The following is a 115343-nucleotide window of genomic DNA, read 5'->3' on the forward strand; positions in this document are numbered from 1 at the left end:
TGCCCACCCTTGACTACCGCCAAGGCAAAGCCATGCCCCAGCGTGGGACTGTAATAGCTCGATGTCACATGCCCTACCATGGCCATAGGAATACTTTGATTGGGATCGAGCACGATCTGGGCCCCTTCCTCGAGTACTACCTTGGCGTCCTTGGGCTTCAGGCCGACAAATTGCTTGCGATCGGCGCGCCGGGTATCAGGACGGGACAGCGCTCGCTTACCGATCCAGGTAAATGGCTTGTCATAGCCGATTGCCCACTGCATTCCCAGGTCTTCTGGAGTGACCGATCCGTCAGTGTCCTGACCGACAATGATCAACCCTTTTTCTGCGCGCAGGACGTGCATCGTCTCGGTGCCATAAGGCGTCAGCTCATACTTTTCCCCATGCTCGAAGAGTGTCTTCCAGACATGCATGGCGTAATTGGCCTGAACGTTGATCTCGTAGGACAGTTCACCTGTGAACGAGATCCGAAAGACACGCGCAGGCACCCCCGCGACCGTCCCTTCACGCCAGTCCATGAACTTGAACTGATCCTTGTCTAGATCAATATCGGTGATTTCTGCCAGCAGCTTGCGAGCATCCGGCCCGGTCACGGTCATGGTTGCCCAGTGATCGGTGACCGAAGTGAAGTAGACATCCAGTTCGGGCCATTCGGTCTGATGCCAGAGCTCCATCCACTCCATCACCCCGGCAGCCCCGCCCGTGGTGGTGGTCATTAGAAAGTGATTTTCACCCAGGCAACTGGTTGTCCCGTCATCCATGAGCATGCCGTCGTCCTTGCACATCAACCCATAACGGACCCGGCCAACGTCCAGCTTGGCCCACTTGTTGGTGTAGACACGGCCCAGGAACTCACGGGCGTCGGGGCCCTGGATATCGATCTTGCCCAAGGTCGAGGCGTCGAGAATGCCGATATGCTCGCGGACTGCAAGACACTCGCGGGACACGGCCTCATGCATGGTTTCTTTCTTGCCATTGACGGTGCGCGGAAAGTACCAGGGGCGTTTCCACTGCCCCACGTCTTCGAATTCGGCGCCCTGCTCGACATGCCATTGATGCAATGCGGTGTAACGCTCAGGATCAAACAAGTCACGGCAGTGGCGACCAGCGATGGCGCCAAAGGTGACCGGGGTGTAATTGGGTCGGAAGACGGTAGTACCGACCTCGGGAATGGTGCGCTTCAGGCAGCGGGCAGCAATGGCCATACCATTGATATTGCCGAGCTTACCCTGATCGGTCCCGAACCCCATCGCCGTGTAGCGTTTGATGTGTTCGATGGACTCGAAGCCTTCGCGGGTGGCCAACTCAATGCCAGCTGCGGTGACATCATTTTGAAGATCGACGAACTGCTTGGGCGCGCGCATGGATGGCTTGCGGTGCGGTACCTGATAAAGGGCACAGGCCTCGCCATCCTGGCGAGCAGCGACCTGGGGAAGCGTAGTGGCTTCAGCGTGGGTCTTAACACCTGCGGCCAGCGTCGCGCGGACCCCGGCATCCGCAGCGTCTCGGATGACCTCATGCAGCGGATAAACACCGCGCACACCGCCGGTGGCGGTAAGGCCTTTCACTTCGCCTGGCACGAAGCCCAGAATGTCATCACGCCAGAGAGGACGCGTGCCGGTATGCGAGGACAAATGAATGACCGGACTGTAACCACCAGAGCTGGCGATAGTATCGCAAGCTAGTTCCTCGACACGGCCTACCACCGAAAACGAATCGGCGTCAATCTTGGCGACGCAAGCGGCACTGACACGGTTAGACCCTTTGGCTTCGATCACGGCACTCTGGGCAATGATACGGATACCCAGCGACTGGGCCTTCTCGACCAGCTCGCCCTTGGGGTTGGCCCGCGCATCGGCAATCGCCACTACCTCGCAGCCCGCCTCTTGCCAGTCCAGTGCAGTACGATAGGCGTGATCATTGGTCACGGACAACACCAATTTTTGTCCGGGCATCACGCCATAGCGACGAATATAGGTGGAGACCGCACCGGCGAGCAGGTTGCCGGGAACATCGTTATTGGCATAGACCAATGGGCGCTCATGGGCTCCTGCCGCTAACACCACCTGGCTGGCACGAACCCGATGCAGTCGGGCTCGCGCCTGCCGACGACCACCGGTGGGTGCACTATCGCCCAGATGCTCGGTGCGACGTTCGTGCAGAGTCACGAAGTTGTGGTCATGGTAGCCATTGGCGGTAGTGCGTGGCAGTAGGGTCACATTGCTCAAGCTGCTGAGTTCGTCGAGAATTCGATCGACCCATTGCGCCGCAGGCATATCATCAATCAACTCGCGACTGTCCAACAGCGAACCGCCCATTTCTTCCTGCTCGTCGCAGAAAATGACCCGCGCCCCATTACGTGCCGCCGTGACAGCGGCGGTCAACCCCGCCGGGCCAGCACCGATAATCAGTACATCGCAATGCTGATTAATATGCTCGTAGCTGTCCGGATCGGGCTCGGCCGGGCTGCGTCCCAACCCTGCACTCTTGCGGATATATTTTTCGTAGGTCATCCATAGCGACGCCGGCGCCATGAAAGTCTTGTAATAAAAGCCGGGCGGCATGAAGGTTCCACTCAGCTTACCGACCATGCCCATCAGGTCACGCTGGACATTGGGCCAGCCATTCGTGCTGCGTGCGGTCAACCCTTGATAGAGCGCCTGCTGCGTGGCGCGTACATTGGGCACTTGAGCCGCTTCCGTGGCACCCAGCTGTACCACCGCGTTGGGTTCCTCGGCGCCGGCAGCGACAATACCGCGCGGACGCGAATACTTGAAACTGCGATTGACGATATCGACGCCATTGGCCAACAGCGCCGATGCCAGCGTATCACCCCCATACCCCGCATATTGCTGACCATTGAAGACGAATTTCAAGGGACGGGACCGATCGATACGTCCGCCCTGCTTTAGTCGATTGACCTGAGTCATGCCCGCGCCTCCTTGTTCAATGCTTCGCTTTCAGGCCGGGCCCCTACGGTTTGCCAGCCGCCCGAGGCCACCTGAACACCTGCCTGCTTGTCTTTTTCAGAAAGGTCCGCCGCCGTTATTGAAGGCTTTTCCCCCATCTTGTAAGTCTCGAGGATCTCGTAGCTCACGGTATGACGGGTTATGTTGAAGAATTTACGGCAGCCTACCGCGTGCACCCATAATTCATGATGAATGCCTCGAGGGTTATCGCGGAAGAACAGGTAATCTCCCCAGGCTTCGTCGGAGCACGCCTCAGGGTCAACCGGACGCTGAATATGCGCCTGTCCCTTGGGGTGAAACTCTTCCTCTTCGCGATGCTCTTCACAGTACGGACAATAGATATGGAACATGACAGTGCCTCCTTAGTGCGCGACACCCGCAGCGCCATGTTCATCGACAAGCGCACCGGTATGAAAACGGTCGATAGAGAACGGAGCGGCCAAGGGATGAGCTTTGCCCTTTGCCAATGTCGCTGCAAAGATGTGCCCCGAGCCCGGCGTAGCCTTGAAGCCCCCGGTGCCCCAACCGCAATTGAAAAATAGCCCTTTGACCGGCGTGGCCGAGAGAATCGGGCAGGCGTCGGGGCAGGTATCGACGATGCCGCCCCACTGACGGTTCATGCGCACGCGCGAGAAGATAGGGAACATTTCTACAATCGCCTGCAAGGTGTGTTCCACAGTGGCGTAGCTGCCACGCTGGCCATAGCCCACATAACCATCGATACCGGCGCCGATGACCAGATCGCCCTTGTCCGACTGGCTGATATAGCCATGCACATGGTTGGACATCACCACGGTATCGAGAACTGGTTTGAGCGGTTCTGAAACCAGTGCCTGTAATGGATGGGACTCGATCGGCAACTTGAAGCCAGCCATCTTGGCCAATACGCCGGAATTACCCGCCGCAACACAACCGACCGTCTTGGCCCCGATGTCACCCCGGTTGGTATGCACTCCCACGACACGCCCGTCGTGGATCTTGAAGCCAGTGACTTCAGTCTGCTGGAGGATATCGACGCCACGAGCGTCCGCACCCCGCGCATACCCCCAGGCCACGGCATCATGTCGGGCCACACCAGCACGTGGCTGCCACGAAGCACCCATGACCGGATAACGGGCGTTTTTAGAGCAGTCCATGATGGGTACTATGTCTTGAACACCCTTGGTGTCCAGTACCTCACCGTCAATGCCATTCAAACGGTTGGCATTGACACGCCGCTGGATATCGCGCATGTCCTGAAGGGTATGGCCGAGATTCAATACACCGCGTTGCGAGAACATCACGTTGTAATTGAGATCCTGCGACAACCCCTCCCAGAGTTTCATGGAGTGTTCATAAAGGGCCGCCGACTCGTCCCACAGGTAGTTGGAACGGACAATCGTGGTATTTCGCGCTGTGTTGCCACCGCCTAACCAGCCCTTCTCGATCACCGCCACATTGGTGATCCCATGTACTTTAGCCAGATAGTAAGCGGTGGCCAGGCCATGACCGCCACCGCCGACGATAATGACATCGTACTCTTTCTTCGGTGTGGGGTTGCGCCACTGGCGTTGCCAGTTCTCATGATGGCTGAGCGCATGCTTGACCAATCCAAAGCCGGAATAATGTTGCATGGACTTTCTCCTCGATCGGCTCCGTCAGAGCCCGTTGACATTCAGGCTCAAGCTACCGGTGTCTCACTGACTGCCGTCTCGTCGGCCCTGGCTTCGCCATAAACCGGATAGCGAGCACAGAGCGCGGCTACTTTATGGAGAACCTCGGCTTCTACCTCGTCGGTGTTGCTCTGGTTGGCGAGCACATCAAGAATGTCGCAGATCCAAGTCGACAATTGTTCGCAATCGTTCTCGTCAAACCCGCGGGAAGTGACGGCCGGCGTACCGATGCGCAAGCCAGACGTCACGAAGGGGCTTTGCGGATCGTTGGGTACAGCATTCTTGTTAACAGTGATGTGCGCCCGGCCCAAGGCCGCATCTGCGTCCTTACCGGTTACCCCTTGTTTGATCAGCGAGACGAGGAATAGGTGATCGTCGGTGCCGCCGGAAACAACATCATAGCCACGTTCAATGAAGACTTTCGCCATTGCGCGAGCGTTGGCGATGACCTGGCGCTGGTAGCTGACGAACTCTTGGCTCATCGCCTCCTTGAAGGCCACGGCCTTGGCCGCGATCACATGCATGAGCGGACCGCCCTGCTGCCCCGGGAACACTGCACCATTAAGCTTCTTGTACATCGCTTCATCGCCGTGCGCGGACAGGATCAGTCCTCCACGGGGGCCACGCAGTGTCTTGTGGGTCGTGGTCGTGACCACATGGGCATGCGGCAGCGGGCTAGGATAGAGCCCTGCAGCGACCAAACCGGCAACATGTGCCATATCCACCATCAGATATGCCCCCACTTCGTCGGCAATGGTGCGGAAACGGCGCCAGTCGACCACGCGCGAATAGGCGGAAAAACCTGCAATGATCATCTTTGGCTGATGCTCACGTGCAAGACGTTCGACTTCGGCGTAGTCGATTTCACCCGTCTCGATATTCAGGCCATACTGCACGGCATGATAATGCTTACCGGAAAAGTTCGGTGCAGCCCCGTGGGTTAGGTGACCACCATGCGCCAGGCTCATACCCAGTACGGTGTCGCCCGGCTTAATCAGCGCCATGAAGACGGCTGCGTTGGCCTGAGCGCCAGAATGCGGCTGAACATTGGCATAGTCAGCGCTGAATAAGTCACACGCCCTTGCGATAGCTAACGTCTCGACCTTGTCGACAAACTCGCAGCCGCCGTAATAACGCCGACCGGGATAACCTTCAGCATACTTGTTGGTCAGCTGGCTGCCCTGAGCCTCCATGACGGCCCGGCTGGTGTAATTCTCGGAAGCGATTAATTCGATATGCGCTTCCTGGCGTGACACTTCTTCTGCGATGGCTTGCGCAATCCGCGTATCGAAAACATTAAGGCTAGATTGGTTCATGTTATTCTCCTGAGGTTATTCTTATGTTCGGATCAATAGATGCGCGGAACGGCAGCGCTTAGCTCAATTTAACGCCAAGGCAGTGGTCCAGGAATTGAACAGATGCGACAAGTTTTATGAATGGAGTCGGAAAACGCAGGATGTGGAGGCGCTGAGTACAGAGATGGGTGCCTAAAAAATAAAGGGGTGTCACTCAGCGGTGTGGCAGAGATCCTTCAGCGCATGGTTTCATCATGAACATGCAAGAAGTGAGGATCGACAGGCATGCTATCCGGGAGCCCGGCACGCTTGCGTATATCAGAGGGCGACAGCCCAAAAGCAGTGCGGAAATTGCGTGAGAAATGAGCAGTGTCAGCAAAACCACAGCGTCCGCCGATCTCGGTGACGCTTTTTTCGGTGTAGTGCAGTAGCCATAGGCCATAACGCAAACGTAATTCCCGCGAAAACTTTTGAGGGCTTACCCCCAATGTATCGCGAAAGCGCCGCTCCAGATGACGTCTGGACGTTCCTACTCGCTCAGAAAGAACGTCTACCGACATGGATTCACCTAAATGCTGCTCAAGCAGGGCAATGGCACGTCTGACCAAACGATCTTCCACCTTGACGAAAACTACTGGCTGCGGCTGAGCATAGCTACCTGAGCGGGCCTCATCAATCAACATGATATGCAGGCTCTTCATGGCCCAGGCTTTACCCATGTGACGCTCTATGAGATAGGCAGCCAGATCCGCCGTGGATGCCCCGCCCGCACAGGTGAGGAGATCGCCATCATCGATAAAGAGACGATCGGCCACGGGTGTGATGGCGGGGAAGCGTCGGGTAAGATCGCGGTGATGGTACCAACTGACGCAGCAACGGCGTCCCTCCATTAGCCCTGCTTGGATCAGGGCGAAAACGCCGGTACACACCCCTACCAATGAGACTTTTTCTGCCGCCGCCCGTCGCAAGTAAGCCAATGCCTGGGAATCGACCCGGTTATGCTCGTCCTGAATCCCCCCAATCACAACGATATAATCAAACTCCTGGGGATCCTGCAGGGGAACACAAGGCGTGATGGCTGCGCCGCAACTAGACGTTGCATGCTCTCCGGTACTGGTCATGAACGTCCAATGACAGCGAAGCTGGCGACTGCGGTCACCCTCGTCGGCAGCCAGACGCAAACAATCAACAAACGCTGCGAAAGGCAAAAGTGTAAAACGATGCAGCAAGACGAATCCCACCGACAGGGGTTTATCAAGGGCAGCGTCAGACCGGGATACTATCAAATTGGGTAGACCTTCATAGTATAGCCATTGGCATTAAGGCTACCCATATTACCACGCGGGTGATCATCGATGTCTATGATCGAGGCAGAAGGTGCCACCGCCAGGCTATACCCGGATGGCACGCTCAGCCACGACATATAGATCAAACAGTGACTGCTCGGGCAAGACCATGCCGAACACCATGTAATGCCCTTGGTCACGCCTCCCTATTCTAAAAACGTCGCTTATTGCACTCCCAGTGTCGCCTTACACCAACAAAGTACATGGCAACACAGCCACACTGCATGACATTAAACCCTGAACCGATAAAAGGAACGGAGCATGAACCCCAACGTCATTCTGACCTGTGCCGTTACCGGCGCCGGCGATACTGCTGGCAAGAACCCCAATGTGCCGGTGACTCCCAAACAGATCGCCGACGACTGCCTCGCGGCCGCCAAGGCTGGCGCCAGTGTGGCGCATATTCATGTGCGCGATCCCGAGACCGGCGGCATCAGCCACTCCGTGGAGCACTTCCGCGAGGTGATGGAACGCGTCCGCGAGGCAGCGGTGGATATCGTGATGAACATCACCGCTGGCGGTGGTGGCGACTGGACTCCCGATGCTGCCGACCCCAGCCGCGGCGGCCCGGGCACCGATATCCAGACCCCGGCACAACGCCATGAACCGGTGGGCGAGCTGCTGCCGGAGCTGTGCACACTGGACTGCGGCAGCCTCAACTTTGGTGACATGGTTTATGTGAACCCTGCCGACTGGCTGCGCGAGCACGCCCGCCTGGTACAGTCGGCAGGCGTCAAGCCGGAACTCGAGTGCTTCGACCTGGGCCATGTGTGGTTCGCCCGCCAGCTTCAGCAAGAGGGTCTGATTGACGGCGACCCGCTTTATCAGCTGTGCCTGGGTATTCCTTGGGGCGCCGAGGCGGACACCGAGACCATGCTGGTCATGCGCAACAAACTGCCGGCGAACGCCCAATGGGGGGCCTTCGGCATCGGTCGCCACCAGATGCCCATGGTGGCCCAGGCAGTACTGCTGGGTGGCCATGCCCGGGTCGGCCTGGAAGACAACCTTTATCTGAAGAAGGGAGTGCTGGCCAGCAACGGTCAGCTGGTGGAGAAAGCCGCCACCCTTATCGAGAACCTCGGCACCCGCGTAATGACACCTGCTGAGACTCGTGAGCATCTCGGGCTACATAATCCGCACACCGGCAAGATAGCTGGGGATATCGCAGGAGGTAATGCATGAGCCATCAACTTTCTGTCATCGGTACCGGGGGCATCGGCAACGGCTGGCCGTCGCTTGAGCGCCTGGGCCTGGCCGAGGACGGCGTGGCCACCACCGATGAACTGATCGACCGGGTAGTGGAAGGCTGCCAATATCAGGCCGCTGGCCGCCTGGTGTCTGAGCTTGACCGACGCCGGGATAACTTTCTGGTGGAGCTGCTCGCATTGACACAGAAATACTGGCCCGAAGCCGAGGGCCTGGAGGGACGCATCTGATGATGATTCTGGAAAGCCACGTCGCCCCCGAATGGGTCGACTATAACGGCCATATGAACGACGCCGAATACGCCAGGGTGTTCTCCTTGGCAGTGGAGGCGCTGATGGATCATATTGGCCTGGATGAAGAAGGCCGCAAGCAGCACGGCTACACCCTCTACACCCTGGAAACCCACCTCTGCTACCGCTGCGAGGCCCATGAGGGTCAGCCTTTACAGGTCAGCGCGACGCTGCTCGACCACGACGCCAAGCGACTGCATGTCTTCTTTGAACTTTGTGACGTTGAAGGGAACCTGCTGGCCACCAGCGAGCAGATGCTGATGGGCATCGACAGCGAGGCCGGGCGTCCGGCGCCCTTCCCTGCACCCGTCGAGGCGGCCATCGCTACGTTGCCCCAGGCCAATGCCGATGCTTGGCCGGAATTGGCCAGACACACCATCGGTATTCGACGCTGAGGAAGAACCCGCTGAATCTCCGGACGAAATAAATCGCTGGGCATTACACCTGCAGGTCTTGGCGTTAACTATCTAAAGGCCCCACCACATGCTTCACTTCCAGGTAAGCACTTAACCCCCAAGGGCCAAGTTCGTGGCCAATACCGCTACGCTTGAAGCCGCCCCAGGCGGTTTCGGGCAGCACAAGTTGCTCGCTGTTGTACCAGATGCTACCGGCCTTGAGCTGGCGGCCAATACGGCGTGCCCGTTCGGGGTCGCCACTAATCACCGTTGCTGCCAGGCCATAGGCACTATCGTTCGCCAGCCGTATCGCTTCTTCTTCGCTTGTCACGCTGCGCGCGCACAGCACCGGTCCGAAAATCTCCTCCTGCCATAAGCGGCTTTCCACCGGTACGTCGCGGTAGAGCGTGGGCGCCAGAAAGTAGCCTTGGGAGGGCAGCGTGCGGTGTTTTCCATCGCGCACCGGTGTTAACCCTTCCTGTTCGGCAAGGCCTAAATAGAGCTGTACCGCATCGCGCTGCTTGGCGCTGGTTAGTGGCCCTAAGTCGGTGCCTTCGGCGAGCGGGTCACCCAGCGTTAAGGCATCCATACGCTCGGCAAGGGCGGCGTAGAGTGCCTCCGCCACGCTTTCGTGCACCAATAATCGTGAAGTTGCGGAACAAATTTGCCCGGCATTGAAGTAGATGCCGGCCATTACCCAGTCGGCGGCTTGGGCGGGGTCGGCGTCTTCCATCACCAGAATCGGCGATTTCCCCCCTAGCTCTAGCGACACACTGGCAGTACGGGCAGCGGCTGCCTGCATCACCGCTTCACCTATTCGGTTACTGCCCGTAAAGGAAATTTTATCCACGCCAGGGTGGTTGGTCAGCGGCGCGCCGATGCCCTCACCATCACCATTTAACAAGTTTAACACCCCAGCGGGCAGGCCGATTTCCAAGGCAATCTCCGCCAGCACTTGCTCGGGAAGTGGCGTGACCTCCGAAGGTTTTAGCACCGCGGTACAACCGGCCGCCAAAGCGGGCGCCAACTTCCAAGCGCTGGTCACCAGCGGGAAATTCCACGGTGTAATCAGCCCCACCACACCGACGGGATCGTGATAGATGCGCGCTTCAACGCCCTCCATTGCCACACTGACCAATTCGCCTTGGCGGGTATCCAGCGCATTGGCCTGCTGGGCGTAGTAGCGATAGCAGGCAATTGCATCGTCCAGATCAATCCCGGCTTCCACCAATGGTTTGCCGTTGTTGGTCGCCGAAAGCGTGATGAGTACCTCCCGACGAGCTTCCAGCGCATCGGCAAATCCATCGAGATACCCTGCACGTGCGGTACCGCCCAGCACTTGCCAGGCGGGCTGCGCCTGCTGTGCAGCTTGCACGGCAGCCTCCACATCCTGCGCATCCCCCGCGGTGACTTGGGCAATACGCTCTTCGCGGTAGGGGTTCATCACGTCGAGTTGGCGGGTGCCCGCCGAAGGCACCCACTGGTTGTTGATAAATTGTTGGTTGATAAACTGCTGGCTGAGTGACTGCATGGAAGTATCCTAGTCTGAAAATGCGCACGCACGCTGCCAAGCAGCGGCATTTATTTCGATCAATAACGGCTTGGTGGGTACACGATCGGCTAATGCCTCGGCAAATGCTGCGGGGCTTTCCACCCGTAAGCCGGGGCAACCAAAACCTTCAGCCAGGGTGAGAAAGTTCGGCGCCTGAATATCCACGCCCAAGCGGGCAACACCGTTGGCATCCATGTAGCGGCGAATCTCTTCATAGCCCGCGTTGTGCCACAGCACAATCACCACCGGCAGGCGCTCCTCTACTGCCGTTGCCATTTCCGAGAGCGTAAACATCACCCCGCCATCGCCGACGAGCGCCACCACCGGCAGATCCGCCCGTGCCAGCTGCGCTCCTAACGCCGCCGGCAGCCCATAACCCAAGGTGCCGTAGCCGGTTGAGGCATTGAAGTAGCGCCTGGGCGCTGGCTGCGAGACCAAATGATTGCCGGCATACACCGGGGCCGTTGAGTCACCCACCAGTATCGCCTCGGGCAGGAGTTCGGCCAGCGTTGCATATAGCGGCACGAAGTCGCTAAAGGCAGGATCGCTTGGCAGATTAAGCGCGCTCAACGCCGCCGCCGTGCGCTGGGCGCCGTTGCGCGCTAATGGCTCGGGGAAGTGAGCAAGCAGAAGCTCTAGACTGCGCCCGGCATCGCCCACCAGCCCCAGCGTCACGCGCTGATTACGCACCAGCTGTTCGGGGTCGAGATCAATACGAATCAGCGTGCCATTGAGGTGAAAGCCACCGTCAAACACCACGTCGTAGTCGGTCTCGCCCAGCTCGGTACCCACTGCCAGAATCACATCGGCGCTGGCCGCCAGCTCGCGTACCGCAGGCAACGCGGCGTTAGCACCCAGATCCAAGGGGTGGTTGCGCCCTAACAGCCCCTTGGCGTTGATGGTGGTCACCGCGGGGGCATCAAGCTGCTCGACCAATGCCCGCGCTGCTTCCGGCGCTGCCACGCAGCCGCCGCCCAGCAGCACCAATGGCTGTTTCGCCATTTTTAATAAGCGGGCGGCCTCGGCAAGCCCCTCGGGGTCGGGTGCAGCGCGATAAAGCCTAGGCGCTTGCCAACTGGCAGGCACGCTAACCGGCACATCGAATAAATCGATGGGGATTTCAATATGCACCGGCCCCGGCCGCGCGCCGTTGAACACGGCAAAGGCCCGGGCCAGCACGTCTGGCAAGGTACTGGCGTCCAGCAGTGTATGGCTAAAGCGTGCCACACCACTGATCATCTGCTGCTGACTGGGCAATTCGTGCAGGCGTCCCTGACCCAGCCCCAAGGTATCGCGGCGGTTCACGCTGGAGATCACCAGCATGGGAATGGAATCGGCAAGGGCCTGACCCATGGCGGTGGCAATATTGGTCATCCCGGGCCCGGTGATAATCAGGCAAACACCCGGCTGGCCACTGGCGCGGGCATAGCCGTCGGCCATGAAACCCGCACCCTGCTCGTGGCGGGGGGTGACGTGGCGGATGTCAGCGGCCTCGCTCCCTTCCAGGCCACGATAGAGCTCGACGGTGTGCACCCCGGGGATACCGAAGATGGTATCCACCCCATAGGTGTCGCGCAGCAGTCGAATGAGCAGTTCTGCACAGGTCATTTGGAGGTCCCTCATCCCACTAGCCAATGGGCCATGACGACAATGATCGGCAAGGTGATGGCGGTGCGGATCAGGAAGATCGCCGCCAGCTCCCACAGCTTCAGCGGGATCTTGGACTTCAGCAGAAGAGCGCCGATTTCCGACATGTAGACCAGCTGGGTCAGCGACAGGCAGGCGATCACGAAGCGCGTCAGCTCGCTCTCGATGTTGCTGCCCAGTACCGCCGGCAGGAACATGTCGGCGAAGCCCACCAGGGTAGCGGGGGCCGCAGCCTCGGCTTCAGGCACGCCCATCCACTCCAGCACCGGCACCATGGGCATCGACAGCCAGGTGAAAATCGGCGTGAACTCGGCCAGGATCAGCGCCACGGTGCCGATGGCGATGACCAGCGGCAGCAGGCCGAAGAAGATATCGGCGACGTTGAACAGAGCGATGCGCACCAGCTGCCGCGGACCGGGAGCCTTCTCCGCGCGGGCCACGGCCATGCCCAGACTGTAGCGCAGCAGCCCCTGGTCACCGGTACGCTCTTCCTGCAGGCGGCAGCCCACCGGCTCATAGTAGGTGTTCGGCTTGAGCGACAACGGAGGTAACCGCGGCACGATCACGGCCGCCACCAGACCGGCGACCACCACCGTCAGGTAGAAAGGCACGAAGAGGTGGTTGATGCCGATGAAGGTGGTCACCAGGATCGCGAAGGCAATGGAAACGATGGAGAAGTTGGTGGCGATGGCCGCCGCCTCTCGACAATTATAGAAGCCCTTCTCGTACTGCTGGGTGGTGATCAGTACCCCCACGGTGCCCGACCCCATCCAGGAGGCCGTGGCATCGATGGCGCTTCGGCCCGGCAACCCGAAGATCCACCGGAAGGGTTTGCGAAGTAGGCTGCCGATGAACTCCATGAAGCCGAAGTCGACCAGGAAAGGCAGCAGTATGGCGGCGAAGAAGAAGAAGGTCAGGAGCACTGGTGCCAGGTCGTTAAGCATCACGCCACCCGTAAAGGGGGCGGTAACGAACTCGGGACCCACCTGAAAGTAGGTCATCAAGGCGAAGAGCGCACCAAGGGCTCGCATGACGACCCACACAGGCGCCACGTCGAACAGATCCTTCAGCATACCCTCGCTCGCCCAGCCAGGATGGGTCGACTTGACCACCAGGGTCAGGACCACGGACAGGCAGAGGACTACCGTCGCAATGGCCGGCAGGGTATCCCCCAGCAGGGCCTTGAGCCCATCGGCGGCGAAACCCATGCCGATGTTGATGGTATCGCCCATCGAGAACGGCACCAGGAACAGCAGAACACCAAGTATCGATGGCACCAGGAACTTGATCAGTCCATGCCGAGAGAGCGGTGCGCCCTCAAGTGCTATGTCGTCGGATGTATCAAGGGAGGATGGCATAAGGCACCTCAGATTGAATTATCGTTGTAGTGTTGGTCTGGCCGCGCATCTTAATCACCGCGTTTCACGCCCGGCAGTACACAAAGCATTTCATACAGCAGCGTGGCGCCCATAAGCGCAGTATTGCCGCTAGGGTCATAGGGCGGTGACACTTCCACTAGGTCTCCCCCCACAATGTTCAGGCCTGCCGCACCACGCACAATTTCCAACCCTTGGGTGGACGTCAGCCCGCCCATTTCCACCGTACCGGTGCCAGGGGCAACCGAGGGGTCCAGGCCATCGATATCGAAGCTGATATACACCGGGATGTCGCCCATCTGCTCGCGTACTTGCGCCATCAACGGCGCTAGCGAGCGATACCAGCACTCCTCGGCGGGCACGACGCGAAAGCCCTGCTCGCGACACCAATCGAAATCCTCAGCCGCGTAACCAGTCCCGCGCAGACCAATTTGCACCACCTTTCCATGGGCCAATAAGCCTTCTTCCTGGGCACGGCGAAAAGGCGTGCCATGCGCAATCGGCTCGCCGAACATATGCTCGTTCACATCGGCATGGGCATCGATATGAATCAACCCCACCGGGCCATGCTTTTTAGCCATGGCGCGCAGAATCGGCAGCGTCAGGGTGTGTTCGCCGCCGAGGGTTAGCGGAATGCAGCTGTGTTGGAGTACCTCATCATAAAACGCGGTGATGATGTCGACACTTTTCGGCAGATGAAAGGTATTGATCGGTACGTCACCGATGTCGGCCACTTGCAGGCTTTCAAAGGGTGCTGCGCGGGTCGCCATGTTATAGGGGCGTAGCATGCGCGACTCATCGCGGATCTGGCGCGGCCCAAGACGGGTACCAGGTCGGTTAGAAGTACCAATATCCATCGGGACGCCGATGAAAGCGGCATCCAGCCCGGCAGCATTCTCTTGGGTGGGCAGTCGCATCATGGTGGCGGGGCCGGCAAAGCGCGGCATGCTATTACCACCCAGCGGCTGATTGAATTCCGACATACACATCTCCTTGGTCTTGTTTTGAAATTATTGAGTCGCTCTGCAAGCGCTTTTAAACGCTCCCTGACTCTTTCAATGCACAGATCATGCCAAGACGTCGGGGCCGCAAAACAGGTAGGATTACTCACCATTCGATGCAAAAATGCATCAAATAAGCTATTCATTGATTCAAAAATGCATCGACGATTCATAATTGAATCGCTTAAGGAGCGTGTTGCGATGAGTGAAATCGACAAATGCGTGCTGCAGACGATCGTGGCGACAGCCAACGATCACTTCTTCATTGTCAGTGGCGATGGGCAGATATTGGATATTAGCCCTGGGGCCGAAGCGGTCTATGGGGTATCCCGGGAAGAACTGCTTTCCAGCAGCGTCCAGCAGTTGCAAGCCACGGGCGTGCTGAAGCCGTCAATTAGCATGGAAGTGATACGCACACGCAAGCCAACTCAGCTTATGCAGGTGACCGGGACCGGCCGCCGCGTCATCGCCGACGCCTACCCGGTGTTCGTGAATGGCAAGCTTGAGCGCATCATCAGCCGTTCGCGGGATTTAACCGACCTGCAGCTACTACAGGACGAATACGCCCTACTGCAGAAACGCTTTAGCGAACATTTGAAGCGCAGCCAAGCAGCCCCCGATGCGGAAGAACGGGCACTGGACGACGCACTCGACAACCTGCAGGTGAGAAGCAACATCATGCGTGAAATTGCGCTACTGCTTAAGCGGGTCGCGCCTTCTGACGCCAACGTTCTGATGCTCGGCGAATCCGGTGTCGGCAAGACTGCCTTTGCCAAACAGCTACACCGCTGGAGTCAGCGTTGTGACGGCCCTTTTATTGAGGTCAACTGTGCAGCGATTCCCGAGAATCTATTCGAATCCGAGATGTTCGGCTATCAGCCAGGTGCCTTCAGTGGTGCGGCGCGGCAGGGCAAAGCGGGACTATTGGAGCAAGCCGAAGGCGGCACGCTATTTCTCGATGAAATCGGCGAGTTGCCACTGCTGATGCAGACTAAACTGCTCAAAGTCATTCAAGATGGCAGCTTGACCCGCTTAGGCGATACGCGCCCACGTCGGGTAGATTTTCGCCTGGTGGTGGCCACCAATCAAAATCTGGGCAAGCAGGTAGAAGCCGGGCTGTTTCGTCTGGATCTTTATTACCGCCTCAACGTTATTCCCGTCACCCTGCCACCACTGCGCGACCGCCGGGAGGATATTCCCGACCTCGTCGAAGCCTGCCTGAAACGACTCAATCAGCGCTATGGGCGTCAAAAAATTCTCGATACCCGGGTTTGGTCGACGTTAATGGGGAGCGACTGGCCCGGCAACGTGCGCGAACTTGAAAACTGGCTGGAAAGAGCCTGGCTTTCAAGCCCCACCGATCAAATCGAGGTGCCCGCCTTCCATCCCCAGGCGGAGCACCACCCGACAAGCGTCCCGAGCGCCTCCCCCTTACCCAGCGCCGCCTCGCTAGAAACCCACGAAACACTCAAAGAGTATCTCGCCCGCCTGGAGCGTGAAACCCTTGAGGAGCTCAGCAAAACGCTGCCGAGCACCTATGCCATCGCCGAGCGACTCGGCATCAGCCAATCCAGCGTGGTCCGTAGGCTGCAGCGCTACTGCCTCAAGGTCGCCAAATAATAACCAACAGCGAGTGATGTGCAGGATGCAGCCGAGGATTAGCTGATGGCTTCCAGCGATTGCTCGATAATACTCAAGCCCTCTTCCAGTACAGCGGAAGACACTGTGAGCGGTACCAGAATCCGGATGCTGTTGCCGTAGAAGCCACAGGAAAGAAGAATCAAGCCTTTCTCGCGCGCTTTGGCACACACTTGCTGGGTCAGTTCTGGGGAAGGTTTGCCTTCGCTATCGAGCAGTTCAAAGGCGGCCATGGCGCCTAGCTGGCGACCATGAGCCACGGCGGGTAAACGTTGCTCCCAAACAGCAAAACGCTCGGCCAGCATCTTGCCCATCTGCTCGCTACGCGCCAGGATATCTTCCTCTTCGATAACCTCGATCACCGCCAGCGCTGCCGCACACGAAAGCGGGTTGCCGCTGTAGGTGCCGCCCAGGGAGTTAGGACCGGAGGCATCCATGAGCTTGGCCGTGCCTACCACCGCAGACAGCGGCATGCCATTGGCCAGGCTCTTGGCGGTGGTCAGAAGATCCGCCTCGATGCCGCTGTGTTCCAGGGCAAACAGCTTGCCGGTGCGGGCAAAGCCCGACTGCACTTCATCGGCGATCAGCAAGATGCCGTGCTCGTCACACAGCGCCCGCAGCGCTTTGAGGTAATCCGGTGAGGCAATGTAGAAGCCGCCCTCGCCCTGTACCGGCTCGATCACAATGGCGGCGGTGCGGTGCGGGGCAATGTCGGTCTTGAACAACGTGCGAATGGCGTTCAGCGAGGCCTCTTCGCTGATACCGTGCAGCGGGTTGGGGAACGGTGCGCGGAACACATCGCCCGGCATCGGACCGAAGTCGTTCTTGTAGGGCAGCACCTTGCCGGTCATCGCCAGGGTCATCATGGTGCGGCCATGGAAGGCGCCATCGAAGGTGATGATGCCGGTCCGCCCGGTGGCCGCGCGGGCGATCTTCACCGCGTTTTCCAGCGCTTCGGCGCCGGTATTGACCAGCATCGCCTTGCGTTCGGGGCCGCGTACGGGTGTCAATTCACAGAGCTTTTGGCACAGCTGCACGTAGGGCGCGTAGGAAATCACCGCCGCGCTGGTGTGCATGACTTTCTTGAGCTGCGCTTCCACCGCGGCGACGATCTTCGGATGGCGATGGCCGAGGTTAAGCACGCCAATGCCACCGGCAAAGTCGATCCAGCGGTTGCCGTCGGCATCCCACAGTTCGGCGTTTTCGGCGTACTCGGCAAACTGGGTGGTCGGCGTCGCGGCACCGTTGGCCACGAAGCGGTCTTTCAGTGCGTTCAGTTCCTGGTTTGTCATTTCTCGTTACCTTTTTATTTAAAGACCGCCGACACAGACGTACTTCAGTTCGGTAAATTCATCCAAGCCATGATGAGAGCCTTCACGGCCCAGCCCTGACTCTTTTACGCCGCCAAACGGCGCCAGCTCGGTGGAGATCAGCCCTTCATTGACCCCCACCATGCCGTACTCCAACTGCTCCATGGTGTGCCAAATGCGACGGTAGTCGGTGGCGTAGAAGTAGGCCGCCAAGCCAAACGGCGTGGCGTTGGCCATTTCAATGGCTTCTTCATCGCGCTTAAAGCGAAATACTGGTGCCACGGGGCCGAAGGTCTCTTCATCGGCCACCGCCATGCGGGTAGTCACATCGGCCAGCACGGTGGGCGTAAAGAAACGCTCGCCTGCGGCATGGGGTTCGCCGCCGCAGAGTAAGCGCGCGCCCTGGTTTACGGCGTCGTCTACGTGGCGCTGCACCTTGTCTACTGCTGCCTGGTTGATCAGCGGGCCAATGCTGCTGCCCTCGGTCAAGCCGTCACCCACTTTCAGCGCCTTCACACGCTCGGTGAGCTTAGCGACAAAGGCGTCATAGATGCCGTCCTGCACCAGGAAGCGGTTGGTGCATACGCAGGTCTGTCCGGCGTTGCGGAATTTAGAAACAATGGCGCCTTCCACGGCGGCATCTAAATCAGCATCGTCAAACACGATAAACGGGGCATTGCCGCCCAGTTCCATGGCGGTTTTCTTCACCGTGCTGGCGCACTGGGCGAGCAGGCGCTTACCTACCGGGGTCGAGCCGGTAAACGAGACTTTGCGCACCCGCGAATCGGTGGTCAGTACGTCACCCACGGCTGCCGGAGAAGAGGCAGTAACGACGTTGAGCGTGCCGGGGGGCAGACCGGCTTCGAGGGCCAAATAGGCGGCGGCCAGGGCGGTGAGCGGCGTGGCTTCGGCGGGTTTTATCACCACGGTGCAGCCAGCGGCCAGGGCCGGGGCGCACTTACGGGTGATCATCGCCAGCGGGAAGTTCCACGGAGTAATGGCCGCCACCACGCCGATCGGCTCGCGCAGCACCAGCAAGCGCTTGTCCGCCCCGTGGCTGGGCAGCGTTTCCCCGGCCATGCGCTTGGCTTCTTCGGCAAAAAACTCGATAAACGATGCGCCGTAGGTGACTTCGCCCCGCGCCTCGGCCAACGGCTTGCCTTGCTCTAATGTCATCAGACGAGCAAGCTCATCGGCGTGTTGCGTAATCAACTCAAACCAGCGGCGCAGTAGTGCTGAACGCTGTTTCACCGGGGTAGCCCGCCAGGCTGGCCCTGCTGCATAAGCTGCAGCCACCGCATCACGGGCGTCATCGGCGTCCATATCGGCCACCCGGGCAATTGCTTCACCAGTGGCGGGATTATCCACGGGGAAGGTGTGCTTGCCGGTACGCCACTCATCGCCAACCAGGGCGGGTACCGCATCGTGAAGCCACTGTTCGATAAAGCTCATGCTGCTCTCCTGAGTCGCGTTCTGGACTGGCAACGTAACAGTGAAAGGCACAGCCACACATGCACCACTTCCAAGTTGGACCAGACCACTTTCATATTGGAAACTCAGGCAAAAAAGAGACGGTCAGGCGCTCGCTGGAACGATCCCTACGACAACGTTGAGAGTGAGAATAGGACGGCATGGAACAAGAAACAGTACTGCAACAGCTGGATAATCTTTACAGCCGACAGTCCTCAACATTGAGTAAGCAAGTACGCGTTGAGCAGACACTAAGGCAGGCGATTACACAAAAATGGTCAAGTGCTACGCGTCTTCCCGGGCACAGGGCGCTTGCCGAGACGCTGAGAATCTCCAGGCATACCCTCGCAAGGGCAATCAATACATTAATTAAAGAGGAGCTTTTAGTAACGCACCACGGCAAGGGTACCTGGTCGAGCTACCGCGCTTCTGCTATTGCTATCCCCTCGGAAACACCGGTGCCCCGCCTCTCTTTAAGGGCTCAGCGTGTTCTCCGAGACCCCGGGGCCGGCATGGTGCAAAATGGCTCTTTCGTGCCGGGCATTCCTGACATAACCAAGTTCCCGATTCGTAAATGGCGCCAGCTGTACGCTAGCGTGACAGTGCCCCAGAATGCCCTATTGCTCTCTTACTCCACCGGTGGTTATGGGCCTCTCAAGCGGGCCATTCGCGATTTTTTACAGCGCTGGCGGCGCATTGATTGCGATATCGAACAAATCATCATTACTGACGGAACCCATAACGGGATTCAGCTTTGCGCCATGGCTCTCGCCGATGCAGGGGATACGGTGGCAATGGAATCGCCCTGCTACTGGGGGGCGCGAAAAGTGTTTACCTCCTCCAACCTTGAGCTTGAAATGATTCCATGGGCACCTGGCAAGGGCCATCTGCTACCCGAGTCACCCAAACCAATTCAGTTAGCCTACCTGATGGGGGGGCATCATTATCCCCTTAGCGTACCCACGTGCATCGAGGACAAGCGCCATTTATGCCAAGCGCTAAGCCCAGCCTATATTATTGAAGATGACTACGAGTTCAGTCAGGACGATCACATCAACCTGCTCTTTGATGCCCGATCTGACCGGCATATATTAGCGAGTTCTTTTTCTAAAATGATCTTCCCCGGCTTACGTCTAGGGTACCTGGTGGTTCCGAAACACCTCGCCTCGCCTATCAACCGATTGCGCAGTGAACTTTTTCGAGAAGGCCGCATGCTTGATCAGGCAGTGCTGGCACAATTCATGTTCAATGGCGACCTGGATGCGTGGTGCCAGCGCATACAAAGGGAGTACCTGGGACGCCAGCAAGTCGTTCACGACCATCTCAAGACATTACCCAACGTGCGCTATATCTCGCCGCCCAGCCATGCCATCAGCCTATGCATTGAGTTTGAATCCCAGATTGACGACGTAGTTATTGCCAAGTCACTTCTTAAGGAACACCTGGTGGTACGGCCGTTAAGCACCGTATGCTCGGATACAGATCAGCGTTCAGGGCTCATCATGGGAGTTGGCATGCTTTCGGGCGATACGTTGAAGCATGAAGTTAAACGTTTAATAAGTCACCTCAGTGTATTTCTCAAATGACGGGGTTCTACGGTCAAGGCGTTATATCCCCGCACGAAAGTATTCTGCATTGCATAGGCAATCTAAACGGCATAAGGCATAGCGGTGCCCGCCGAGCGACGGGCACCGAGTATATGCCCCGACATTACTGCGCGGCGTTGCCCCGCTGCATCTGCTCGCGCTGCTCGTCAGTCAGCAGGTCCTGCATCTGGTTATGCATGCGCACCTTGTCCGCCATCATCTCGCCGCGCAGGGTGGCCATCTGACCATGAAGAGCTTTAACCTCCTCCGGATCAGGGCGTTCCGCCCGCATCAAGCTCATCATGTCGTCACGCAGGTTCATCATCTCGCCCATACGCTCGAACTGGGCAGAACGATGCGCCTGGCGCATCTCGCGCAGGGAGCTCAACTGCTCCTCGTCGAGTATTTCGGCCATGTTGCCCATCATCCCGGGTCCCATGCCGCCTTGGTCACCCATCATCATCCCGGGTCCCATGCCGCCTTGGTCACCCATCATCATCCCGGGTCCCATGCCGCCTTGGTCACCCATCATCATGCCGGGGCCCATGCCGCCCTGGCCGCCCTGGCCGCCCATCATCATGCCGGGGCCCATGCCGCCTTGGCCGCCCATCATCATGCAGGGACCCATGCCGCCTTGACCGCCCTGAGACATTCCCTGAGCGGAAGCGGCACCGCTGGCAACGATGCCCAAGCCGGCGGCCAGCGTGATGGCGATTAGCGGTTTGTACTTGACCATGGTCTTTCTCCTCATCTTGCTGATGGCAAAAACACCGCCTCTTAGGTTGGGAAAGGCGCTGTGAACATTCATTATGAGCTTACAACCTACGCGTAGCCCCAAAGTCAAGGTAGTAGGCTCAAGAACTAATCGCAATGCTATTGTAAATTCGAGGCCTAAGCTCACAGATACCTGGTGATCGCCTACCCATTGGCCGGCAGGCAGAGACGATGTCGATACGCACCTAAGCATGCCGCCACATATTGAGGAGAAAGCAGATGACAACCAAGGCCTACTGGGAAGCAGTGTACCGAGACAAGGCGCAGGATGCGGTTAGCTGGTATCGCCCGCACCTGGAGAAGTCGATACAGCTCATCGAAGTCGCAGCACCAGATCATGGGGCAGCCATCATTGATGTGGGTGGCGGCGAGTCAACGCTGGTCGATGATCTATTGCTGCGCGGCTATCGGGATATCAGCGTTCTGGATATCTCCCCCTTGGCGCTCCAGGTGGCGCGGCAACGCCTGGGAAACGCTGCCAACACCGTAAAGTGGCTTGTCGGTGACGTCACCCAGGCGAACCTTCCCGGGCAGCGTTATGACGTCTGGCATGACCGTGCGGTATTTCACTTTCTCGTCGATCCGGAGCAGCGCGCGGCTTATGTCCAGCAAGTGCTGCACAGCCTGGCTCCCAACGGCCACCTGGTGATGGCTACCTTCGGGCCTGAGGGCCCTCAGCAGTGCAGTGGGCTTGAAACCGTCCGCTACGATACCAGGCGGTTGAGTGAACAGCTTGGGCCTCGCTTCGAGCTGATCGACCATAGCCTTGAATACCACCGGACACCAGGAGGCAGCATCCAACAGTTCCTGTACGCCTGCTTCAGAAAGACAGGACAAGACCCGCGGTCTCGATTCAAAGACTCCGTGGATAAAACAGTTCCTGAGTATTGACGCACTTGCTCGTCCTGAAAGGACTCAATCTGATCATTATTGTCTATATTGCGGGGCAGCCGTTATCGTGTTGGTAATTTCATCCGTTCTCGGTCTTCGTTGAGCCTCACCTCAGAGGCTGAAGGTCGAAGATGCCACCCAATTTACTGGAGACGCCCCATGAGTATCATCAAAAAATTTGCATTTCTGCTCCTTCTGTCCGGTCACGCCGCGCTGGCCAGCGCCGATTACGCCGACGGCATGCGCTATTACGAGCAACAGGAGTACCGCCAGGCACTGCAGGAATTCGGCGACGCAGCCCGTAGCGGTGATGCCGATGCTCAGTACATGCTAGGCCGCCTGAATGAGGCCGGCAACGGAACCACCCAGAATTTTGTACAGGCCCACAAGTGGTACAACCTGGCCGCGGCCCGCGGTCACCGCCATGCCGGCGAGGCACGCGATGCGCTGGCCGAACGCATGACATCCGAACAGATCGCCAGGGCGCAGCAGGCGGCACATGGCTGGCAGCCGGAAGAACAGCCGGAAGAGGCACCTTCTTCACAGACGACACCGCAATCGCGGCCCGACATCGAGACCCTGACGGATCGGCAAGGCGTGGCCGAGATACAGCGCGAGCTCAATCGCCTCGGCTATGACGCCGGCCCGGTGGATGGCGCCATGGGAAGCCGTACCCGCAACGCGATACGCCAGTATCAGGCCGATATGGACATTGACCGGAACGGCCGCGCATCGTCTGACCTGCTGAAACGCTTGCGCCAGACAGAGAAGGAAGAGGTGGCCGCGCCCTCTGAGCCGCAACCCGACGCCTCGTCTCAGGTCGCCCTGCAGGAGAACTTCAGCGACGGTGATTACCGTCGCAATCCCTCCTGGACGGTACTCAGCGGCGACTTTGAGGTCGATGAGAATGGATTGCGCAGCATCGTGGAGACTCAACGGGCGACCAGTCGCAACTCGCGCGGTCTCAGCTCCGATCGTCCGGAGGAGATCGGCTTGGCCATGCTGGAACTGATCCTCGATCAGACGGGCAATGCCAGGCAGGACGAAGTACCCACCCCCGTGGAGCCGGCAAAGATCTTCGTCAATGCGCCCGTCGACAACGCTTTCAGGATGGAGTTGGAACTCGCCTCCCGCCAGCAGCCGGGCAGCCTGGAACTGGGGCTCTTCCAGGATAACCGGCCCGATGGAACCGGCTACCGCCTGGTTTACTCTGCCGGCTCGCGCCCGGGACTCAGCCTGGTCAGGCTGATTTCCGGAAGCCCCGAGATCGTGGCACGCCACGACGGCAGGCTCGACCTCGAGGATGGCCGGTTCCACAGCATCGTCTGGACTCGTGACGAGAACGGGCAGATGGAGGTTCAGGTGGACGGCCGGCGCCTGCTGCGCGTGCAGGACAACAGCCTGCGCGACCCCTTCGAGGGCTTCGTGCTGGCAAACCAAGGAGGCGATTACACCCTAAGTCAGCTGCAGCTCCAGGATCACTGAGCCGGGCAGCCGCATCTTTTCATAGGTGCCGAGTTCCGGATAATCACTCGTCTGGAACTCGGCAAGGGCGGTCTCAAACTCAAAATACAAGCACAAGCACCAGCACCATTCCGATACATCTGCAAGAAACTCATCCGCATGGCATACGGCTACGCCTTCGGCGGGCAAGCCATTCCACCATCAATCAACCGCGGACGACTGGGGAGCAACGCGCAGGGCGCGTGTATCAGCATCCAGAGTTGTAACATTTCTGATGCTGATACACGCGCCCATAGATAAACGTATTGCTTTGCTGGACCTTTAGACGTAGAAGTCCAGCTCTTCTTGAGATTTCAGCAGATCCCGCATCTTGATGGGATCGTCGCCAAAGAAGAATATCAGGCCCCAATGAGTACCGAACGCCGACCTGTCAGGAACAGTCTCCTCTGTTGGCGCAACCAATTCATGTGACACGAAATAAGGATGCTCAATCGTTTCTTTGGGCATTTCCAGCTTGCTGACCACACGACGGCGTGGATACACGCCAAAGCAACCTGCATAACCCTTCGCGTCGACAACTTCGCGGGGGAAGAAAGCATCGACTTCCTCTTTGGTGCTTTTAGGATCAAACACCAGCATCGACGCCTGGTAGGCATTGAAGCCGTAGGCCATCTCGATAAGCTCGAACGCCTTGAATCCGGGCGGACGGTAAGCGACTTCACCAAAGTACATCTCACCGTCCGCAGTGACGAAGTACTCGGGGTGAATCAAGCCAAACTTGATATCGAACGTCTTGATCAGCAACTCGATCTGCTTGGTGATTGCGTTACGCCAACTCTCGAGTTGCTCGGTAGCGGGCACGAACACCGAATAGCCCAGCGTTACATATTCAGAAATATTGAGAAACTTGATTTTGCCATCGTGGATCCAAGCCTCAACGGCAAACTCCCAGCCATCCAGATGACTTTCCATCAGCAAGGGATATTCTTCCGCCGGAATGGCGTCAATTTCTTCTATCTTGCGAATCATTCGGTGACCCAGGCAGCCGGCCTTGTCGAATGCCTTGACGTGAATCGGGTCGTCCGGGTCACCATCAAGTTTGAGCAGCGTCTGGTTGACGCGCTTCATGAAGCGAATGATGTCTTCTTTCTCGTGCGCCTCCTCGAAGATCCCGACGCGAATACCGCCAAGCTGAGCACGGCGCTTCATCAGGGCCTTGTCACGGAACAGAATGGACTGCCCGTACATACGCGGGCTGTCGAGGAGGACAGAGTTGATGGCACCGGACCACTCGACGGTTTCCTCGAATAGCGGTATGGCGACATCAACGCCTTCTTCCTTAAGCCTTTTAGCAATCTCCATGGACCGGTCATTCAACCGGGTAAAATCCCAGGGGATGAAAGGTATGTTGTTTGCGGTGCAGAAATCAGCAGCCCAATCCGGAGCAACAACGACATAGCGGCGGTCGAACTTTTGCGCAGCCTTGATCGCATTGACACTCCAGCCAAGCAGGGCGATATAACCCTTGTTGGGATCCTTAGGAGTCTCGGTTCCTTTAACCGAATCCATCTCCGGATCACGCCAGGCTGCTACGGCTTCGGGTAATTGTTTTTCTGATGTTATCGACATTCGATGTCTCCTTGCTGGTTAACCCAGACTGACTGCGCCGATATTGGAGCGCAACAGGTGAACTGAGCCGCATACAATATTTTTCAGAGGCGGTTGAGCAAACCAGCACTAGCGAAGTATTAAGCGCACCCCCATCCTATGACCAAGCTAGTCGACTCAGTTACAAATAGCAATTAAGCTGTAGGATTGCTGATGAATGGCTGTAGAGGTTTTCTCGCTGCCAAGGGTCTAGAACTTCTATAGCTAACTTGACCATCAGGGACCCTACATATACTACTATATGAAGCATTGTGAGCTATCTTATTGACCAGCATAGCGTTGTATAAACTTCTAGACTTTTCAGGAATGTCGCCCCCACACTAAGCTTTCCTCTCTGATGAGATACCTGACTTATGCGAGTTTTTTCAAACCCGGTCGGCTCCGGTTCACTCTGGTTTGACAACCTGGTTACTGCCGATGGCTTCCCGGTTGCTTACGACCCGCAGGCGCGAGCTTTCCTTCCCGTGCCGCCTTTCTGCGCCAACCGTGAGGTCATCGGTTGCAACTGGATCGCTCCCCAACAGGGTGCTTTCTGTCGATCGTGCGCCATGACGGCGTTGGCTCCCGACCCCTCGATCCCCAACGCAATCCCCAACTGGGCACAGACCGAAGCTGCCAAGCGCTGGGTGATCGATAATCTCGGGCGCTGGCATTGGTTCCGGCCAGAGGATCCTGGCGCGCCGCCGGTATTTCACATGCTTGCCGAAGGGGCAACCCCGGTACCCATGGGGCATGTGGGAGGTGTGGTGACAATCAGTGTGGCTGAGGCAGACCCGGTTCTAAGCACTACTCGGCGCGAGGCGCTGGAAGAGCCCTATCGCACCATGATCGGTCATATGCGCCACGAGATTGCGCATATGTTGTGGTGGCGTTTGAGCCTGCGTGATGACTTTCTGGATGCTTTCAGAGAGATGTTCGGTGACGAGCGCACGGACTACCCTGCCGCCCTGCAGCGTCACTACCATGACGGCCCGCCACCTGACTGGAGGCAAAGGTTCTTGACGACCTACGCCTCCGCACACCCCCACGAGGACTGGGCAGAAACCGCCGCACACCTGCTGCACCTGACCGACATTACCGATAGCTTTGTCGCGGCAGGTTTATCCTCGCCGGAGTTGCCGCATCCGGGCTGGGATGCCTATGCCGAGCCGGATGCCGAGCGCCTGATTCATATCGCAGCGTCACTGGTTGCCGGAGTCAATCATGTCAACCGCTCCATGGGATTGTCGGATCTCTATCCTTTTGTGCTGTCCGATGTGGCACTGCGCAAGCTTGCTTTCGTACATGACTGGTTGCGCCGAGGTGCACAGGGCCGTTGATGTTTTCATTGCTACCGCGTTGCCATGGGTAATGTTGAAGCAAAGCAATCCGGTAGTGAAAATCGGGTATCACATAAAACGCCAATTCCATACCGGGGTGTCCGTCGACAAGAACCTGGGATTCAGTGAGCTGTTACAGGAGGAAGTTATCTATGACGTCATCGGCAACCATTCAATTGAAGGTCAGCAATGCGATTCCGCCGGGTAACGAACAGGAGACCCGTGAGATTATCGAGTTCTGGCACCAGGCCAATGCCTTCTTCACAAATCTGCGTTTTACGGCCCAGGGGCAGCTCAACGGCTTGGCGGATTCCTACCGCGTCGGCCTGGACGCCGGAGAGCTGATTGCCGCAATGGAAAACGCTAGTGACCAGTCCGGCTCGTTCTCCAGGCACCAATTGGCCCATGTGGATGACCCTGCCAAAGTCATCGCGGCCGGACTAGCCGTTACCGTCTCTGCGCAGGATCACGCCACGACAGAGGAAGAGAGTTACCAGGTGGCCACCGTTTTTATCCAGCAGCTGGTGATAGCGGTCAATCTGCTCAGGCCCGGCGCCATCCAGCTTCTCGATACCCGATTTGCCGGCGAAGGTGCCCACAAGTACGAGGCGCAGAATTACGATTCCAGAATTTATTACGGTGCCTTGAAAGCTTCGCAGGAAAACCAGTGGCCCTCATTAAAAAAGCTGTCCCTTGAAGAAGTATGGGCCTGGCTGGAAGATACTGAAAGCAGCCGGACCGATACCGCCATAAAAAGCATCAACAAGGTGCTATTCACCCTGCTGAAAGTGGCCGAGCAGCGCCACGAATACAGCGCCAGAACGGCGCTGCTGGTGATGTATCAACTGGAAATACTGCTTGAGTGCCGGCAGATCGACTCCCTATCCGACCTTCGCCACCGTACCACTATGATTTTGGGCGACTTTTCCGAAACTGCCGACCACCTTTCGGAGTTGCACGAGGCCCGCAACGGTCTGGTCATGGCCAGTGTACCAGTGCACCGCCCGCCCTTGATCTGCCACACTACAGAGCATGCTCTTTGGCAACAGACCGGGCAGCATCATTCCGCTGTAGAATCGAGCACCGCCCTTGTCCTGGCCCTTCTCCATGATCTTATTGCCCATAGAGCACAGCGCTACAAATTCTCAGAGACCATGGCCCGGGATTGAAGCGAACTGAAAAGCCGTTGAAGAATGGAAGCTGTCTTATTTCGAGCAACTGGAGGAATGAGCTATGAGTAACGTAGCGACAGTGACGATGAATCCAACCGTCGACCTCTTCGCAGAAACCGGGGAATTGGTGGAGAACGGCAAGACCCGCTGCCGCAACACCGCCTATGAACCCGGAGGAGGCGGCATCAATGTGGCCCGTAACCTGCACCGCTTCGGCATAGATGTGGTGGCGATTCTCACCACAGGCGGCCTGCAGGGTGAATTGCTGAAACGACTCCTGGACCGCGAGATGTTTTCCGTGCATTGCGTCGACATCGAAGAAGAGACCCGGCAAAGCCTTGCGGTCACGGAGAAGGCCAGCGGCAAGCTCTTTCATCTGGTTTTCCCCGGCCCCGAATTGCAGGAATCCGAGTGGCAGCGGTGCCTCGATACGTTCAAAGCACTGGAACCGACGCCCGATTACCTGGTGCTCAGCGGCAGCCTGCCGGGTGGCGTGCCGGATGATTTTTACGGCAACCTGGCGCGCTCGGCCGTCGATGGGGGAACCAGGGTAATACTGGATACGTCCGGCAAGGCTCTTCCCTCTTCCAAGGGAAAGGGCATTTATCTCACCAAACTCAACTTCAGAGAATTCGTCGACCTGGGATATTCCGGTTCCGAGGACTACTCCAGCATACTGGAGGCAATGAGACAAATGGCGGACCAGGGTTTTGCCGACAACCTGATTGTCACTCTGGATGCTGACGGTGCCCTCCTCGCCTCCAGTGCCGGTGAGAAGCTTCACGCCCGCCCTCCCGAGACCCGAGTGATCAGTCACGTCGGCGCCGGAGACAGCTTCGTTTCCGCTCTGGTCCACCAGCTTGACTGTGGCAAAACGGTGGCCGAGGCATTTCCCTATGGCGTGGCCGCCGCCGCCGCCAAGGTCGGCACGCCGGGTAATCAGCTCATGGATCTCGAAAAGGTTGAATCCATCGCCGAAAAGGTGACGATTCGCGTCAAATAAACACTATTGTGTCTTCTATACTTCTGTCTTCTATAATCCGGTAAGGATGTATTTCAAGTGAAAGACCTGGTTGGCATCAAAAGGTGCGGAAAACATGGATCAACATCGAAAAAACATATTCGTTCTTGGATACGATGAACGCCATGCCCAGGATCTCCTGAAGATACCCGATGCCGATGCCTTCTGCTTCCACCCGCTTTTGCGCACGGACGAGGTGGTACATCAGAAAAACTTCTATATTGATGACAAACTTGAAAAAGCGCGCAACATCTTGCGCAAGTTCGACGGGACAGTGGACGCCATTATCTGCCACTGGGATTTTCCGGCCATGCCCATGGCGGCCATTTTATGCGCTGAGTTCGGCTTGCTGTCACCCTCCCTGGAGGCCGTGCTCAAGTGTTCTCACAAGTATTGGAGTCGTCTCGAACAACAAGAAGTAGTGCCCCAAGCTACGCCGGGATTTTGCGTCATCGACCCCTTCGATGAAAATGCGATTGACAAAATCACGCTGAATCACCCTTTCTGGATAAAACCGATCAAGGGATATGGCTCTACTCTCGGGTTTCGCATCAACAATAGACGGGAGCTTCACCACGCTCTGGGAGTAATAAAACAGAGGATCAGACGCATCGGCGATCCCTTCAACAGTATTCTGGCAAAAGCGGATTTGCCACCTGAACTGAACAAGGTTGATGGTAATTGCCTCATTGCCGAAAACCTCATCCATGGCTGGGAGTTTGCCCCCGAGGGCTATGTGCAGCATGGAGAATTTCACGTACATGGCGTGGTGGATATGATTCGGGACAAAAACCACAAGAGCTTCCTGCGCTATGAATATCCCTCTCAAGCGCCCCGCCGGATCCAGAATCGCGCTATTGAGATAGCCGAAAAAGTGCTTCGCCAGATCGGTTTCGACAATGGCTGTTTCAACATGGAATTTTTCTGGGACGAAGTTAGCGACGACTTATGGATTATCGAGATTAACCCTCGAATCTCCCAGTCTCATTCCTACCAGTTCGAGATGGTAGATGGCATGTCCAATCACGAGGTAGTAGTGCACGTAGCCTTGGGAGATATCCCCCAATTTCAGCATCATGGCGGATTCTACAAGCATGCCGCAAAATTTCTGCTACGGCATTACACCCAGCAGGATGCAGTCGTTGTCCAAGCACCGAATGCCGAACAGATCTCGCGTCTCGCTGAGTCGCAGCCCGACACTGAGATAGTGATCAAAGCACAGGAAGGAATGCGACTGTCACAAATGCCAGACCAGGATTCATACAGCTATATCCTCGCAGAGGTGAATGTTGCAGGCAAAACTCAGCATGAAATGCTGCAGCGTTACCAGCAGGCAATCAAGAAGCTGCCCTTTGAATTCTCGCCACTACCGGCTGGCGAGAAAAATTAAAATCTCATGAGGGCTTCACTCATTGAGGCTGAAACGTTTCTGCTCTCCCGCACACATTTCGTATACCTGACCGCCGAAGCCAACCCGAGCAGCGCAAGACCAGCCTTTCTCAAAACTGACGGTCATCGTTTCGTGATCCAAGTGGATGTGCAACCAATGCCACCGGTAGTGGACACAGAAGCTCAGTTCCTTGAGCTCCTTCGGCAAACGAGGATTGAGCCAGAGTATCCCGTCACGCATTTCGATACCGGTATAGCACCGCTGCATCAGATCCACCGTGCCACCCATCGCTCCCAGGTGAATACCTTCCTGAGTGGTACCTCCCTGAACGTCGTCGAGGTCACTGGCAAGCGCTTCCTGGAACAGGTTCCAGGAGCGATCGCGGTTCGTTCTCGCCAGAACCCAGGCATGCACAACCCGGCTAAGACTGGAGCCATGTGACGTTCGGTCGAGATAATACCCGACGTTTTCAGGAATACTGGCGGGATCGAAGTCATAGCCGAGACGGGAAAATATTTCGCTGAGTTCCTCGGCGGAAAAAAGAAAAAACAGCATCAATACATCGGCCTGCTTGGTGGCCTTGTAGCGGTTCAAATCTCGATCTTCCGCTTCCAGGATACGATCAAGGCGCTGGATATCACCGTGCTGCTCCCGCAATCTTTCCCAGTCCAGTTCCTCCAGGTTGTCCCAGCCCTCGAATTGGCTGATAAGCCCCGACGACTGGAAGGGGACGAACATCCGTTTGCTTACATCCTGCCAGCGAAGCAGGTCCTCGGAGGAAACCCCCAGAAGCTGAAGGAGTTCGGTCTGCCGGTCCTCCCCCAGCATATCCAGCATGGCGCAAGCTGTCTTCAGGACCCATGCGGCCATGACGTTGGTATAGGCGTTATTGTCCAGGCCCAGCTCTTCCCGATCGGGATAGTGGGTATGAAACTCGTCCGGGCCCATGACTCCGCGTATCTCATAGCGCTCGCGGTCAGGATTATAGGTGGCGATGCTTGCCCAGAACTGGGCGATCTCGATCAGTATCTCCGCACCGTACAGCGAGAGAAACTCCATATCGCCGGTGGCCTGAAAATACTGCCACACATTGTAGGCAATGGCGGCGTTCACGTGACGCTGTGTATGGGAGTTATCGGGAATCCAGCGCCCCGATTTCGGGTTCAGGTGCAGAACCTGGCTCTCCTCCCGGCCATCACTGCCGCTCTGCCAGGGAAACATGGCACCCTTGTAGCCGGCCTCGCTCGCCGCCCGGCGCGCCCAGTGCAGGCGTTCATAGCGATAGAGCAACAGGGCACGGGTGAGAGCGGGGAGTCGTAAATTGAAATAGGGGAAGGTGAACAGCTCGTCCCAGAAGATATGTCCGCGATAGCCCTCTCCGTGCAGCCCCCGGGCGGGAATGCTCACGTCCCGCCTCGTCGTATGCATGGAGGCGGTCTGCAGCAGGTGGAAAAGGTGCAGGCGAAGGACGGGTTGAGCATGGGTACACGCTTCACCCGCCAGCGTCAGATCAGCCCGGCGCCACAGCCTTCGCCATGCCCGTTGGTGCTGTTCGAGCAGAACATCGAAATTCGCGGCATGGCGGATTTCCTCACAGGCTTCAAAAACGGGTTCGCTGATAGCGAGGTCTCGGGAACTGTACAGGGACAGCACCTTCTCCACCCTGATCGGCCTGTTTTTTTCCGCCATAAGCGACAGAGATTGACCGATCCAGTTCTGCTCCGACTGGGTGCGCCGCTCGACAGCGGCGGGTTCGTCATCTACCCAGGCCTGGGTACGCACCGCCAAGGCCATTCGGATTCGGGACTGCAGGGTTTTGGCAGTGAGAAAAATCGCCTCCTCCCCCACATGGCCGGTCTCTTCCACCTCCAGATGCCTGCCATTGAGATCCCGGTAACGGGCCACGCCGCTGTTGGTAACACGGCCGTCGATGGCCGATCTCACCTCCACCGCTCCCGACCAGTCAAGGGGGGTAAGCACCCAGCTTATGGCGGCGATATGAGGATCGTCCATGTGAACGATGCGCCGGGTTTCCAGTTTGAATTCACGGTCGGACCGATCCCTGAACCGAATATGCCGATGCACGATTCCCCGGTAAAGGTCCAGCCAATGGGTGTAGTCGAGAAGCGTCACACTCGCCAAATCGAACCATTCCCCATCCTCGCAGCGAAACGTAAGCGGCAACCAATTGGGCCAGTTAACCAGATCCTCGTTTTCTATGATCTTTCCGCCGATTTCGCTTTCCGCGCGATCAAAGCCCCCTGCAAGATAGGTGCCCGGGTAGTGGGGACCTCCAGCCTGGGATTCTTCCACGGCTCCTCGCGTTGCGAAATGGCCATTGCCGAGGGTCAACAGAGCTTCACGGGTGGGCTGTTGCTCCGGGTTCCACTCATGGTAGACCAGTTCCCAATCGCTGAGTGACCTATCTTTCATGAGTTTTTCTCCTCTAACAATCAGTGCCTGAAACGGAAGGGATTACGCGCCCCAGAGTCCCGAAGCGGCTTCCCAAGGCTACTACTGGGTATCTGTGACCACATTCACCGGCTTGCCCTCCACGAACCGGCGAACGTTTTCCAACGTGGTATCGAGAATACGCTGTACCGCTTCCCTCGTATTGAACGCACTGTGGGGTGTCACCACCACATTTTTCATCCGGACCAGCACCTCGTTCGCCAGCAGGGAAGAAAGATCCTGGTTCTCTTCGTAGACGGAACGGAGCAGCTCCGTCTCTTCCCGTATAACCGGTTCATAAGGCAGGACATCCAGACCGGCAGCCGCGACTTTCTGCTCCGCCAGTGCTCTCGCCAGAGCCCGGATGTCGACCACGTCGCCTCGGGCAGTATTGATCAGGACAACTCCGTCTTTCATCTTCTCGAACGCCTCCGCGCCAATAAGATGGCGGGTCCGGGAACTGGCGGGCACATGCAGGGTGATGATATCGGCACTCCGCAGCAGGTGGTCCATAGCCACATAGTCAAATTCAAGCTCGTGGGCAGCGCCCTCATCTGGGTTGATGTCAAACGCCAGCACGTCCATGCCAAACCCTTGGGCAATGCGGATGGTTTCCCTACCGATATTGCCGGTGCCCACGACACCCAGCGTCTTTCCCCGCAAATCGAAACCCTGCAGGCCCCGCGGTGAGAAGCCCCCTTTGCGGGTCCGCTCCACCGCTTCCTCCAGTCGGTGGCTGATCATGAGCAGAAGGCCAAAAACGTGTTCGGCGACGGTGTTCCCGCCATAGTCGGGGCAGTTGCATACCGTGATTCCCCGCCGTTCACATTCCTTGATATCGATGTGGTCAAAGCCCGTGGATCTGGAGGTGATCAATTTGAGGTCTGGCATGGCGTCCAGCACCTGTCGATCCACTTTGGAATAGATGAAGATGGAAATGGCTTCCGCTGCCGCGTGTTCCTCGGCGTTGCCGGCCCGTAGTGGCTCTTCAATGCAGCTCACAGAGTGCTCTTCCTGCAACACCTCGAAGGAATCCCGTTCCCACTTTTCCACATCAAAAAAAACAATGTTCACTGGGATTTGTCCTCTCGCCAGATTTCCAGTGTATCCAGTACACTGTCGGGGTTGAGCGAGATGGAATCGATACCGCTATCCACCACGAACTGGGCGAAATCCGGGTAGTCGCTGGGCGCCTGACCGCAGATGCCCACCTTGCAGCCGCTCTGGTGAGCCTTTTCGATCACTTGCACGATTGCAGTCTTGACCGCCTCGTCCCGTTCATCGAACAGTTCGCTGAGTTCCTCGGAATCCCGATCCACCCCCAGCACCAGCTGGGTCAGATCATTGCTACCGATGGAGAAACCGTCAAACCGCTCGGCAAACTGATCCGCGAGAAACACGTTGGAGGGCACCTCGCACATCATGTACAGCTGCAAGCCGTCCTCACCGCGCCGCAGCCCGTGTTCGGCCATCACCTCGATGACCCGGTCCGCCTCCCGGGGATTGCGAACGAAGGGAAGCATCACCACGATATTGTCCAGGCCGATTTCCTCCCGGGCCTTCTTGACTGCCTGGCATTCCAGGGCAAAACCGTCCCTGTAGCGATCGCTGTAATACCTGGAAGCGCCGCGGAATCCCAACATGGGATTCTCCTCACGCGGCTCGAACTGATCGCCGCCGATGAGCTTGGCATATTCGTTGGTCTTGAAGTCGCTCATGCGAACGATCACCGGATCCGGATACTGGGAGGCGGCGATCATGGCGATACCCCGGCTGAGGTGCTCGATAAAATACGCCGTTTTATCCTGGTAACCGGCAGTGAGCTCCTCGATGCGCTTTTTCGCCTTCTTGTCTTCCACCTGATCGAATCGGGCCAGGGCCAGGGGATGAATCTTGATCACATTATTGATGATGAATTCCATGCGGGCCAGACCGACACCGTGAACCGGCAATTGCCACCAGCGGAAAGCGGCGTCCGGCGCGGCCAGGTTGATCATCAACTCCACCGGCGGTTCGGGCAGATCTTCGATATCGATCTCCCGCTCCTCGTACTCCAGGATTCCCTGGTAAATCCGCCCTTCGCTGCCTTCCGCGCACGACACCGTGACGTCCTGGCCGTCCTTGAGATCCTGAGTCCCGGAGCCCGTACCCACGACCGCGGGAACGCCCAGTTCCCGGCTGACGATCGCGGCATGGCTGGTCCTGCCACCATGATCGGTGACAATGGCCGTGGCCCGTTTCATGATGGGGCCCCAGTCCGGGTCTGTCCGCTCGGTGACCAGTACGTCGCCATCCTCGAAGCGGTCCATCTCTTTGGGACTATCGAGAACCCTCACCCGGCCGGTCGCTATGGATTCGCCAATGGCCACGCCCCTGGCCAGTACCTCGCCCGTTTCCTTCAGCCGATAGCTTTTGAACGCGCCGGATTGCTTTTGCGAGTGAACGGTTTCGGGGCGGGCCTGGACACAATAGAGCTTGCCGGACTCACTGTCCTTGGCCCACTCCATATCCATGGGCTTGCCGTAATGCTTTTCGATGGACACGGCCCAGCGGGCAAGGGTGAGGATGTCGTCGTCGCCGAGCACCAAGGCTTCCTGCTCGGCCTTTTTGGTGTTCACCGTTCTGGTGGGCCCCGATCCCCCAGACGCGTAGATCATTTTTTCCTTCTTGCTGCCGCATTTCTTGGCCAGGATCGGCACCAGGTTCTTGTTCGCAAGCCCCGGCTTGAAGACCCGGTACTCATCAGGGTCCACAGTGCCCTGCACCACCGTTTCGCCGAGCCCCCAAGTGGCGTTAATGACCACGACGTCGGGGAATCCGGTATCCGTGTCGAGGGAAAACATCACCCCGGCGCTGGCTTTGTCAGAGCCCACCATCTTCTGTACGCCCACAGAGAGCGCGAGCTCCAGGTGATCGAAACCGCGATGCTCCCGGTAGTTGAGGGCACGATCAGTGAATAATGAGGCATAGCACTTCCGGCAGGCGTCGATGAGGTCGTCGCCGCCGCGGATATTGAGAAAGGTTTCCTGTTGTCCGGCGAAGCTCGCCTCGGGCAGATCCTCCGCCGTGGCACTGCTGCGCACCGCCACGGGGAGGTTCTTCTTCTCATTGCGGGCAGCAAGCTTCTCATAGGCATTCCGGATGGCCTCTTCAATGTCGTCCGGAAACTCACCCTTGCGAAAGGCCTCGCGGATGTCCTTACCCACCTGCTTGAGCGATTTTTCCTCGCGGGCAAGCGTTTCGGTCAGTTCCCGGATCGTGTCTCCCAGCTCATTGTGCTCGACATAAGCACGGTAGGCATCCGCCGTGGTGGCGAATCCTCCCGGCACCCGCACCCCCTCTTCTCGCAAATTACCGATCATCTCCCCCAGAGAGGCGTTTTTCCCTCCAACGCTTGAGACATCGTCGTTGCCCAGATCCTCGAACCAGCGAACGTAGATTTGTTCCGTCATGGTCAGCCCATCCGTTGCATCATATCCACACAGCGTCGGGAAAACGCCCACTCGTTGTCGTACCAGGCCAGCACCTTGACGAAGCGGTCGCCGATTAACTGAGTATCCTGGCTGGTTACGATGGCGCTCTCTTCTCTGCCGATGATGTCACTGGAAACAAGGGGCGAATCGTCGACGGCGAGAATGCCGTTCATGGCACCATTCGCCCGTTCGCGAAAGGCATCGTTGATCCGCTCATCACTGGCCTCTGTCGCCAATATGCAGGTCAGATCGAGCAGCGAGCCGGATTTGACCGGTGCTCGCACCGCAATGCCATTGAGCCTTCCCTCCAGCGCCGGAATGATCTGGCCGATCATCTTCGCCGCGCCCGTGGAAGTAGGCACGAGATTTTCCGCCGCCGCCCGACCCCGCCGGGGCTTCTTGTGCGGACCATCCAACAGATTCTGGGACGACGTATAGGCATGCACCGTATTGATGAACCCTTTCTCGATTCCGAACGCGTCATGCAGCACCTTCGCCACAGGCGCCAGACAATTGGTCGTGCAGCTTCCGATGGAAATAATGTGATGCCGCTCCGGGTCGAACTGATCCCCATTGACACCCAGGATGAAGTTACCGTCGAGCTCGCTTTTGCCGGGCGCCGAAATGAGCACCTTCCGGGCGCCCGCTTCGATATGCTTGCGCGCGTCTTCCTTTTTGCGAAAAAGTCCGGTGGCCTCGAGAACCACTTCCGCGCCCTTCTCCCGCCAGGGCAGTTGCGCCGGGTCTTTCTCCGTGCTTACCGAAACGACCATACTGTCATCGATAACCAGCGCATCCCCTTCGGCCCGTACCTGGTGAGTCCAGCGGCCGTAGGTGGTGTCGAACTGCAGGAGGTAGGCCAGCGTTTCCGCGTCGGCCATATCATTGATATGAACCACTTCCAGGCCTTCTTGTTCATAGGCGATGCGAAATACTTGACGGCCTATGCGACCGAACCCGTTTATGCCAATCTTCATGGCCAAGCTCTCCATTGCTTTTCAGGGAAGGTTGTCTGACATGTCTATCAGGCTAGTCAAGAATTAACGGACTTAAAGATCATCGATCACTTTTAATCAAATCTTCGCCCGGCGCAGATACAAAGGCGACAATAATCGCCAGCGAGATTAGCGTCATCATGCCCGGCTCGCGGCCTTGAAGTTCACGCCATACGCTTTTAAGGTCACCTGTTCAGGCTTGGCCTGACACTGCTGGCCCATGACCAGCCTGCGCTCGCACCTTATCACCCCAACCCGGTATCAGGTCCCGGCCACAGTTCATGCAGAAAGGCTTCGGTGCCCCGGGCGGTCTGGGGGCGCCTGGTCTGCATTTTGGACAGGCGGCGATCACGCGTGTACCCGGTGCGGCGAGTGACGCCAAGTCACTTTCCAGAAGTACGGAAACATCCACCGGGCAGACATCGGGTTCCCGAAGCAGCAACTTGTATAGCCCGTGCGGCGTCCATACCCAATACTTCCGCCCCAGCAGATAGGAGGCCAACGCCGCGCAGTTCATCCAGCCACGCACCTGGCTGCCATGCCCGGGGATGGCCTCGCGCACCAGCAGTACGTCGCCCTGAGCACCCCACAGCAGAAACTTGCGCGCCTGTTCCGCAGTGATCGTGGCTGAGAGCAGACGGCGCCACCAGGGCTCGAACAGGGTCCATTCGTCCTTGCCGGCAGGGCGCAGGGCAAACACATGTTTGTGACGCCTGTTGACGAACGGATGCCACCACTGTTTTTCGAGGCCCGGCACAAAGCAGACGAACCAGCTTGCCGGTTCCAGCGTCACCGGTGATCCATCCTCGTCAATTTCAAGCTTGATGACATCCTGCTCGGACTTGGTGCGCTCCGGGTGGCGCCTGGTCAGGTGATCCCCCATGGGTTGTTCCTCCCTTTGTTATCGACATAAATCCTCAAGTACCGCGTCAAGCCGACGCACGATGACTGAGAGATGGCCCTCGGCTGGGAGCCAGTGGGTCTCACTGCGCGGCAACTTGGCGGCGAGACGTTGAGCCATGGCCGGGGGCACGATGTTGTCACTCAGCCCTTGCCAGATCCGTACCGGTATCGATACCTCCTGCAGTTCGAAGCCCCAGGCCCGGGCCAGCAGTGCAAGCTCCAGAGCGGGTCCGTGGCCACCCTGCCGCAATGCCTCCGCAGTGCTTGCGGTGAAAATTGCCCGGTAACCCTCATCGGCGAGAACAGCGCGATCCGCCACCGGTGCGTCAGCCGCCATGCGGGCGATAAAGCGGGCCGGACGCCGGCGAACCCAGCGTGCCGCCGGCTCGATAACGAGCCGCGCCAGTGTCGGCGAGTATGCAGCGAGAGCCAGCGCCAGACGGTTCCGCGCCAGCATGCCGCGCGTGGACCGCATACCGGCGAGCGGTGCGAGGGCACCGACAATGGCGACACCATGGAGACGCCGGGGAATGCGCGCTGCACAGGCCAGAGCATAGGGCCCGCCTCCGGAAACTCCGACGACTGCAAACCGTTGCAAGCCGAGTTGATCTGTCAATTCCGCCACGTCCGCGGCCCAGTTGCTAATCGTGCGACTGGGCAGAAACGTGGATTCACCGAAGCCGGGACGGTCCGGTGCAAACAGTCTCAGCCCCAGCCGCTGGGCAGCGTCCGCCGCCAGTCCGGCCTCCAGACGTGAGCCTGGAAAGCCGTGGAAATAGATCACTGGTGCACCTTTGGGGTCGCCGAGTTCCAGGCAGGCCAGCGTACGCTCGTCCGCCAGACGGATCCGATGCTCGGTGCCTTGCGCCGATATCATAATTATGATTTCAGTCGCGGTTCACCGCGACCCGGACTGCCCGTCAGCGGAGCCATAAGCGGGGCCGAAAATCGACGATCATCGCCCTGTTTATCGTGACTCTGATAGGCATGCTCGCCGTACTGGTGTTGTGTCAACATACCGCATCCCTCCTTATCTTTTATGAGCTATTTCAGGGTTGCCCAAAACAACAGCTAGCTCTTTCTCCACTGAGGCTCTCGCGACACGAGTTAGTGGGTTTTGGTTGCTAATTGGGGCATGCGGCTGGTACCGTTCGCAAATCCTTGCAGGCGGTAACGGTAGGCACGGCCGTGATTGGTCAGCAACTCTATCCCGCCTTGGCTGTCACCCCCTGCCACTTCAGACCTCCCCTTCCAAAGGATTTAAATGCTCTACGAGCATCGTCAACCACGGGGCCAGCAAGGCGGAAGTGGGTATCGCGCCAGCGGGCATTCCCGAAAATTCGCCGCGAGTTGAGCGCCTTAATGTTGAAACCACTAAGATAAGTAGCCTTGTCATCAACGATGGTAAATTTGCGATGATTGCGCCGGTGGAACAGCCAGGGCTTACGCCACTGCCAGGGTGGCACCATATAAATCTGTCACTCGCCTCCTTCAACCGCCTGGTCTAACTTCCTGGGAAGCCAAAACGCGAACCCAATACCATGCGCCAGAGCCACTTCCGTCAGGCAGCTCAGGTTACGGGCCAGGTAGACCAGCTTATGCAGCATTGAGGACCGCCCCTGGCGCGCGCCCATATTAAGCAAAGCAACCAGTCCTACTTCCTTGTACACAACGGCTCATGGATACATGAAGGCTCATCATCTAATCTCCAGGTCAACCAACCAAGCGTGTCGCGCACCTACCTCGACGACCACCGAGAATAAAATAAAAAAAGACAGATGTGTCGTAAGTTCCGCGCCGTGCCTGCACGTAGCTACCCCAGCGACAGTCACCTGGAGTTCCGATGATCGTCGAGTTCCTGCGAAGCGTCCGCAAGCCGTCGCCACTGCCCCCAACGGGGGATGAACATGGGCACTTGCCGCTGATAGGCGCGGTAGGCATCTCCGAACCGGGCGATCACCTGCTGCTCCTCACGATACGCCAGCCAGACGTAGATGAGTACGATCACTGGGAACAGGCAAAGGGAGAACAGTGTTGGCCAGTGCACCACTCCTTCACCAAACAGCGCAATGAACAAGCCAGTGTACTGGGGATGTCGCACATAGCCATAAAGCCCGTCTGTAAGCAACCTATCTTCCTGGCGTGCCCGGTACACCTGGCGCCATCCCTGGATGAACAGACCGACGCCGATGAACGCGATTGTGTAGCCAAGCAGCATCGAGACGAGCATGCCCGTCTCGCCCAGCCCGACCAGTGAGGACCATAGGTTTGCACTGACATACTCGCTGTCAAGGCCGAAAAAGCGCACCAACAGGTAAATGGTGAGCGGGAAGCCGTACATCTCCGCATACAGCGCGATGATGAAAGCCTGTACCGCCCCGGCACCCGCCCACTCGCGCCAGTTTTTCGGCGCGAAGTATCGATAGAAAAACCAAGATACCAATACGATAAAGATAATCGTGATACCCCACGCTCCTCCGTGACTGATCGACTGATTCATCACCCAACTCCCAAGTCTTTGCGGACGCCAGGCGGCGGATTTCATACCGGACAGGTTTTTCTCTAACGCGTCCAGCCTATGGGTGATCCTTTTCGTAACGCCGCCGCAGTAACATTACTCGCAATTTTTCCCAGACTTCCCGACATATACCTGGCACAGGTGGCCTGTATGGCGCCATGGCACTTCTTGTGGCAAGGACATTGAATAGGCTGGCGGCGTAAGACCTTCGACGTGCAAATCCCGGAGCTGGTCAGCCACCTGCGTACCAGCAACCGGGGGATTCTCAGCATAGCTGGGCCATTTTCGTGCTGCTGATGCGCTTCATCCGGCGTTACTGGCCAGACACCAGGCACTAAGCTGGCGCACGGATCGCCTGGTAGTTGCCCGTCCGGAATACGGCCCTAGGGGGCAAATCCCCCGCTTCGTGATCAGCGCCCACGGTGACATGGAAAAACCGGATCAAATCTTTGCCCGGCGCAGAAGTTGCGCATTAATAGCCACGATGACTGTGCTTGCGGACATCAAAATCGCGCCGACCGCCGGCGAGAGCAGGATACCCATCCAGAAGAGAACCCCGGCCGCAAGCGGAATGGCAATAATGTTGTAACCCGCCGCCCACCACAGGTTCTGCACCATTTTCCTGTGGCTGGCGCGACTCAGGCCAACGATCCTTGCAACGTCTCTTGGGTCGGACCGCACAAGAACCACATCACCGGCCTCCACCGCCACATCCGTTCCCGCACCTATGGCGATGCCCACATCCGCAGTAGCCAGTGCCGGCGCGTCATTGACGCCGTCGCCGACCATGGCAACGCTTTTGCCCTCTTTTTGCAGCTGCCGTATCTTGTCCGCTTTCTGATCCGGCAGGACTTCGGCAAATACCGTGTCGATACCCAGCTCACGCGCGACTGAGTTGGCAACGGCCGTCGAGTCTCCGGTAAGCATGGCGACCTCGATGCCGTGATCGTGCAACTCGCGTATCGCATCGTAGGATTCTTCTCTGATCGCATCAGCAATGGCAAAGACTGCGAGCACCTTCTTTTCTTCGACCAAGTAAATCGCAGCCTGCCCTTCCTTACCAAAATCCTCAGCTGCCTTCTGAAGCGACTCGGCAACATCAACACCGAGTTGCTCCAGCAAGGCGGGGCCTCCTACCTGAAGCTTGCGGGAATCCACCTCAGCCTCAACTCCCTCTCCCGCCTTCGCCTTGAAATTTCGGGCCTCGGGAATCTCCAGCTCTCGCTCTTCGGCGCTCATGCGCAGCGCCTTGCCAATGGGATGTTCTGAATCCTGCTCCACTGCAGCGGCCAATTTCAGGACTTCATCAATGTCCTCTCCTTCCGCCGGAACCGTGTCGAGGACGCGGTGCTCACCCAATGTCAATGTGCCGGTCTTGTCGAATACAACGGTATTGAGGTTACGCGCCTGTTCGAGACCGCGGCGGTCCCGAACCAGCAAGCCATTGTGGGCGCCCAATGTGGTCGAAATGGCGGTGACCAGAGGCACTGCCAGGCCAAGAGCATGGGGGCAGGCAATGACCAGAACGGTCACTACCCGACTGATGGTGAAATCCCAGGTAGCGCCGGCAAGCATCCAAGCCGCAAAGGTCAGTATGCCTGCGCTTACTGCAGCTACCGTCAACCAGAAAGCGGCACGGTCAGCCAGCGCCTGTGAGCGTGAGCGGGAACTCTGAGCTTCTTCCACCATTCGCATGATGCCTGCCAGCGCCATTTCGTCGCCGGCTTTGGTCACCTCGACTCGTAGGGAGCCCTCGCCATTTACCGTACCACCAACTACCTCATCGCCCTCCTGTTTTTCAACCGGCTTGGATTCGCCCGTAATCATGGACTCGTCCATGGAACTCTGGCCTTCTTTTACCACGCCATCCACAGGGGCACTCGCGCCGGGCTTCACCAGGATGAGATCCCCTTCCTTGAGTTGATCCGCCGGTACTTCCTCGGTATCACCATCCACCAGCCGCAAAGCAGTGTCGGGTATCAGCTTGGCCAACTCTTTCAGGGCGCCCTGTGCCTGACTTACAGAACGCATCTCGATCCAGTGGCCGAGCAGCATGATGGTTACAAGCGTGGCCAGCTCCCACCAGAGATCATTGCCGGGAAATCCCAGGGTCACGGCCAGGCTGAACACAAAGGCGACAGTAATCGCCAGCGAGATTAGCGTCATCATGCCCGGCTCGCGGCCTTGGAGTTCATGCCATGCGCTTTTAAGGAAAACCATCCCGCCGTAAAAAAACACGACGGTGCCGAGAACCGGAGCGATCAACCATGCGCCGGTAAATTCAGGCGCTGAATAGCCAAACCAGTTCTGGATTCTCTCGCTGAAGAAAAGGATGGGGAGAGTGAGAACCAGACAAACCCAGAATTTGCTTCGAAACATCGCCACACTATGGCCAGCGTGTTTATCGTGGTCTCCATGGTCATGCCCGCCACCTTGCTCATGATCATGCTCGTGTTCCTGGCCTTTTGTGGCGCGCCCTGCTTCCTCTTGCCTGCCAGCGCTCTTATTCCTATTCTCGGAAGGACTCATTCAAATCTCCCTTTTTCCATTGTGATCCCCATTGACACATTTATGCCCATCTTCATGACCAAGGCCTCATGCCTTTCAGGGAAAGTTGTCTGACTTGTATTTAAGCCTAGTCAAGAAATTATGTGTTTGGTCCCGAAGAATCTGGTCAGGCCACGGTCACCGCCTCGGAGAGATAGACGTCCTGAATCGCGTGCAATAGCTGTACGCCTTCAGCCATGGGCTTCTGGAAGGCCTTGCGCCCTGAGATCAGTCCCATGCCGCCGGCGCGCTTGTTGATCACGGCCGTGCGCACGGCCTGATGCAGATCGTCACTGCCGGATGCGCCGCCCGAATTGATCAGCCCAATGCGGCCCATGTAGCAGTTCGCCACCTGATAGCGGGCAAGCTCAATCGGGTGATCGGGGGCCAGCTCCGAGTACACACGCTCGTGGGTCTTTCCGAAATCGAGCGCTTTAAAGCCTCCGTTCACCGTCGCCTGCTTTTGCTTGACGATATCGGCGCCGATGGTCACGGCCAGATGATTGGCCTGTCCGGTCAGATCGGCTGCCGTATGGTAATCGACATCATCCTGCTTGAATGCCGGGTTGCGGAGATACGCCCATAGCACGGTGACCATGCCCAGCTCATGGGCGCGCTCAAACGCTTGCGACACCTCTTCGATCTGCCGGCGCGACTCAGGCGAGCCGAAGTAGATCGTTGCGCCAACGGCAACGGCTCCGAGCTCAAACGCCTGATCGACATTGGCGAACAGGGTCTGATCGTACTGGTTCGGATAGGTCAGGAGTTCGTTGTGATTGAGTTTTACCAGGAATGGAATCTTGTGGGCATAACGGCGGCTGACCGACGCCAGTACGCCGTAAGTCGATGCAATGGCGTTGCAGCCACCCTCAATCGCCAATTCCACAAGATTCGCGGGATCAAAGTACAGCGGGTTCGGTGCAAACGATGCGCCAGCAGAATGTTCCACGCCCTGATCGACCGGCAGAATCGACACATAGCCCGTGCCCCCCAGCCGGCCGTGTCCCAGGATCGTCTGCAGATTGCGCAGCACGACATTGGAACGATCACTGTCGACAAGCACTTGGGACACGTAATCGGGCCCCGGTAAATGCAGATGATTGCGACTGATACCGCGGCACTCATAACCAAGCAGTGATTCGGCTTCACCACCGAGAATACGTTCGATTTCGTCCATTCAATTCACCTCGATTAGGGCTCGTGTACGCTGTTTTCGGGAAGCATCGGAAATCTAAGAAATAATAGACCCTGATAGAGGTCCCTTCCAGCGGGGGTCTTTTCAGGTTTTTTGCAGACCTATCCATTACAGATCCTCATCTTCTCCACAGCAAGCCCGGTTGTGCTCGGCTAAAGATTGACTAGTTTTAAATAAGCATGGATCGAACATCATGAATTCACGGGGCACTTCTGCAGCCCTCCGATCCATTTATCAGAAGGCAGGAGGCCGTAAAGCATGAACACATTGAGTGACCTGAATTTAACCAATTCGCGCGCTCTCGTTCGCGTGGACTTTAACGTCCCCTTGGATGACGAAGGCACGGTTCTGGACGATAGCCGGATCCGCGCCGCCCTGCCGACGCTACGTTACCTTCTGGAGAAAAACGTCGGCTGCGTATTGATGAGCCACCTCGGCCGGCCGGGCGGTGAGCCGGTGGTAAGCCTGAGCCTGGCTTCGGTTGCCGAAAAGCTCTCTGAACTGCTGCCCGGCAAGCGGATACGCCACTGTGAGGAAGTCGTGGGGTCGCAGGCTGAGGAGATGGCTCGATCTCTGGGCGGTGGCGAGATCCTTTTGCTGGAAAACTTGCGATTCCATCCCGGCGAAAAGGATAACGACGACCAGTTCGCAAAGGCGCTGGCCGGGCTCGGTGATATTTACGTTAACGACGCCTTCTCGGCCTGCCATCGAAAGCACGCTTCCGTACACGCGCTAGCAACGCACTTCCCGGCAGACAAGCGAGCGGCAGGTTGCCTGGTGGAGCAGGAAATCGAAGCCCTGGACAAAGTTGTCGATAACCCACAGCGCCCGCTGGTGGCAGTTTTCGGCGGCGCCAAAGTAGCGGACAAGCTCGAAGCCATCAACGCCCTCATCGGCCGTGCCGAGCAGATACTGATCGGCGGTGCCATGGCCTATACGTTCCTGCGGGCCCAGGGAGTTTCCACGGGCTCTTCCAAGGTGGAGGAAGATCGCCTGGACGACGCCCGTGAGATTCTCGAGAAGGCCGGTGACAAACTGCTTCTGCCCACAGACCATGTCATGGGCATGGGGGAAGAGACCCGTACAGGCAGAGAAATCACCGGCGACTGGATGGGAATGGACATCGGCCCGGAGACCGCCTCCCGCTATGCAAAAGCCATCGGGAACGCCGCTACAGTGGTATGGAATGGACCCATGGGCAAGATCGAGGAGGAAAGATATTTCAGCGGTACACGGCATATAGCGGAAGCCATGGCTGCGTCCCGCGCGGTCACCGTTGTCGGTGGCGGAGAAACCGGACAGGCGGTTCACAGGGTCGGGATAGAGAATAAGCTGACGCACCTTTCCACCGGTGGCGGCGCCTTTCTCGACTATCTCGCCCATGGCTCACTGCCGGCGCTGAATGTTCTGAAGGAGGATTAACCAATGGATCTCAGACCCCTCCTCACCGAGAGCGAGGCAAAAATTCTGTTTGTCGTGGCGGACGGCCTCGGTGGAATTGACAGTGAAGGTCGGGGCACGGAACTGGAAGCAGCCCGAACGCCTAACCTGGATCGGTTGGCGAGTCAGGGCGCCACAGGCTTGACCTACCCTGTGGCGCCTGGCATCACACCCGGCAGCGGACCCGGTCATATGGCTCTTTTTGGCTACGATCCGGTGGAGCACAACATCGGACGCGGGGTTCTTACCGCGCTCGGCATCGACTTCGACCTGAAGCCTGGTGACGTTGCGGCCCGCGGTAATTTCTGCACCCTGGACAGCGACGGCGAGGTGAGCGACCGGCGGGCCGGCCGCATCGATTCCCGGGAAGGTACCCGGCTGGTGCAGATGCTCAAGGAGATTCGTCTCGACGACGTGGAAGTTTACGTCGAACCGGTCAAGGAACACCGTTTTCTGCTGGTTTTACGAAGTCAAAAAGAGGTATTGGGCGCCCAGGTAAACGACACGGATCCCCACCGAACTGGGGTGCCGCCCCGTGAACCCAATGCCCAGGAAGAAAAGTCACAGGAAACCGCCCGCCTAGTGAGCACGTTCTTAGAACAGGTCCGGGAAATTCTCGCCGAGGAAGTGCCGGCCAACATGGTGCTGTTGCGGGGTTTCGCGCAGTTGCCCCGGCTAGCGTCGTTGAGGGAAAGCTATGGGCTGAATGGCTGTGCCCTGGCGGGATATCCCATGTACCGGGGCATCGCCCGGCTGCTGGGTATGAAAGTCGTGGACTGCGGTCCCGACCTGGACAGCGAAATCGATGCGTTGAAGGCTGCCTGGTCGCACCACGATTTTCTGTTCTTGCACTTCAAGGAGACGGACAGCCGCGGCGAGGATGGCGACTTCGACGGCAAGGTGGCCGCCATCGAGGAGCTGGACCGGGCAATTCCCCGACTGATCAAACTGCAACCTGATGTCATTGTGGTGACGGGAGATCACAGCACTCCCAGTGCACTGGCCAGTCATAGCTGGCATCCGGTACCGGTTCTGATCAGCGCGAACACCTGCCGAGTGGACAGCGTCGAGGTCTTCGGTGAAACCGTCTGTGCCGGCGGAGGGCTCGGCCACCTGCCGGCAAAACATCTCATGACCCTGGCACTGGCCCACGCCGGCCGTCTGCGAAAATTCGGAGCCTGAGCGATGAGTTTGTGCCGGACACTACCCGCGAACCTCAGACAGTCTCTTTGGTGGACGCCTCCCAATCACATGGTTGACGAAAAGTTGAGATTAACTCCATGACAAAGCGCAGAAAAACCATCGGCGGCAACTGGAAGATGAACCTTAACCGCAAGGATTCCATCGCATTGGCTGAAAAGTTGGTGGCCGAGGCGGACACGCAATCCCTGGATCTCTGCATTTACCCCGCGCTGCCTTATCTGGATAGGGTTGCCGGTGTGCTTTCCGAAGCCGGAAGTTCCATCAAGCTCGGCGCCCAGAACTTCCATGGGAAATCGAATGGCTCGTTTACCGGGGAGATCTCACTGGAGATGCTCAGGGATATCGACTGCCAGACGGTGCTGGTAGGTCACTCGGAGCGACGGCACAAGCTGGGAGAATCGGATGTTCTCGTCAACCAAAAGCTTCTGGCAGCCCTGGATGCCGGCTTTGATACCACTCTGTGCATCGGTGAAACGCTGGAGCAACGGGAAGCGGATCAGACGGATGCTGTCAACACAGCGCAGCTGTGCTACGGCCTGGCCGGTGTCGCTTCCGATCAGCTACGACAGGTGACCCTAGCCTATGAACCGGTATGGGCCATCGGTACCGGCGAGAGCGCCACGCCGGAAGATGCGGCATCCGCTCACGCCGCCATTCGTCGATACATGGAATTCGCCTACGGCAAGGCGGCGGCCGCGGCTATCCGCATCCAGTACGGCGGCTCGGTGAAACCGGACAATGCCGCGGATTTTTTCGCCCAGGCCGATATTGATGGCGCACTGGTGGGCGGGGCTTCCCTCGAGGCGGAGGATTTTCTCCGGATTATCCAGCTGGCCACCTCTGCCTAACGCGGATAAGCGAGGTTTACCCCGATTGAGCTCCGTAACCGAAAAAAAACGCACTGCTTCCGACAACCCCGATTGGCATGCTACCGAAATAGATGATGTTCTCGACCAGCTGGAGGTTCGAGCAGAGACGGGGCTGAGTGGCCAGGAAGCTCAGGAGCGTCTCAAACAGTACGGACCGAACCAGCTGCGGGTGACGCAGAGCCGACCCTGGTGGCGGATCCTTCTGGGACAGTTTCGCAGTATCGTCATTTACCTGCTGGGCGGCGCCGCCGTTCTGGCGTTTGCCACCGGCCGCCTGCCGGAAGGTTTCGCGGTTCTGGCAGTACTGCTGGTCAATACCGCCATCGGCTTTGTCAGCGAATGGAAGGCCGTACGATCCATGGCCGCCCTGCGCCGATTGGGAGAGCACATGACCCGGGTCCGGCGGGAAGGCCGTGAGCGGGAGATTGCTGCATCGGAAATCGTGCCTGGCGATATCGTACTGCTGGAAGCCGGCGACCTCGTCCCCGCCGATGTGCGCTTGCTAGAGGCGCAACACCTGAGGGTCAACGAAGCGCCCCTTACCGGTGAGTCCGTTCCGGTGAGTAAATTAACCGATGCTCTGCCAGCGGATACCGACCTCGCCGACCGCACTAACATGCTCTACAAGGGCACCAGCATCGCCGATGGCACTGCGGTGGGCACTGCGGCGGCCACTGGTTCGGAGACGGAACTGGGCCGGGTATCAGCGCTTGCGGAATCGGCCGAAGGAACCGTCACACCCTTGCAGCAGCGGCTGGATCAACTGGGGCGCCGCCTCGCCGTATTGACCATTTTTATTGCCGTCGTGGTTGCCGCGGTGGGTTTTCTGGTGCGGGAGCAAGAGGCCGCGCTGGTGATCGAGACGGCACTGGCCCTGGGTGTGGCCGCCATTCCTGAAGGTCTTCCTATCGTCGCCACCATTGCCCTCGCCCGTGGCATGTACCTGATGGCCGCCCGTAACGCCCTGGTAAACCAGCTCACTGCGGTGGAAACCCTGGGAGCCACCCGGGTGATCTTTTCGGACAAGACCGGCACCCTGACTGAAAACCGGATGCGGTTGCAAAAAATCGTCACCCCGACTGGCGAGCTGGTGCTGGAAGAAGCCGAGCTCGCAGAAGAAGAACTTGCGGACAAGGCGGGGGTTCGCCGCGCTCTGGAGGTGGGGGTGCTCTGTAATGGCGCATCCCTCGATCAGCAACAGGGAGAAGACAACCCCCGCGGCGACCCCACTGAAGTCGCGCTTCTGAAAGGAGGAAAAGACCAGGGACTGGAACGGGAATCGTTGCTGGAAGAGCGGCCCGAGGTTCGGGTGGAACAATTCGAGCCCCGGCTCAAGAAGATGGCCACCTTCCACCAAGATGAGGGCCAGTATTACGTGGCAGTAAAGGGCGCTCCCGAGGCGGTGCTGGATGTCTGCAGCGATATCCTGGCGGATGACGGCACCGAGCCGTTGGATGACGAGACACGCCGGCAATGGGTTGAACGCGCCAGTCAACTGGCAGGCGAGGGTTTGCGCCTTCTGGCAATGGCCGAGAAACGGACCGAGACTGAGGATTCCGATCCCTATGAAGATTTGTGCTTCCTCGGCCTTGCAGGCTTGCTTGATCCACCCCGCGAGAATGTAAAAGAGGCGATAGACACCTGTCAGGCCGCAGGTATCCGGGTGGAGATGGTCACCGGCGATCAAATAGAGACCGCTACCGCGATCGCCCGAGCCGTGGGGATCGTCGGGGGCAAGGATGACCCGGAGACAGTCGGCATGCTGGGACGCGATATCGGTTCCCCCGACGATATCGACGAGGACCAGCAGGAGAAGATCTACCGTGCCAACATCTTTGCCAGGGTGAGCCCTGAGCAGAAACTCGACTTGGTGAGCATTTATCAGAATCGGGGAGAGATCGTGGCCATGACCGGTGACGGCGTCAACGATGCACCCGCTCTGAAAAAGGCAGACATCGGCATTGCCATGGGCAAAAGGGGCACGGAGGCGGCCAAGCAGGTTGCCGACATGGTGCTGAAGGATGACGCCTTTGAAACTATCGTGGCGGCGGTGAGGCAGGGAAGAGTCATTTTCGGCAACATCCGCAAGTCCGTCATGTTCATGCTCACCACGAATGTCGCCGAGGTACTGGCGGTGGCAGTAGCCATCGGCGCCGGCTGGCCTCTGCCGCTGCTTCCTCTGCAGATTCTCTATCTCAATGTGCTCACCGATGTCTTTCCCGCTCTCGCTCTGGGGCTCGGCCCAGCCAGCGGAAGTGAGATGGAAGAGCCACCCCGTAGCCCTCAGGAGTCGGTGCTGACCCGAGCCCACTGGATGGAGATCTCGGGATTTGCTGCCATTCTGGCAGTCTGTGTGCTGACTGCCCTGCTGCTGGGAGAACATTGGCTGGGATTGACCGAGCTGGAAGCGGTGACGGTTTCTTTTCTCACTCTGGCTTTCGGCAAGCTCTGGTTTACCTTCGTTTTACGGGATCCGAAATCTCCCATTCTGCTTAACGAGATAACCCGCAACCCCTGGGTATGGGGAGCGCTGGCACTTTGCATCGCGCTGTTGGCGGCCGCTGCATACCTGCCGGTGCTCTCTGACCTACTGCAAACCCAGCCCCTAGGCTGGCAACCCTGGCTTCTGATTCTGGCAATGAGCGTCATTCCCTTGCTGGCGGGACAAATAGTAAGGGAGATACAGAGGCGCCGGGTATCTGAATAACTGGGGATGTTGATGCTCACGAAGAAGCCAAGGAGAAGCAGTTGCCGTCGTGCTATGGATGCAGGGCAGTCGAGTAGATACTATTTCAGAAGGCGGGTAAGATAGGAAATTCACATAATAAAAAGCAACTTGACAGCTTTCATTGCAAAATCTGTCATCTTTAAATGGAGGTGGCCCCAAAAGCCACATCCCGGCACACGCGACCACCACTACCGTTGCTCCCTTCCGGGCCTGGCGGGGTTCGTGGTTTAGCATTGCGGGAGGACCTAAGGGGCCACCATAATGCAGTATCTTACCGATACCTAGCGGATGTTGGTGGCTACGCCCTGATTTGAACAGGGGACCCCATCATTATGAGTGATGTGCTCTAACCAGCTGAGCTACGTAGCCTTTCCGACATCAGCGGGGGCTTATTATGCATTTCTCATTCCCCAAAGGCAAGCCCAATTTCAACTTGCCTTTGGGATTATCTAGCAGACTTCAGTTGCTCAGCGCTTCGCGCACGGCAACAGCGGCATCATCCCCTTCGCGTGTGCTGACGCCTTCCAACCAAACGTCCAACACTTCATCGTGAGCCAGGAGATAGTCACGCGCAGCATCGCGCGGCGCTTTGCCGTCATCCATGATCGCGCTCATGATCTGGTTTTCCATTTCCAGCGTGAAGGACAGATTCTCCAGGAAGGTCGCCACATTGGGGCATTCCTCGGCATAACCGCCACGGGTATTGGTGTAGACCGTGGCGCCGCCTAGTTCCGGGCCGAAGTAATCATCGATGCCTTCCAGGTAGGCAATATCGAAGTTGGTGTTCATGGGATGCGGCTCCCATCCCAGAAACACCATCCATTTCTCATTGGGAACGCGTGCGCGTAGCTCCGCCAACATCCCGGCTTCACTGGAGTTGACCACTTGCCAGTCACCCAGGCCGTAGGCGTCGTCTTCGATCATCTTTTCGATCAGTTCGTTACCGTCATTGCCGGCTTCAATGCCATGAATACGCTGTTCGAATTCATCCGCATAGTCAGCCAGGTCGGTCACCGAGGTTACCCCGGCGTCATGCACATACTGAGGTACCGCCAAGGTGTATTTGGCCCCTTCCAGGTTGGCTCCCAGACGATCCACCTCACCTTTTTCAATATAAGGGTCGCTGATCGAGGCCATGGACGGCATCCAGTTGCCCAGAAACACATCGAAATCGTTATTGCGCATACCGGCATAAGCGATCGGCACCGACACCGTGTCGATACTTGCGGTATAGCCCAATCCTTCCAGTACTTCGCTGGCAAGTGCTGTGGTGGCCGTGATATCGGTCCAGCCGACTTCCGCAAAGCGAACCGTTTCACACTGCTCCGCCATCGCGGGCAAACTGGCTGCGGTTCCTACAACAGCCACGCTAGCGGCCAGCATTTTTCGAGTGAAAGGCAATTTTTTCATGAAGCTCTCCTGAGATTGACGAACCAGCAATGGCATTTGCCCGAAGTGATTTGCTTATCGCATTTGAGTATCTAACCGGGCTTCTTTTATTGATTGAACGTTCAATAAAAAAATGCCATCCTAAAACAGGTAACCATGACTACCGCCTGGTTTCAAGTGCAGGTGACAACGCAAGGAGATAGACGTGCCCAAGGTCGGAATGGAACCCATTCGCCGTCAGCAGTTGATCGCGGCCACCATGGCAGCGATTGATGAAGTCGGGCTTGCGGAAGCGACGGTGATGCGCATTGCGCGTCATGCGGGTGTATCCGCGGGGATTATCAGCCATTATTTCGGGGGCAAGGATGGGCTGCTCGAAGCCACCATGCGCCAGATCCTCACCGACCTGGGCAATGCCGTCGCCGCGCGACGCCACGCTCTCGGCGACCACTCTGCAAGAGCCTATATAGGGGCGATCATCGAAGGCAATTTCGACCGCACGCAGGTGACCGGCCCTGCCGCCAAGACCTGGCTGGCCTTCTGGGCCAGCAGCATGCACAAGCCCATACTGCAGCGCTTGCAATATGTCAACGACCGACGCCTCTACGCCAACCTCTGTCACCAGTTCTGCCGTCTCATGCCGCGCGATGAAGCGCGCGATGCCGCCCGCGGCCTGGCGGCGATGATCGATGGCCTGTGGCTACGCGGTGCGCTCACGCCGGAAGGTCTGGATGCCGACCAGGCACGACGCCTGGCATACCAATATCTCGACCAGTTGCTGGCTCATCACAGCCAGCGCCTCCAAGCCCCATAGACACCCATTCAACCGACTGACACCCTATCCACCTGAAGGAGTCCGACATGTCAATTCTCGACAGCCTTTCCGAGACGCAGCCACTCTATATCGACGGTCGCCGGGTGGAGGCTACGTCCGGCGAGATGTTTACCGTGACCAACCCTTTTGACGGCAGCCTGCTGGCCAATGTCCAGCAAGCCAGCCAGGCGGATGTCGACAGCGCCGTTGAAGCAGCGCAGCGCGGCCAACGCGAATGGGCCGCCATGACCGGCATGCAGCGTGGCCGCATCATGCAACGCGCAGTGGCACTATTGAGAGAACGCAACGACGAAATCGCCGAACTGGAAACGCTCAACACCGGCAAACCCATCAGTGAAACCGCCAACGTGGATATCGTCACCGGTGCCGACGCACTGGAATATTACGCGGGGCTGGCGCCGGCCATTGAGGGCAGCCAGATTCCGCTGCGTGACAGCTCCTTCGTTTATACCCGCAGGGAACCGCTGGGTGTCATCGGCGCTATCGGCGCCTGGAACTACCCGATCCAGATCGCTTGCTGGAAGGCCGCACCGGCGCTGGCCGCCGGAAACGCCATGGTGTTCAAGCCCAGCGAAGTCACTCCGCTTACCACCTTGGCGCTTGCCGACATCTTCACCGAAGCCGGCCTGCCCAATGGGGTATTCAACGTGGTGCAGGGCGATGGCCGCGTGGGACAGATGCTTACCGAGCATCCCGGCATCGCCAAGGTGACGTTCACCGGTGAAGTCGGCACCGGCAAGAAAGTCATGGCTGCCGCCGGGGGCTCCACTCTCAAGGGCGTCACCATGGAGCTCGGCGGTAAATCGCCGCTGATCGTGTTCGCCGATGCCGACCTGGACCGCGCCGCCGATGCCGCCATGATGGCCAACTTCTATTCCAGCGGGCAGATCTGCACCAATGGCACCCGGGTGTTCGTCGAGCGCACGGTCAAGGACGCCTTCGAGGCCAAGGTGGTCGAACGCGTGGCGCGTATCAAGGCCGGCGACCCCCTCGACCCGGAGGTCAACTTCGGCCCCCTGGTGAGCTTCGAGCATCAGGAAAAAGTGCTTTCCTATATTGAACTCGGCAAACAGGCAGGCGCCACGCTGCTCGCCGGCGGCAATGCTTGGAATCAGGGTGATAGAGGCGGAATTGAATGGTCCCAGGGTGCCTGGGCCGCGCCTACCGTTTTCACCGATTGCACCGACGAAATGCGTATCGTACGCGAGGAAATTTTTGGCCCGGTCATGGCGATTCTCGCCTTCGATAACGAGGACGAAGTCATTCAGCGTAGCAACGCTACCGTTTACGGGCTTGCCGCCGGGGTCTTCAGCGAAAGCCTGAACCGTGCCCACCGGGTGATCCATCAACTGGAAGCGGGGATCTGCTGGATCAACACCTGGGGCGAATCTCCCGCCGAAATGCCTGTCGGTGGTTACAAGCAGTCCGGCATCGGTCGTGAAAATGGCATCGAGACGCTGGCCCACTATACCCAGACCAAGTCCATCCAGATCGAGATGGGCCCGTTTGAGTCGGTATTTTAAGGAGACCTGAATGACCCGACATGAATTCGACTACATCATCATCGGGGCGGGTTCCGCCGGCAATACGCTGGCGGCGCGCCTGACCGAAGACGCCGATGTCAGTGTGCTGCTGCTTGAAGCCGGCGGCCCGGACTACCGTCTGGATTTTCGTACCCAGATGCCGGCCGCTCTGGCGTATCCGTTACAGGGCAAGCGCTACAACTGGGCGTTTGAGACCGACCCCGAGCCGCACATGGACGGCCGGCGCATGGAATGCGGGCGCGGCAAGGGGCTGGGTGGCTCCTCGCTGATTAACGGCATGTGCTACATCCGGGGTAACGCCCTGGATTACGATAACTGGGCGCAACAGCCGGGGCTCGAAGACTGGGACTACTTGAGCTGCCTGCCTTATTTCAAGAAATCCGAAACGCGTGATATCGGCCCCAATGCCTATCACGGCGGCGAGGGACCGGTCTGCGTGACCACGCCCAAATCCACCAATAATCCCTTGTACCGTACCTTCATCGAGGCCGGTGTACAGGCGGGTTACCCGGAAACCGAGGACGTCAACGGCTACCAGCAGGAAGGCTTCGGCCCCATGGATCGCTTCGTGACGCCCAAGGGCCGCCGGTCCTCCACCGCTCGCGGCTATCTGGATCGGGCCAGGCATCGCCCCAACTTGACCATCGAAACCCACGCCACCACCGACGTGATCGAATTCGAAGGCAAGCGTGCCGTGGGCGTGCGCTATGCCCGCAAGGGCCAACAGCAAGCAGCCAAGGCACGCCGTGAGGTATTGCTGTGCGGCGGCGCCATCGCCTCTCCGCAGATTCTGCAACGCTCGGGCATCGGTAACCCTGAGCACCTGCGCGACTTCGATATTGCGCTGGTCAACTCCCTGCCCGGCGTGGGTGAGAACCTCCAGGACCATCTGGAGATGTACATTCAATATGAATGCAAACAGCCGATTTCGCTGTATCCGGCTTTGAAGTGGTACAACCAGCCGAAGATCGGCGCCGAATGGCTACTGTTCGGCAAGGGCGTCGGCGCCAGCAATCAGTTCGAATCCTGCGGTTTCATTCGCAGCAATGACGACGAAGCCTGGCCCAACCTGCAGTATCATTTCCTGCCGATCGCGATCAGCTACAACGGCAAGAGCGCCGTTGAAGCACACGGTTTCCAGGCTCACGTAGGCTCGATGCGCTCGGAAAGCCGCGGGCGTATCCGCCTGACTTCACGTGACCCGGATGCCGTTCCCAGCATCCTGTTCAATTACATGTCCACCGAGAAGGATTGGCAGGAATTCCGGGATGCCATTCGTTTGACCCGGGATATCATCGCCCAGCCCGCCTTCGATGCCTATCGAGGCCCTGAGGTCTCACCCGGCCCGGAGGTTCAATCCGACGCCGAGCTCGACAGCTTCGTCAAGCAGCATGCCGAAACCGCCTATCACCCTTGCGGCACCTGCCGGATGGGTGAAGACCCCATGGCGGTGACCGACGGCGAAGGCCGCGTTCACGGCGTGGAAAGCCTGCGTGTGGTGGATGCATCACTCTTCCCGTTCATTCCCACCGGCAACCTCAATGCCCCCACCATCATGCTGGCGGAAAAGATCGCCGACAGGATTCGTGGCCGTCAACCGCTGCCGCGTGCCGAGGTGGATTACTTCGTCGCTGACGGCCTGCCCGCCAGACGTTCGGAAAAGCATTCCGCCTGATTCCGATCAAGCCGCCTCCAAACGCCGTGCTCCCGCTCAAGGGACACGGCGTATTGTTGTCCGACGCTGGGATTATCTCTCGACAATGGGGCAAGACGCTTGCATCACGGCAAGCTTGTCTGCCAATATTCAAACAACTGTTCGAGACAGCGCCTCTTTCCTGACCATTGCTGGAGATTCCTCATGCTCACCCTATTGCTTATCCTGCTGGCCGTGGCCGGCCTGCTTGTCGTGATGCGCCGCGAGGCCGGCGCCACGTCGGCGCTTGCGGTGCTGGGCGTCCTGGGTATTGCCGGGCTGTTACTCGACGCTGAGCTGATCGGTGTCGTCTTGTTGCTCGGCGCCGCGCTTATCGCCGCTGCCGGTTTGCCCATGCTGCGCCGCCGATGGCTCACGCCGCGCCTGTTCGCCATGTTCAAGAAAGTCGCGCCCAAGGTCTCCGACACGGAACGTACCGCCCTGGAAGCCGGCACGGTATCCTGGGACGGTGAGCTGTTTTCCGGCAGGCCCCAATGGAACAAACTGCTCGATTATCGCGATGACGGCATCACCCAGGAGGAACAGGCTTTTCTCGACAACCAGTGCGCCAAGGCTGCAGGGATGTGCAACGCCTGGAACATCACCCGCGAGCGCGCCGACCTGCCTCAGCCATTATGGGATTTGCTCAAGCGGGAAGGCTTCTTCGGTCTGATCATTCCCAAGGAGTACGGCGGCCTGGGCTTCTCTGCCAAGGCGCAGTCGCTGGTGCTGCAAAAACTCTCGGTCAATGAAACCCTGATGGTCACGGTGGGCGTTCCCAACTCCCTCGGCCCGGGCGAATTATTGCTCAAATACGGCACCGAGGAGCAAAAGGATCACTACCTGCCGCGTCTGGCTGACGGGCGTGAAATCCCCTGTTTCGGCTTGACTGGTCCCCGCGCCGGAAGTGACGCCACGGCGCTGCCCGATACCGGCATCCTGTGCAAGGAAATGATCGACGGCCAGGAAGTCCTGGGCCTGCGTCTGAACTTCGAAAAGCGCTGGATCACCCTGGCGCCGATTGCCACCGTGGTGGGTCTGGCCTTTCGCCTGTTCGACCCGGAGCACCTGCTAGGCGACGAAACCAACCGAGGCATTACCCTGGCGCTGATTCCACGCGACACGGCGGGGATGGAAATCGGGCGTCGTCACCACCCCATCGGCAGCCCCTTCATGAACGGCCCGATCAAGGGCCAGAACGTCTTCGTCCCGCTGGATACCATCATCGGCGGCCCGGAGATGATCGGCCAGGGCTGGCGCATGCTGGTCGAGTGCCTGTCCATCGGCCGTTGCATCACGCTGCCCTCCGGCGCCACCGGCACCGCTCGCTATGCCCTGGGCTGGAGTGGCGGCTTTACCCGCGTTCGCCGTCAGTTCAACGTCCCAGTCGCGGAAATGGAAGGCGTTCAGGAACCTCTGGCACGTATGGCGGCGCTGGCTTATATCTCCCAGGCGACGGTGTATCAGACCGCCAACCTGATCGATCATGGCGAAAAACCCGCCGTGCCCTCGGCGATTCTGAAAAGCCAATTGACCGAATTCCAGCGCGTGATCCTGAGCGATGCCATGGATGTGCATGGCGGCAAGGCAGTGACGCTTGGCCCGCGCAACTATCTGGGCATCGGTTACAGTGCCAACCCGGTGGCGATCACCGTGGAAGGCGCCAACATCATGACCCGCAACCTGATGATCTTCGGTCAAGGTGTGATCCGCTGCCATCCGTATGTACTCGAAGAACTGGCGGCGAAGGATGCCGATGACATCCAGGCGTTCGACAAGGCGTTTTTCAGTCATGCCGGCTTGATCTTCGGTAACGCCGCCCGCGCCTTTACCCTGGGGCTGGAGCTAGGCAAGGCCAAGGTTCCCTTTGAAGGCCCTGCTGCCGTTTACGCCCAGGATATCACCCGGCTCTCCGCGGGCTTCGGGCTGTGTGCAGACGCTGCCATGGCAAGCCTCGGCTCCGCCTTGAAAAAGCGTGAAATGCTTTCCGCTCGCCTCGGCGACGTGTTATCCAACCTGTATCTGGCCTCCATGGTACTCAAGCAGTGGCAGGCGAACGACAAGCGAGTCGAGGGTGAAGAGGCCCTGCTGCATTACAGCTGCCGTTTCTTGCTCCAGCGTGCCGAACAGGCCTTCGTCGAAGTTTTCGATAACCTGCCCAACCGACCGCTGGGCAAGACCCTGAAATGGGTCGTGATGCCTACCGGGCGCCGTTGGGACAAGCCGCATGATGATTTCGCCCGTGAAATCGCCGGCAAGGTCTCCACGCATAGCGCTCTGCGCAGCAAGATGCTGGAAAACACCTGGGATAGCGACGATGGCGAAGTGAGCAACCCACTGGCTCGTTACAATGCGCTGCTGGTGGATTACGAGCGTGCCGAGAAGCTTTATCGCACCGTCAACAAAGCCTATGCCAAAGGGGAACTACCCGAGACCGCCCTGCATCCCGAACAGCGTATGACAGCCGCCCTGGAAAAAGGCCTGGTCAGCGAAGAGGATGCCAAGTTCATGGAAATTTTCGAAGCGGAAGTGCTGGAAATGCTCAGTGTCGATGACTTCGCTTACGATGAGTTCGCCACCGACAAGGCAACCCTGATCGACCATAACGCCACGGTTTCTTGACGTGTCTCGCTTATAGAGGCCATACCCACAGAATCATGGGCATGCCTACTGCCAACACTAGCAGTGACATGGGCAGGCCCAGCTTCCAGTAATCACCGAAGCGATACCCCCCCGGTCCCAGTACCAATGTATTGGACTGGTGGCCGATGGGGGTCAAAAAGGCGCAGGAAGCACTCACCGCCACCACCATCAGGAAGGGGTCCAGCGAGGCGTCGAAACCCTCGGCCAGGCTGGCGGCAATCGGCGCCATCAGCACCGCTGCCGCCGCGTTGTTGATGACGTTCGACAACAGCATGGTAATCACGAACAGCGTCACCAGGGTGACGATCACCGGCCACTGCTTTCCAAGGGTCAGCAGCCCTTCGGCAATCAGCCCTGCACCGCCGCTGGTCTCCAGGGCATTGCCCACCGGAAGCATCGCAGCGAGTAGGACAATCACCGGCCCATCAATGGCCTGATAGCCGTCACGCAGCGACAACACCCCCACCAATAGCGAAACCAAGGCCGCGCTGGTCAGCGCCACGGCAGCGGGTAATAGCTCGAACAGGATAGCGAGAATAGCCAGAGCAAAGATAGCCAGCGAGATCATCAGCATGCGCGGCTGACCAATGGTCAGATTACGATTGGCCAACGGCAGGCAACCCAGTGTCGCCAGGCTTTCGGCGAGCTCACTTTCCCCGCCTTGCATCAACAAGACATCGCCTGGGCGAAAGCGAATTTGCCGCAAGCGTTGCTTGAGCCGGCTGCCGTCGCGCGCCACTGCCACCAAGTGCAGGCCGAACTGGTTTTGCAGACGCAATTGGGTCACGGTGCGATTGATCATCATGGAGTCGTTGCGCACCACTGCCTCGACCAGTTCCAACCCCTGCGTGTCGACACTCGCCGCCCTTGTCTTCTTGTCGGCTTTGCTTTGCTTGGCGCCATTTTCGGCAGACGGGTCCTGGTCCTGGTCCTGCTCTTCACTGGATTCTTCTGGATCAATCCCCACCACCAAGCCTGCCTTGTCCTCAAGCTGCTTCATTTCTTCAGGACCGGCTTCCAGCAATAGAATATCGCCCTCTTTCAGCGCTCCCAGAAAGACATGACCCGCCTGGCGATGATCATCACGCACCACCGCCAATACCGGGATGGTATATTCAAGCTCGCGCTGCAGTTCGCGTAACGTCCAGCCGAGCGCTTTCGAGTTTTCATCGACCCTGGCTTCCACCAGATAGTTCGACGTATCGAACATTTCCTCGGTGGAAGCTTTACCGGCGCGCTGCGGCACCAGCCGCCATCCCAGTACCAGCACAAAGATCAAGCCGGTCAGCGCCACCACCGCCCCGACCGGAAAGAAGGCAAACAGGCCGAAATTCTCCTCGCTGATGCCTCCCCGATAGTTGGCAATAATGATATTGGGCGGTGTGCCGATCAGGGTGGTCAAACCACCCAACAAGGAACCGAAAGCCAGCGGCATCAACAGCAGAGAGGGCGAGGTGTCATGCTCGCGAGACAGGCGCATGGCCACCGGCAACAACAGTGCCAGAGCACCGACATTATTCATGAAGCCCGAGAGCACCACGACAGTCCCTGTCAAAGCGGCAAGTTGCAGGAACAGGCGCTCTCCCACCTTGAGCACTTGGTCGGCAATGATATCCACCACGCCGGAACGCTCGAAACCACGACTCAGCACCAGCACCGCCGCCACCGTGACCACCGCCGGATGACCGAACCCCATGAAGGCCTGCTCTGCCGGGACCAGTCCCAGCATTACCGAAACGAGCAGTGCCGCCAACGCTACCAGATCATAGCGAAAGCGCCCCCAGACAAACGCTACAAGGGTTACCCCCAGCAAGAGAAATACCAGGGTACTATCGGCTATCGGCATTATTTGGACATTTTTTCCAGCATGGTATTTACCGCGTCGAGATGTTCCGGTTCGTTGTGGCACATGCCCTGAAAGACTGCGCACAGATCGAGAAAATCCTTCAATTCGGTGCGCTGCGCCATCTTCATCAAGCGCTTGGTCAGGCGGGTTGCCTTGGGCGGCTGGGCGGCAATGCGTGCGGCCAGTGCCTGCGCCTCTTCCATCAAGGCTTCCGGTTCGAAGACATCCAGAACGATGCCATATGTCTTGGCTTCCTGGGCATCAATGATTCGCCCGGAAAGAGTCAGCTCGAAGGCACGCTGATAGCCGATCAGGCGCTGCATGAACCAGGCCCCGCCATCGCCGGGAATGATCCCCAGGTTGAGAAAAGTTTCGCCGAATTTGGCCTTGCTCGAGGCCAGCCGCATATCCGCCATGTTGGCCAGATCGAAACCGGCACCGATTGCCGGGCCGTTCACCGCCGCAATAATCGGCACTTCCACCTCTTGCAGTGCCAGCGGAATACGCTGGATGCCTTGCCGATAACGAGCGGAGACTTCAGCCACATCACCGGCGAAATCCCCGCCCCGATTGGCCATGTCCTTGACGTTGCCGCCGGCGGAAAAAGCCGAGCCGGCACCGGTGATCAACAAGACCGACACATCGTCGCAACGGTTGACCCAATCGGCCACCGCAACGATATCGTCCACCAGGGCGGTGCCGGTCAAGGCATTGCGCACATCATGGCGGTTCATGGTCAGCGTCGCCACGCGGTTTTCCAGCGTCAGGTCGGCATCGGTCAGGGTAGGCAGCGGCAGGTTCATGCGTTCTCCTTGATTCATTGTCCAGGCTCCACGATAACCCGTGCATCGACCACCGCATAGCCATCCGGATAGGCAATCACCGGATTGAGATCCAGCTCCGAAAGCTGCGGATAGGCCTGCACGATGCGCGACACCTTGAGCAGCAAATCCACCAAGGCGGCCTTATTCACTCCGGCCTCGCCACGCGCGCCTTCCAGCACTTTTTTCGCCTTGAGCTGTTCCACCATTGAATCGGCATCGTAACCTGTCAGCGGAATCGAGCGGAATGCCACGTCTTCGAGGATTTCCACGAAAATGCCGCCTAAGCCGAACATCAATACCGGGCCGAAGATCGGGTCGCGAATAACCCCGATAATCACCTCGACACCCTTGCGTGCCATGGGCGTCACCAGTACGCCTTCGATCGCTGCCTTCGGGTCGTAATCGTGACAAGAAGCCATGATCTGATCAAATGCCCGGGCAAGTGCCGCCTTGCCGACCAGATTGAGCTTCACGCCTCCCGCATCGGATTTATGCAGAATATCCCGGGAGACCACTTTCATCGCCAGGGGAATCTCGCCGAATTCGTCGGCAATCGCCACCAGATCACTGCGGTTGATGGCCACCTGTTCTTTGGGCACCTCAATGCCGTGCTCGGCGAGAAGCGCCTTGGCCTCGTATTCCAGGAAGTCACGCCCTTCCTGACGCGCGCGTTCAAATACCGCGCGCATGCTGGGTACGGGCAGCATGTTCGGCTCGCTGGCGCCCTGTTCAAGGTGCTTTTCCTGCTGGGCCAGATAAAGGCCGCGCTCACCCAGGGCAGCGAGTACCCGCACCGCATGCTCGATCGAGGCATAGATCGGTAATCCCGCTTCATGCAGCCGCCGCAGTGCCGGGGGTTTGATCGGTGCATACAAACTGTAGATGACCAGCGGCTTATCGGTGGCATTCGACAGATCCACCATGGCCTCGGCACCACGCATTTCATCACCCAGCAGCGATTCGGCAAAGCGCAGACTGTAGCCACCGAACATCCCCACCAACAGGACGCTATCGACATTGTTATCCTCGGCAACGATCCGCATGCATTCCGCCAGCAGTGCCGGGTTACTGTCGGAGGAGCCCGCCACATCCACGGGATTGCGCGTGGAGGCCTGGGGCAACAGAATCGTGCGCAACCGCTCACGGCTTGTGTCACTCAACTCCGCAAGCGCCAGGCCGGCTTCCGCCAGGCGGTCGGAGGCGATGGTCGCCTGGCCGCCGCCATCGGCGATGACCGCCACGCGCTTGCCACTGGCCTTCTGCAACAACCCCAGCCCTTCGGCTACCGGCAGGATTTCATCGGAATATTGGACCACGCTGACCCCGTGCTGACGCAGCAGGTCAACGGTCATCTGGTAGCTGCCCGCCAGGGCGCCGGTATGCGAACTCGCTGCTTGGCGGCCCTGTTCAGTAGAGCCCGACTTGTACACCACCACCGGCTTCATGGCGGTTACCTCGCGCGCCACCTCAAGGAATTTTCGTCCGTCGCGAAACCCCTCGACATACAGCGTGGCCACCCGGGTGTTTTCGTCTTCGCCCAGGTAGCGCAGGTAATCGTTGAAGCCGATATCGCTCTGGTTACCCGGACCGATATAGGTACTGAAACCCACCTGGCCGTTGTGCTGCGCTTCAAGCGCCAGCGAAAGCAGCATATTGCCGGACTGCGAAACGATGCCGATATCTCCCGGCTTGAGATTATCCAGCGCCAGGAGATTGATATTATGATGCAGATTGAAGATGCCCGAGGTATTGGGCCCGATGATGCGCACCCCATGCGCTTCGGCCTTGGCCATCATTTCGCGCTCGAGCGCCGCCCCTTCGGGACCCGTTTCGCCAAAGCCGCTGGCCAGGATAACCACCCCCTTGACGCCTCGCCGGCCGCACTCGGCAATCAGGCCGGGCACGGTCGCGGCGGGCGTACATAACAACGCCAATTCAGGTGAGCCCGGAATCGCACTGACCGACGGCCAGGCTTTCACGCCGAGAATCATCTCGGCCTTGGGGTTGACCGGATAAATATTCCCGCGATAGCCCTCTTTGACCAGACCGACCATGGCTTTGTAACCGCGCTTGGTAGGATCAGCGGAAGCTCCCACCACAGCGATGCCTTTGGGGGCGAGAATGTCGTGCAGCGGGCTGCGTGTCGGAAGATGGCCTTCGATGGGATTCATGGTGATTCACTCGCCTTTGAAATCGGGGGTACGTTTTTCAGCGAAGGCATTCACGCCTTCCTGCCAGTCGGCGGTGGTGGAGCAGGTAAAGACCGCATCCAGCTCTTGCTGCAACTGGCTATCCAGATCATTTCCCACACCAATATTCACCAGACGCTTGAGCATGGCGATGGAAATCGGCGCTTGCTTGCCCAGCACCGCAGCCAGTCGATACGCCTCGCTTAACAGCACATCCCCCGGCCAGCTCGCGCTTGCCAGGCCGATACGTGCGGCCTCCTCGCCATCGATGCGCCGCCCGGTGTAGAGCAGCTGACGCGCCCTGTTCAGCCCCACCAATTGCGGCAACATCTTGGAAACCCCGCCACCCACACAAGTACCGATGCTGGTTTCGGGAAAACCGATCTGCGCCTCTTCCGCCATCAGGATAAAATCGCAGGCTACTGCCATTTCCGCCCCTGCGCCCAAGGCATAACCGTTGACCGCAGCGATCACCGGTTTTTTCAGCCGAATGATCGTTTCACACACATCGTTACCCAATTGCAGGTATTGACGACGTTGAAACAGGCTACGCTCGGCCCCGCCGTGCTCTTTCATATCGGCGCCCACACAGAATGCTCGCCCTTCTCCAGTGAGTATCACCGTACGAATCGCGCGGCTGCGCTCGGCATATGCAAGCGCTTCCAGCAATTCGGTGTAGAAAGCCTCGACCACGGCATTGAGGCGATGCGGTCGGTTGAAACGAATTTCCAGTACGTTGCCCTGCTGGTGGAGCAGCAGCGTTTTATAGTCGGGAAGCGAAGCGGAAGGCACGGATTCAGAAGGCATGGAGGTATCCAGTCTGCAGAATTTAAAAAAAGCTGAAATGAAAGCCAAATGGAACAAACGTTTCTCTTTCAGATATAAACATCACATCTGTATTGATATAAAGACTAGCCGAATGGGTCAATTATAGTCAATACATACGTTTCTATATAAATAAATAAAGATACATATGTTTCGTCAACGCCGATTTAGCCCGACCACCTCTTTATATAAGTTTTCAGGGCCTGCGTTACAATGCGCCCATTCAACCGCCTGAGGAGCCTGCAATGTCAGCGTCCAGCCCCCATGACAACCCGCTTGAAGAAGCCCTCACCGAAGAGCTGCCTTCCTCCACCCGGTTGGACGTCATCAATCAACGGCTTGCTGAAGCCTATCCCGAGCTCAGCCCTCAGCTGAAGCTGGCCGCGGGTTATGTACTCGAACATCCCATGGATATCGCCTTTCAGTCGATTCGCAAATCCGCCGCGGCGGCAGCGGTCACACCCTCTACCCTAGTAAGGCTAGCCAAGCGCATGGGGTTTGATAGCTACGAGCTGTTTCGGGACGTGTTTCAGTCAGCGGTACAGGCAGGGCCGATCGAGCTTTCCGGGCGCGCCACTCACTTGCGCAACCTGGCGCATACCGAGGATCCGATATTTCTCGATGTGGGCGACGCGGCTTTCGACAACATCGGCAAGCTCTTCACCGCCGATAACCAGGCCCGGGTGCGCGACGCCGCCAGGCTGATTCTCGATGCGCGAAAAGTCGCTGTGGTGGGATTTCGCGACACCTTCGCCTGCGCCTATCACTTCGCTTATGTAGGGCGCATCGCGATGCCGGAAATTCATTTGATTCGGGGATTGGAAGGGGGGTTGCTCACCGAGCTGGACCGCTTCGATGAGCATGATGTGGTGGTGGCCTTCGGCTTTGAACCCTATTGTGCCGAAACGGTGAAGGCGCTGGAGGTGACAGGCGCCAATGGAGTGCGTTCGATCGTGGTCACCGATACGCTGCGTTCCCCGCTGGTACCCGGCGCGCAGATCACTTTTACCGTGGCCAACGCCACGCCGCACTTTTTCCCGTCGATTCTTTCCGCCATTACCTTGATCGAGGCGATATTGGCCGAATGCGTGGCTTTCGGGCCCAATCATCTGGTCGACAACGTCGCCGATTTCGAAACCCGCATGCGCCGCATGGGCGCTTATGTCGAGATTGACTGATTCAAGTTCATCCGTTTCAGATCATGGCAACAGGATCGTCGAGCCGGTGGTCTTGCGGCTTTGCAATGCATCCTGGGCCTTGCCGGCGTCGGCCAAGGGGTAACGATTGGTCACGTCGACCTTGATCTTGCCGCTTTCCAGCATGGCGAAGAAATCCTCGCACATCATTTCCAGGCGTTCGCGGGTATCGGCATAGCCATTCAGGCTCGGGCGCGTGACGAACAGCGAACCCTTCTGGTTGAGAATCCCGATATTGACGCCCTCGACCGGGCCTGAAGAGTTGCCGAAACTGACCATCAAGGAACGCGGCTTCAAACAGTCCAGGGAGATCTCCCAGGTGTCCTTGCCCACCGAGTCGTATACCACGTCGCACATCTCGCCGTTGGTCAGTTCACGCACCCGCTCGGCCACGTTTTCCCGGGTGTAATTGATAGTCGCCCAAGCGCCGTTGGCCATCGCCAGGTCGGCTTTTTCCTGGGAGCTGACGGTACCGATCAGTTTTACGCCCAGCGCCTTGGCCCACTGGCAGGCAATCGAGCCCACGCCACCGGCGGCGGCGTGAAACAGAATCGTCTCGCCCCCTTTCAAGGGGCAGGTCTGGCGTAGCAGGTATTGCACGGTCAACCCCTTGAGCATGCTCGCCGCCGCAGTTTCAAATTCGATGAAGTCCGGCAATGCCACCACTTTTGCAGCGGGCAAGGTATGCAACTGCGCATAAGCACCCAGCGGGCCTTGAGCGTAGGCCACCCGATCCCCCACCTTCAAATGGGTAACGTCTTCACCAACCGCATCCACCACGCCGGCGCCTTCCGTTCCCAGGCCTGAGGGCATCTTCGGTGCTGTATACAGGCCGGTGCGAAAATAGATGTCGATGAAATTCAAGCCGACCGCCTTGTTGCGCACCCGGACGTCAGCGGGGCCGAGCTCGGCCGGTGCCGCCTCGACCAGCTCAAGCACCTCGGAGCCGCCGGTCTGGGAAAACTGGATACGTTGACTCATGGGGATGTCCTTTATAGTTTTTGGATCGTGCGGCTATCCAACCGCGTGAGGCGCGAGAAATCAAGGCGGTAACTCAGCCAGCGTCTCGGCCGACTCCCATGATAGGCTAATCTTCCGAGTGTTTTTTACGGGCGGGTATTTTTTACTGGAGGTCGCAAAAGTATCCATGAAGCATCCGACTATTTCGCTACCGCGCTTGATCGGTCATCGCGGCCTTTCCAGTCAGGCGCCGGAAAACAGCTTATCGGCGGTACGCGCCGCTCACCAGGCCGGTATCGACTGGGTGGAACTGGATGTTCAGCTGCTCGGGGATGGTACCCCGGTGATCTGGCACGACTTGGACGTGTCACGCTGCTCCGATGGGCGTGGAAGCTTGCGCCGTTACGATTGGTCCCAAGCGTGCATGTTGGATACCGGCAGCTGGTTCGGAGATCATTTCAGCGGGGAACGCATGGCCAGCCTGGAAGCCATGCTGGCGCTAGTGGTGAAACTCGATATGGGGATCAACCTGGAATTGAAGGTCAACAAGGGCCGGGATCCTATCGCTCTGGTCGAAAGCGTTCTCCCTCGACTCATGCAGGTACTTTCACCCCAGCGTCTGATCGTCTCATCGTTCAACCAGGTCGCCCTGGCGCATGCCCGCCAATATGCCGACGCTTCCCAGCTGGCCCTGGGTGCGCTGTTCGGCAGTTTGCCTGGCGATTGGCACTACCAGTGCCAAGCGATGGATGCGTTTAGCGTCCACGTGCATTGGCCGCGCCTCAAACGCCCCCAGGCTCAGGCAATCGCCCAGGCGGGATATCCGCTAATCTGCTACACCGTTAACGATCCCAGTGCTTTCGCGCCGCGCTGGGGCTGGGGAGTCACCAGCGTCATCAGCGATGACCCTACCCGGTTCAAGATTCCCATCACCTAAGCTTTGAGGTGTTTCTGGTCAGCGCAACGTCCTTCAGAATGTCAGGGCGCCCAGTAAATGGCCAGTGGACAAGAAAAAAAGGCGCGAATCGGCAACTTGCGAGCATCATCCCCCGCCAAGGCCCTCGCTAGCACAGTGCGCTTGTCTTCCCCCGTGATATGCAGAAAATGACGCCGCGCCTGATGCAGGCGATCAGCGCTCAGGGTGATGCGTGGCTGCGGCTGGCTGGGGGTACGAACCGCCACCAGCGGCTCACCGCTGGAAAGTGCCAGATCCAGTTCGCGGCTATCGGGAAACAGCGACGCCGTATGGCCATCGCTACCCATGCCTAACACCACGGCACTGGCGGGCCAGGCAAGAAATGTTATCTGGTCACTCACGTCGGCTACGCCCTGTTCGGGAGTAGCGGCCGTGCTGGTCAAGGGCACGAAACGCGCCGACGAGGCTTTATCTTGCACAAGGTGCTCGCGGACCAGACGAGCGTTACTCTCACTGCTCTGCTCATCCACCCAGCGCTCATCCGCCAGGGTGATGTCCACTCGCTCCCAAGGCAGACTCTTTGTCGACAGCGTCTGAAAAAACATCACCGGTGTCGAGCCGCCGGAGATCACCAACAGTACGCGTTCCTGTTCCGCCAGATCGGTCTTCAGCGCTTCGGCGATGGCTTCCGCCAGCTGATCGGCAAGCTGTTGTCTGACATGGTTCTGGTGGTGGTTCATCTCAAAAATCCTCGTACCAACTACGCCCATCCTGAATGATCATGGCTATCGAGGCCACCGGTCCTCAGGAGCCCGAATAACACCAGATCGCTCGCCTCTTGGGCACCTTTCAGCCAAGGTACTGCACTTATTACTTGAATTCAGGCCCGAAACCATTATCTCACCTACACAAAACCCTGTTCAGGTCATACGCTGAGGGGTACCTGTTTCTAAAAATACTATCTGTTTCTAAAAACACTATGGAGGTCTTCCATGCCGACGCAAGTCGACTATGCACTTCAAGACGCCTTGCTGGTAGTGGACATGCAAAATGACTTCTGCGAAGGCGGTGCCTTGGCGGTGGAAGGTGGCGCGGCGCTGGTACCCGGGATTAATACGGAGATCATGAAGGCGCGCAAGGCCGGCGCCATGGTGTTCGCTTCACGCGACTGGCATCCGGTTGATCATGTCAGCTTCGAGCATCGTGGCGGAGAGTGGCCGACACACTGCGTCCAGGATACGCCCGGCGCCGCCTTTCATCCCGGTCTTGCGGTCTCTTCCGACGTTATTCGCGTCAGCAAGGCCACCGCCTTCGATGCCGATGCCTATTCCGGATTCGACGGCACCGGGCTGGGCGGTTATATGCGCGAGAAAGGCATCAAACGCGTGATTGTGTGTGGCTTGGCCATGGATGTCTGTGTGCAGGCCACCGCCAAGGATGCGCATAAAGAAGGCTTCGAGGTTCTCCTGCTGGCGGAACTCACCGAACCGGTGGTCCCCGAGGCCCGGGAAGACTGTACACGCGAGCTTCAGGATATCGGCATTGAGGTAAAAGCATGAGCGAACCGGTTCCCATCCAGGTCGAAGACAATGACCTCTTGTTACTGACAGACCTTTATCAACTGACCATGGCCCAGGCCTACTGGAAGGAGTCCATGCAGGAATGGGCCACGTTCAGCCTGTTCTTTCGCAAGCTGCCGCCCTCGCGGCGTTTCATGCTGGCCTGCGGCCAACAACATGCCGCGGCGCTGGTCAGTCAATTGCATTGCAGCCAGGCAAACCTGGATCGCCTGGCCAGCACTGGAAAATTCGATGATGACTTTCTCGAATGGCTCGGAGCATTTCGTTTCAGTGGCGATATCTGGACCCTGCCGGAAGGCACACCGGTATTTGATAACGAACCCTTTCTGGAAGTGGACGCGCCCATTGCGGAGGCCCAATTGCTGGAAAGCCTGATCATGAACCTGGTGCAACCGGAAACCGTGCTGGCGTCCAAAGCGGTGCGCATCGCCATGGCCGCCGACGATCGCCCGGTGGTGGATTTCGGCATGCGCCGCATGCACGGCGTGGATGCCGCCATGCGCGGGGTCCGTGCCTATCGCACCGCCGGTATCGCCGCCACCAGCAATGTACTGGGTGGGCTGCGCCATGGCCTGGCACTGAACGGCACCATGGCGCATAGCTACATTCTCGCTCACGACGATGAACGCGAAGCCTTTCGCACCTTCGCTAGGCAATACCCTGAAACCGTTTTGCTGGTGGATACCCACGACACCTTGAAAGGTGTGCAGATGGTCATCGAGCTGATGGATGAAGAACCCGAACTCAAGGTCAGTGGCGTGCGTCTTGATTCCGGTGACCTGGGCGATCTGGCGCATCGTTCAAGGGCCATGCTGGATGAAGCCGGTTATCAGTCGATAAAGATCATCGCCAGCAGCGGACTCGATGAATACAAGATTCAGGCGCTACTCAAGGACCGTGCGCCCATCGATGCCTTCGGTGTCGGCACGCAAATGGGGGTCGCCGCGGATGCCCCGGTGATCGACCTTTCCTACAAGTTGGTGGAATATGCCGAACGTCCTCGGGTCAAGCATTCCAGCGGCAAGATCAACCTGCCGGGGCGTAAGCAGGTCTACCGGCGACGCGACGCCCGGGGCCGCTATGCCGGGGATATCATTGCCTGCCGAGATGAAAAGCGGGCCGATGGCGAAGCCCTGCTGGTGCAGCTGGTCAAGAATGGCCGCCTCGACGATGAGGCCATGGCCTTGGCGGATAGCGCTCGAGAACGGGTTCAGGCTGCATTGAAGGACATGCCCGATGCGATGAAAGAACTTGGGGAAGGCGCAACCGATTATCCGGTGGAACTCAGCGATGAGCTTAACCGCCTTGTCGAGGCGCTTTCTTGAGCAAGCCTGGATATTGAAATGCTAACTAAAAAATTGCCCCCGCTCGATATTCGAGCGGGGGCAATATCAGACCTGATTGTGGTTGAGATCAACGCACCTCTTGCGCATTTCCTTCACAGTTCTCTTCAACCACCATGTCATCCTCGACATGGATCGGCTCTTCATCCAAGGCCGCTCCCGCCTGGTTGGCTCGGGTACGATGCTCGATCAAGAAATACAACGCCAGCCCGACACCCAGCCCCCAGGCTGCGCCATGAGTGGCCAGCACCACGCCCATGATGCCTGCCACGCCCATGGCGGTGGCGTTCTTGATCTGCTCGACCGCTACCGCAATGCATAGATAGCCGGTAATCAACAAGGTGATGGAAAGCGCGATAGGCAGTACCGGGCGGAACAACGTCACCAACGGCAGCATGAACAGCGCCAGAAAGCCCACGATCCAGAAGACCGACGCACCCGAATAGATGGTATCCATTGCCTTGCGACCATAGCGATAACGCTCGGCAACCGTCGCCATGGCGCCGGTGAACAACGGCCCGGCCAAGCCTGGATACGGCGCCAGCAAAGAGTGCATGAGGTTGCGCAGCCCGGTAATCAGGTGGACCCGGTCGATATTCACTTCAATTTTTTCATCCGGGCGCAAATGATCGACACGTTTCAACAGTGTCTGGCCGACAATAATGTCGCCAAAAGCAATGATGTAAGCAATGATGGCGGTGGGAATCGCCGCCACTAGCAGGCTGACGCCGGGGAAACCGATGCTGAACGGTAGATAGGCCCAGATACCCGCAAAATCCGGTGCCTCGAAGCCCCACTCGACGGTGGGCAAGGGGTATTCCGCTACGCCCCAGCCAATCGCCATGGTCACCAACATTCCCGGCACCATCCCATAAGAGGCAATATTGCGCGCCCAGCGATACTTCTCGGTCATGTCGCGAAACGACAACGAAAACAGTACGTACAACGTCACCAGCCCGCCAATGCCCAGTGAAATCGGCGTGGCATGCAGGCGTCCACCCACGCTGATTTCGCCACTGATGGCGGCGATACCTGCCCCCAGTAATATCCCAGCCTTGATCGAATCAGGCACATTATTGACAAGTTTGGAGCCCAACCGAGTGACCGCCATGATCAGGAAGATAGCAGTGACCATCAATTGCAGCGCCACCATGGCACGAATCGCTTCTGGGCCGGGTTCGAACTGGCCGACAAACAGCAGTACCACCGGGATAGCCGGGGTGATCCATCCCGCAATAAAAGGCACGCCCAGCAAGGGCGGCAGCATGAAGCCCACCCCACAAACCACGACATAGGCCAGCGCCACCTCATAAGGCAGACCCAGATATTGTTCCAGCAGCGGAATCATACCCAGACCGATGACGAACATCACCAGTGCCTGTATGGTTTCAGGAACTTCCCAGCGGAAATGGATAAAAGGCAGGCGGAGCTTGAATGGGCCGAGTGGCCAACAGTAACGGGCTTAACAATACGGCGATGGCATAACGGCATGTCCTGCCAAAAGGCAAAGCCTAGCATATCCACTGAGCGGGTTTCGGCCGGGGAAACCCCTGGCTGCCAAACGACCATTAGCCTTGGCTAATAGAGCAACGCAACTCATCATCGAAAGGAGCAACACCCATGCACATCAGTATCCTCACCATGAAAATTTCCCTGCCGGGATGCGGCTCACTCAAGGAAAAACGTCAACGTGTCGGCGGGCTGCACGAACGTTTCGGGCGCAACCCCTCCATCGCCGTTTGCGAAAGTGGCGACCATGACAAACTCGACGCCAGCGAATGGACCTTCGTGGTGGCTGCCACGTCACCGCAAAAGGTCGAATCCCTGTGTAGCGAGATAGAAGACAAGGTCCAGCGAACGGTCGAGGGTCGAATGCTTGATGTGACCCGGGAAATACTCTAGCGACCTGGCCATCTCTCCAAGCCACGGCTCCATTGCCGTTTGGTCGCCTGGGTTGGACGCCTACGGCAACAGCCTGCTAGGCACCCAAGCACTTGAAATGTTTGTGCAGCGTACTGGGTGGTCGGTATTTGGGCATTAATGGCGAGCGTTTAAGAATTTTCCTCAAACTCTACCCGTTCGTTTATTATGCACCACCCAATTTATTTCAGTTATCACCATTAGGCTACTATGTCCGTCAATGCACTCTATACCGATCTTTCGGGCTACTACGATTTGATGTGCGTAGACATCGACTACCAGGCCCAAAGTAACGCCATTCGTCGGCTGCATCAGCTCTTCGGCAACGACGGCACCACCCACCTGGATTTAGCCTGTGGCACCGGCCCCCACGTGCGCCATTTTATTGATATTGGCTACACAAGTAGCGGGCTGGACATCAATCAACCGATGCTGGATATCGCCGCCACGCGCTGCCCTGAAGCTGACTTCTCGCTGCAAGATATGTGCACCTTCGAGGTTAGCGAACCACTCGATTTAATCACCTGCTTTTTGTACTCCATCCACTACAGCGATGGGATTGAAAAGCTAACAGCGTGTATTTCCAGTGTGCATCGTGCACTAGAGTGCGGCGGTGTTTTCTGTTTTAACGCGGTCGATAAAGATAAAATAAACAACGGCTTATTTGTTAAAAATACCGCCAAACAAGAAAGCGATTTATTCACTTTTCGCTCTGGATGGTACTACAGCGGGCATGGTGAAAAGCAGTCGCTCAGGCTGAGCATTGAAAAATCCAACACAGGCGCTACTCAAGTATGGAATGACGAACACCCCATGGTAGCGGTCAGTTTTGTGGAGTTAACCGCTCTGCTGGCGCCTTACTTCGAGGTGCATGTATTTGAGCACAACTACCAGACCATCACCCCCTGGGATAACGTCTCTGGCAATGCGATTTTCGTCTGCGTGAAACGTTAACAACCACCTAATCTGCTGCGATTATTGGTTGAGTTCAGGCTCTATCTATAAGGCAAGAGGAGGCAAGCGCCTCCTCTTGCCTCTACCGTTTGATACACAGCGCTGCCGTGACTTTATGGATTCAAGTCTCTGAATCCGCTTCATTTTGATTGGGTCGTAATTGGCGCTGAATACCGAGCAAGAAATTTCGAAGTATTTGATCTTTACACTCTCGATAATTCTTATGGCTTGGCTTACGGAAAAAAGCACTTAATTCATGGTTGCTTAACGGCAAGTCGACCAGCTCAAAAACCTCTAAAACATCATCGGCTTTTAAATTTAGCGCAATACGCAGCTTCTGAAACACCATATTATTGTTCAATTGCGCTTCAGGCGCAGGCTGCGGGCCTTCGCGCTTGCCACGTTTAAAGCTAATAAACCCATTCAGAAACGCCGCCAGCTCTTTATTTTTCATAGTGACAAAGGCGTCATCTTCATCCTTTTTCAGCCAGGCAGCCACCTGCTCTTGGGTGACGCTGACCTCTGCCAAGGCGAAGATGTCAATCATGGTGCTATCTTTTAAATCAAAGGTGTAACGGATACGGCGAAAAATATCATTATTGGTCAAAATAAATCCCCTAGTCTTAGGTAAATTCAACACATTCAGCTTTCAGGTAACGCAAGCAGCCTAGCCTGTGGTTAGCTTTTCAAGCAGCTCATCTATTTCTGTTTTCAATTCGTTGTCTTCAATTCTATTAGCGCTGACTTTTGCCTGTTGAAGGCTTTTGATAGCAGCGTCAGTTTGGCCCAATTCAATTTGCAGCGTCGCCATGGAAAAACCAATCGATGACATATGGTCTTTCGAATCCATGGCGATGGCTTTATCTAGAGCCTTTTCGTAAACCGCCAGAGCGTCTTCTAACTCCTCTGTAAAGTCAGCCAGCGTTTCCCACTGCTCCGGGTGATCTTTATCGGTGTTTTCGTTGCCGGTGCAAATAGCCTGCAGCTCCGCATAGAGCGCATCGAAGGCCTCTCTATCCTCTTTATCGGCGGCTTTCATTAGCTTCTCAGCCAAATCATAAACAGCCGTATATATTTTCGTATTAATCATTAACCACTACCTTTCTCTATAAAATAACTGGACAGACAATCTGCTTACCAATGGGCGTTGGAACGCAGTTGCCCTGCCATACTGGCCCCATTGTACCCGTTGGAGAGGGAGTTTCGGGCGGCAATTTGCGGCTTTTATGGTGGGGTGTTGGCGAGGCTTGCTTAGATCGGCTTCGCGAGCCCCACCCATGGACTGCTCGCGAACCTATTTGTCGAATACTGCCTGCGGCTCTTCATTATCGCTATGTAGCTGATTGCAGAGCATCGCGGTTTAAATTCCGCTCGACCGGGATATCACTCAGATACTCGAAAAACTCCACTTCGAACCCAGCCGGATCGACAAAATAGACATTTTTGCGAAACGGCTCTACAGCCCCGGGTTTGGCAATGGCATAACCCGCGTTATTCAACCTAGCCACAACGGCATCCAGGTTATCAGTCACATAGGCAAAATGGGCCAGCCCAACGCTGTGGCCTTTCAAATCACGGCTCGCCCCTTCGCCGTGATCGCTTAACGCCAGGTAATGCTCATCATCACCAAAGTGCACCCATTTACGCGGTTTGCCATACCACTCGCCATGGCCTTCATCGCGTACCCGCCAGTGCGGGAATACGGCGCGATAAAAATCCAGCATGGCATCCATGTTATCCACGACCAGATTAACGTGTTCCAAGTACATAAGAATCTCCTTGCGTTAAGTGAAATGGCAGGATAAAACCTCAACCTCACTTGAGGTAAAGCTGGTTTCGGAAAAAATGGCAAAAAAGATACAGGAGTGCGTGATGGCAGAGGCAAATTGGAGTGCTGGCAAGGTGGCAAAGCGCTGCGGCATTAACGTCAGCACCCTGCACTTCTACGAGCAGCAAGGCCTGATTCACAGCTGGCGCAATGCGGGTAACCAGCGCCGCTATAAACCAGAAGTACTCAGACGAATTTCGGTGATCAAAGCCGCGCAAAAAGTCGGCGTGAGCCTGGAAGAGATCAAGCGAGCTTTTGAATCACTACCCAATAACCGCACACCGACGGTTGAAGACTGGCAACAGCTTTCAAAAAACTGGCAGCAGATGCTCGATGGCCGTATTGCTTATCTACAAAAGCTGCGCGATAACCTGGCTGGCTGCATAGGCTGCGGCTGCCTGAGCATGACCAATTGCCCACTCTATAACCCGGATGACAAGCTGGCTGAATCAGGTAGCGGGCCGGTGCTTTTGGATCAGGCTGAGCGGCGGGCTGGGGTGGATCGTTAGACCGGTTAACGTGCATATTATATTGAATTAAATACATTATTCGTTTTCATAACAAGCTATTTAGTAAAACTGAATCATAGCTCAAAGACACAGCACTCAAAATTAAAAAACCAGATCATAAAAATAAAAACGTACTATAAAACATCACCTAAAACTCATTTAATGAATGCCTTTAATTTCATCAAAAAAGCCGCCATTCAGCAATATGAAGCTAATTGCACTATTCGAGCAACGAGCGGCTGCTTTTACGCTATACTGCATCATTTTTCATTTTCGACAAACCTTACGACAATCTGACAGAGCTCCTTATGCCATTTTCAAAACTAGGATTATCCAGCCCACTTGTTCAAGCTATTACCGAACTAGGTTATAAAACGCCAACGCCAATCCAGAAACAAGCGATTCCTGCCATTCTTTCGGGTAAAGACTTAATCGCCACCGCACAAACAGGAACAGGCAAAACCGCTGCCTTTGTTCTGCCTCTGCTAGAACGATTCAGCAAAGCGGGAACGTTACGCGGCAAACGCATACGTGTGCTGATTCTCGTGCCGACCCGTGAGTTAGCGGTTCAGGTCGAAGCCAATGTGGCTCAATACTCTAAACACACGCACTTAACCTCTATGGCTGTGTATGGCGGTGTGGATACCGAAGCTCAAAAAGAGCGCCTAATCGAAGGAGTGGATATTCTGGTCGCCACTCCGGGCAGATTGCTTGATTTGGCGCATCAGCGTGCGCTGCATTTTGATGAACTTCAAGCCATGGTATTGGACGAAGCGGATAGAATGGTCGACATGGGTTTTGTCGACGATGTTAACAAAATCATAGAACGCCTACCTGAAAACCGTCAGAACCTATTGTTTTCGGCCACCATGACCGGTGACGTTCGCGCTCTCGCCTACGGTTTTTCAGATAGCAAGATGACCGATCTGGCGGCTGACATATCCATTTCTCCCAACATCCGCGCCGCTGCTAACATCAAACAATGGATAATCACGGTCGATAAGGACAACAAGTCCGCCCTGTTGAGCCACCTGATCAACGAGCAAGAGTGGGATCAGGCGCTTGTTTTTACGGAGAAAAAACACAATGCGGCCAAGCTTGTTGCTCAACTGGAAAAACGTGGTATCAAGGCAGATTCCATTCATGGCGGTAGAAGCCAGGCCATGCGCGAAAAAGTTTTGGCTCAATTCAAATCTGGCGAACTAAAGTACTTAGCCGCCACGGGGGTTGCCGCTCGTGGTTTGGATATTGGTGAACTGAGCCGTGTAGTGAATTACGATTTACCTTTTCAGCCAGAAGAATACATCCACCGCATTGGCCGAACCGGCCGTGCGGGTGCCTCAGGGGAAGCCATCTCTTTAGTAGACATGAGTGACTTTAAAAATCTTTGTGCCATTGAAAGGCGATTAAAAAATGTTATTGAGCGCAAAGAAATTGCCGGTTTTCCGGTTAGAAAAGAAGTACCCGCTTCAAACTTGAACCATGTAAAAAATAATCGTTAATAGTTAACAAAGAAGCTCGCCTCTTAAATTAATGAAAGGTGAGCTTTTCTGCTAGAGTTTTTTACGATTTGAGTCTATTTTAACAAATTGATAAGCGCTGCCGCAGTTAAAGGACTCTCTAATCACTAGGCTGGTAAAAACACATCTAAAAGCTCGGCATTAGTTGGATATTTCTCCAATAACTCAAGCAACTTCTGCGCGCCTTCTGCTGGCTTAAGATTGGTCAAAGTTCTACGCAATGTCCTTACTTTTTCAATATATTTTGCATCAATCAAAAGCTCTTCTCGACGGGTACTGCTTTTGGCGATATCTATCGCAGGAAAAATCCGTTGATTTGCCACTTCCCGTGATAACACGATTTCCATATTGCCCGTGCCCTTGAACTCCTCGAAAATCACCTGATCCATACGGCTTCCCGTATCCACCAGCACAGTGGCCAGAATGGTGAGCGATCCACCGTTTTCGATCTTTCTCGCAGCGCCAAACAGTCTTCGTGGTATTTCCAACGCTCGGCTATCCAGCCCACCCGACATAGTGCGACCATTGCCTCGCTGCTCGGCATTATGAACTCGCGAGAGTCTCGTAAGAGAATCGATCACAATCATCACATCATGACCGTCGCCTGCTTGCTTACGCGCCGTCTCAAGAAGCTTATCGGCCATACGCACATGGTGTGTGTAGCTTTCGTCCGAAGACGATGCATGTACTTCTGCCGACACACTGCGCTTAAAATCAGTCACTTCTTCGGGGCGCTCATCAATAAGCAAGGCATACAGCTTTATGTCAGGATACGCTTCTGCCACGGCCTGACAGATATGTTTTAACATCGTCGTTTTGCCAGAGCCAGGCGGCGCAACTATCAACCCTCGTTGACCCATCCCAATTGGCGTAATCAAATCCATCGCTCGCACAGTACGCTGCTTAGAGCCAGGCTCTAAATAAATGCGTGGGGAGGGATGAATAGCAACACCATTTAAAAAACGTTTTTCGGGATCATTAGGCAATTGATCTTCCACTTCGTCGGCGGGCTTGGCATCTATCTGTCTGTTCGTCTTCAAACTTAATATTTTTCTCGCCATGATATTGATGGATCGCCTTGTAAATTTTGGTGTTAATTATTGGCCACTACACCTGCTACTCAAAAAACAGATTTACAGCAGACCTTGGAAGCTTGGGCTTGTACGGGAAAAGGTTGGTTGGAAAACAGTGTGGATGCGCCAATGAGCGCTGCTGCGCTGATTGGCGCATGAGATGGTGGGTTACGCTAAGGCTCTCAAGACGGCTTGTGGTTCTTTTTTGGCCACGATATACAAGAATTTTGCGCGAGGAGCGTATTGTTAACGCCTAAGCCCGAAATCCTCGCGAATGACCTCAGGATGACGAAACGCAATCTCGATTAACGCCTTGGCTGGCCCAGACGGCTTGCGCCGCCCCTGTTCCCATTCCTGGAGCGTACGTGGAGAAATATGCAAAACCTCGGCAAACTCTCGCTGCGTGAGGCCGGTTTTCCCTCTGGCCTCTGCCACTTCATTGGGCTCAACATGGCTAACCCGTGCGGTTTTGCCCGCTTTCATTTCTTTGACTGACTGAAGCAGCTTGTTCCCTAGCTCCTCAGCGCTAAGAATCTCTTTACTCATTTTCCAATACCTCACGAATCGCCTTCAGGATATGCGCAGGTATATTCTCCCTCACGGCCTTCTTGTAGATCACCAACAACCAGATTTCACCATTTGCCAACCGGGTGAAGTAGATGACGCGCACTCCACCACGCTTCCCTGAACCCGCAACCGACCAGCGAACCTTTCTGCATCCGCCGCTGCCTGGAATGGAGTCGCCCACCTCCGGATTGGCTGCCAGCCAGGCGAAGAAGGCAATTCGCTCCTCCGCCGTCCATACTTTTCTGGCATCCGCTTCGAATGTAGGGGTTTCGATGATGGTGAACATAATCACCAATGTACGTCATTGACGGATCTTTGCAAGGTGGTGGATAGCAGGGTTAACGCTCGCAACACCAGACAAATTGGAGCGAAGCGGAAAGGTGTTCCGAGTGCTTGCGCTTGTTAAATGGTTAGCCGACATTAATTAGACTCCGATAAACCCGCCTAATTCATCATGGCGGCGTTGATGCCATCATTTGGCGCTTTGTATCTGATTGACAGACGCTTTGCGGCCATCCGGCACCTTCTCGACGCGCGTACTATGCGACATTGTTATGCTACACCCTGTTTTTATCACTTTTCTTAATTAATAACAGTCACTTATCCATAGTGTGTTCTCGGCTATTCGCCGATTACTGCCCTTACACCATCGAACTTGCTAACGTTAGTCTGGCAGTCGTCGAATACCCGCTAACAGGCGTGGCCACCCTTTATCAGCCGCGACTCCCAAGCGCATTCGGATTTGCCGAGCATGCGTGGTAAAGGTCGCCGCCACTTTCAACACCTGTTCACGCAGTTTCATCAGGCTCCAGCCCTGCCCGGTATGTCGCTCCATCAAGCAACGCACGCTGTGCAGCACCTGGTAAGCATAGAGGCTCAGCAACAGGTTAACCTGGTTGCGCGCCATGACGTCCTGCACCGTTAAGTGCCCTCGATCTGCCGAGGACAAATGGAGATCAAGGGCCGACTTGAGTTCGCCCATGTGGGCTTCCGCCTTGCCGCGCTTGCGATAAAGTGCCAGGACCTTCTCCGCCGGGTAATGATAGCGACTGAGGTTTGTTACCAGGAAGAAGGCATGAGGCAGCAGGTCATCCGTTTTTTCCTGCACGATCAACACCACACGCCGCGGAGACTCCCAACTACCGGCCTGGGAGTCCAGGTCATGGCACCACTCCCGCGGCGTCTCCGGTGGTCGCCCGGGCGGCCGTTTGAGATAGGGTGCCGCCAGTGTCAGCAACGTTTTATTGCTCTTTAACCGCCCCAGATAGGCGATAGCCTGCGAGTCTAGCGCGCGTAGCGTTTCGCCATCGGTGAAGCCCGCATCCAGACGGACACGGAACTGATCCACGTCGCGATGGGTGCCTTCCATCAGGCGCTGAACGAGGTGAGGGATTCAGGTATCCGCGTTTTCTGCCGGGCCGGCATTCCCTTCTCGAAGTAAGCCGCCCACCATGTCACCGGTCTCAGCGATGGAGGCGATAAGGGGTGAGTAAATCCGGGTACCCGCATAGCCGTTATAGGCACTGCCACCCTGGCGACCAAAGACCTCGATGGGCAGCCCATCCATATCGAGGGTCATCGGCGTATTGGCCGTGTAAGGCGTGACGTCCGGCAAGCTGTTCAAGCGCCAGATCGCCAACCGTAATAAGCCTTCATGCACCGTATCGAGGTTATCTGGATCACTCAGACAGGTGATCAAGCGAGATAGTGTGGCCTTGCGAGGGGCGTGCTTCCTCCAGCGGTACCAGGCTTCGTGCATCGCTACACGCCAACCGCCAGAGCGGGTCGTGACCCAGTACGTCGGTATCGCTCAAGTCGCCCCATCCCATGGCTCGCTGCAGCACGACGGTACGGAGTTGGCTGGCCAGCGAGTGACGTACGCGCAAAGGATCACGCGGATCCACCAGGTGATAGTCAAGCGCGCTGATCACGCCGCTGATATCGAGCGCTTCGCGGAGTATTAATCCGCCAGCATCACTGGTGGTGGCATCGCTACTTAACTGGACATGAACGGAGCCGTTGCAGGTCGGCGACCAGGACGGTAATCTTTCACCCATGGCGAATGGTCCTCTAGGGTCAGGTTCTTGGCGGAACATACTGATTTACCTAGACAATACCATTCGCCATCCTTATTTTCAGGCCTGCGTCATGAATAACCCAGGCTTAAAGCTCAATCCCTTTTTGGGCTTTGATGCCTTGGTCTTTGAAGGCGTGCTTGACCACTTTCATTTCGGTGACGGTGTCCGCCAGGTCGATCAGCTGCTGGGGCGCATAGCGACCGGTGACCACCACATGCTGCATCTCGGGCCGGGTCTGAAGATCGTCGAGCACCTCGTCCAGGTCCAGGTATTCATGGCGCAGGGCGATGTTGAGTTCATCGAGCAGAATCAGTTTATAGCTATCGTCGGTGAGCATCTTTTTCACCACCTCCCAGGCGGTGCGAGCGGCCTGTTCGTCCTGCTCACGGTTCTGGGTGTCCCAGGTATACCCCTGACCCATGACGTGATAGTCCACGTTGGAATGATCGCTAAAAAAGGCTTCTTCACCGGTACTGAACTTGCCTTTAATAAACTGCACCACCCCGACCTTCATGCCATGGCCCAACGAGCGCGCCACCATACCGAAGCCGGAGCTACTCTTGCCCTTGCCGGGGCCGGTCAACACCAGCAACACACCCTGCTCTTTCTAGGCGCGTTCGATGCGCTCGTGCATGATCTTCTGCTTGGCCGCCATACGGCGGGCATGGCGTTGCGGTTCCTTGGCGTTGTCACGCATGACCGAGTTCTCCATTGTGTCCGTTGAACAGATCGGCCACCCACTGGGGGAGCCGAGGGAAAATAGCCGTGAAAATAACTCGCCGTCAGGCTGCCCTGACGATAGACCGCCTCACCCGCGGTGCCGCGCAATTTGCGGGTGCGCGCAGCCGGTTCCAGCGAGGTTTCTAGTTCCGAGTGATGATAAGCATGGCCACGCAGTTCTTCATGGGCACTACGGCCGGTGCCGGCCAGGGCCTGCATGCCCAACCCCTTCAGGCGGCCCGCCATACGCGCCTCCCCCGGCATCAGCCCGAACATGGCGTGTTGGGCCCCATCAGCGTCGCGCAGGGTCTCGACACAGGCCATCAGTCCGCCGCATTCGGCCAGGATCGGCTTGCCTTCGCGGTGATGAGCGTGAACGGCCCGCCGCATGGCCGTATTGGCGGCCAGAGTGGCGCCGTGCAGTTCCGGGTAACCACCGGGCAGCCAGAGGGCGTCGGCTTGGGGCAGCGCTATATCGCTCAAGGGCGAAAAGAAGCTCAGCTCGGCGCCCATGGCTTCCAGCAATTCCAGGTTGGCGCGGTAGATGAAGGCGAAGGCATTGTCCCGGGCGATGGCGATACGCCGCCCTTCCAGCAGACGTGGCGGCGGCGTGGGAGCCGGGGCCTCAAGGCTGACTTTTGCCGGCAGCCGATCCAGGCCCGCTTCCTTCAAGACATTGGCGGCGGCATCCAGAGAAGCATCCAGATCGGGCAATTCGCCGGCCTGAACCAACCCCAGGTGGCGGTCGGGAATCGCGAAAGACTCGCTGCGCGGAATCGCCCCGAGAAGGCTGATTCCCGGCGGCAGGCTCTCCTCGACCAGTTGGGCGTGATAGGCGCTGCCGACCCGGTTGGCGATGACTTCAAGTACCTTCACATCGGCGCGGTAAGTCGCCAGGCCCAGCGCCAGGGCGCCGAAGGTCTGGCCCATAGAGCCTTCCACCAGCACCAGGTCCACGTCACGGGCGGCTTCGGCCAAGCGCCAGCGAATCTCCTCGTCGCCGGTCATCCAGCCGTGCACCTGATAGACCGGTTGGCCGGAGGCCACTTCCAGCACCATGGGGTCGAGATAATCCGGCCCGTGCTTGAAGAGCCGCACCTTGCGCCCGGCATTACGGTACAGGCGGACCATCGCCGCCGTCACCATCGACTTGCCATGACCGGAGGCCGGAGCGGTAATCAGGGCGGCATGGACTTCACCGCGAATCATGGTCGTTGGCATATCACCGCACAGGTACGAAAACGGGGGCACCGTCGATGTCGGCCGTGGCCAGGCGTTGGCCATACAGGTGTTCCAGAGCGCTCAATTCCAGCATTTGGCTGCATGGCCCCCAACAGGCTTCGCCGTCGGGATAAAGCAACAAGAGGTGATCACACCAACGCGCCGCCAGATTGAGGTCATGCAGGCACATCACTACCGCACTTCCCGCCGCGGCCTGCTCGGCGAGCAATTCCATCACCGCGGTCTGATGATGCAGGTCCAGGTGGTTGGTCGGCTCGTCGGCCAGCCAGATCGTCGGCGACTGGGTGAGTACCGTGGCGATGGCGACACGTTGGCGCTCGCCGCCGGAAAGGGTGCTCACCAGTCGATCGGCCAGGTGAGCAACGTCCATTCGCGCCAGGGCCGCATGCGTGATGCGCAGGTCATCGCCGCCTTCCATGCGCCAGGGCGAAAGGTAAGGATGACGACCGATCAAGGCGGTTTCGCGCACCGTGGCGGGAAAGCCATCCTGGCGCTCCTGGAACACCAAACCCAGCTGCTGGGCGACCCGGCGACGATTGAGCCTCGCCAGCGGTTCACCGTCCAGGTGCACCTCACCGGAACGTGGCGCTTTTAGCCCCGCCAAGGTATGCAGAAGCGTGGTCTTGCCCGCCCCGTTGGGGCCGAGCACCCCCCACCTCTGCCCCGGCGCCATGCAGAGGTTGAGCGCCCGCCCGGAGGCACGCTCCGGCACATCGATGATCAGCTCCTGGGTGTCGAGTCGGCTCATCAACGGCTCCGGTAAAGCAGATAAAGGAAGGTCGGCACACCCAGAAGTGCGGTGATCACCCCTACCGGCAACTGCTCAGGGGCGATCAGGGTGCGCGCCAGGGTATCGGCCAGCACCAATAGTGTGCCACCGGCCAGCGCGCAGGCCGGCAAGACCAGACGCTGATCATTGCCCACCACCAGACGCAGCATGTGCGGCACCACCAAGCCCACGAAACCGATGCTGCCCGCAGTGGTCACGGCCATGGCGGTCAGCAGGCTGGCGCTGATGTAGATCGTCCATTCCAGCGGGCGTACCGCCACCCCCAGCGCCGCCGCCTGCAACGGCCCCCGGGCCAGCACATTCAGGCTACGCCCCAGCGGCATTACCAGAACGCAGACGACTGCCAGCAAGGCCAGGGGTGGCCAGGGAGTCCGGGCGTAGGAGAGATCGCCCATCAGCCAGTAGAGCATGCCGGGCAGACGCCCGACGGGACTGATCGCCAGCATCAAGGTAATCACCGCGCCCCAGCCGGAGGCCACCACCACCCCAGTGAGCAGCAAGCGTGACGGCGTCCAGCTACCCGTGCCATGAGCCAGACCGAACACCAGCAGCGTCGAGGCGAGCGCTCCGGCAAATGCCGAACCCGAGATGACCATGCCGCCCATTCCCGCCAGCATGGCGACCAAGGCCCCTACCGAGGCGCCGCCGGAAAGCCCCAGCACATAGGGGTCTGCCAGGGGGTTGCGCAACAGCACCTGCATCAAGGCTCCCGCCACCGCCAGCAACCCCCCGGTAGCGAAGGCAGCCAATGTACGCGGCACCCGCAACTCAAGCACCAAGGTTTGCGACAAGGCATCACCTTCGCCGCGCAATACCGCCCACACATCCATCAACGTAAGCGAAGCACTGCCTACGCTCAGCGAAAACAGCATTGTCAGCAGTGCGGCAAGCGACAGAATGCCCAGCGGCAATCCCAGCGAACGCCACCAGTGGCGAGGGGCGACGGAATGGACAAGTTCAGCGTCGCTCACGCGCTACCTCGAGTTTTTTGCAGAACAGGCGACTGCCTTCAAGCAGGCGCGGCGTGGGGCGCTGGATCAGCGAAGGCGGCACGAAGAACAGGTTGTCACTTTGTACCGCCTGGAGATTGGAATATTGCGCCCAATGGGTCAGCCAATCGCGACTTTCTTCGCCCATACCGCCCGCCAGGATCGCCTCGGGGTCGGCAGCCAGCACCGATTCGTCGTCTATGCGCGGCACTAGGCGCGAAAGATCGCCGAACACGTTGACGCCACCGCACAGCGTCAGCACCTTGCCGATGAAATGTTCATCGTTGATGGTCATCAAGGGTTCATCCCAGACTTGATAGAACACCTCCACCGGCTCGGCATCCTTAAACGTTGCGGCCAGCTCGGCAATTCCCTGGCGAAAATCCTCCGCCGCCCGAAAGCCTTCTTTCTGGCTAGCCGCCAGCTGCGCCAGCCGCTCGATGACGCTGGCAACCCCTGCAAAATCGCGCGGCTCGATATAGAACACCGGCAACCCCAGCGCCTCGATGGTTTCCAGCTGCTCAGCGGGATTACCGGTGGTCCAGCCAATCACCAGATCCGGGCGCAGCGTGACCAGCGCTTCCAGATCTATACGCGTGTGGCTACCTACCGACTGCACCTCTTGGGCCTCGGGCGGGTAGTCACTGTAGGAAACCACCGCCACCACCTGCTCTCCGGCGCCGGCGGCGTAGACCAATTCTGTAGCACCTGGCGAAAGCGCGGCAATGCGCTTGGCGGGAGCCTCCAGGCACACTTCGCGCTCCCGGTCATCGACCGCGCATATCTCTTCATCGGCCAGGGCCGACGCCACTGCCAGGGACAGCAGCGCCAGGGACAGCAGCGCCAGGGACAGCAGCGCCAGGGTCAGTCGACGCAACAGGTTAGTAGCCATCATCCACCGAAGTGCAGGCTGAGGAAGGCGGCACGGCCGGCGTTGAGGTAGTCGAACGGCATCGCCTGGAAGGTGACCGGATCAAAGTCGGCGCCCTGAGCAGTGACGATTTCCTTGTCGAGAGCGTTCTCCAGCGTGGCGCGCAGCGACCACATCGGGGCAAAGTCCCAGCCAGCACGCAAGTTGACGATGCCGTAGCCGGGCAGTCGCTCGGAATTAGCCGCATCATTGTAGCGATGATTCTGGGTGACCCAAGAGCCGCCCAGCGACCAGTCGCCCAGTTCCCGATCCACATCCAGGCGCAGCCCCTGGGTGGCACGACGCGCCAGGCGGTTGCCGGCGTTGTCACCGCTGCGGCTCTCCGGGTCCATCCAGGTCAAGGCGGCGGCAAGGGTCCAGTCATCGATCTCGGCACCCAGAGCCAGCTCGGCGCCGCGGATGCGTGCCTCGTTGACGTTGACCGGGCGGAATGCCTCGTCGAGAGCGATCAGGTCATCCACCTCCGTCTGGTAGGCGGCGAGGTCCCAGAACCAGTTGCCGTACTGGCCGCGCAGGCCAAGCTCGAATGTGCTCGACGTTTCCACGCTCAGGTCGGGATTGCTGGAGCCTGCGAAGGGAAAGTAGAGCTCGTTGAAGGTGGGTGCACGGAAGGCCGTCCCATAGCTTGCACGCGCCACATGTTGCTCATCCAGCGCATAGCCAAGGGCCAGGCTGCCGGTCAACTCCTCGCCGAACGCCTGGTTGTCATCATGGCGTAGACTCAGCTGGGTCGTCAGCGGATAAAAATCCAGGAAACCCTGCGCAAAAACGGCTCGGTTGTATCGCCGCTCTTCATCGAAGGAGAGCCCGGAGGTCTGGCTATCGCCAAGATCATCCTCGCTGTACTCGGCACCCATTACCACCTCATGAGGGCCGAATGCCAGGATGTTCTTCCAGTTGGCTGTGCGAGTCCGGGTCTCGAACAGCGACGTATAGGTCGGCGCTACGGTATCGCGCTCGTCGCGAGCCTCACTCAGGGTGACGCGGCTTGACCAGGAGTCCGTCACCGGAGCTTCCGCATAGACCGCTGCGACCTGCTGAACGAAGTCATCTTCGGCAGGGCCGGACGAGTCGTACTCAGTGCTGCCACGCCCCCGCAGCGCCAGCAGCCCCACTTCGGCATCGCTGTCGAAGGTGTGAGAGAGCCGTACCAGCCCGGAGGTATTGTCATACCCCTTGTCGTCACCGCCGCGGCGCACCGGTGCGCCCTCGGTATCGAAGCGGCTGGCGGCGAAATGGTAACGGGTACCGTCCTCGGCGCCGGAGAGGCTGGCGCTGTAGCGCTGGGAATCGAAGGAGCCGCCGCCCACGGAAATGCGCGGCTGGGGTGCGCCCTCTTCACCTTCGGGTGTAAACAGCTGGATCACGCCCCCCACCGCATCGGCACCGTAGAGGCTGCCTCGGGGACCGCGCACGATCTCGGCGCGCTCGAACATCCGTGGATCGAGAAACTCCCAGGCGGCCGCCCCGGTGGTGGCGGATCTCAACCGAATGCCGTCGATCAGCAGGACGTTGGCATTGCTGCCGGTGCCACGCAGGAAGAGGCTGCTCTGCTTGCCGAAGCTGCCTTGGGTGGTGATGTCCACCCCCGGCTGGCCGCGCAGCAGGTCGGTAACGCTGCTGGGATCCTGGCGACGCAAAGTGGCTTCATCGAGCACGGTGACGGACGCCAGCGTTTCATCGGCGGTACGCGGTGCCAAGGCGGCGGTGACCACCACCGGATTGAGACGCTGGGGGGCATTGGAAGTATCGAGGGTGTCGGCCTGGGCCTGAACGGCCATCGGCAGCGCGGCCAGGCTGAAGGCAACTAGACCGCGGGTGGTATTGATTCTGGTTTTCATGAGTATCCCTTGCTCGCCGTACTCACCCGTACGGCTGGTTATCTTGACAGTCGTCAGGACACGGCAAGAGATCGAGGAAGAGAAAGGGAGAACGAAAAAATAAAACAGCGACGCCTGCCCCGCCTCAACGTCGCCCACCGCAACCCGGCATTGAACTCTCGGGCCGGTCTCCGGGCTGACGAGCGAAAGCAGGGTTTGAAAGACCCGGCTTTCCGAACGGCTGCCTTCCCGTGCACGCGGCACAGTGGCGTAAGAGCCGTTCTTGTCTCGATCACCGTTGCGGGGGCAGCGTCGGAATAGCGTTCAAAAAGCGCACCGACTTCCCGTTTCACTGACGACAACTTGATTGCCACCAGCACCTGAGAGAAGGCGTAAATTAGCAACCCGGCCCGGGAAGGTCAATGACGCATCTCGGGTAACCCGATGCTTTCATCCCAGGCGCTTGGGCAACCCATGGTATGGGCACCAGGTTTATCAGCGTAACCCGCGGCATTTTTATAGCTTGACAAATGTCCACCCTGGCCCAATATAACATCCATATGGATGGCGAGTGGATTCCATCCACCCGATATTACCTTCAGAGGAAACTCCATGGCCGTACACGAATTACGCCGCAAACCCGGCGATACCAGCGAAAAGATCACCATCAACCTTGGGGTGGTCGACCTGGGCCAGATCGATCTGCTGGTACAGGAAGGCTTCTATTCCAACCGTACCGATCTGATTCGCACGGCGATCCGCAACCAGCTGGCTACCCATGCGGAAGTGGTCAAGGAAACCGTGGCCCGCAAGACCTTCGTGCTGGGCATGCAGCATTACAGCCGCAGCGATCTCGAGGCGTTACAAGCCGCCGGAGAAAAGCTGCAAATCCAGGTATTGGGGCTTGCCAGCATTGCCGAGGACGTTTCCCCGCAGCTGGCGCTTGCCACTATCGATTCGGTGGTGGTGCTGGGTGCCTTGCACGCCAGTGCCGCCGTCAAGTCCGCCTTGGCGGACCGGATCCATTGATGTCGCCAAGGCGACAAGGATAACTCAATGAATAACCCCATGATGTCGGAAAAAATGCGTGAAGCCACCCGCCTTACTCAGGCGGGAAGGCTCGATGAAGCAATGGCATTGATCCAGGGCTCGATGGACGGCGTACCCGGCGACGCTTACGCTTCCCGGGCCGCCAATAGCGCAAAGACAACCGGAGAGCCCATTCAGGGAGAGACCATAGAAGGCACCTGTGAGGTGGTGGATGAGAAGCAAGATGCTCAACCCAAGGCCAGGCAGTGGAAAACGGCCGAGCCCAAGCAGTGGAAAACAGCCGAGCCAAAGCCAACCGCAACAGCGAAAAGCTGGTCCTCAGCCTTCACTAATCTCAACATCAACATCAACGCCAACGCCGAGCCGGACAGCCCGCCCGCCCCGGGTAAATTCACCAACGGCACCTACAAGAGCGCCGTGGGGTCGCGCCGCTACAAGCTGTATATTCCTAGCGGCTATACCGGCCAGCCCTTGCCGCTGGTGGTCATGCTCCACGGCTGCACCCAGGATCCGGATGATTTTGCCAAGGGCACGGACATGAACCGCTTGGCTGAAGAGCAACTATGCTGCGTGCTCTACCCCGCCCAACCCGCCAGCGCCAATACCAACAAGTGCTGGAACTGGTTCAAGACTTCCGATCAGCAGCGCGACGGAGGCGAGCCTGCGATCCTTGCCGGAATGACCCGCCAGATCATCGAAGCGCATCACCTCGACCCCAAACGGGTCTACGTGGCCGGTTTATCAGCCGGGGGCGCCATGGCGACAACGCTTGCCATGACCCATTCGGATCTTTACGCCGCGGTGGGCGTGCATTCGGGGCTGCCGCATGGGGTTGCCCAGGATTTGCCCTCGGCGTTCGGGGTGATGCAAGGCGGCACCGGCCCCTTGGCCAATGCCAACCCCACGACGACGTCCACCTGGTCATCCCCTGTGCCTGCAGTGATATTCCATGGCGACCGCGACACCACCGTGCATCCATCCAATGCGGAGCGAGTTGCCGTGCAATATGGCGTAAAGGCGGCCAACCAGCGTGACAATGTAAAGGTGGAAGCTGGCCGGGTTGCCAACGGCCATGCTTATACACATACCATTCACTTTGACGCCAAGGGTAAACCCTGCCTGGAGCAGTGGCAGATTCACGGTGCCGGTCATGCCTGGTCGGGGGGCAGCTTGCAGGGCTCCTACACCGACCCCAAGGGCCCCGATGCCACCGGCGAAATGCTGCGCTTTTTCTACGCCCATGCCAAACAATAAACCCTGGACGAGACCACCCACCTGGAGAGCCGCGCAATGATCGCCACGTTAAGCAAAACCAAATCCAGCTTTTACCGGCGGCTCTACGTTGCCTACATGATCGATCAAGGCACCGCCAGTGTTCCGGCCTTGATCGAGGCGACAGGAATGCCGAGACGCACCGCCCAGGACACCATCACCTCCCTGGCCGAACTGGACATCGTCTGTGAATTCGAGAAAGACGTTGGGGAACGCCACAATATAGGCCAGTACCGGATTCGCGACTGGGGGCCTATCGACAAGCAGTGGGTGGCCAACCATGCCGACCGGCTAAAAGCCGTTCTGGGTTATGATTAGCGGTCAATTGCCTTCTTCGCGCCAAGCCAGGCGCGCGGCATTCAAGGTCACGCTCAAGGAGCTTGCCACCATTGCCAATACTGCCATCAACGGCGGTATGGGCATCAGGATGACCAGCGCCAGCGCCAAGCCATTGTAAAGCCCGGAAAACACCAGGTTCTGTCGCATTACCCGGCGGCTGCGCCTTGCAATGCGCAGCGCCTGGGCGACCCCCGCAATGCCCGGACGCATCAGCTGAACCGCAGCCCCTTCCCGGGCGGCATCACCAGCGTTCAGAGAGGCAACTCCCACCCCGGCACCGGCCAACCCCAGCGCATCGTTGATGCCATCGCCGACGTACAGCGTCGGCGATGGCAAACCTTGCAGCAACCGCGCCTTGGCTTCGGGCGAACGCCCCGGATAGCACTCGCCTGGCTTAAATCCTACGGCTTTGCCTAACGCCATGGCCGGCCCCGCTCTGTCACCACTGATCAGGGCAAGCAGATACCCCTCGCGGCGCAGTCCGGCCAAGGTTGCATGCGCATCCGGCAAAGGCTGCTCCCCCAGATAAAAGCTTGCCAGCCATTGTCCGTCACACCCCAACATCACTTCCGAGTTGTCGGGGTGGGCAATCGCCTGGCTATCCGGCACCGTGATGCCATTGGCTTTCAACCAGGCGCAGCTACCCAGGTAAAGCTCGCGGCCATCCTTCAGGCGCACGTAGCGCCCCTGGCCGGGAATTTCCTCGGTGGTTTCACTCGCCATATTCACGTCTTGGCTACCCTGCTCGGCCCAGCGCCCCAAGGCCTGGGCAAGTGGATGCTCACTGCGTTGCGTGGCGGCGGCCAGCAATGTGTTCAATTCCTCTGCCGATACAGTTCGCGCCGCATTGAACGAGATTGCCTCGGGCAAACCCGGCGTCAGGGTGCCGGTCTTGTCGAAAGCCACCGAGCGCACCTCGGCCAGGGTTTCAAAGCTAGCCGGGTCGCGCAGCACCACGCCCTGCCCCAGGGCGGCGCTGCTGCCCGCGAGACTCGCCAAAGGAACCGCCAGCCCCACGGCACAGGGACAGGCCACAACCAGCACGGAAAGCGCTCGCACCATGGCGTCTTCCCATGGTACCCCGACCAATACCGCCACGCACAAGGTTGCGACGGCCAGTACCAGTGCCACCGGACTCAACCAGGCGGCGAAGCGGTCGGCCAACCGCTGCAGCTCGCCTTTGCGCGCCTGATGAAAACGCATCTGTTCGCGCATGCGATCCAGCCGACACTCCCCCGCCACCGCACTGACCCGCATCATCAAATCAGCGCCCAGGTTGCGACAACCTGCATGGAGGGCGGTGCCGGGCGGCAAACGGCGGGGCACGCTTTCGCCAGTCAAGGGAGCCAGATCGACCCAGGCGGGCGAGTCTTCGACATAGCCATCCAGAGGAAGGGTGGCGCCCTTGTCCACGCGAATTCTGGCATTGCGCGGCACCTCACTTCGCGCACGCTCCTGCTCCCCATGTCCCTGCTCCCAGCAAGTCACCGTCATTTCCGGCAACGCCAAGGCATCCAGGGCGCGCAGCCCGCGATGACGACACAGGGTATCCACCAAGCGTCCCACCAACAGCAACCCAATCAACATCACCGCGGTATCGAAATACACCTCGGCCGAGCCACGCGCCAAAAGACCCAGCGAAACGACTACGGCACCCCAGACACCCAGGCTCACCAGAACGTCCATACCGGGTTTTCGGGCGCGCAAGGTGCGCCATCCGGCGCGGTAAAACGGCACGCCGGAAAATAGCACCACCGGCAAGGAGAATGCGCCCGAGACCCAGGCCAGAACGTACTCGATCTCGGCTGAAGATACCGCCTCGGCATAAATCAACAGCGATGCCAGCATCGTCCACATACCGAAGATGGCCGCCACCATCAGGCGTAACGCCAGATAACGGCTTTCTTTTTCCAGCCGCGCATGGGCGTCGAGAGTAGTCTCAGGCAAGCCTAGCGAATAGCCCAGGCGGCGCACCACCGGCGCCAGGGCTTCCAGGCTGATGCCCGAGATTTTAGCTGACGCTCTCCCTCTGACCCAAAGGCTCGCACTGGGGTAATGCACGCTGGCCGCCGCCACCTCGGGAAGGCGTTGCAGCCGCGCCTCGATAGCCAGGGCGCAGCTGCTGCACCACATGCCACCAAGAGAAAAGAGTGCCTCCTGGCTTGCGGTGGGCTTTGCATCAGGTTCGGGCGAAAGAGGAGTATTCATTCAGTGGGTGACAGCCCTACGCAGAAGCGTGACAAGAGTCGTTAGACACAGGGTGGCAAGCCAAGCACCGGTACGCCCACAAACAGCACCGCAACCATGGAAGCCACATAAAGCCCCGCGGACACAATGGCGCAAAAGCGCGCGGCTCGCATAGTTGCCTGTTGCGAGGCGTGAAAGCATTTCCAGGCCAGCCATGCCAAGAAGGCGACGGTTATCAGGATCAATAGAGCAAGACCAGCGTTGAGCAGAGTAAGCGGACCCTGCTCGGGATCGGGAGGCGCTATTGCACAGACCACCGACAGCCCGCCATACATGGCCACAAACCATACACTCCACAGCGTCAGGCCCACGACCAAATGGATAGGGTGCGTCCAGAGTGTTTGCCTCATGTGGTCCCTCCTATCATTCTGGGAAGTACCGCCAGGGAAACCACGACTATCCAGTAAACTCCCAAGTTATAACGCCATAGAAGTCTGACCACCACGGGTTCCAGGGGAGCTTCCACCCCCACATAACCGTAACCCACACGCAGGCCTTGCAATAGCGTGAGTACCGCACCAAAGCCAGTGTGCAGCATCACATAGACCAGGCTGACCATCAGCACGGCATCATGCGCAGTGGCGGTCACGTCCAGCTCAGCCAGCACCAGCACCCATACCAGCAGGCCAAGCTGAACAGCCCCCAGGGCACTGATCAAGTACAGGCCTTTGGCCAGGCCAGCCCCTTTGCGACGGCGAAGATTGCGTACGCAGCGTTCCAGCCACAACCAGCCGGCACTCGACGCCAGTCCGGCCAACAGAAGAAGCGTGAGTGAAAGCGGTGATTCAGGTGGCATGCTCCACTCGGGTGAAATCGTCCAGAGATAGAACCACCCGAATAACAATGAAAGAAAGAAGGCCCCATTGGCCAGCAAGGCCACCCCCATGGTCCAGACGCCGGGGCCGTCCATGGTGCGGGAGTGAAGCGGCGGATTGCCGGGCTGGTCACGGGTATCCGGCGCCGCCCTGGGGTGAGCGCCGTTCTCCCAGGACCAACGCAGCAAGAAGCCGGCCGCGACCAGAACGGCTATGCCCGCCAGCGGATACCAGCGCAGCAACAGGCTGATACATACCACCGCCAAGGCCAGGGCGGCGAACAAGGGCCACCAGGAATTGGTAGGTATATGGATCACTTCGCGCAACTTGCCGGTCAAGGGATCGGTTCCCCATATTTCACGACGTCCATGAAAGGCCGCTGCCAGGCCATGGCGGCCTTCGGCGATAGTGCGCGGAAGTTGCGGATATTCCCACAGCGGATGGCGGGTTTCGACCTTGGGCAAGCTGACGAAGTTATACGGGCTGGGCGGCATGGAAGTCGCCCATTCCAGGGTGTCAGCATTCCAGGGGTTTTGCCTGGCCGGTTTGCCGAAGCGAAAGTGCAACATGATGTCCACCAGAATCATGGCGATTCCCATGGCCATCAGGAAACTACTTACCGAGGAGATAAGATTGAACAACTGCCAGCCTTCATCGGCGCCGTAGGTATATACCCGCCGCGGCATGCCCAGAAGCCCGGTCCAGTGCATGATCAAAAAGGTGCCGTTGAAGCCCAGAAACGTCAGCCAGAAGCCCCATTTCCCCAGCGTTTGTGAAGGCATGCGCCCGGAAAACAACGGCAGCCAATAATACAGCCCGCCGATCAAGGGAAAGAACATGCCGCCCACCAGCACATAATGCATGTGGGCCACCACGAAGTGCGTATCGTGGACTTGCCAATTGAAAGGCACCAGCGCCAGCATCACCCCGGTCAAACCACCCAATACAAAGACAAACAGAAACCCGAAAATCCACAGCATGGGCACCTGCAATCGCGGCTTGCCCAGCCACAATGTCGCCAGCCACAGAAATATCTGAATACCCGTCGGCACCGCCACCAACATGCTGGCGGCGGAAAAGAAGGTCTGGGCCAGCTGCGGCATGCCCACCGTGAACATATGGTGCACCCAGAGCCCGAAGCTAATGAAACCAGTGGTGATAACCGCAAACACCGCCCAGCCGTAACCCACAATGGGGCGTCCTGCGAAAACCGGAATCAAGGTCGACACAATTCCCGCTCCCGGCAGGAAAATGATGTAGACCTCCGGATGGCCGAACAGCCAGAACAAATGTTGCCAAAGAATGGGGTCACCGCCGCCCGCGACGTCGAAAAATGGCATGCCTACGGCACGTTCCAGCTCCAGCAGCACGCTTCCCAGAATCAATGGCGGAAACCCCACCACGATCATCATGGCCATCGCCAGGATGTACCAGGCGAATAGCGGCATCTTGTGCAGCGCCATGCCTTGTGTGCGGGTACGCAGAATCGACACCACCAATTCGACACCGGCGGAAAGCGCCGATATTTCGACGAAGGTGATCCCCAGCAACCAGAAGTCCGAGCCCAGCCCCGGCGAGTAGACCTTGCTACTCAGCGGGGTGTACATGAACCAGCCGCTTGACGGCGCCATCTCCATGAACAGACTGGAAAGCAGAATCAGCCCACCGAACAGATAGCACCAATACCCAAAGGCGGATAGACGCGGGCACACCAGATCCCGTGCACCGATCATCTTGGGAATCATGTAGATCGCCAGCCCTTCCAGGATGGGAATGGCAAACAGGAACATCATCACCGTTCCATGCATGGTGACGACCTGATTATAAATTTCCGGCGCCATGAAGTTCTGCCCCGAAAACGCCAGCTGAGAGCGTATCAACATGGCCAATACCCCACCCACCAGAAAAAACGCCATGCCGGTCAGCATGAAGCGCATCCCTACGGTGGTGTGGTTGACGATGGTCAATGCGCCTAGACCGCGTGGATTCGCCCAGACTGACTCCAGGTCCTGGATCAAACGCCGGGCACCTTCAGGGGTGGTTTCCTGTGAGCTATCTTGAGAGCTAGCGTTCATGGGCTTAGCGTCTCCAGCCAGTCGCCGATGGCTTGCAATGCCGGGGGTTCAAGCGCCACATGCGCGGGCATACGATTGCCCGGCTTGAGCTGTTGATGATGCTCCAGCCAATAGCCGATGGCACCTTCCTCCATGGCCAGTACCCCAGCCCCCAGGGTGGGCCGTGCGCCAATATCCGAAAGATCCGGCCCTTGAATAGGCGCAAGCTCCCATTGCGAGTCGGGCACGGTCAATCCCGCCACACGGTGACAACCGGCGCAATATTCGCCGAAGAGCTCACGCGCGGGTGCATGGGTGTCGGATTGCACGGCCAAGGCTTCCAGCGCCGGCGCTTGACGCTCGGCGAGCCAGGCCTCGTAATCGCTGCGCTCCATCGCCTCCACATGCAACTGCATGTGGGCATGCTGGGTGCCGCAGAATTCGGCGCACTGGGCACCGAAAACACCCGGTCTATCCGCCTCCAGGCGTATGCGATTGATGTGGCCGGGGATCATGTCGATCTTGCCGCCCAATCGCGGGATCCAGAACGAATGGATCACATCCGCCCCGGTGACGTGGAAATCCACCTGTTCACCCGCCGGTATCACCAGTTGGTTGGCAGTGACGACTTCACCGCCCTCCGCGTCCTGATAGCGAACCTCCCACCACCATTGGTGGCCGGTAACCTGGATGACATCGGGCGGGGTGCCCAGCGGTACCGGCAACATTCGCTGACCGGCCGGCACGCCGAAAATCAGCAGCACCCCAATGGTTGCGACCGGTAACAAGACGCCACCGCCGAGAATGAATCGCCGAGCCAAGCGCTTTTCCTCAAGCGTCGAAAGTTTCGGCCTCGAACGCCGGCGAAAGCTATAAAGCCCCAAGGCCACCACCATGATCAAAACAAGGCTGAAAAATCCCGCCATTCCCCACCATACCAGGGCGACATCGGCGGCCGCCCGCCCGGCAGGGTCGAGAATCGACTTGTCCCCGGCACAGCCGGTCAACAAGACTGCCAACAAGGCCGGCATCAACCATACTCTCATCCACCCTATAGACGTCAGACACAGGAGAGGATCATGGCAGAAGTGAAACAACGTAGCATCAAAAGCCACGCGGCCATTGCAGGCCATCCGCTTCATCCCTTGATGATTCACTTTCCGGTGGCGGCGTTGATCGCGCTGGTGGCGAGTGACCTGGGGTATCTCTACACCCAGGACCCGTTCTGGGTTCGCGCCGGCGTGTGGCTCGCCGGCGTGGGCGCTTTCGGAGGCTGGCTGGCCAGCCTGGCGGGAATTGTCGACCTGATCACGGTCAAGAAAATTCGTTCCAAGATAACCGGCTGGAATCACGCCCTCATCGCGGTGATGATGTTGTCGTTGGCGTCGTTCAACTGGCTGTTGCGAATCAATGATCCGGAGATCATCCTGCCATGGGGATTGGCGATTTCGCTGATGACAGCTGGCATGATCGCCGCTGCAGGCCTGCTTGGGGGGCACTTGGTGTACGAACATGCGGTAGGGGTGCAGGTCGAAAAATGATGATGCAGGCGATGAATTTCCTTCCTCATGCGGAAGAGATGTCGCTGGCTTCAACATGGCGGCTCAACTCCAATCCATGGGTTTGGCCAAGACCAGCGTCAGTACCGTCACGATGGCTGACACGGCTAGCAGAGCAAAGAAAACACTGCCCACCGTGGTACCTAGCGTGCGCCCGTTTTCCAGCCGGGTAATCAACCAGCCCAGCCCGCCATGGGCAGCCACCATCCCCATGACCGCAAACAACTTGAAGACCAGCCAGCCTCCCGTTTGATGATGCAACAAGAACAACACAGTCCCGGTAACGATGGCGACCAAGGCGGCGGGCGTGGCGGTTGAAATGAAGAAAAAGCGCGGCATCAATGGAGCGTTCTGGGCAAAGCCCGCATCTGGGCGGGCTCGCGATGACTGGATGATGAGGGCGGGAAGATACAGCAACGAGCCGCACCAAATCACTAATGCAATGATATGCAGTAGTTTAAGCCAAGGCATTGCAGCATCCTTGCATCGACAAACCCATAAACCGCTCTCAGCAAAAAGTGATTCTTTTACCTTAGCAGGTTGCCGCCGACTGACCAGTCCACCTATTGAATCGCCACTTCATAGCCGGTGTACTTGCGCAGGTTGATCACGCCGCTATCCAGCATCAGATATTGCCCTTTGATGCCCATCAGCGTACCGCTCACCAGCGGTTTTTTATCGAGATTATGCGATACGACTTTTTGAGGAAATGTGTGTACCGGGTAAGTGAAATGCTGCACGGGACCGTTCAATCGGCGCAGGGCGCCTTCGCCGAACTGCTCACTCAGATCGCTCAAACCGCTCTCCAAGCCGATCAACAAGCGGTCGCGTTCTTCTTGCAAATCGAGGGGAGGCACCTGCCCTTTCAGCATGGCGCGCCAGTTGGTCCGATCGGCCACCTGTTCCTTGAACAACATTTCCACCTGCCCCGACTGCAAACGTGTATCCACTTCAAGGATCGGCAATGCCTGGATAGCGCCCTGATCCATCCAGCGGGTAGGCACTTGGGTGTTGCGCGTGATACCCACCTTGAGGCCCGAGGAATTGGCCAGATATACCACATGCGGTTGAAAGCAGTGCTTTTCGCCCCACTGCGGCTCCCGGCAAGTGCCTTGGAAGAAATGGCAGGTTTCGGGTTTGACGATGCAGGTGTCGCACTGGGCCAAACGCTTGAAACAAGGGTAACAATGGCCCTGAGCAAAGCTTTTGCGTGTCGCGCGTCCGCAATGGGTGCAGGCGATCGCGCCGGTCCACTGAATGGACAGCGGTAAGCCGATACGCTCATTAAGTGAAAGCTCGTGCTCGCCAGCGCGTAAGGTATAAGTCACCTCCCCTTGCGCGCTCACCTGAGCAGCCATCTTCGTTAAACAGCCGCGAACTCCTTCAGCCACGACCGACATCCTGTCCCAGACCGGTCATTTCCGGCGAAACATCCGCACCGCTTGCGGCGGCGCCACAGGTGCGATGTTCCAGATAGCCAACGCGCTGATCTTCCGGAACGTTGTTTTCCGCCTCGAAGCGCATCACCGCTTCCAGGCAAAGTTCGGTCTGTTCGGGCGTCAAACGGCGGCCATCCGGCCATTTGCGCAGGGCGACCGATTGTTTCAGGCTTTCATAGATCGCCGGGGTCATCTGGCTGATCATTTTATCGAATGTCATGTCGCTCATGGCGGGCTCCTGAGATCAAGATTTCAAACGTCGTGAAGAATAATACCAGCCGCTGGCCAGGCCCACGATCAATCCGCCTAAATGCGCCTCGTTGGCGACATTTCCGAAGCCGATGGCACCGGCCATGTCGGTCATGGTGAAAACCATCCAACCGAGCATGAACACCACCAGCATCTGGGGAACGAAGAATCCGCTTTGGGGTGCCCGCCGCGACATCAGCCATACATGTCCCAGGAGGGCATACACCACCCCGGACATGCCGCCAAACAGTACCGTGCCGGTGACATACTGAGCCAGGTTAGCGCCGATGCCCGCGACAACCAACAGCAGCAACATCATGCGGCTACCTTGCAATAACTCTATCTGACGACCGAAGTACCACACCCACATCAGATTGAAAATCAGGTGCATCCAGCCGAAATGCAAGAATGCCGGTGACAACAGCCGCCATACCTGGCCCGAGCCCAGCATTTCGCTCAAGGAACCGAACGCCAGCTGGCCATTGGCAATACCCACCGGCACGATGGTCAAGCTGACGATCAACAGGTCGCCGAAAAGACCTGTCAGGGCAAACACCAGCAAGCTTATCGCTATTATGGAAGCCGTCACCGGCACTCGGCGTAATATGGGCCAGACCGCTTGTGTGGAGTGCCTTTTGCGGCGCTGAGGCAGTTCCAGAGACGCCCCGCTTTGCCAGCGCTGTACAAGGCTTCGTAACTCATCATATTGCGTGGGGTCGGCCACCCAGATCAGCTGTCCATCGGCTTCCTGAGTAATACGATGGCCGATGCGCCGTTTCCACAACGCCTGGCGCAAGGTGCGAGTATCCGCATCATGAGGCAGAAGCATCACAGGATGCATAGTGTCTCCATTCAATGCCGTTAGACGGCGTTTATCCCTGATTTGACTGTATGGTGGCTTACCGGCCCCACAAATGACAGACACGAAAAAAAACCGGCGGAGGGAACCGCCGGGATCTAAGCAAGGGATCATTCAAGGGAACACTTACTCTGATTGTGTCTCATTGGGTAAGTTCCACCTGTCGATAAAAAATTCATGCGATAAAAAAGTCATTCGAAGTCGATTTCCCAGGGTCGCGGCTGGTCATTTATTTCCTGAGGAACAGGAATCCAGACGAAATGATCGGCATTCAAGCGTTGCTCGCCACTCCAGCGATAGGCTACCAGACGCCCGTATTTGACCGCACTATAATCCAGACAGGCAATATTGGCGCTAGGCAAGGCGGGAATGCCTTCGCACCAATAATGGCCGATGAAAAGCGGTGGCTTATCAGGCCCATAATAACTCAGGCGCGCCACTTCGCTGGGCGACAAGGGACGCTGTTCGAGATCGCCCGGCAAGTTGTCCGGCTGAAACACCACATCCCCCAACGTTTGCGGCTGCCTGGCCCAGAAATGCGCTCGAAAACTGCGCCGGGTAAAGCCGTCACCAGAATGAATATGAACGCCTTCCGGCAAGGGAATCGAAGTGCCCCGGGTAAGCCGGTCCAGAATGCGGTATGCCTGTGTATCCGGGTCGGTGGATTCCACCAGAAACTCCGGCGTCATGCGGGCGTCGGGCAAGCGCTGGTAGAGTTGCTCGATCAACGCCTCGTCCCAGCAGGCATGCACCACCCGAAGGCCGTCCAGTTCCAGGCATAGCGGCATTTGCATGAACCAGGCCAGGTTGTTTTCCCATTCACTGGGGTAGTCGCGGTACTGCGTCAAGGTTTCCTGGATAATCCGGTTATGCCGAGGGCTATGCTCACGCAACCAGCGCTGTCCACTGCCAACCGGTGCCGGATGGTAATAGGCCAGGGCGTTGTATTCGTGGTTGCCCATGACGATATGGGCTTCGCCCTCTTCCACCATGCGCCGAGCGATGTTGACCGCCAGCCGGATGCGCGGCCCGCGATCGATCAGATCTCCCAGAAAGATCACTTTACGCCTTGGGTGACGGTAGACGCCGTTGCGCTGGTGATAGCCGAGCTTTTCGAGCAGCGCCGCCAGGGTGGCACCGCAGCCGTGAACGTCGCCGATCAAGTCATAGCCTTGCATATCAGTCCCCCAGGCGATGACCCCAGCCCAGCTTGCTGCGCAGGACTTCATAATAATTATGCCCAATGGGATGCACCATCTGGACCCGCTGCGGCTTGCGCCGTATCACCAGGACATCGTCGGGCTTGGCCACGGCACGGGTCTGGCCGTCACAGCTGACATGGGGGTAGGTCTGGTTGGTTTCCCCGATATGTATCCGAATTTCACTGGCCGCATCTATCACGATGGGGCGGCTGGACAACGTGTGCGGGAACATGGGCACCAACGTCACTACATCCAGCTTGGGATGCATGATGGGGCCGCCCCCAGACAGCGCATAGGCCGTGGAGCCGGTGGGCGTGGCGATGATCAAGCCATCGCTGCGCTGGCTGTAAACGAAATGGCCGTCGATGAACAGTTCGAACTCGATCATCCGCACGGCTTTTCCAGGATGAACTACCACCTCGTTCAAGGCCTCACCGTTACCCACAGCAACGCCGTTACGGTAAAGCTCCGCCTCGAGCAGAAAGCGCTCTTCGAGTTCATAGCGCCCTGCGAGCACCTCGCCCACGCGGGTTTCCAGCTCATCGGGAGAAATATCGGTCAGAAATCCCAGCCGACCACGGTTGACGCCGAGCATCAAGGTACCGGTGTGACATAGCGTACGCGCCGCCCCCAGAAAGCTACCGTCACCGCCGACCACAATCACCAGATCACACAGCTGGCCGAGCATGCGTCGGCTGGCTTCCGGCTGGCCATGGTCGGGGATCACGGTTGCGGTGCGATCCTCGACGATCACCTTGTAGTCTTGCTGCACAAGGAAATTCACCAGGCGGTTGAGCGAATCGACCACCTTGGTGCTGCCCAGGCGCCCGATCAAGCCGATGGTGGCAAAAGGACGTGCGGCACCATGGGTGGATGAACCTGAAACCGGTGTTTTGTTTACGTTTTCGGTCATGCGCGGCTCTCTCGCGAATCAGCGGTCATTATGCGCACAGCCGAGGCGACGAGCAAACACGCCCGGCGCCTCATCATCTCACTGTCTCAGCGTCTCATTGCCTGAAAGGCTCAGGCCGGGCTGGTGGCTCTGCGCTGTAACCACCAATGATTGAGCCACAACGAAGCCGCCATGATCAAAGCCCCGAGCAGCAAGCGCCCCAGCTCAGCCTCGCGGTTCCAGATCAGCAGGTTGACGACCAGCCCGGCGGGAATCAAGGCATTGTTCATGACCGCCAGGGTTCCCGCATCCACCTTGGTAGCTCCCCGGTTCCAGGCAAAGTAGCCCACCCCGGACGCCGCCAGCCCAAGCCAGACCAATACCGACCACTGCACGGCGGTGGTCGGCAAGGCCGTGCTATTGCCCAATAACAGGAAGGCCGGTACCGCGACCATTAACGCCCCGATGAAAAACCAGCCGAAGACGTTATGCCAGGGCAACGACGCCGGTAAATCAGAAGCCAATCGGCGATAGCCGACCTGCCCCAGGGCGAAGCACAGATTGGCCCCTTGTACCACGAGGAACCCCAACCAAAAGCCACTATCGATGCCATCGTAACGAATCACACCGGCGCCGATGACCGCCAATAGTGCGGTAACCAGATACATCGGGGTGAAGCGCCCGAACAGCATGTCGTCGAGCAAGGCGATATAGATTGGCGTGAAGATGGTGAACAGCAGCACCTCGGGTACTGAGAGCAGCAGAAATGACTGATAGAAAAAGATATACATCACGCCCAGCTGAAGTGCCCCGAGTGCCATCAGTGCTAGCCGCTGCCTGCCACGCAGCAGGCTAGGCCGCAGGAACGGCAGGAACACCAATGTCGCTAGACTGATGCGTAACAGCACCGCAAAATAGCTATCCACCTGCCCGGCGAGATACACCCCGATCAAGGAGAACGAAAACGCCCACAGCAGTGTAACGCCGACCAGATACCCCATTGGTAAACCTCTTTCATTAAAATAGTTTACCGGGATTATACGCACTGCAGCGGGCTTGCCAAGGGCGTTTATTGGCAGTCAGTTTACTGCCCTGAATTCATGGAAAACGGCGACGCAACCAGACCAACGCCAATATGACGCCCGGCAACCAACCGGCCAGCGTCAACAGCACCCCCAACGCAATACGCCGCCCCCCGGCGCCAGAAAGCGCCAAGGCCAAGGGCGGCAACAGCACGGCCAGGACGTAATACGCCGTTTTCAGCGCCGGCGTTGCGGGGGATGATGGCGGCTCAGCGGCGGGAGGAGCATCCACCTTTTTTGCCTTGGGTGGCGGGGTGAAATGCTCTACCCCACTGCCGCTTGTCTCGGATTTTCCTGCTTCAGGCCTATTTTCTTCGAGTTTGCCTGCTTCGGGCTTGGCTTGCCCGGAAGCATGCTCAGTGGCCTGACGATGCGCTTGCTTGTCGATTTTCTGTTCCAGGCTTTCAGAGCCTTCGGCCAGATCCTCATGATGCCGCTCCCATTCTTCCCAGTCGTGCGGCGTGCCGACCTTGGGCCGCTCGTGCCCGGCACCCCGAGCACGTTCCCAGGCCTTTTCTTCCAGGGTATTGGGCTTGTCTGGATCGCGATCCAGAGGCACCCCTTTTCGATTCAGATATTCTCTCGCATCCATTGGCCACTCCGATTCTTATGAGGTGAGCGATTAAGACAAACACCCTATCATTCACAAACGACCACGTATCCGGCATAAAAATTCAATACCGATCATTACCGGCATACAAAGCCAGGAGTCTGGTCCCACAAACCAATCGCTAACCAACTGTACTGTTCAACTAATACCGGAGCTTGCCATGCGACTCTCTAGATTCTCCCTGACACCCTCGCTGCGCTGGCTGTTTGTTCCCTGGTTGGCTATGGTGATCAGCCCGGTGACCGGCAGTGACGACCTGCACTTCTCTCCGTATCACATGGAGCGCTGGCCTACCCGCAGCTTTGAGGGTGAAACCGAGTATCGCGTAGTCAACAAGGACGGCCAATCCGTCTTGCAGGCGCGCGCCAACCAGCAGGCCTCCGCGCTTTACCTTGAGCGCGAGGTCGACCTGACTCAGACGCCCTACCTCAAGTGGTGCTGGCAGGTGGATCGCATTTATCCCGGCCTGAACGAAAGAACCAAAGCCGGCGACGACTACCCGGCGCGGGTTTACGTCGCCCACAAGACAGGCATCCTGCCCTGGCAGGTGCAGTCGGTGAACTATGTGTGGTCTTCGACGCAGGCAGCCAGTACGGCATGGCCCAACGCCTTTACCCAACGCGCCCAGCTGTTGGCGCTGCAAGGCGGTGACCAACAGGTTGGCGAGTGGGTCGCGGAGGTACGCAACGTACGGGAAGACTACCAGCGCCTGTTCGGCGAACGCCATGACCATATCGATGGCGTGGCGCTGATGAGTGACGGCGACAACGCTGGCGGCAATGCCACTGCCTGGTTCAGCGGCCTCACCTTCTCCGCCAACCCCACCCCGCCGAAGTGTCCGTCTTCATGACGCTAAGAAAGGAAAACCGCAGCGACACTCAGAGCAAAAAAACGCTGGTCCTCCTGCCTCTACCTTGTGGCCCAAAGCACTGCAGTTATTCTATGAATTCAGACTCCCAGATGGAAACTTCCCCTTATATCGCGCTCCTCTTGGAGCGAACAGCAACAGCTGTTGATGCCATCAAGATGTTCCCGTTATTAGTTGACCACTACAGTATTGCGAACCAGACTGATGAAATAAAAATGAAGGGGTGTGCAACTTAGTTTTCGAGTATTGGTTACACAAGAAGCATGTGAATAATATAAACAATCAGGATAGGCGAAGGAATGTTTTTGCACTTGGTTACGACGAACGCCACGGCGACGAAAGGAAACCATAGGGAAAACAAAAGATGTCGGCAAATCTTCCGGATTACGAACAGTTCTGCAGCAACTTTTCCTGGGACCAGGCCCGACAGGAGCTATCCGGGATGGGCAATGGCCGGCTCAACATCGCCTTTGAGGCTCTCGACAGGCACATGGACACAGAAACGGCGGAGCATACCGCCATCCGCTTTCTGGCCCGGGACAGTGAAACCCCGGTGGACATCAGCTACCGGGCGCTAAACGAGCGCGCCAACCGCTTCGCCAATGTGCTGCTGGATCTGGGGGTGAAACCCGGCGAGCGGGTCTATGGCCTGGCCCACCGCATTTCCGACCTATACGCAGCAGTGCTCGGCACCCTCAAGCATGGTTGCGTATTCACACCGCTGTTTTCCGCCTTCGGCCCGGAACCGATACGCCAGCGGGTGGAAATCGGTGAGCCGGCAGTGCTGGTCACAAGCAAGCGTCTGTACCAGAAGAAGGTCGCCGACTGGCTGGCCGACACACCTTCGGTGCGCCATGTGTTGCTGATTGATGAACTCGACGAAGCGCCCGAAGGTACGCTGGACGCGGCGGCATTGATGGACGCGGCCAGCGGCGACTACGCCACCCGCGCGATGGCTCCGGAAGATCCTGCCCTGCTGCATTTCACCAGCGGCACTACCGGCAAGCCCAAGGGGGCGCTGCATGTGCACGATGCAGTGATCACCCATCACATGACCGGGCGCTATGTGCTGGACATGCATCCCGGTGACATCTACTGGTGCACGGCGGATCCGGGCTGGGTCACCGGCACCTCCTACGGCATCATCGCCCCGCTGACCAACGGTGTGACCATGGTGGTGGACGAGGCCGAATTCGATGCCGAGCGCTGGTATCGGATCCTCCAGAACCAGAAAGTGGCGCTCTGGTACACCGCCCCCACGGCAATCCGCATGTTGATCAAGCTGGGGGAAGGACTGCCCCGGGCCCACGACCTGTCCTCGCTGCGATTCATGGCCAGCGTCGGCGAGCCGCTCAACCCCGAAGCGGTGATCTGGGGGCAAAAAGTGCTGGGCCTGCCCTTTCATGACAACTGGTGGCAGACCGAGACCGGCGGCATCATGATCAGCAACTACGCCGCTTTGGAGGTCCGCCCCGGCTCCATGGGCAAGCCCATTCCCGGAGTCGAAGCGGCAGTAGCACGCAGGACCGAAGATGGTATCGAACTGATTGATGAGCCCAATGAAACCGGCGAACTGGTGCTGAAAAAGGGCTGGCCTTCAATGTTTCGCGGCTACCTGCATCAGGAAGAGAAGTACCGCAACAGTTTTTCCGGCGACTGGTACCTTACCGGCGACCTGGCGCGCCGAGATGCGGACGGTTACTTCTGGTTTATCGGCCGCGACGATGACGTGATCAAGTCTTCCGGCCACCTGATCGGCCCCTTCGAGGTGGAAAGCGTGCTGCTCGAGCATCCCGCGGTGGCCGAGGCCGGGGTCATCGGGGTGCCCGACGAGGTGGCCGGGGAAACGGTGAAGGCCTTTGTTTCACTGAAGCCGGGGTACCCGCCGGACGAGGCCCTGCGCAAGGAGCTGATGGGACAGGCCCGTAAGCGCCTGGGCCCGGCAGTGGCGCCACGCCATATCGAATTCCGTGAGGACCTGCCACGCACCCGCAGCGGCAAGATCATGCGCCGGTTGTTGCGCGCCCGCGAGTTGGGCCTGCCTGAAGGCGACACCTCCACCCTGGAAGGCAACAGGGAATAACAAGCACCGGCACGAGGAACAGGCAATGAATGAGGCAACCGCTGCGGGCAAGCCTCGGCTGACGAGGGAACACGCACTGGCACTGTTGCGCGGCATGCTGCGCGTGCGTCGCTTCGAGGAGCGCTGCGTGGAGCTGTACACTCAGGAGAAGATCCGCGGCTTTCTGCACGTCTGCATCGGCCAGGAAGCGGTGGCCGCCGGTGTCATGTTCAACATCGCCGACGACGAAGCGGTGGTGGCCGCCTACCGCGAGCATGGCCATGCCCTGCTCAAGGGCATGAGCATGCAGCAAGTGATGGCGGAGATGTACGGCAAGGTCTCCGGCTGCGCCAGGGGCCGGGGTGGCTCAATGCATCTGTTCGATGCCGACACCCGCTTCTATGGTGGCAATGCCATCGTCGGCGGTGGTATTCCCCTTGCCGTCGGTCTGGCGCTCGCGGAAAAGATGCAGGGCGGCAACCGGGCCACGGTGTGCTTCTTCGGCGACGGCGCCGCCTCAGAAGGCGTCTTTTACGAATCCCTGAACCTGGCCGCCCTCTGGCAACTGCCGCTGGTGTTTGTGTGCGAGAACAATTACTACGCCATGGGCACGCCGATTGCGGTGGAACACGCCCAGCCAGAGATATACCGCAAGGCCGAGGCTATCGGGGTGCCCGCCGAACGGCTTGATGGCATGAGCGTGGTTCAGGTAGAAGCGGCTGCGCGCAAGGCCCTGGCAGCAGCCCGTGCCGGCAAGGGCCCGCGCCTGATTGAATGCGAGACCTATCGTTTCCGCGCGCACTCCATGTTCGACCCCCAGCGTTACCGAGATCAGACCGAGGTGGAGGAGTGGAAGAAGAAGGATCCCATCGACCGGCTGGCCGAGTGGATGGCCCAGGCCAACCTGATCGATGAGGACCAACGCAAGACCATGGAAGCAGAGATCGCCGAGGAAGTGGAGCAAGCCGTTCAGTTCGCCGAAGCGGCAGAATGGGAGTCAGAAGAAACGCTGTTTGACCATCTTGTTCAGCCGCTGCCAAAGCCGCTGGCCCCACCCCCGGCGCCGGAGACCGAGGCCACGGAAACCACCCTGCGCGAAGCATTTCACCGCGGGCTGGAGGAAGCCCTGGAACATGATGATCGGGTTTTTCTGATGGGCGAGGACATCGGCCGCTATGGTGGCTGTTATGCCGTCACCCATGACCTGTTCGGGCAGTTCGGTGCCGAACGCATCATCGACACGCCGCTGGCAGAGAACGGCTTCACCGGGTCCGGCCTGGGCGCCGCATTGGGCGGCATGCGACCGGTGATCGAAATCATGACGGTGAACTTCAGCCTGCTGGCCATTGACCAGATCGTGAATAGCGCCTCCGCGCTGCTGCACATGTCCGGTGGCCAGTTCAATGTGCCCGTGGTGATTCGCATGGCCACCGGCGCAGGCCGCCAGGTGGCGGCACAACACTCTCACAGCCTGGAAAACTGGTATGCCCACGTGCCCGGGCTGAGGGTGCTGGCGCCGGCCACCGTGGAGGACGCCCGTTACATGCTCTGGGCGGCATTGCAGGACCCCAACCCGGTGGTGATCTTCGAGCATGTGATGCTCTACAACCACAAGGCCGAGCTGACCCCACAAGCGCACGGCGTGGATATCGAGAAAGCCGCGATTCGCCGGCCGGGAACGGATATCAGCCTGATCACCTACGGCGGCTGCCTGTACAAGACGCTGGAGGCCGCCGAGCAGTTGGCCGCCGAGGGCATCGAGGCGGAGGTGATCGACCTGCGCGTACTGCGGCCGTTGGACACCGACACCCTGATCGAATCCGTGAGCCGTACCCGGCGCGCAGTCATGGTGGACGAAGGCTGGAAAACCGGCAGCCTGGCCGGCGAACTGATGGCGATACTCACTGAGCAGGCATTCTGGGAACTGGACGCACCGCCGGCCCGGGTGTGCAGCGCAGAGATACCGGTGCCCTACGCGAAACACATGGAGCAGGCCGCCCTGCCCAGGGTGGAAGACATTGTTGCCGCCGCGAAACGGACGCTCGGAGAAGCACCGTGAGTGATTTCAGCATGCCCTCGATGGGCGCCGACATGGACAGCGGAAAGCTGGTCGAATGGAAGGTCAAACCCGGTGACCGGGTAAAAAAAGGCCAGGTTGTCGCCGCGGTGGAAACCTCCAAAGCCGTGCTCGACGTGGAGGTGTTCGAGGACGGCGTGGTCGAAGAACTATACGTCGAAGAAGATACCGACGTGGATGTGGGCGAGCCACTGGCCCGGATCGGCGATGGCAGCCGTGTCGGCAAGCAGGCGCACGAAGCTGCAAGGAAAGGAAAAGGGAAAACGAAGCCGAAAACCGAAACGCAAGCCGAAACAAGCGCTGAGACGAAAGCCTCGCCTGAAAAGCCCCCGGCCAAGGGGCCCGCCGTGGCGCCGGCTACCGCAAAGCTCGAATCGGAAGACCGTGTGCCAGCTTCCCCTGCCGCACGCCGCAAAGCCCGAAAGGCCGGCATTGCATTGTCGGAACTGCGCGGCAGTGGTCCCGGCGGCGCCGTCGTACTGCGGGATCTGCAAGGCGTGCAGCCCACCAGTCCGGATGCCCGGCCAGGGGCGGGCTTTGACCGCGGGCAGATGCGCGCCGCCATTGCCGCCGCCATGAGCCGCGCCAAGCGCGAGATACCGCATTACTACCTGGCCAACACCGTGGATCTGCACGCCGCCGAGCAATGGCTCACCGACTACAATGAACACCAGCCACCGGAAAACCGGCTACTGCTATCCGCGCTGTTCATGAAGGCCACCGCCCTGGCCCTGGCCCGCTACTCGGAGCTCAACGGCCACTATGCTGGCGACGGCTTCACTGCAGCGACCCGGGTCAACCTGGGCATGGCCGTGCACCTGCGAGGCGGCGGCCTGGTGGCCCCGGCCATTATGGATGCCGACACATTGACCCTGCCGGAACTGATGCACCAGCTTCGCAATCTGGTGCGCCGCGCCCGGGGCGGCGGTCTGCGCGTCTCCGAGATGGCGGGCGGCACCGCCACCGTCACCGCCCTCGGCGATCGCGGCGTGGACACCGTGTATGGCGTCATCTACCCCCCGCAGGTCGCCATGATCGGTATCGGCCGCGCACACCGGCGCCCGCTGGCGGTGGATGACGGCGTCTCCGTGCGCCTGGCCGTGGATATCACCCTGGCGGCGGATCATCGGGTCTGTGATGGACACCTCGGGGCCCTGTTCCTCAACGAAATTGAACAACGGCTACAACAACCGGAGGCACTGTGAATCGGGATGAATTGCGCAACGCGGTACTGGAAGAACTGTCCAGCATTGCACCAGACATAGACTTGGCATCGTTCGATGACAACGCCAACCTACAGGATGAATACGACCTGGATTCGATGGACGCGCTGAACTTGGCGGAGGCTGTGCACAAACGGCTGGGGGTGAATATTCCGGATCAGGATTATGCCCGCATGCACTGCGTTGCCGAGCTGCTCGATTATCTGGAGAAAAAGCTTTGAGCCTCGCATGGCGGGCTGTCCAGCAGGCGGGTTAGCCGATAGGCGGGCCTTCATTTCATATCCGAGATAGGCTGGCGTTAGAGCTCAACGGCGGCCCTTTCAGGGCCTCCGCTGGAGCGAAATGTTAGGCGACGCGTCTGAATGCTTTCTACTCGCGCCAGTATTCTGGCTTATCCATAGCTTTCGCGCACACGACTGAGCCTCGTACCGCACCAAGGACGACCGAATCCAGTGCACAAACCATTCAGGCTTCTTTTGGTTTGATAGCATCCACTCCAGAATTTTGCGTTTGAAGGCCTTGGAACGATGAATGCCCCGGCAGGCTACCGAGGCGTTTTAGCATTTTCTACTGTCCGAAGCCGATGCCCAGTCGCAGCGCCTGGAGGCTATCGAATTCAACATTTACCTCGTCGGAAAACACGGGATGCCCCTGCACCGCTAGATTCAGTGCCGCCTGAGAGCCGCGGTAAGTGACCGTCGCCGAGATGTTCGCTGATGTGTTGAGGGGGGCCAGCAGGCCGTACTCGACGTTATCAACGTTGACCGAGGTGAGGCCGCGACTATCCAGCTGTTGCTGAACTTCCTGTTCGACGGCAAGGCCGTAATAGAAGTACAGGCCGGCATAGCCAAGCGCCAGCAGTACGATCAGTGAGAAGAGCTTTCCCATTGTTTCCCCTAGGGGTTGCAGAATCCTTGATGATTGCTGCCTGCGGTCAAAGTGCGCTCAACACGGCCTGAGCCTGACCGTCTGTTAAGCGTGCGACACGCAGGCAACCGCGAGCGCTGATAATGCCTGCGGCGATCAGGACGCACAAGCAATCAAAAATGAACTTTTTTACCAATGAGAAGCTTGGCTGCGCATATTTATTAATCTGGATATGCCTACTAACTCTACCTACGGCACGCCCTGACGCTTTCGGCTAGTTCGCTCACCAGACCATGTACCCGTTCAACGGCGTCGTCGGGGGTGCTGGCGTACTCTATGCAGTCTACCAGCGCGGAGCCGACCACCACCGCATCGCTGAACCGGCCAATGGTGGCGGCCTGTTCAGCGGTGCGAATACCAAAGCCCACCGCAATGGGCAGCTGGGTGTGTTCGCGCAGTTGGCTAACCGAGTTTTCCAACCGTTTTGGTGTGGGTGCGTTGCCGCCGGTAACGCCCGCCACGGATACGTAGTAGATAAATCCGGAGGCGTTGCTGAGCACTTTGGGTAGACGTTTGGCATCGGTGGTGGGGGTGGCCAGGCGGATAAAATCAATGCCGTGCTGGGCAGCTGGCTGGCAGAGCTCTTCATCGTGCTCGGGAGGTAGGTCAACCACAATCAACCCATCTACCCCGGCACGGGCGGCATCCGCCAGAAAGCGCTCAACGCCGTAGCAGAAAATGGGATTGTAGTAGCCCATCAGCACAATCGGTGTGGTGCTGTTCTGCTCGCGGAAGCTGCGCACCATTTCCAGCGTTTTGGCTTGGGTTTGGCCTTTTTCCAGGGCGCGCAGCGCGGCTTTTTGAATGACGGGGCCATCAGCCATGGGGTCGCTAAAGGGCATGCCGAGTTCGATAATATCCACTCCTGCTTCTGGCAGCCCGTGCAACAGGCGACGCGAGGTGGCGGCGTCCGGGTCGCCTGCAGTCAAGTAGCTAACCAGCGCCGGACGGTTTTCTTTCTTGAGCGCGGCAAAGCAGTGTTCAAGACGGGAAGCATTGTTCATGGGAATCTCCTGGGTCGCGCTCATGCGTTCTTCATCCCGAATTTATCACCGAGATGGTGGGCCACGCTCATCATGTCTTTGTCGCCACGCCCGCTTAGGTTGACCACCATTAAGTGCTCCCGGGGAAGCGTAGGGGCACGCTTGGCGACTTCGGCCAGGGCGTGGGCGGTTTCCAGGGCGGGAATAATGCCTTCCTGGCGGCAGCAGATCTGGAACGCTTCCAGCGCTTCGTCATCGGTGGCGGACACATACTCAACCCGCCTCTGTTCGTGCAGCCATGCGTGTTCCGGCCCGATACCGGGGTAATCCAGCCCCGCTGAAATCGAGTGAGCGTCGGCAATCTGGCCATCTTCATTTTGCAGCAGGTAGGTGCGGTTGCCGTGCAGTACCCCTGGCGTGCCGCCGTTCAGGCTGGCCGCATGCAGGCCGCTTTTTACGCCTTTGCCGCCCGCTTCGACGCCAATCATTTTTACCGAAGGGTCTTTCAGGAACGGGTGAAACAGCCCCAGGGCATTCGAGCCACCGCCCACGCAGGCCACCAGCGAGTCGGGCAGGCGACCCTTTTTTTCGAGCATCTGGGTGCGAGTTTCGTGACCGATCACTGCCTGGAAGTCGCGCACCATGGCAGGATACGGATGTGGCCCGGCCACGGTGCCAATGATGTAGAAGGTGTCATCAACGTTGGTGACCCAATCGCGCAACGCTTCGTTCATGGCATCTTTTAGCGTGCCGGTGCCGGAGGTTACTGGAATAATCTCCGCGCCCAGCAGCTTCATGCGGAACACGTTAGTCTGCTGGCGTTCGATGTCCGTCGTGCCCATGTAGATCACGCAGGGCAGGCCAAAACGTGCCGCCACGGTGGCGGTGGCCACACCGTGCATGCCAGCACCGGTTTCGGCGATGATGCGCTTTTTACCCATTTGCTTGGCCAGCAGCACCTGGCCGATGCAGTTATTGATCTTGTGCGCGCCGGTGTGGTTTAGCTCTTCACGTTTCAGGTAGATGCTGGCTCCGCCAAAGTGTTCAGTCAGCCGTTCGGCAAAGTAGAGCGGGCTGGGCCGTCCCACATAGTCGCCCTGAAAGTAGGCTAACTGGCGCTGGAATTCGGGGTCGTTTTTGGCGACGGCGTATTCGTCTTGCAGCTCTAGAATCAGCGGCATCAGCGTTTCGGCGACGAAGCGGCCGCCGAAGCTGCCAAATAAACCGTTGGCATCGGGTAGGTTCACAGGTTGGTTCATCACGACCTCTGGGTGCGTTTTGGATTGTGATGAAGGTAGCGCAGGCAGGCGGCGATAAAAATCGATAAGATGGCAGCAACATGTGAGCTGGAGTCACCAATTGATGCAAAATAGCATGCCGCCACTCAGCGCACTGCGCGCCTTTGAAGCCACCGCCCGGCTGGGCAGCGTTACCGCTGCTGCCCGTGAGCTAAGCGTGACCCACGGTGCAGTCAGCCGCCAGCTGCGCAGCCTGGACGACCATTTTGGCGTGGCGCTTTTCGCCAAAGCGGGGCGTGGGCTGTTGCTTACCTACCATGGTGAACGATTACAAAGCGGCATAAGCGAGGCATTTACCCGCCTGCGGGATAGTTGTGCAGCGCTCAAGCATGAGGTAGAGGAAGCGCCCTTCATCCTGGCCTGTCCTGGCAGCCTGCTGGCGCGCTGGCTGATTCCCCGCCTGGACCGGCTTCACCGCGAGCTGCCCCAGCTGAAGTTGAAAGTGGTGGTAAGCGAAAGCGAGCTTCCCGGTAAGCAGGCGGATGCCAGCGCCACCCTGGCGTTTTCCGCACCACCCTGGCCTGCCAATGTGGAGGTTGTCTCCCTAATTCCAGAGCAGATTTGCGCAGTGGTAAGCCCCCAGCTGGCCGCTCAATGCGACCCAGCCAAGCCAGAATCGCTGTTTGCCAACAAGCTTTTAGTCACCGCCTCACGCCCACAGGCCTGGCCCCAGTGGGCCAACACCCAAGGGCTTGATATGGCGCAGCTTGAGCAGGCGCTAAGTGATGGCCAAGGATTTGATCATCTCTATTATCTGATGGAAGCGGCGGTAGCGGGGTTGGGTGTGGCAATTGCGCCTAAATTGCTGGTGGAAGATGATCTGAACAGCGGGCGGCTTGTTGCGCCCTGGGGAAGTATCGAGACTGCCGCCCGGCTGTGCCTGTGGCTACCTGGAAAAGCCAGTAGTCGCCGCAGTGAGCCGCTAAAAGAGTGGCTTAAGAGGGAATTGGCGGATAGGGCTTCCCCTCTCCGAAGGAGAAGATAAAGGCCGTTCCAGCATCAAGCAAGCAAGATGAAAGCTTTATTCAACCAGCGTCCGGGCAGCCTCCAGATAGTCCGCCCCGTTGGTAACCACGCGCTCCTGGTCAAGCATTTCCGACCCTAGGTGCACCTCTTCCAGAGACACCGCCATGCTCTCCCCTTCCTCGGCAATTTTCTGCAGGGCATTCTCCAGGGTGTAAGTCAGCATGTGAAGCTCGCCCATCTGCTTCTGAGTGCAGCATTGCTTAATGGGCTGCTGACGAAGCTCGCCAATTCCGACCTACCGGCATGCGCTGTTAGTGAAACGACTCCGTGGCCAGGCGAATCACCTGAGAGCCTGTCCCCTCAGACGAGAAGAGCCAGCGCAATGCGCTGACTCTTCTCGTTATGTCATGCTGCCCCGGCTCGCCTTGGGGCAAGCACAACCTCTTCCACTAGATATAAAAGTGGTTCAGCAAGTGGGCCTTGCGTCGACGATAAGCGGATTCGGTCATCCGCTCGAGCAGCCGAGAGGCGGATTCGCCCATTCGCTTGATCAGAGAGGCCTCAGGGGCGGTGATGGGCATGCTGCGTGAGAGCGTTTGGGTAGTCATGGGATTAGAATCGTCATATCGTGAGTATGCTAACAGCATACCCGCCCATAAGACTTTAGTCCAAGCCATTCACCTTTAGTCGCTTTAACTCGGCTCGACCGATGCGATTGGGGGGTGACCATTATTCCAGCAGCTGTTAAAGAATGCCGACTTCGTCTGGGGCTTTCGTAGCGCCTCACCGGTCTACTATGATCGCATGGTGGCTGCCGGCCTGGGTATCGCCATCGTTCCGGCCACCAGCAGCTCGCATCCCACACCGGGCATCCGCTTTCTGCACCTCGAGGCGACATGCCCCTATGGATGGCCTGGAGGTCGAACAACGACACCCCTGCACTGCTGAACTTGGTTGAGCTTATTGGCGATTCTTTTGGGGGTTTAGAGTAGGGGAGACATCATTTAACCTGTCGAACAGTCCTGTCGCTTGAAAACGTTGAAAGTCGTGAGTGCCTTATCAAAACATGAACGGATAAATCACCTACAGTTGAAGAATCTCATTTTTATATCGGTACGAGAAGGAGCTTAGACATGGCTGGCAAAATGCCCGAGATCGTTCGCGACATCATGTCCAGGGATTGTTACCGAGTCTCTCCCGAGACATCCATCACCACGCTTGCTCAAGGGTTGGCCTTACACCGCTTGCCCGGCGTGCCAGTGGTCGACCATCACGACCATCTCGTCGGTTTCATTTCCGAACAGGATGTTCTAGGGAAAGTGCTGGAAAGCCTGTACCACAATGACGAGCCGCCATTGGTCAAGGAATTGATGCGGCATGAGGTCTTGACCGTCACACCCAACAAGGGCATTACCGACCTGGCCCAGGAAATGCTCGGCATCAAACCCAAGGTGTATCCCGTCGTCGAACAGCGCCGGTTGGTCGGCATCGTCACTCGCCGTGACATTCTCAATGCACTTCTGCACGTTCGTCGACACTGATCCCGGTATCCAGCACGTGCCGATTTCGTCGTTAGCAAAATTAGCGACAAAAAAAACCGCCACTCGTGAGAGCGGCGGAAACAAGGGATCGAAAACAATAAACAAGTGCAACATTCCTAGCGACTGCTATCGCTGTGTTGCCTCACTTTATCTGACACTGATCGCACAGAAAGTTCGCAAAAAGGCAAAATCTTCGTTTTCCGCTCTTACCGGGTATACTTGCAGGTTGGCCGAACGTGACAGTGAATCGA

Annotated in this window: 94 protein-coding genes, 1 tRNA gene, 1 other RNA gene, 5 pseudogenes and 1 riboswitch (1 of these 102 only partly in view); of the genes and pseudogenes, 39 read left to right on the forward strand and 62 right to left on the reverse strand. The window is 58.2% G+C overall.

Going from position 1 to position 115343, the window contains the following annotated elements; genetic code table 11:
* The 5 genes from LG290_RS10390 to LG290_RS10410 form a co-directional block, all read right to left on the reverse strand.
* Nucleotides 1-2930, reverse strand: the 5' portion of a protein-coding gene (locus LG290_RS10390) for a sarcosine oxidase subunit alpha (protein WP_160419442.1). The gene continues 112 nt to the left of window position 1, outside the view; 2930 of the gene's 3042 nt are visible here — the first part of the coding sequence; its start codon is at nucleotides 2928-2930; the stop codon falls past the left edge of the window.
* Nucleotides 2927-3319: a sarcosine oxidase subunit delta gene (locus LG290_RS10395; protein WP_499834769.1), complete on the reverse strand. Its 393-nt coding sequence runs from the start codon at nucleotides 3317-3319 to the stop codon at nucleotides 2927-2929. The genes LG290_RS10390 and LG290_RS10395 overlap by 4 nt, the downstream gene beginning before the upstream one ends.
* Nucleotides 3320-3331: 12 nt before the next feature.
* Nucleotides 3332-4582 carry a sarcosine oxidase subunit beta family protein gene (locus LG290_RS10400; protein ID WP_499834770.1) on the reverse strand — a complete coding sequence of 417 codons (1251 nt, stop codon included), beginning with the start codon at nucleotides 4580-4582 and terminating at the stop codon, nucleotides 3332-3334.
* 47 nt (nucleotides 4583-4629) lie between these two features.
* On the reverse strand, nucleotides 4630-5937 hold the full coding sequence (gene glyA, locus LG290_RS10405; protein ID WP_499834771.1) for a serine hydroxymethyltransferase: 1308 nt from the start codon (nucleotides 5935-5937) through the stop codon (nucleotides 4630-4632).
* A 215-nt stretch (nucleotides 5938-6152) separates the two neighbouring features.
* Nucleotides 6153-7145 carry a GlxA family transcriptional regulator gene (locus LG290_RS10410; protein ID WP_499834772.1) on the reverse strand — a complete coding sequence of 331 codons (993 nt, stop codon included), beginning with the start codon at nucleotides 7143-7145 and terminating at the stop codon, nucleotides 6153-6155.
* Nucleotides 7146-7523: 378 nt separating this feature from the next.
* Here LG290_RS10410 and LG290_RS10415 point away from each other — a divergent pair, with 378 nt between their 5' ends.
* From LG290_RS10415 to LG290_RS10425, 3 genes and pseudogenes are all read left to right on the forward strand, one after another.
* Nucleotides 7524-8444: a beta-keto acid cleavage family enzyme gene (locus tag LG290_RS10415; protein ID WP_499834773.1), complete on the forward strand. Its 921-nt coding sequence runs from the start codon at nucleotides 7524-7526 to the stop codon at nucleotides 8442-8444.
* Nucleotides 8441-8698 (forward strand): annotated as a pseudogene (locus LG290_RS10420) (L-carnitine dehydrogenase); the annotation flags it as partial. The gene LG290_RS10415 and the pseudogene LG290_RS10420, both read left to right, overlap by 4 nt.
* On the forward strand, nucleotides 8698-9153 hold the full coding sequence (locus LG290_RS10425; RefSeq protein ID WP_499834774.1) for a thioesterase family protein: 456 nt from the start codon (nucleotides 8698-8700) through the stop codon (nucleotides 9151-9153). The pseudogene LG290_RS10420 and the gene LG290_RS10425, both read left to right, overlap by 1 nt.
* Nucleotides 9154-9217: 64 nt before the next feature.
* Here the strand turns inward: LG290_RS10425 and LG290_RS10430 are convergent, their stop codons facing one another.
* Genes LG290_RS10430 through speB form a run of 4 tightly spaced genes read right to left on the reverse strand, consistent with a single transcriptional unit; the run spans nucleotide 9218 to nucleotide 14711 of the window.
* Nucleotides 9218-10684: an aldehyde dehydrogenase family protein gene (locus LG290_RS10430; protein WP_499834775.1), complete on the reverse strand. Its 1467-nt coding sequence runs from the start codon at nucleotides 10682-10684 to the stop codon at nucleotides 9218-9220.
* A gap of 9 nt (nucleotides 10685-10693) precedes the next feature.
* Nucleotides 10694-12313, reverse strand: a complete 1620-nt coding sequence (locus tag LG290_RS10435) for a 5-guanidino-2-oxopentanoate decarboxylase (protein ID WP_499834776.1) — start codon at nucleotides 12311-12313, stop codon at nucleotides 10694-10696.
* 11 nt (nucleotides 12314-12324) lie between these two features.
* Nucleotides 12325-13710, reverse strand: a complete 1386-nt coding sequence (locus LG290_RS10440) for a YjiH family protein (protein ID WP_499834777.1) — start codon at nucleotides 13708-13710, stop codon at nucleotides 12325-12327.
* A gap of 50 nt (nucleotides 13711-13760) precedes the next feature.
* Complete coding sequence (gene speB, locus LG290_RS10445) at nucleotides 13761-14711, reverse strand: agmatinase (RefSeq protein WP_499834778.1); 951 nt, start codon at nucleotides 14709-14711, stop codon at nucleotides 13761-13763.
* Between the two features lie 219 nt (nucleotides 14712-14930).
* Here speB and LG290_RS10450 point away from each other — a divergent pair, with 219 nt between their 5' ends.
* Nucleotides 14931-16349: a sigma-54 interaction domain-containing protein gene (locus tag LG290_RS10450; RefSeq protein WP_499834779.1), complete on the forward strand. Its 1419-nt coding sequence runs from the start codon at nucleotides 14931-14933 to the stop codon at nucleotides 16347-16349.
* Nucleotides 16350-16387: 38 nt separating this feature from the next.
* On the opposite strand, the gene gabT is transcribed toward LG290_RS10450, so the two are convergent.
* Together gabT and LG290_RS10460 are read right to left on the reverse strand one after the other, a co-directional pair.
* Nucleotides 16388-17659: a 4-aminobutyrate--2-oxoglutarate transaminase gene (gene gabT / locus LG290_RS10455; RefSeq protein WP_499834780.1), complete on the reverse strand. Its 1272-nt coding sequence runs from the start codon at nucleotides 17657-17659 to the stop codon at nucleotides 16388-16390.
* A gap of 18 nt (nucleotides 17660-17677) precedes the next feature.
* On the reverse strand, nucleotides 17678-19129 hold the full coding sequence (locus LG290_RS10460) for an NAD-dependent succinate-semialdehyde dehydrogenase (RefSeq protein WP_499834781.1): 1452 nt from the start codon (nucleotides 19127-19129) through the stop codon (nucleotides 17678-17680).
* A gap of 179 nt (nucleotides 19130-19308) precedes the next feature.
* Here LG290_RS10460 and LG290_RS10465 point away from each other — a divergent pair, with 179 nt between their 5' ends.
* Complete coding sequence (locus tag LG290_RS10465) at nucleotides 19309-20733, forward strand: aminotransferase-like domain-containing protein (protein ID WP_499834782.1); 1425 nt, start codon at nucleotides 19309-19311, stop codon at nucleotides 20731-20733.
* A 124-nt stretch (nucleotides 20734-20857) separates the two neighbouring features.
* Here the strand turns inward: LG290_RS10465 and LG290_RS10470 are convergent, their stop codons facing one another.
* Nucleotides 20858-21469 (reverse strand): Spy/CpxP family protein refolding chaperone, encoded by a 612-nt coding sequence (locus tag LG290_RS10470; RefSeq protein WP_499834783.1) that lies wholly within the window; start codon nucleotides 21467-21469, stop codon nucleotides 20858-20860.
* 257 nt (nucleotides 21470-21726) lie between these two features.
* Between LG290_RS10470 and LG290_RS10475 the strand changes: the two genes are divergently transcribed.
* Together LG290_RS10475 and LG290_RS10480 are read left to right on the forward strand one after the other, a co-directional pair.
* Nucleotides 21727-22398 (forward strand): class I SAM-dependent methyltransferase, encoded by a 672-nt coding sequence (locus LG290_RS10475; protein WP_499834784.1) that lies wholly within the window; start codon nucleotides 21727-21729, stop codon nucleotides 22396-22398.
* A 159-nt stretch (nucleotides 22399-22557) separates the two neighbouring features.
* Complete coding sequence (locus LG290_RS10480) at nucleotides 22558-23883, forward strand: peptidoglycan-binding protein (RefSeq protein ID WP_499834785.1); 1326 nt, start codon at nucleotides 22558-22560, stop codon at nucleotides 23881-23883.
* A gap of 300 nt (nucleotides 23884-24183) precedes the next feature.
* Here LG290_RS10480 and LG290_RS10485 read toward each other — a convergent pair whose 3' ends face one another.
* Nucleotides 24184-25491, reverse strand: a complete 1308-nt coding sequence (locus LG290_RS10485) for an ATP-grasp domain-containing protein (RefSeq protein WP_499834786.1) — start codon at nucleotides 25489-25491, stop codon at nucleotides 24184-24186.
* 392 nt (nucleotides 25492-25883) lie between these two features.
* Between LG290_RS10485 and LG290_RS10490 the strand changes: the two genes are divergently transcribed.
* The 4 genes from LG290_RS10490 (at nucleotide 25884) to LG290_RS10505 (ending at nucleotide 30432) form a co-directional block, all read left to right on the forward strand.
* On the forward strand, nucleotides 25884-26849 hold the full coding sequence (locus LG290_RS10490; protein ID WP_499834787.1) for a zinc-binding metallopeptidase family protein: 966 nt from the start codon (nucleotides 25884-25886) through the stop codon (nucleotides 26847-26849).
* A 152-nt stretch (nucleotides 26850-27001) separates the two neighbouring features.
* The gene (locus tag LG290_RS10495) at nucleotides 27002-28018 is read left to right on the forward strand and encodes a hypothetical protein (RefSeq protein WP_499834788.1); all 1017 of its coding nucleotides are present in this window, start codon (nucleotides 27002-27004) and stop codon (nucleotides 28016-28018) included.
* Nucleotides 28019-28082: 64 nt separating this feature from the next.
* Nucleotides 28083-29024, forward strand: coding sequence for a 1-phosphofructokinase family hexose kinase (locus LG290_RS10500; protein ID WP_499834789.1), 942 nt, complete (start codon nucleotides 28083-28085; stop codon nucleotides 29022-29024).
* Between the two features lie 94 nt (nucleotides 29025-29118).
* Nucleotides 29119-30432: an ATP-grasp domain-containing protein gene (locus LG290_RS10505; RefSeq protein ID WP_499834790.1), complete on the forward strand. Its 1314-nt coding sequence runs from the start codon at nucleotides 29119-29121 to the stop codon at nucleotides 30430-30432.
* Nucleotides 30433-30447: 15 nt separating this feature from the next.
* Here LG290_RS10505 and LG290_RS10510 read toward each other — a convergent pair whose 3' ends face one another.
* From LG290_RS10510 to LG290_RS10550, 9 genes are all read right to left on the reverse strand, one after another.
* Nucleotides 30448-32865, reverse strand: a complete 2418-nt coding sequence (locus tag LG290_RS10510; RefSeq protein WP_499834791.1) for a glycoside hydrolase family 65 protein — start codon at nucleotides 32863-32865, stop codon at nucleotides 30448-30450.
* Nucleotides 32866-32946: 81 nt separating this feature from the next.
* Nucleotides 32947-33957 (reverse strand): hydroxyacid dehydrogenase, encoded by a 1011-nt coding sequence (locus LG290_RS10515; RefSeq protein ID WP_499834792.1) that lies wholly within the window; start codon nucleotides 33955-33957, stop codon nucleotides 32947-32949.
* Nucleotides 33954-36335, reverse strand: coding sequence for a phosphoenolpyruvate synthase (ppsA, locus tag LG290_RS10520; RefSeq protein ID WP_499834793.1), 2382 nt, complete (start codon nucleotides 36333-36335; stop codon nucleotides 33954-33956). The genes LG290_RS10515 and ppsA overlap by 4 nt, the downstream gene beginning before the upstream one ends.
* Nucleotides 36336-36337: 2 nt before the next feature.
* Nucleotides 36338-37333, reverse strand: coding sequence for a type I glyceraldehyde-3-phosphate dehydrogenase (gap, locus tag LG290_RS10525; RefSeq protein WP_499834794.1), 996 nt, complete (start codon nucleotides 37331-37333; stop codon nucleotides 36338-36340).
* 211 nt (nucleotides 37334-37544) lie between these two features.
* Nucleotides 37545-38234 (reverse strand): hypothetical protein, encoded by a 690-nt coding sequence (locus LG290_RS10530; protein WP_499834795.1) that lies wholly within the window; start codon nucleotides 38232-38234, stop codon nucleotides 37545-37547.
* Nucleotides 38235-38252: 18 nt separating this feature from the next.
* Nucleotides 38253-39131, reverse strand: a complete 879-nt coding sequence (locus LG290_RS10535; RefSeq protein WP_499834796.1) for an alpha/beta fold hydrolase — start codon at nucleotides 39129-39131, stop codon at nucleotides 38253-38255.
* A 951-nt stretch (nucleotides 39132-40082) separates the two neighbouring features.
* Nucleotides 40083-40754 carry a methyltransferase family protein gene (locus LG290_RS10540; RefSeq protein WP_499834797.1) on the reverse strand — a complete coding sequence of 224 codons (672 nt, stop codon included), beginning with the start codon at nucleotides 40752-40754 and terminating at the stop codon, nucleotides 40083-40085.
* A 459-nt stretch (nucleotides 40755-41213) separates the two neighbouring features.
* Entirely contained in the window at nucleotides 41214-42941 is a 1728-nt protein-coding gene (locus LG290_RS10545) for a heavy metal translocating P-type ATPase (RefSeq protein ID WP_499834798.1), read from the reverse strand.
* 505 nt (nucleotides 42942-43446) lie between these two features.
* Nucleotides 43447-44496 carry a class I fructose-bisphosphate aldolase gene (locus tag LG290_RS10550; RefSeq protein WP_499834799.1) on the reverse strand — a complete coding sequence of 350 codons (1050 nt, stop codon included), beginning with the start codon at nucleotides 44494-44496 and terminating at the stop codon, nucleotides 43447-43449.
* Nucleotides 44497-44772: 276 nt separating this feature from the next.
* On the opposite strand from LG290_RS10550, the gene LG290_RS10555 reads away from it, so the two are divergent.
* The 4 genes from LG290_RS10555 (at nucleotide 44773) to LG290_RS10570 (ending at nucleotide 50733) form a co-directional block, all read left to right on the forward strand.
* Entirely contained in the window at nucleotides 44773-45936 is a 1164-nt protein-coding gene (locus LG290_RS10555; RefSeq protein ID WP_499834800.1) for a phosphoglycerate kinase, read from the forward strand.
* 3 nt (nucleotides 45937-45939) lie between these two features.
* Nucleotides 45940-47136, forward strand: coding sequence for a 2,3-bisphosphoglycerate-independent phosphoglycerate mutase (locus tag LG290_RS10560; protein ID WP_499834801.1), 1197 nt, complete (start codon nucleotides 45940-45942; stop codon nucleotides 47134-47136).
* Nucleotides 47137-47234: 98 nt separating this feature from the next.
* Entirely contained in the window at nucleotides 47235-48005 is a 771-nt protein-coding gene (gene tpiA, locus LG290_RS10565; protein WP_499834802.1) for a triose-phosphate isomerase, read from the forward strand.
* Between the two features lie 25 nt (nucleotides 48006-48030).
* A complete protein-coding gene (locus tag LG290_RS10570) occupies nucleotides 48031-50733 on the forward strand; it encodes a cation-translocating P-type ATPase (protein ID WP_499834803.1) in 2703 nt (900 codons plus the stop codon).
* Nucleotides 50734-50907: 174 nt separating this feature from the next.
* Here LG290_RS10570 and ffs read toward each other — a convergent pair.
* From ffs to LG290_RS10585, 3 genes are all read right to left on the reverse strand, one after another.
* An RNA gene (ffs, locus tag LG290_RS10575) (signal recognition particle sRNA small type) lies at nucleotides 50908-51004 on the reverse strand.
* Nucleotides 51005-51046: 42 nt separating this feature from the next.
* Nucleotides 51047-51123: transfer RNA gene (locus tag LG290_RS10580), tRNA-Met, on the reverse strand.
* Between the two features lie 90 nt (nucleotides 51124-51213).
* Complete coding sequence (locus tag LG290_RS10585) at nucleotides 51214-52086, reverse strand: choline ABC transporter substrate-binding protein (RefSeq protein ID WP_499837085.1); 873 nt, start codon at nucleotides 52084-52086, stop codon at nucleotides 51214-51216.
* 262 nt (nucleotides 52087-52348) lie between these two features.
* Between LG290_RS10585 and betI the strand changes: the two genes are divergently transcribed.
* The 4 genes from betI (at nucleotide 52349) to LG290_RS10605 (ending at nucleotide 58837) form a co-directional block, all read left to right on the forward strand.
* On the forward strand, nucleotides 52349-52957 hold the full coding sequence (gene betI / locus LG290_RS10590) for a transcriptional regulator BetI (protein ID WP_499834804.1): 609 nt from the start codon (nucleotides 52349-52351) through the stop codon (nucleotides 52955-52957).
* 47 nt (nucleotides 52958-53004) lie between these two features.
* Complete coding sequence (betB, locus tag LG290_RS10595) at nucleotides 53005-54501, forward strand: betaine-aldehyde dehydrogenase (protein ID WP_499834805.1); 1497 nt, start codon at nucleotides 53005-53007, stop codon at nucleotides 54499-54501.
* A 10-nt stretch (nucleotides 54502-54511) separates the two neighbouring features.
* Entirely contained in the window at nucleotides 54512-56197 is a 1686-nt protein-coding gene (betA, locus tag LG290_RS10600) for a choline dehydrogenase (RefSeq protein WP_499834806.1), read from the forward strand.
* 183 nt (nucleotides 56198-56380) lie between these two features.
* The gene (locus tag LG290_RS10605; RefSeq protein ID WP_499834807.1) at nucleotides 56381-58837 is read left to right on the forward strand and encodes an acyl-CoA dehydrogenase; all 2457 of its coding nucleotides are present in this window, start codon (nucleotides 56381-56383) and stop codon (nucleotides 58835-58837) included.
* A 10-nt stretch (nucleotides 58838-58847) separates the two neighbouring features.
* On the opposite strand, the gene LG290_RS10610 is transcribed toward LG290_RS10605, so the two are convergent.
* From LG290_RS10610 to LG290_RS10625, 4 genes are read right to left on the reverse strand one after another with little or no spacing between them, the layout of a single operon-like run.
* A complete protein-coding gene (locus tag LG290_RS10610) occupies nucleotides 58848-60704 on the reverse strand; it encodes an SLC13 family permease (RefSeq protein ID WP_499834808.1) in 1857 nt (618 codons plus the stop codon).
* Nucleotides 60704-61525 carry an enoyl-CoA hydratase-related protein gene (locus LG290_RS10615; protein ID WP_499834809.1) on the reverse strand — a complete coding sequence of 274 codons (822 nt, stop codon included), beginning with the start codon at nucleotides 61523-61525 and terminating at the stop codon, nucleotides 60704-60706. Before LG290_RS10615 ends, LG290_RS10610 begins: the two co-directional genes overlap by 1 nt.
* Nucleotides 61522-63699 carry an acetate--CoA ligase family protein gene (locus LG290_RS10620; protein ID WP_499834810.1) on the reverse strand — a complete coding sequence of 726 codons (2178 nt, stop codon included), beginning with the start codon at nucleotides 63697-63699 and terminating at the stop codon, nucleotides 61522-61524. The genes LG290_RS10615 and LG290_RS10620 overlap by 4 nt, the downstream gene beginning before the upstream one ends.
* Nucleotides 63700-63705: 6 nt before the next feature.
* Nucleotides 63706-64524, reverse strand: a complete 819-nt coding sequence (locus LG290_RS10625) for an enoyl-CoA hydratase/isomerase family protein (protein ID WP_499834811.1) — start codon at nucleotides 64522-64524, stop codon at nucleotides 63706-63708.
* Between the two features lie 263 nt (nucleotides 64525-64787).
* Here LG290_RS10625 and LG290_RS10630 point away from each other — a divergent pair, with 263 nt between their 5' ends.
* Nucleotides 64788-65720, forward strand: a complete 933-nt coding sequence (locus LG290_RS10630; RefSeq protein WP_499834812.1) for a MurR/RpiR family transcriptional regulator — start codon at nucleotides 64788-64790, stop codon at nucleotides 65718-65720.
* A 21-nt stretch (nucleotides 65721-65741) separates the two neighbouring features.
* Here the strand turns inward: LG290_RS10630 and LG290_RS10635 are convergent, their stop codons facing one another.
* The gene (locus LG290_RS10635) at nucleotides 65742-66719 is read right to left on the reverse strand and encodes an NADPH:quinone reductase (protein ID WP_499834813.1); all 978 of its coding nucleotides are present in this window, start codon (nucleotides 66717-66719) and stop codon (nucleotides 65742-65744) included.
* A gap of 166 nt (nucleotides 66720-66885) precedes the next feature.
* Here LG290_RS10635 and LG290_RS10640 point away from each other — a divergent pair, with 166 nt between their 5' ends.
* Nucleotides 66886-67635, forward strand: a complete 750-nt coding sequence (locus tag LG290_RS10640; protein WP_499834814.1) for a glycerophosphodiester phosphodiesterase family protein — start codon at nucleotides 66886-66888, stop codon at nucleotides 67633-67635.
* Between the two features lie 41 nt (nucleotides 67636-67676).
* Here the strand turns inward: LG290_RS10640 and pgl are convergent, their stop codons facing one another.
* Nucleotides 67677-68354: a 6-phosphogluconolactonase gene (gene pgl, locus LG290_RS10645; RefSeq protein WP_160419475.1), complete on the reverse strand. Its 678-nt coding sequence runs from the start codon at nucleotides 68352-68354 to the stop codon at nucleotides 67677-67679.
* Between the two features lie 252 nt (nucleotides 68355-68606).
* On the opposite strand from pgl, the gene LG290_RS10650 reads away from it, so the two are divergent.
* Together LG290_RS10650 and LG290_RS10655 are read left to right on the forward strand one after the other, a co-directional pair.
* Nucleotides 68607-69173 carry an isochorismatase family protein gene (locus tag LG290_RS10650; RefSeq protein ID WP_499834815.1) on the forward strand — a complete coding sequence of 189 codons (567 nt, stop codon included), beginning with the start codon at nucleotides 68607-68609 and terminating at the stop codon, nucleotides 69171-69173.
* Nucleotides 69170-70519, forward strand: a complete 1350-nt coding sequence (locus LG290_RS10655) for a nicotinate phosphoribosyltransferase (protein ID WP_499834816.1) — start codon at nucleotides 69170-69172, stop codon at nucleotides 70517-70519. Before LG290_RS10650 ends, LG290_RS10655 begins: the two co-directional genes overlap by 4 nt.
* Nucleotides 70520-70607: 88 nt before the next feature.
* On the opposite strand, the gene LG290_RS10660 is transcribed toward LG290_RS10655, so the two are convergent.
* Nucleotides 70608-71906, reverse strand: a complete 1299-nt coding sequence (locus tag LG290_RS10660; RefSeq protein ID WP_499834817.1) for a xanthine/uracil/vitamin C permease — start codon at nucleotides 71904-71906, stop codon at nucleotides 70608-70610.
* Nucleotides 71907-72157: 251 nt separating this feature from the next.
* Here LG290_RS10660 and LG290_RS10665 point away from each other — a divergent pair, with 251 nt between their 5' ends.
* The 3 genes and pseudogenes from LG290_RS10665 to LG290_RS10675 all read left to right on the forward strand — a co-directional run bounded on the left by LG290_RS10665 (nucleotide 72158) and on the right by LG290_RS10675 (nucleotide 73411).
* Nucleotides 72158-72439, forward strand: coding sequence for a DUF503 domain-containing protein (locus LG290_RS10665; protein WP_160419482.1), 282 nt, complete (start codon nucleotides 72158-72160; stop codon nucleotides 72437-72439).
* 4 nt (nucleotides 72440-72443) lie between these two features.
* Nucleotides 72444-72578: pseudogene (locus LG290_RS10670) on the forward strand (glutaminase); the annotation flags it as partial.
* An 89-nt stretch (nucleotides 72579-72667) separates the two neighbouring features.
* Nucleotides 72668-73411: a class I SAM-dependent DNA methyltransferase gene (locus LG290_RS10675; RefSeq protein ID WP_499834818.1), complete on the forward strand. Its 744-nt coding sequence runs from the start codon at nucleotides 72668-72670 to the stop codon at nucleotides 73409-73411.
* A 121-nt stretch (nucleotides 73412-73532) separates the two neighbouring features.
* Here the strand turns inward: LG290_RS10675 and LG290_RS10680 are convergent, their stop codons facing one another.
* From LG290_RS10680 to LG290_RS10690, 3 genes are all read right to left on the reverse strand, one after another.
* Entirely contained in the window at nucleotides 73533-74018 is a 486-nt protein-coding gene (locus LG290_RS10680; RefSeq protein ID WP_499834819.1) for a YehS family protein, read from the reverse strand.
* A 60-nt stretch (nucleotides 74019-74078) separates the two neighbouring features.
* Nucleotides 74079-74501: a tetratricopeptide repeat protein gene (locus LG290_RS10685; RefSeq protein WP_499834820.1), complete on the reverse strand. Its 423-nt coding sequence runs from the start codon at nucleotides 74499-74501 to the stop codon at nucleotides 74079-74081.
* Nucleotides 74502-74742: 241 nt separating this feature from the next.
* The gene (locus tag LG290_RS10690; RefSeq protein ID WP_499834821.1) at nucleotides 74743-75180 is read right to left on the reverse strand and encodes a VOC family protein; all 438 of its coding nucleotides are present in this window, start codon (nucleotides 75178-75180) and stop codon (nucleotides 74743-74745) included.
* Nucleotides 75181-75283: 103 nt separating this feature from the next.
* Between LG290_RS10690 and soxR the strand changes: the two genes are divergently transcribed.
* Together soxR and LG290_RS10700 are read left to right on the forward strand one after the other, a co-directional pair.
* Complete coding sequence (gene soxR / locus LG290_RS10695; protein ID WP_499837086.1) at nucleotides 75284-75748, forward strand: redox-sensitive transcriptional activator SoxR; 465 nt, start codon at nucleotides 75284-75286, stop codon at nucleotides 75746-75748.
* Nucleotides 75749-76056: 308 nt separating this feature from the next.
* Nucleotides 76057-77250 (forward strand): DEAD/DEAH box helicase, encoded by a 1194-nt coding sequence (locus LG290_RS10700; RefSeq protein WP_499834822.1) that lies wholly within the window; start codon nucleotides 76057-76059, stop codon nucleotides 77248-77250.
* A 125-nt stretch (nucleotides 77251-77375) separates the two neighbouring features.
* On the opposite strand, the gene rho is transcribed toward LG290_RS10700, so the two are convergent.
* The 10 genes and pseudogenes from rho to LG290_RS10750 form a co-directional block, all read right to left on the reverse strand.
* The gene (gene rho, locus LG290_RS10705) at nucleotides 77376-78329 is read right to left on the reverse strand and encodes a transcription termination factor Rho (RefSeq protein ID WP_499834823.1); all 954 of its coding nucleotides are present in this window, start codon (nucleotides 78327-78329) and stop codon (nucleotides 77376-77378) included.
* Nucleotides 78330-78587: 258 nt separating this feature from the next.
* Nucleotides 78588-78887, reverse strand: a complete 300-nt coding sequence (locus LG290_RS10710) for a helix-turn-helix domain-containing protein (protein WP_499834824.1) — start codon at nucleotides 78885-78887, stop codon at nucleotides 78588-78590.
* Nucleotides 78880-79194 carry a transcriptional regulator gene (locus tag LG290_RS10715; protein WP_499834825.1) on the reverse strand — a complete coding sequence of 105 codons (315 nt, stop codon included), beginning with the start codon at nucleotides 79192-79194 and terminating at the stop codon, nucleotides 78880-78882. Before LG290_RS10715 ends, LG290_RS10710 begins: the two co-directional genes overlap by 8 nt.
* Nucleotides 79195-79572: 378 nt before the next feature.
* Nucleotides 79573-81004 (reverse strand): annotated as a pseudogene (locus tag LG290_RS10720) (IS1380 family transposase).
* Between the two features lie 67 nt (nucleotides 81005-81071).
* Nucleotides 81072-81683, reverse strand: a pseudogene (gene cobO, locus LG290_RS10725) (cob(I)yrinic acid a,c-diamide adenosyltransferase).
* Nucleotides 81684-81796: 113 nt separating this feature from the next.
* A pseudogene (locus LG290_RS10730) lies at nucleotides 81797-82990 on the reverse strand (cobyrinic acid a,c-diamide synthase CobB); the annotation flags it as partial.
* A complete protein-coding gene (locus tag LG290_RS10735) occupies nucleotides 82929-83696 on the reverse strand; it encodes an ABC transporter ATP-binding protein (RefSeq protein ID WP_499834826.1) in 768 nt (255 codons plus the stop codon). The pseudogene LG290_RS10730 and the gene LG290_RS10735, both read right to left, overlap by 62 nt.
* Nucleotides 83696-84610: a FecCD family ABC transporter permease gene (locus LG290_RS10740; protein ID WP_499837087.1), complete on the reverse strand. Its 915-nt coding sequence runs from the start codon at nucleotides 84608-84610 to the stop codon at nucleotides 83696-83698. Before LG290_RS10740 ends, LG290_RS10735 begins: the two co-directional genes overlap by 1 nt.
* Nucleotides 84611-84695: 85 nt before the next feature.
* Nucleotides 84696-85622, reverse strand: coding sequence for a cobalamin-binding protein (locus LG290_RS10745; protein ID WP_499834827.1), 927 nt, complete (start codon nucleotides 85620-85622; stop codon nucleotides 84696-84698).
* Entirely contained in the window at nucleotides 85619-87499 is a 1881-nt protein-coding gene (locus tag LG290_RS10750; RefSeq protein ID WP_499834828.1) for a TonB-dependent receptor domain-containing protein, read from the reverse strand. The genes LG290_RS10745 and LG290_RS10750 overlap by 4 nt, the downstream gene beginning before the upstream one ends.
* 144 nt (nucleotides 87500-87643) lie before the next feature.
* Nucleotides 87644-87877: riboswitch (cobalamin riboswitch) on the reverse strand.
* A gap of 213 nt (nucleotides 87878-88090) precedes the next feature.
* Here LG290_RS10750 and LG290_RS10755 point away from each other — a divergent pair.
* Genes LG290_RS10755 through LG290_RS10765 form a run of 3 tightly spaced genes read left to right on the forward strand, consistent with a single transcriptional unit; the run spans nucleotide 88091 to nucleotide 90118 of the window.
* Complete coding sequence (locus LG290_RS10755) at nucleotides 88091-88507, forward strand: ribbon-helix-helix domain-containing protein (RefSeq protein WP_114486841.1); 417 nt, start codon at nucleotides 88091-88093, stop codon at nucleotides 88505-88507.
* Between the two features lie 27 nt (nucleotides 88508-88534).
* Nucleotides 88535-89782 (forward strand): extracellular catalytic domain type 1 short-chain-length polyhydroxyalkanoate depolymerase, encoded by a 1248-nt coding sequence (locus LG290_RS10760; RefSeq protein WP_499834829.1) that lies wholly within the window; start codon nucleotides 88535-88537, stop codon nucleotides 89780-89782.
* A 36-nt stretch (nucleotides 89783-89818) separates the two neighbouring features.
* Nucleotides 89819-90118: a winged helix-turn-helix domain-containing protein gene (locus LG290_RS10765; protein WP_499834830.1), complete on the forward strand. Its 300-nt coding sequence runs from the start codon at nucleotides 89819-89821 to the stop codon at nucleotides 90116-90118.
* 3 nt (nucleotides 90119-90121) lie between these two features.
* Here the strand turns inward: LG290_RS10765 and LG290_RS10770 are convergent, their stop codons facing one another.
* From LG290_RS10770 to coxB, 4 genes are read right to left on the reverse strand one after another with little or no spacing between them, the layout of a single operon-like run.
* The gene (locus LG290_RS10770) at nucleotides 90122-92347 is read right to left on the reverse strand and encodes a heavy metal translocating P-type ATPase (RefSeq protein WP_499834831.1); all 2226 of its coding nucleotides are present in this window, start codon (nucleotides 92345-92347) and stop codon (nucleotides 90122-90124) included.
* A 41-nt stretch (nucleotides 92348-92388) separates the two neighbouring features.
* Nucleotides 92389-92736 carry a hypothetical protein gene (locus LG290_RS10775; protein WP_499834832.1) on the reverse strand — a complete coding sequence of 116 codons (348 nt, stop codon included), beginning with the start codon at nucleotides 92734-92736 and terminating at the stop codon, nucleotides 92389-92391.
* The gene (gene ctaD / locus LG290_RS10780; protein ID WP_499834833.1) at nucleotides 92733-95276 is read right to left on the reverse strand and encodes a cytochrome c oxidase subunit I; all 2544 of its coding nucleotides are present in this window, start codon (nucleotides 95274-95276) and stop codon (nucleotides 92733-92735) included. Before ctaD ends, LG290_RS10775 begins: the two co-directional genes overlap by 4 nt.
* The gene (gene coxB / locus LG290_RS10785) at nucleotides 95273-96286 is read right to left on the reverse strand and encodes a cytochrome c oxidase subunit II (protein ID WP_499834834.1); all 1014 of its coding nucleotides are present in this window, start codon (nucleotides 96284-96286) and stop codon (nucleotides 95273-95275) included. Before coxB ends, ctaD begins: the two co-directional genes overlap by 4 nt.
* Before the next feature lie 48 nt (nucleotides 96287-96334).
* Between coxB and LG290_RS10790 the strand changes: the two genes are divergently transcribed.
* Complete coding sequence (locus tag LG290_RS10790; protein WP_499834835.1) at nucleotides 96335-96796, forward strand: DUF2231 domain-containing protein; 462 nt, start codon at nucleotides 96335-96337, stop codon at nucleotides 96794-96796.
* Between the two features lie 63 nt (nucleotides 96797-96859).
* Here the strand turns inward: LG290_RS10790 and LG290_RS10795 are convergent, their stop codons facing one another.
* From LG290_RS10795 to LG290_RS10830, 8 genes are all read right to left on the reverse strand, one after another.
* A complete protein-coding gene (locus tag LG290_RS10795) occupies nucleotides 96860-97285 on the reverse strand; it encodes a CopD family protein (RefSeq protein ID WP_499834836.1) in 426 nt (141 codons plus the stop codon).
* Between the two features lie 92 nt (nucleotides 97286-97377).
* A complete protein-coding gene (locus LG290_RS10800) occupies nucleotides 97378-98214 on the reverse strand; it encodes a DUF2797 domain-containing protein (RefSeq protein WP_499834837.1) in 837 nt (278 codons plus the stop codon).
* Nucleotides 98198-98482, reverse strand: a complete 285-nt coding sequence (locus tag LG290_RS10805; RefSeq protein WP_160419658.1) for a YeaC family protein — start codon at nucleotides 98480-98482, stop codon at nucleotides 98198-98200. Before LG290_RS10805 ends, LG290_RS10800 begins: the two co-directional genes overlap by 17 nt.
* A 15-nt stretch (nucleotides 98483-98497) precedes the next feature.
* Nucleotides 98498-99343, reverse strand: coding sequence for a rhomboid family intramembrane serine protease (locus LG290_RS10810; protein ID WP_499834838.1), 846 nt, complete (start codon nucleotides 99341-99343; stop codon nucleotides 98498-98500).
* A 209-nt stretch (nucleotides 99344-99552) separates the two neighbouring features.
* Nucleotides 99553-100539 carry a metallophosphoesterase gene (locus LG290_RS10815; RefSeq protein ID WP_499834839.1) on the reverse strand — a complete coding sequence of 329 codons (987 nt, stop codon included), beginning with the start codon at nucleotides 100537-100539 and terminating at the stop codon, nucleotides 99553-99555.
* A 1-nt stretch (nucleotide 100540) separates the two neighbouring features.
* Nucleotides 100541-101476 carry an NAD(+) kinase gene (locus LG290_RS10820; RefSeq protein WP_160419661.1) on the reverse strand — a complete coding sequence of 312 codons (936 nt, stop codon included), beginning with the start codon at nucleotides 101474-101476 and terminating at the stop codon, nucleotides 100541-100543.
* 110 nt (nucleotides 101477-101586) lie between these two features.
* Complete coding sequence (locus LG290_RS10825) at nucleotides 101587-102456, reverse strand: carboxylate/amino acid/amine transporter (protein ID WP_160419662.1); 870 nt, start codon at nucleotides 102454-102456, stop codon at nucleotides 101587-101589.
* Between the two features lie 97 nt (nucleotides 102457-102553).
* The gene (locus LG290_RS10830; RefSeq protein ID WP_499834841.1) at nucleotides 102554-103129 is read right to left on the reverse strand and encodes a YqaE/Pmp3 family membrane protein; all 576 of its coding nucleotides are present in this window, start codon (nucleotides 103127-103129) and stop codon (nucleotides 102554-102556) included.
* 178 nt (nucleotides 103130-103307) lie between these two features.
* On the opposite strand from LG290_RS10830, the gene LG290_RS10835 reads away from it, so the two are divergent.
* The 5 genes from LG290_RS10835 to LG290_RS10855 all read left to right on the forward strand — a co-directional run bounded on the left by LG290_RS10835 (nucleotide 103308) and on the right by LG290_RS10855 (nucleotide 109598).
* The gene (locus LG290_RS10835) at nucleotides 103308-103997 is read left to right on the forward strand and encodes a DUF3047 domain-containing protein (RefSeq protein ID WP_499834842.1); all 690 of its coding nucleotides are present in this window, start codon (nucleotides 103308-103310) and stop codon (nucleotides 103995-103997) included.
* Between the two features lie 382 nt (nucleotides 103998-104379).
* The gene (acsA, locus tag LG290_RS10840) at nucleotides 104380-106098 is read left to right on the forward strand and encodes an acetate--CoA ligase (RefSeq protein ID WP_499834844.1); all 1719 of its coding nucleotides are present in this window, start codon (nucleotides 104380-104382) and stop codon (nucleotides 106096-106098) included.
* 25 nt (nucleotides 106099-106123) lie between these two features.
* Nucleotides 106124-108136, forward strand: coding sequence for a pyruvate dehydrogenase (acetyl-transferring) E1 component subunit alpha (gene pdhA / locus LG290_RS10845; protein WP_499834845.1), 2013 nt, complete (start codon nucleotides 106124-106126; stop codon nucleotides 108134-108136).
* The gene (locus LG290_RS10850) at nucleotides 108133-109359 is read left to right on the forward strand and encodes a dihydrolipoamide acetyltransferase family protein (protein ID WP_499834846.1); all 1227 of its coding nucleotides are present in this window, start codon (nucleotides 108133-108135) and stop codon (nucleotides 109357-109359) included. The genes pdhA and LG290_RS10850 overlap by 4 nt, the downstream gene beginning before the upstream one ends.
* Nucleotides 109356-109598, forward strand: coding sequence for an acyl carrier protein (locus tag LG290_RS10855; RefSeq protein ID WP_499834847.1), 243 nt, complete (start codon nucleotides 109356-109358; stop codon nucleotides 109596-109598). Before LG290_RS10850 ends, LG290_RS10855 begins: the two co-directional genes overlap by 4 nt.
* A gap of 346 nt (nucleotides 109599-109944) precedes the next feature.
* Here the strand turns inward: LG290_RS10855 and LG290_RS10860 are convergent, their stop codons facing one another.
* The 3 genes from LG290_RS10860 to trpB form a co-directional block, all read right to left on the reverse strand.
* The gene (locus tag LG290_RS10860; protein WP_499834848.1) at nucleotides 109945-110265 is read right to left on the reverse strand and encodes a hypothetical protein; all 321 of its coding nucleotides are present in this window, start codon (nucleotides 110263-110265) and stop codon (nucleotides 109945-109947) included.
* Between the two features lie 224 nt (nucleotides 110266-110489).
* Nucleotides 110490-111308 (reverse strand): tryptophan synthase subunit alpha, encoded by an 819-nt coding sequence (trpA, locus tag LG290_RS10865; RefSeq protein ID WP_499834849.1) that lies wholly within the window; start codon nucleotides 111306-111308, stop codon nucleotides 110490-110492.
* Nucleotides 111309-111328: 20 nt separating this feature from the next.
* Nucleotides 111329-112546 (reverse strand): tryptophan synthase subunit beta, encoded by a 1218-nt coding sequence (trpB, locus tag LG290_RS10870; protein ID WP_499834850.1) that lies wholly within the window; start codon nucleotides 112544-112546, stop codon nucleotides 111329-111331.
* Between the two features lie 103 nt (nucleotides 112547-112649).
* Between trpB and LG290_RS10875 the strand changes: the two genes are divergently transcribed.
* Nucleotides 112650-113570: a LysR family transcriptional regulator gene (locus LG290_RS10875; RefSeq protein ID WP_499834851.1), complete on the forward strand. Its 921-nt coding sequence runs from the start codon at nucleotides 112650-112652 to the stop codon at nucleotides 113568-113570.
* 36 nt (nucleotides 113571-113606) lie between these two features.
* Here LG290_RS10875 and LG290_RS10880 read toward each other — a convergent pair whose 3' ends face one another.
* Both LG290_RS10880 and LG290_RS10885 read right to left on the reverse strand, forming a co-directional pair.
* Nucleotides 113607-113774 carry a DUF6746 family protein gene (locus tag LG290_RS10880; protein WP_499834852.1) on the reverse strand — a complete coding sequence of 56 codons (168 nt, stop codon included), beginning with the start codon at nucleotides 113772-113774 and terminating at the stop codon, nucleotides 113607-113609.
* Nucleotides 113775-114000: 226 nt separating this feature from the next.
* On the reverse strand, nucleotides 114001-114159 hold the full coding sequence (locus tag LG290_RS10885) for a hypothetical protein (RefSeq protein WP_499834853.1): 159 nt from the start codon (nucleotides 114157-114159) through the stop codon (nucleotides 114001-114003).
* 525 nt (nucleotides 114160-114684) lie between these two features.
* On the opposite strand from LG290_RS10885, the gene LG290_RS10890 reads away from it, so the two are divergent.
* Nucleotides 114685-115092: a CBS domain-containing protein gene (locus LG290_RS10890; protein ID WP_499834854.1), complete on the forward strand. Its 408-nt coding sequence runs from the start codon at nucleotides 114685-114687 to the stop codon at nucleotides 115090-115092.
* Nucleotides 115093-115343: the final 251 nt, after the last annotated feature.

It is taken from the genome of Halomonas sediminis (assembly GCF_044871105.1).
Classification (GTDB): domain Bacteria; phylum Pseudomonadota; class Gammaproteobacteria; order Pseudomonadales; family Halomonadaceae; genus Vreelandella; species Vreelandella zhuhanensis.

Coding starts and splice junctions, on each gene's coding strand:
- LG290_RS10395 (WP_499834769.1), bottom strand. CDS start 3,319: ATGTTCCATATCTATTGTCCGTACTGTGAAGAGCATCGCGAAGAGGAA.
- LG290_RS10400 (WP_499834770.1), bottom strand. CDS start 4,582: ATGCAACATTATTCCGGCTTTGGATTGGTCAAGCATGCGCTCAGCCAT.
- glyA (WP_499834771.1), bottom strand. CDS start 5,937: ATGAACCAATCTAGCCTTAATGTTTTCGATACGCGGATTGCGCAAGCC.
- LG290_RS10415 (WP_499834773.1), top strand. CDS start 7,524: ATGAACCCCAACGTCATTCTGACCTGTGCCGTTACCGGCGCCGGCGAT.
- LG290_RS10425 (WP_499834774.1), top strand. CDS start 8,698: ATGATGATTCTGGAAAGCCACGTCGCCCCCGAATGGGTCGACTATAAC.
- LG290_RS10430 (WP_499834775.1), bottom strand. CDS start 10,684: ATGCAGTCACTCAGCCAGCAGTTTATCAACCAACAATTTATCAACAAC.
- LG290_RS10435 (WP_499834776.1), bottom strand. CDS start 12,313: ATGACCTGTGCAGAACTGCTCATTCGACTGCTGCGCGACACCTATGGG.
- LG290_RS10440 (WP_499834777.1), bottom strand. CDS start 13,710: ATGCCATCCTCCCTTGATACATCCGACGACATAGCACTTGAGGGCGCA.
- speB (WP_499834778.1), bottom strand. CDS start 14,711: ATGTCGGAATTCAATCAGCCGCTGGGTGGTAATAGCATGCCGCGCTTT.
- LG290_RS10450 (WP_499834779.1), top strand. CDS start 14,931: ATGAGTGAAATCGACAAATGCGTGCTGCAGACGATCGTGGCGACAGCC.
- gabT (WP_499834780.1), bottom strand. CDS start 17,659: ATGACAAACCAGGAACTGAACGCACTGAAAGACCGCTTCGTGGCCAAC.
- LG290_RS10460 (WP_499834781.1), bottom strand. CDS start 19,129: ATGAGCTTTATCGAACAGTGGCTTCACGATGCGGTACCCGCCCTGGTT.
- LG290_RS10465 (WP_499834782.1), top strand. CDS start 19,309: ATGGAACAAGAAACAGTACTGCAACAGCTGGATAATCTTTACAGCCGA.
- LG290_RS10470 (WP_499834783.1), bottom strand. CDS start 21,469: ATGGTCAAGTACAAACCGCTAATCGCCATCACGCTGGCCGCCGGCTTG.
- LG290_RS10475 (WP_499834784.1), top strand. CDS start 21,727: ATGACAACCAAGGCCTACTGGGAAGCAGTGTACCGAGACAAGGCGCAG.
- LG290_RS10480 (WP_499834785.1), top strand. CDS start 22,558: ATGAGTATCATCAAAAAATTTGCATTTCTGCTCCTTCTGTCCGGTCAC.
- LG290_RS10485 (WP_499834786.1), bottom strand. CDS start 25,491: ATGTCGATAACATCAGAAAAACAATTACCCGAAGCCGTAGCAGCCTGG.
- LG290_RS10490 (WP_499834787.1), top strand. CDS start 25,884: ATGCGAGTTTTTTCAAACCCGGTCGGCTCCGGTTCACTCTGGTTTGAC.
- LG290_RS10495 (WP_499834788.1), top strand. CDS start 27,002: ATGACGTCATCGGCAACCATTCAATTGAAGGTCAGCAATGCGATTCCG.
- LG290_RS10500 (WP_499834789.1), top strand. CDS start 28,083: ATGAGTAACGTAGCGACAGTGACGATGAATCCAACCGTCGACCTCTTC.
- LG290_RS10505 (WP_499834790.1), top strand. CDS start 29,119: ATGGATCAACATCGAAAAAACATATTCGTTCTTGGATACGATGAACGC.
- LG290_RS10510 (WP_499834791.1), bottom strand. CDS start 32,865: ATGAAAGATAGGTCACTCAGCGATTGGGAACTGGTCTACCATGAGTGG.
- ppsA (WP_499834793.1), bottom strand. CDS start 36,335: ATGACGGAACAAATCTACGTTCGCTGGTTCGAGGATCTGGGCAACGAC.
- gap (WP_499834794.1), bottom strand. CDS start 37,333: ATGAAGATTGGCATAAACGGGTTCGGTCGCATAGGCCGTCAAGTATTT.
- LG290_RS10530 (WP_499834795.1), bottom strand. CDS start 38,234: ATGGGGGATCACCTGACCAGGCGCCACCCGGAGCGCACCAAGTCCGAG.
- LG290_RS10535 (WP_499834796.1), bottom strand. CDS start 39,131: ATGATATCGGCGCAAGGCACCGAGCATCGGATCCGTCTGGCGGACGAG.
- LG290_RS10540 (WP_499834797.1), bottom strand. CDS start 40,754: ATGAATCAGTCGATCAGTCACGGAGGAGCGTGGGGTATCACGATTATC.
- LG290_RS10545 (WP_499834798.1), bottom strand. CDS start 42,941: ATGATGACGCTAATCTCGCTGGCGATTACTGTCGCCTTTGTGTTCAGC.
- LG290_RS10550 (WP_499834799.1), bottom strand. CDS start 44,496: ATGGACGAAATCGAACGTATTCTCGGTGGTGAAGCCGAATCACTGCTT.
- LG290_RS10555 (WP_499834800.1), top strand. CDS start 44,773: ATGAACACATTGAGTGACCTGAATTTAACCAATTCGCGCGCTCTCGTT.
- LG290_RS10560 (WP_499834801.1), top strand. CDS start 45,940: ATGGATCTCAGACCCCTCCTCACCGAGAGCGAGGCAAAAATTCTGTTT.
- tpiA (WP_499834802.1), top strand. CDS start 47,235: ATGACAAAGCGCAGAAAAACCATCGGCGGCAACTGGAAGATGAACCTT.
- LG290_RS10585 (WP_499837085.1), bottom strand. CDS start 52,086: ATGGCGGAGCAGTGTGAAACGGTTCGCTTTGCGGAAGTCGGCTGGACC.
- betB (WP_499834805.1), top strand. CDS start 53,005: ATGTCAATTCTCGACAGCCTTTCCGAGACGCAGCCACTCTATATCGAC.
- betA (WP_499834806.1), top strand. CDS start 54,512: ATGACCCGACATGAATTCGACTACATCATCATCGGGGCGGGTTCCGCC.
- LG290_RS10605 (WP_499834807.1), top strand. CDS start 56,381: ATGCTCACCCTATTGCTTATCCTGCTGGCCGTGGCCGGCCTGCTTGTC.
- LG290_RS10610 (WP_499834808.1), bottom strand. CDS start 60,704: ATGCCGATAGCCGATAGTACCCTGGTATTTCTCTTGCTGGGGGTAACC.
- LG290_RS10615 (WP_499834809.1), bottom strand. CDS start 61,525: ATGAATCAAGGAGAACGCATGAACCTGCCGCTGCCTACCCTGACCGAT.
- LG290_RS10620 (WP_499834810.1), bottom strand. CDS start 63,699: ATGAATCCCATCGAAGGCCATCTTCCGACACGCAGCCCGCTGCACGAC.
- LG290_RS10625 (WP_499834811.1), bottom strand. CDS start 64,524: ATGCCTTCTGAATCCGTGCCTTCCGCTTCGCTTCCCGACTATAAAACG.
- LG290_RS10630 (WP_499834812.1), top strand. CDS start 64,788: ATGTCAGCGTCCAGCCCCCATGACAACCCGCTTGAAGAAGCCCTCACC.
- LG290_RS10635 (WP_499834813.1), bottom strand. CDS start 66,719: ATGAGTCAACGTATCCAGTTTTCCCAGACCGGCGGCTCCGAGGTGCTT.
- LG290_RS10640 (WP_499834814.1), top strand. CDS start 66,886: ATGAAGCATCCGACTATTTCGCTACCGCGCTTGATCGGTCATCGCGGC.
- pgl (WP_160419475.1), bottom strand. CDS start 68,354: ATGAACCACCACCAGAACCATGTCAGACAACAGCTTGCCGATCAGCTG.
- LG290_RS10650 (WP_499834815.1), top strand. CDS start 68,607: ATGCCGACGCAAGTCGACTATGCACTTCAAGACGCCTTGCTGGTAGTG.
- LG290_RS10655 (WP_499834816.1), top strand. CDS start 69,170: ATGAGCGAACCGGTTCCCATCCAGGTCGAAGACAATGACCTCTTGTTA.
- LG290_RS10660 (WP_499834817.1), bottom strand. CDS start 71,906: ATGTTCGTCATCGGTCTGGGTATGATTCCGCTGCTGGAACAATATCTG.
- LG290_RS10665 (WP_160419482.1), top strand. CDS start 72,158: ATGCACATCAGTATCCTCACCATGAAAATTTCCCTGCCGGGATGCGGC.
- LG290_RS10675 (WP_499834818.1), top strand. CDS start 72,668: ATGTCCGTCAATGCACTCTATACCGATCTTTCGGGCTACTACGATTTG.
- LG290_RS10685 (WP_499834820.1), bottom strand. CDS start 74,501: ATGATTAATACGAAAATATATACGGCTGTTTATGATTTGGCTGAGAAG.
- LG290_RS10690 (WP_499834821.1), bottom strand. CDS start 75,180: ATGTACTTGGAACACGTTAATCTGGTCGTGGATAACATGGATGCCATG.
- soxR (WP_499837086.1), top strand. CDS start 75,284: ATGGCAGAGGCAAATTGGAGTGCTGGCAAGGTGGCAAAGCGCTGCGGC.
- LG290_RS10700 (WP_499834822.1), top strand. CDS start 76,057: ATGCCATTTTCAAAACTAGGATTATCCAGCCCACTTGTTCAAGCTATT.
- rho (WP_499834823.1), bottom strand. CDS start 78,329: ATGGCGAGAAAAATATTAAGTTTGAAGACGAACAGACAGATAGATGCC.
- LG290_RS10710 (WP_499834824.1), bottom strand. CDS start 78,887: ATGAGTAAAGAGATTCTTAGCGCTGAGGAGCTAGGGAACAAGCTGCTT.
- LG290_RS10715 (WP_499834825.1), bottom strand. CDS start 79,194: ATGTTCACCATCATCGAAACCCCTACATTCGAAGCGGATGCCAGAAAA.
- LG290_RS10735 (WP_499834826.1), bottom strand. CDS start 83,696: ATGAGCCGACTCGACACCCAGGAGCTGATCATCGATGTGCCGGAGCGT.
- LG290_RS10740 (WP_499837087.1), bottom strand. CDS start 84,610: ATGCTGTTTTCGCTGAGCGTAGGCAGTGCTTCGCTTACGTTGATGGAT.
- LG290_RS10745 (WP_499834827.1), bottom strand. CDS start 85,622: ATGATGGCTACTAACCTGTTGCGTCGACTGACCCTGGCGCTGCTGTCC.
- LG290_RS10750 (WP_499834828.1), bottom strand. CDS start 87,499: ATGAAAACCAGAATCAATACCACCCGCGGTCTAGTTGCCTTCAGCCTG.
- LG290_RS10755 (WP_114486841.1), top strand. CDS start 88,091: ATGGCCGTACACGAATTACGCCGCAAACCCGGCGATACCAGCGAAAAG.
- LG290_RS10760 (WP_499834829.1), top strand. CDS start 88,535: ATGAATAACCCCATGATGTCGGAAAAAATGCGTGAAGCCACCCGCCTT.
- LG290_RS10765 (WP_499834830.1), top strand. CDS start 89,819: ATGATCGCCACGTTAAGCAAAACCAAATCCAGCTTTTACCGGCGGCTC.
- LG290_RS10770 (WP_499834831.1), bottom strand. CDS start 92,347: ATGAATACTCCTCTTTCGCCCGAACCTGATGCAAAGCCCACCGCAAGC.
- LG290_RS10775 (WP_499834832.1), bottom strand. CDS start 92,736: ATGAGGCAAACACTCTGGACGCACCCTATCCATTTGGTCGTGGGCCTG.
- ctaD (WP_499834833.1), bottom strand. CDS start 95,276: ATGAACGCTAGCTCTCAAGATAGCTCACAGGAAACCACCCCTGAAGGT.
- coxB (WP_499834834.1), bottom strand. CDS start 96,286: ATGCCGGCCTTGTTGGCAGTCTTGTTGACCGGCTGTGCCGGGGACAAG.
- LG290_RS10790 (WP_499834835.1), top strand. CDS start 96,335: ATGGCAGAAGTGAAACAACGTAGCATCAAAAGCCACGCGGCCATTGCA.
- LG290_RS10795 (WP_499834836.1), bottom strand. CDS start 97,285: ATGCCTTGGCTTAAACTACTGCATATCATTGCATTAGTGATTTGGTGC.
- LG290_RS10800 (WP_499834837.1), bottom strand. CDS start 98,214: ATGTCGGTCGTGGCTGAAGGAGTTCGCGGCTGTTTAACGAAGATGGCT.
- LG290_RS10805 (WP_160419658.1), bottom strand. CDS start 98,482: ATGAGCGACATGACATTCGATAAAATGATCAGCCAGATGACCCCGGCG.
- LG290_RS10810 (WP_499834838.1), bottom strand. CDS start 99,343: ATGCATCCTGTGATGCTTCTGCCTCATGATGCGGATACTCGCACCTTG.
- LG290_RS10815 (WP_499834839.1), bottom strand. CDS start 100,539: ATGCAAGGCTATGACTTGATCGGCGACGTTCACGGCTGCGGTGCCACC.
- LG290_RS10820 (WP_160419661.1), bottom strand. CDS start 101,476: ATGACCGAAAACGTAAACAAAACACCGGTTTCAGGTTCATCCACCCAT.
- LG290_RS10825 (WP_160419662.1), bottom strand. CDS start 102,456: ATGGGGTATCTGGTCGGCGTTACACTGCTGTGGGCGTTTTCGTTCTCC.
- LG290_RS10830 (WP_499834841.1), bottom strand. CDS start 103,129: ATGGATGCGAGAGAATATCTGAATCGAAAAGGGGTGCCTCTGGATCGC.
- LG290_RS10835 (WP_499834842.1), top strand. CDS start 103,308: ATGCGACTCTCTAGATTCTCCCTGACACCCTCGCTGCGCTGGCTGTTT.
- acsA (WP_499834844.1), top strand. CDS start 104,380: ATGTCGGCAAATCTTCCGGATTACGAACAGTTCTGCAGCAACTTTTCC.
- pdhA (WP_499834845.1), top strand. CDS start 106,124: ATGAATGAGGCAACCGCTGCGGGCAAGCCTCGGCTGACGAGGGAACAC.
- LG290_RS10860 (WP_499834848.1), bottom strand. CDS start 110,265: ATGGGAAAGCTCTTCTCACTGATCGTACTGCTGGCGCTTGGCTATGCC.
- trpA (WP_499834849.1), bottom strand. CDS start 111,308: ATGAACAATGCTTCCCGTCTTGAACACTGCTTTGCCGCGCTCAAGAAA.
- trpB (WP_499834850.1), bottom strand. CDS start 112,546: ATGAACCAACCTGTGAACCTACCCGATGCCAACGGTTTATTTGGCAGC.
- LG290_RS10875 (WP_499834851.1), top strand. CDS start 112,650: ATGCAAAATAGCATGCCGCCACTCAGCGCACTGCGCGCCTTTGAAGCC.
- LG290_RS10880 (WP_499834852.1), bottom strand. CDS start 113,774: ATGCTGACTTACACCCTGGAGAATGCCCTGCAGAAAATTGCCGAGGAA.
- LG290_RS10885 (WP_499834853.1), bottom strand. CDS start 114,159: ATGACTACCCAAACGCTCTCACGCAGCATGCCCATCACCGCCCCTGAG.
- LG290_RS10890 (WP_499834854.1), top strand. CDS start 114,685: ATGGCTGGCAAAATGCCCGAGATCGTTCGCGACATCATGTCCAGGGAT.